Annotated in this window: 112 protein-coding genes, 2 tRNA genes and 3 pseudogenes (2 of these 117 only partly in view); 62 read left to right on the top strand and 55 right to left on the bottom strand. The window is 67.0% G+C overall.

All coding sequences use genetic code 11. The annotated features are described in order from the left end of the window. The 4 genes in view from NP4_RS17805 to NP4_RS17820 are tightly spaced (at most 4 nt apart) and all read right to left on the bottom strand, a layout consistent with a single transcriptional unit that may run on beyond the window. Nucleotides 1–463, bottom strand: the 5' end (the start) of a protein-coding gene (locus tag NP4_RS17805) for a carbohydrate kinase family protein (protein WP_211335909.1). 497 nt of this gene lie to the left of the window's left edge; 463 of the gene's 960 nt are visible here — the first part of the coding sequence; its start codon is at nt 461–463; its stop codon lies beyond the left edge, outside the window. Further along, nucleotides 450–1,235 (bottom strand): ATP-binding cassette domain-containing protein, encoded by a 786-nt coding sequence (locus tag NP4_RS17810; protein WP_067999105.1) that lies wholly within the window; start codon nt 1,233–1,235, stop codon nt 450–452. Before NP4_RS17810 ends, NP4_RS17805 begins: the two co-directional genes overlap by 14 nt. After that, a complete protein-coding gene (locus NP4_RS17815; protein WP_067999107.1) occupies nt 1,232–2,215 on the bottom strand; it encodes an ABC transporter permease in 984 nt (327 codons plus the stop codon). The genes NP4_RS17810 and NP4_RS17815 overlap by 4 nt, the downstream gene beginning before the upstream one ends. A gap of 4 nt (nt 2,216–2,219) precedes the next feature. Continuing rightward, nucleotides 2,220–3,233 carry a sugar ABC transporter substrate-binding protein gene (locus NP4_RS17820; protein ID WP_082875989.1) on the bottom strand — a complete coding sequence of 338 codons (1,014 nt, stop codon included), beginning with the start codon at nt 3,231–3,233 and terminating at the stop codon, nt 2,220–2,222. A 92-nt stretch (nt 3,234–3,325) separates the two neighbouring features. On the opposite strand from NP4_RS17820, the gene NP4_RS17825 reads away from it, so the two are divergent. From NP4_RS17825 to NP4_RS17835, 3 genes are read left to right on the top strand one after another with little or no spacing between them, the layout of a single operon-like run. Next, on the top strand, nt 3,326–3,730 hold the full coding sequence (locus tag NP4_RS17825) for a PPOX class F420-dependent oxidoreductase (RefSeq protein WP_067999111.1): 405 nt from the start codon (nt 3,326–3,328) through the stop codon (nt 3,728–3,730). A 6-nt stretch (nt 3,731–3,736) separates the two neighbouring features. Next, nucleotides 3,737–4,786 carry a LacI family DNA-binding transcriptional regulator gene (locus NP4_RS17830; RefSeq protein ID WP_211335908.1) on the top strand — a complete coding sequence of 350 codons (1,050 nt, stop codon included), beginning with the start codon at nt 3,737–3,739 and terminating at the stop codon, nt 4,784–4,786. Nucleotides 4,787–4,796: 10 nt separating this feature from the next. Continuing rightward, nucleotides 4,797–5,444, top strand: coding sequence for a Uma2 family endonuclease (locus NP4_RS17835; RefSeq protein ID WP_067999410.1), 648 nt, complete (start codon nt 4,797–4,799; stop codon nt 5,442–5,444). Nucleotides 5,445–5,450: 6 nt separating this feature from the next. Here NP4_RS17835 and NP4_RS17840 read toward each other — a convergent pair whose 3' ends face one another. The 5 genes from NP4_RS17840 to uraD are packed head-to-tail and all read right to left on the bottom strand — an operon-like array spanning nt 5,451 to nt 9,367. After that, nucleotides 5,451–6,215 carry an IclR family transcriptional regulator gene (locus NP4_RS17840; protein WP_281277679.1) on the bottom strand — a complete coding sequence of 255 codons (765 nt, stop codon included), beginning with the start codon at nt 6,213–6,215 and terminating at the stop codon, nt 5,451–5,453. A gap of 56 nt (nt 6,216–6,271) precedes the next feature. Then, complete coding sequence (locus NP4_RS17845) at nt 6,272–7,606, bottom strand: nucleobase:cation symporter-2 family protein (protein ID WP_067999113.1); 1,335 nt, start codon at nt 7,604–7,606, stop codon at nt 6,272–6,274. A gap of 19 nt (nt 7,607–7,625) precedes the next feature. Beyond that, nucleotides 7,626–8,531 carry a factor-independent urate hydroxylase gene (pucL, locus tag NP4_RS17850; protein ID WP_067999116.1) on the bottom strand — a complete coding sequence of 302 codons (906 nt, stop codon included), beginning with the start codon at nt 8,529–8,531 and terminating at the stop codon, nt 7,626–7,628. Nucleotides 8,532–8,537: 6 nt separating this feature from the next. Next, complete coding sequence (gene uraH, locus NP4_RS17855; RefSeq protein ID WP_067999118.1) at nt 8,538–8,873, bottom strand: hydroxyisourate hydrolase; 336 nt, start codon at nt 8,871–8,873, stop codon at nt 8,538–8,540. Then, the gene (gene uraD / locus NP4_RS17860; protein ID WP_169813759.1) at nt 8,870–9,367 is read right to left on the bottom strand and encodes a 2-oxo-4-hydroxy-4-carboxy-5-ureidoimidazoline decarboxylase; all 498 of its coding nucleotides are present in this window, start codon (nt 9,365–9,367) and stop codon (nt 8,870–8,872) included. Before uraD ends, uraH begins: the two co-directional genes overlap by 4 nt. 208 nt (nt 9,368–9,575) lie before the next feature. On the opposite strand from uraD, the gene NP4_RS17865 reads away from it, so the two are divergent. The 8 genes from NP4_RS17865 (at nt 9,576) to NP4_RS17900 (ending at nt 18,573) form a co-directional block, all read left to right on the top strand. Continuing rightward, a complete protein-coding gene (locus tag NP4_RS17865) occupies nt 9,576–10,400 on the top strand; it encodes a hydroxypyruvate isomerase family protein (protein WP_067999123.1) in 825 nt (274 codons plus the stop codon). Next, nucleotides 10,397–11,281 carry a 2-hydroxy-3-oxopropionate reductase gene (locus NP4_RS17870; RefSeq protein ID WP_067999125.1) on the top strand — a complete coding sequence of 295 codons (885 nt, stop codon included), beginning with the start codon at nt 10,397–10,399 and terminating at the stop codon, nt 11,279–11,281. The genes NP4_RS17865 and NP4_RS17870 overlap by 4 nt, the downstream gene beginning before the upstream one ends. Nucleotides 11,282–11,358: 77 nt before the next feature. Beyond that, complete coding sequence (gcl, locus tag NP4_RS17875) at nt 11,359–13,050, top strand: glyoxylate carboligase (RefSeq protein ID WP_082875970.1); 1,692 nt, start codon at nt 11,359–11,361, stop codon at nt 13,048–13,050. A gap of 3 nt (nt 13,051–13,053) precedes the next feature. Beyond that, nucleotides 13,054–14,202: a glycerate kinase gene (locus tag NP4_RS17880; protein ID WP_067999129.1), complete on the top strand. Its 1,149-nt coding sequence runs from the start codon at nt 13,054–13,056 to the stop codon at nt 14,200–14,202. Between the two features lie 95 nt (nt 14,203–14,297). Then, nucleotides 14,298–15,626, top strand: a complete 1,329-nt coding sequence (allB, locus tag NP4_RS17885) for an allantoinase AllB (RefSeq protein WP_067999130.1) — start codon at nt 14,298–14,300, stop codon at nt 15,624–15,626. Next, the gene (gene alc, locus NP4_RS17890; protein ID WP_067999132.1) at nt 15,627–16,634 is read left to right on the top strand and encodes an allantoicase; all 1,008 of its coding nucleotides are present in this window, start codon (nt 15,627–15,629) and stop codon (nt 16,632–16,634) included. It begins immediately after the preceding gene. 19 nt (nt 16,635–16,653) lie between these two features. Continuing rightward, nucleotides 16,654–17,052, top strand: a complete 399-nt coding sequence (locus tag NP4_RS17895) for an allophanate hydrolase-related protein (RefSeq protein ID WP_067999134.1) — start codon at nt 16,654–16,656, stop codon at nt 17,050–17,052. Nucleotides 17,053–17,139: 87 nt separating this feature from the next. After that, entirely contained in the window at nt 17,140–18,573 is a 1,434-nt protein-coding gene (locus tag NP4_RS17900; RefSeq protein ID WP_082875971.1) for an FAD-binding oxidoreductase, read from the top strand. Here NP4_RS17900 and NP4_RS17905 read toward each other — a convergent pair. After that, nucleotides 18,570–18,839 (bottom strand): hypothetical protein, encoded by a 270-nt coding sequence (locus tag NP4_RS17905; protein ID WP_147288026.1) that lies wholly within the window; start codon nt 18,837–18,839, stop codon nt 18,570–18,572. The two genes, NP4_RS17900 and NP4_RS17905, sit on opposite strands and share 4 nt — an antisense overlap. Before the next feature lie 170 nt (nt 18,840–19,009). On the opposite strand from NP4_RS17905, the gene NP4_RS17910 reads away from it, so the two are divergent. Continuing rightward, the gene (locus NP4_RS17910; protein ID WP_067999140.1) at nt 19,010–19,981 is read left to right on the top strand and encodes an FHA domain-containing protein; all 972 of its coding nucleotides are present in this window, start codon (nt 19,010–19,012) and stop codon (nt 19,979–19,981) included. On the opposite strand, the gene NP4_RS17915 is transcribed toward NP4_RS17910, so the two are convergent. The 5 genes from NP4_RS17915 to NP4_RS17935 form a co-directional block, all read right to left on the bottom strand. Continuing rightward, a complete protein-coding gene (locus NP4_RS17915) occupies nt 19,959–23,147 on the bottom strand; it encodes an FAD-dependent oxidoreductase (protein WP_245998326.1) in 3,189 nt (1,062 codons plus the stop codon). The two genes, NP4_RS17910 and NP4_RS17915, sit on opposite strands and share 23 nt — an antisense overlap. A 169-nt stretch (nt 23,148–23,316) precedes the next feature. Beyond that, the gene (locus NP4_RS17920; RefSeq protein WP_067999141.1) at nt 23,317–24,474 is read right to left on the bottom strand and encodes an ROK family transcriptional regulator; all 1,158 of its coding nucleotides are present in this window, start codon (nt 24,472–24,474) and stop codon (nt 23,317–23,319) included. Further along, nucleotides 24,474–25,883 carry a sugar ABC transporter permease gene (locus NP4_RS17925; RefSeq protein WP_067999144.1) on the bottom strand — a complete coding sequence of 470 codons (1,410 nt, stop codon included), beginning with the start codon at nt 25,881–25,883 and terminating at the stop codon, nt 24,474–24,476. Before NP4_RS17925 ends, NP4_RS17920 begins: the two co-directional genes overlap by 1 nt. 16 nt (nt 25,884–25,899) lie before the next feature. Beyond that, on the bottom strand, nt 25,900–26,673 hold the full coding sequence (locus NP4_RS17930; RefSeq protein ID WP_067999146.1) for an ATP-binding cassette domain-containing protein: 774 nt from the start codon (nt 26,671–26,673) through the stop codon (nt 25,900–25,902). Further along, on the bottom strand, nt 26,670–27,800 hold the full coding sequence (locus NP4_RS17935) for a sugar ABC transporter substrate-binding protein (RefSeq protein ID WP_067999148.1): 1,131 nt from the start codon (nt 27,798–27,800) through the stop codon (nt 26,670–26,672). The genes NP4_RS17930 and NP4_RS17935 overlap by 4 nt, the downstream gene beginning before the upstream one ends. A gap of 630 nt (nt 27,801–28,430) precedes the next feature. On the opposite strand from NP4_RS17935, the gene NP4_RS17940 reads away from it, so the two are divergent. The 7 genes from NP4_RS17940 to NP4_RS17970 all read left to right on the top strand — a co-directional run bounded on the left by NP4_RS17940 (nt 28,431) and on the right by NP4_RS17970 (nt 35,191). Continuing rightward, nucleotides 28,431–29,162 (top strand): ABC transporter permease, encoded by a 732-nt coding sequence (locus NP4_RS17940; RefSeq protein WP_082875990.1) that lies wholly within the window; start codon nt 28,431–28,433, stop codon nt 29,160–29,162. Continuing rightward, on the top strand, nt 29,155–30,009 hold the full coding sequence (locus NP4_RS17945; protein WP_307597394.1) for an ABC transporter permease: 855 nt from the start codon (nt 29,155–29,157) through the stop codon (nt 30,007–30,009). Before NP4_RS17940 ends, NP4_RS17945 begins: the two co-directional genes overlap by 8 nt. Continuing rightward, nucleotides 30,006–31,016: an ABC transporter ATP-binding protein gene (locus tag NP4_RS17950; RefSeq protein ID WP_067999154.1), complete on the top strand. Its 1,011-nt coding sequence runs from the start codon at nt 30,006–30,008 to the stop codon at nt 31,014–31,016. Before NP4_RS17945 ends, NP4_RS17950 begins: the two co-directional genes overlap by 4 nt. 153 nt (nt 31,017–31,169) lie before the next feature. Then, complete coding sequence (locus NP4_RS17955; RefSeq protein ID WP_067999156.1) at nt 31,170–33,776, top strand: sensor histidine kinase; 2,607 nt, start codon at nt 31,170–31,172, stop codon at nt 33,774–33,776. After that, on the top strand, nt 33,773–34,201 hold the full coding sequence (locus NP4_RS17960) for a roadblock/LC7 domain-containing protein (RefSeq protein WP_062508277.1): 429 nt from the start codon (nt 33,773–33,775) through the stop codon (nt 34,199–34,201). Before NP4_RS17955 ends, NP4_RS17960 begins: the two co-directional genes overlap by 4 nt. A 59-nt stretch (nt 34,202–34,260) precedes the next feature. Beyond that, nucleotides 34,261–34,596, top strand: a complete 336-nt coding sequence (locus NP4_RS17965) for a DUF742 domain-containing protein (protein WP_245998323.1) — start codon at nt 34,261–34,263, stop codon at nt 34,594–34,596. Then, nucleotides 34,577–35,191: a GTP-binding protein gene (locus tag NP4_RS17970; protein ID WP_211335923.1), complete on the top strand. Its 615-nt coding sequence runs from the start codon at nt 34,577–34,579 to the stop codon at nt 35,189–35,191. Before NP4_RS17965 ends, NP4_RS17970 begins: the two co-directional genes overlap by 20 nt. Nucleotides 35,192–35,193: 2 nt before the next feature. On the opposite strand, the gene NP4_RS17975 is transcribed toward NP4_RS17970, so the two are convergent. Next, complete coding sequence (locus NP4_RS17975) at nt 35,194–35,514, bottom strand: hypothetical protein (RefSeq protein WP_067999158.1); 321 nt, start codon at nt 35,512–35,514, stop codon at nt 35,194–35,196. A gap of 383 nt (nt 35,515–35,897) precedes the next feature. Here NP4_RS17975 and NP4_RS17980 point away from each other — a divergent pair, with 383 nt between their 5' ends. After that, nucleotides 35,898–36,434 (top strand): DUF4254 domain-containing protein, encoded by a 537-nt coding sequence (locus NP4_RS17980; RefSeq protein ID WP_067999160.1) that lies wholly within the window; start codon nt 35,898–35,900, stop codon nt 36,432–36,434. Here NP4_RS17980 and NP4_RS17985 read toward each other — a convergent pair. From NP4_RS17985 to NP4_RS17995, 3 genes are read right to left on the bottom strand one after another with little or no spacing between them, the layout of a single operon-like run. Next, nucleotides 36,431–36,751 (bottom strand): hypothetical protein, encoded by a 321-nt coding sequence (locus NP4_RS17985; RefSeq protein ID WP_067999162.1) that lies wholly within the window; start codon nt 36,749–36,751, stop codon nt 36,431–36,433. The genes NP4_RS17980 and NP4_RS17985 overlap by 4 nt on opposite strands. Continuing rightward, a complete protein-coding gene (locus tag NP4_RS17990; RefSeq protein WP_062508268.1) occupies nt 36,752–37,900 on the bottom strand; it encodes a fatty acid desaturase family protein in 1,149 nt (382 codons plus the stop codon). Between the two features lie 15 nt (nt 37,901–37,915). Beyond that, a complete protein-coding gene (locus NP4_RS17995; protein WP_067999164.1) occupies nt 37,916–39,025 on the bottom strand; it encodes a ferredoxin reductase in 1,110 nt (369 codons plus the stop codon). A 165-nt stretch (nt 39,026–39,190) separates the two neighbouring features. Between NP4_RS17995 and NP4_RS18000 the strand changes: the two genes are divergently transcribed. Beyond that, nucleotides 39,191–39,802, top strand: coding sequence for a TetR family transcriptional regulator (locus tag NP4_RS18000; RefSeq protein ID WP_067999416.1), 612 nt, complete (start codon nt 39,191–39,193; stop codon nt 39,800–39,802). Nucleotides 39,803–39,804: 2 nt separating this feature from the next. On the opposite strand, the gene NP4_RS18005 is transcribed toward NP4_RS18000, so the two are convergent. The 3 genes from NP4_RS18005 to NP4_RS18015 all read right to left on the bottom strand — a co-directional run bounded on the left by NP4_RS18005 (nt 39,805) and on the right by NP4_RS18015 (nt 42,063). Further along, entirely contained in the window at nt 39,805–40,569 is a 765-nt protein-coding gene (locus NP4_RS18005) for an SDR family NAD(P)-dependent oxidoreductase (protein WP_067999166.1), read from the bottom strand. A gap of 93 nt (nt 40,570–40,662) precedes the next feature. Then, nucleotides 40,663–41,607, bottom strand: coding sequence for a helix-turn-helix transcriptional regulator (locus NP4_RS18010; protein WP_245998321.1), 945 nt, complete (start codon nt 41,605–41,607; stop codon nt 40,663–40,665). A gap of 78 nt (nt 41,608–41,685) precedes the next feature. After that, the gene (locus NP4_RS18015; RefSeq protein ID WP_067999170.1) at nt 41,686–42,063 is read right to left on the bottom strand and encodes a hypothetical protein; all 378 of its coding nucleotides are present in this window, start codon (nt 42,061–42,063) and stop codon (nt 41,686–41,688) included. Nucleotides 42,064–42,344: 281 nt separating this feature from the next. On the opposite strand from NP4_RS18015, the gene NP4_RS18020 reads away from it, so the two are divergent. The 4 genes from NP4_RS18020 to NP4_RS18035 all read left to right on the top strand — a co-directional run bounded on the left by NP4_RS18020 (nt 42,345) and on the right by NP4_RS18035 (nt 47,135). Then, nucleotides 42,345–43,748 carry an MFS transporter gene (locus NP4_RS18020; RefSeq protein WP_067999172.1) on the top strand — a complete coding sequence of 468 codons (1,404 nt, stop codon included), beginning with the start codon at nt 42,345–42,347 and terminating at the stop codon, nt 43,746–43,748. 200 nt (nt 43,749–43,948) lie between these two features. Beyond that, a complete protein-coding gene (locus NP4_RS18025) occupies nt 43,949–44,524 on the top strand; it encodes a PadR family transcriptional regulator (RefSeq protein ID WP_062508438.1) in 576 nt (191 codons plus the stop codon). Beyond that, a complete protein-coding gene (locus NP4_RS18030) occupies nt 44,521–46,548 on the top strand; it encodes an NADPH-dependent 2,4-dienoyl-CoA reductase (RefSeq protein ID WP_067999174.1) in 2,028 nt (675 codons plus the stop codon). Before NP4_RS18025 ends, NP4_RS18030 begins: the two co-directional genes overlap by 4 nt. Further along, complete coding sequence (locus NP4_RS18035) at nt 46,545–47,135, top strand: VOC family protein (protein WP_067999175.1); 591 nt, start codon at nt 46,545–46,547, stop codon at nt 47,133–47,135. Before NP4_RS18030 ends, NP4_RS18035 begins: the two co-directional genes overlap by 4 nt. A 153-nt stretch (nt 47,136–47,288) precedes the next feature. Here the strand turns inward: NP4_RS18035 and NP4_RS18040 are convergent, their stop codons facing one another. Next, nucleotides 47,289–48,791 carry an alpha/beta hydrolase gene (locus NP4_RS18040; protein WP_067999177.1) on the bottom strand — a complete coding sequence of 501 codons (1,503 nt, stop codon included), beginning with the start codon at nt 48,789–48,791 and terminating at the stop codon, nt 47,289–47,291. Further along, nucleotides 48,788–49,207, bottom strand: coding sequence for a serine hydrolase domain-containing protein (locus NP4_RS18045; protein ID WP_147288025.1), 420 nt, complete (start codon nt 49,205–49,207; stop codon nt 48,788–48,790). The genes NP4_RS18040 and NP4_RS18045 overlap by 4 nt, the downstream gene beginning before the upstream one ends. A 172-nt stretch (nt 49,208–49,379) precedes the next feature. On the opposite strand from NP4_RS18045, the gene cmrA reads away from it, so the two are divergent. Together cmrA and lysA are read left to right on the top strand one after the other, a co-directional pair. Beyond that, complete coding sequence (gene cmrA / locus NP4_RS18050; RefSeq protein ID WP_067999182.1) at nt 49,380–50,174, top strand: mycolate reductase; 795 nt, start codon at nt 49,380–49,382, stop codon at nt 50,172–50,174. 152 nt (nt 50,175–50,326) lie between these two features. Beyond that, nucleotides 50,327–51,670, top strand: a complete 1,344-nt coding sequence (gene lysA / locus NP4_RS18055) for a diaminopimelate decarboxylase (protein WP_067999184.1) — start codon at nt 50,327–50,329, stop codon at nt 51,668–51,670. A gap of 177 nt (nt 51,671–51,847) precedes the next feature. Here the strand turns inward: lysA and NP4_RS18060 are convergent, their stop codons facing one another. Further along, nucleotides 51,848–53,536 carry a helicase HerA-like domain-containing protein gene (locus tag NP4_RS18060; RefSeq protein ID WP_067999186.1) on the bottom strand — a complete coding sequence of 563 codons (1,689 nt, stop codon included), beginning with the start codon at nt 53,534–53,536 and terminating at the stop codon, nt 51,848–51,850. A 132-nt stretch (nt 53,537–53,668) separates the two neighbouring features. Between NP4_RS18060 and orn the strand changes: the two genes are divergently transcribed. From orn to NP4_RS18080, 4 genes are all read left to right on the top strand, one after another. Then, nucleotides 53,669–54,304 carry an oligoribonuclease gene (gene orn, locus NP4_RS18065; protein ID WP_067999188.1) on the top strand — a complete coding sequence of 212 codons (636 nt, stop codon included), beginning with the start codon at nt 53,669–53,671 and terminating at the stop codon, nt 54,302–54,304. A 54-nt stretch (nt 54,305–54,358) separates the two neighbouring features. Then, nucleotides 54,359–54,431: transfer RNA gene (locus NP4_RS18070), tRNA-His, on the top strand. A gap of 261 nt (nt 54,432–54,692) precedes the next feature. Further along, nucleotides 54,693–56,606, top strand: coding sequence for a M61 family metallopeptidase (locus tag NP4_RS18075; protein WP_114755777.1), 1,914 nt, complete (start codon nt 54,693–54,695; stop codon nt 56,604–56,606). 161 nt (nt 56,607–56,767) lie between these two features. Further along, nucleotides 56,768–57,379: a hypothetical protein gene (locus tag NP4_RS18080; RefSeq protein ID WP_147288024.1), complete on the top strand. Its 612-nt coding sequence runs from the start codon at nt 56,768–56,770 to the stop codon at nt 57,377–57,379. An 81-nt stretch (nt 57,380–57,460) separates the two neighbouring features. Here the strand turns inward: NP4_RS18080 and NP4_RS40990 are convergent, their stop codons facing one another. Together NP4_RS40990 and NP4_RS18085 are read right to left on the bottom strand one after the other, a co-directional pair. After that, nucleotides 57,461–57,607 carry a hypothetical protein gene (locus NP4_RS40990; RefSeq protein WP_156524921.1) on the bottom strand — a complete coding sequence of 49 codons (147 nt, stop codon included), beginning with the start codon at nt 57,605–57,607 and terminating at the stop codon, nt 57,461–57,463. A gap of 348 nt (nt 57,608–57,955) precedes the next feature. Continuing rightward, nucleotides 57,956–58,909: an LLM class flavin-dependent oxidoreductase gene (locus tag NP4_RS18085; RefSeq protein WP_067999191.1), complete on the bottom strand. Its 954-nt coding sequence runs from the start codon at nt 58,907–58,909 to the stop codon at nt 57,956–57,958. A 266-nt stretch (nt 58,910–59,175) separates the two neighbouring features. On the opposite strand from NP4_RS18085, the gene NP4_RS18090 reads away from it, so the two are divergent. Continuing rightward, entirely contained in the window at nt 59,176–59,760 is a 585-nt protein-coding gene (locus NP4_RS18090) for a hypothetical protein (RefSeq protein WP_147288023.1), read from the top strand. 152 nt (nt 59,761–59,912) lie between these two features. On the opposite strand, the gene NP4_RS18095 is transcribed toward NP4_RS18090, so the two are convergent. Then, nucleotides 59,913–60,572: a hypothetical protein gene (locus NP4_RS18095; protein ID WP_067999195.1), complete on the bottom strand. Its 660-nt coding sequence runs from the start codon at nt 60,570–60,572 to the stop codon at nt 59,913–59,915. Between the two features lie 670 nt (nt 60,573–61,242). Between NP4_RS18095 and NP4_RS18100 the strand changes: the two genes are divergently transcribed. Beyond that, nucleotides 61,243–61,455, top strand: coding sequence for a hypothetical protein (locus NP4_RS18100; RefSeq protein WP_067999196.1), 213 nt, complete (start codon nt 61,243–61,245; stop codon nt 61,453–61,455). 53 nt (nt 61,456–61,508) lie between these two features. On the opposite strand, the gene NP4_RS18105 is transcribed toward NP4_RS18100, so the two are convergent. The 7 genes from NP4_RS18105 to NP4_RS18135 all read right to left on the bottom strand — a co-directional run bounded on the left by NP4_RS18105 (nt 61,509) and on the right by NP4_RS18135 (nt 68,147). Next, nucleotides 61,509–62,009, bottom strand: coding sequence for a helix-turn-helix domain-containing protein (locus NP4_RS18105; protein ID WP_067999198.1), 501 nt, complete (start codon nt 62,007–62,009; stop codon nt 61,509–61,511). Then, nucleotides 62,006–62,485 carry a cupin domain-containing protein gene (locus NP4_RS18110; RefSeq protein WP_067999199.1) on the bottom strand — a complete coding sequence of 160 codons (480 nt, stop codon included), beginning with the start codon at nt 62,483–62,485 and terminating at the stop codon, nt 62,006–62,008. Before NP4_RS18110 ends, NP4_RS18105 begins: the two co-directional genes overlap by 4 nt. Further along, nucleotides 62,485–63,948, bottom strand: coding sequence for a GGDEF domain-containing protein (locus NP4_RS18115; RefSeq protein ID WP_114755776.1), 1,464 nt, complete (start codon nt 63,946–63,948; stop codon nt 62,485–62,487). The genes NP4_RS18110 and NP4_RS18115 overlap by 1 nt, the downstream gene beginning before the upstream one ends. 135 nt (nt 63,949–64,083) lie before the next feature. Next, on the bottom strand, nt 64,084–65,070 hold the full coding sequence (locus tag NP4_RS18120) for a JmjC domain-containing protein (protein ID WP_067999201.1): 987 nt from the start codon (nt 65,068–65,070) through the stop codon (nt 64,084–64,086). Beyond that, nucleotides 65,067–65,681 (bottom strand): 2OG-Fe(II) oxygenase, encoded by a 615-nt coding sequence (locus tag NP4_RS18125; RefSeq protein ID WP_067999203.1) that lies wholly within the window; start codon nt 65,679–65,681, stop codon nt 65,067–65,069. Before NP4_RS18125 ends, NP4_RS18120 begins: the two co-directional genes overlap by 4 nt. Further along, entirely contained in the window at nt 65,668–66,936 is a 1,269-nt protein-coding gene (locus tag NP4_RS18130) for an MFS transporter (protein WP_067999205.1), read from the bottom strand. The genes NP4_RS18125 and NP4_RS18130 overlap by 14 nt, the downstream gene beginning before the upstream one ends. After that, nucleotides 66,933–68,147, bottom strand: a complete 1,215-nt coding sequence (locus NP4_RS18135) for a cupin domain-containing protein (protein WP_067999208.1) — start codon at nt 68,145–68,147, stop codon at nt 66,933–66,935. The genes NP4_RS18130 and NP4_RS18135 overlap by 4 nt, the downstream gene beginning before the upstream one ends. A 527-nt stretch (nt 68,148–68,674) precedes the next feature. On the opposite strand from NP4_RS18135, the gene NP4_RS18140 reads away from it, so the two are divergent. From NP4_RS18140 to NP4_RS18165, 6 genes are read left to right on the top strand one after another with little or no spacing between them, the layout of a single operon-like run. Beyond that, entirely contained in the window at nt 68,675–69,859 is a 1,185-nt protein-coding gene (locus NP4_RS18140) for an ROK family transcriptional regulator (protein ID WP_067999210.1), read from the top strand. A gap of 17 nt (nt 69,860–69,876) precedes the next feature. After that, on the top strand, nt 69,877–71,214 hold the full coding sequence (locus tag NP4_RS18145; protein ID WP_067999212.1) for an ABC transporter substrate-binding protein: 1,338 nt from the start codon (nt 69,877–69,879) through the stop codon (nt 71,212–71,214). After that, nucleotides 71,214–72,137, top strand: a complete 924-nt coding sequence (locus NP4_RS18150; RefSeq protein WP_067999213.1) for a carbohydrate ABC transporter permease — start codon at nt 71,214–71,216, stop codon at nt 72,135–72,137. The genes NP4_RS18145 and NP4_RS18150 overlap by 1 nt, the downstream gene beginning before the upstream one ends. Before the next feature lie 3 nt (nt 72,138–72,140). After that, nucleotides 72,141–73,031, top strand: coding sequence for a carbohydrate ABC transporter permease (locus tag NP4_RS18155; protein ID WP_067999215.1), 891 nt, complete (start codon nt 72,141–72,143; stop codon nt 73,029–73,031). Further along, nucleotides 73,031–74,320, top strand: coding sequence for a 6-phospho-beta-glucosidase (locus NP4_RS18160; RefSeq protein WP_067999217.1), 1,290 nt, complete (start codon nt 73,031–73,033; stop codon nt 74,318–74,320). Before NP4_RS18155 ends, NP4_RS18160 begins: the two co-directional genes overlap by 1 nt. Next, nucleotides 74,317–75,360, top strand: coding sequence for an N-acetylglucosamine kinase (locus tag NP4_RS18165; protein ID WP_067999219.1), 1,044 nt, complete (start codon nt 74,317–74,319; stop codon nt 75,358–75,360). The genes NP4_RS18160 and NP4_RS18165 overlap by 4 nt, the downstream gene beginning before the upstream one ends. A 226-nt stretch (nt 75,361–75,586) precedes the next feature. Here NP4_RS18165 and NP4_RS18170 read toward each other — a convergent pair whose 3' ends face one another. Further along, nucleotides 75,587–76,789, bottom strand: a complete 1,203-nt coding sequence (locus NP4_RS18170) for a L,D-transpeptidase (protein WP_067999221.1) — start codon at nt 76,787–76,789, stop codon at nt 75,587–75,589. A gap of 288 nt (nt 76,790–77,077) precedes the next feature. Here NP4_RS18170 and NP4_RS18175 point away from each other — a divergent pair. The 5 genes from NP4_RS18175 to NP4_RS18195 all read left to right on the top strand — a co-directional run bounded on the left by NP4_RS18175 (nt 77,078) and on the right by NP4_RS18195 (nt 80,935). After that, nucleotides 77,078–77,150: transfer RNA gene (locus tag NP4_RS18175), tRNA-Lys, on the top strand. Between the two features lie 945 nt (nt 77,151–78,095). After that, nucleotides 78,096–78,557 (top strand): polyprenyl synthetase family protein, encoded by a 462-nt coding sequence (locus NP4_RS41660; protein WP_169813761.1) that lies wholly within the window; start codon nt 78,096–78,098, stop codon nt 78,555–78,557. Between the two features lie 138 nt (nt 78,558–78,695). Further along, nucleotides 78,696–79,040, top strand: coding sequence for a hypothetical protein (locus NP4_RS18185; RefSeq protein WP_067999225.1), 345 nt, complete (start codon nt 78,696–78,698; stop codon nt 79,038–79,040). After that, the gene (locus NP4_RS18190; RefSeq protein WP_067999228.1) at nt 79,037–79,504 is read left to right on the top strand and encodes a MerR family transcriptional regulator; all 468 of its coding nucleotides are present in this window, start codon (nt 79,037–79,039) and stop codon (nt 79,502–79,504) included. Before NP4_RS18185 ends, NP4_RS18190 begins: the two co-directional genes overlap by 4 nt. A 432-nt stretch (nt 79,505–79,936) precedes the next feature. Further along, nucleotides 79,937–80,935 (top strand): MCE family protein, encoded by a 999-nt coding sequence (locus NP4_RS18195; RefSeq protein WP_067999230.1) that lies wholly within the window; start codon nt 79,937–79,939, stop codon nt 80,933–80,935. Between the two features lie 127 nt (nt 80,936–81,062). Here NP4_RS18195 and NP4_RS18200 read toward each other — a convergent pair whose 3' ends face one another. Beyond that, nucleotides 81,063–82,265 carry an FAD-dependent oxidoreductase gene (locus NP4_RS18200; protein WP_067999232.1) on the bottom strand — a complete coding sequence of 401 codons (1,203 nt, stop codon included), beginning with the start codon at nt 82,263–82,265 and terminating at the stop codon, nt 81,063–81,065. A 135-nt stretch (nt 82,266–82,400) separates the two neighbouring features. On the opposite strand from NP4_RS18200, the gene NP4_RS18205 reads away from it, so the two are divergent. After that, nucleotides 82,401–83,000 (top strand): TetR/AcrR family transcriptional regulator, encoded by a 600-nt coding sequence (locus NP4_RS18205; RefSeq protein ID WP_067999233.1) that lies wholly within the window; start codon nt 82,401–82,403, stop codon nt 82,998–83,000. A 195-nt stretch (nt 83,001–83,195) separates the two neighbouring features. Next, a pseudogene (gene rpoD / locus NP4_RS18210) lies at nt 83,196–84,206 on the top strand (RNA polymerase sigma factor RpoD); the annotation flags it as partial. 768 nt (nt 84,207–84,974) lie between these two features. Here the strand turns inward: rpoD and NP4_RS18215 are convergent. The 4 genes from NP4_RS18215 to NP4_RS18230 all read right to left on the bottom strand — a co-directional run bounded on the left by NP4_RS18215 (nt 84,975) and on the right by NP4_RS18230 (nt 87,643). Further along, the gene (locus tag NP4_RS18215) at nt 84,975–85,487 is read right to left on the bottom strand and encodes an SRPBCC family protein (protein WP_067999235.1); all 513 of its coding nucleotides are present in this window, start codon (nt 85,485–85,487) and stop codon (nt 84,975–84,977) included. A gap of 24 nt (nt 85,488–85,511) precedes the next feature. Beyond that, entirely contained in the window at nt 85,512–86,435 is a 924-nt protein-coding gene (locus tag NP4_RS18220; RefSeq protein WP_067999237.1) for a VOC family protein, read from the bottom strand. A 25-nt stretch (nt 86,436–86,460) separates the two neighbouring features. After that, nucleotides 86,461–87,279 carry a fumarylacetoacetate hydrolase family protein gene (locus tag NP4_RS18225; RefSeq protein ID WP_373863842.1) on the bottom strand — a complete coding sequence of 273 codons (819 nt, stop codon included), beginning with the start codon at nt 87,277–87,279 and terminating at the stop codon, nt 86,461–86,463. Nucleotides 87,280–87,340: 61 nt separating this feature from the next. Beyond that, on the bottom strand, nt 87,341–87,643 hold the full coding sequence (locus tag NP4_RS18230) for a hypothetical protein (RefSeq protein WP_067999241.1): 303 nt from the start codon (nt 87,641–87,643) through the stop codon (nt 87,341–87,343). Nucleotides 87,644–87,851: 208 nt separating this feature from the next. Between NP4_RS18230 and NP4_RS18235 the strand changes: the two genes are divergently transcribed. Next, entirely contained in the window at nt 87,852–88,544 is a 693-nt protein-coding gene (locus NP4_RS18235) for a GntR family transcriptional regulator (RefSeq protein ID WP_067999243.1), read from the top strand. A 13-nt stretch (nt 88,545–88,557) separates the two neighbouring features. Here NP4_RS18235 and NP4_RS18240 read toward each other — a convergent pair whose 3' ends face one another. Then, complete coding sequence (locus tag NP4_RS18240) at nt 88,558–89,868, bottom strand: MFS transporter (RefSeq protein WP_067999245.1); 1,311 nt, start codon at nt 89,866–89,868, stop codon at nt 88,558–88,560. A gap of 190 nt (nt 89,869–90,058) precedes the next feature. Between NP4_RS18240 and NP4_RS18245 the strand changes: the two genes are divergently transcribed. Next, entirely contained in the window at nt 90,059–90,649 is a 591-nt protein-coding gene (locus NP4_RS18245) for a TetR/AcrR family transcriptional regulator (RefSeq protein ID WP_067999248.1), read from the top strand. A 14-nt stretch (nt 90,650–90,663) separates the two neighbouring features. Here NP4_RS18245 and NP4_RS18250 read toward each other — a convergent pair whose 3' ends face one another. Together NP4_RS18250 and NP4_RS18255 are read right to left on the bottom strand one after the other, a co-directional pair. Next, nucleotides 90,664–91,482 (bottom strand): SAM-dependent methyltransferase, encoded by an 819-nt coding sequence (locus NP4_RS18250; protein WP_067999249.1) that lies wholly within the window; start codon nt 91,480–91,482, stop codon nt 90,664–90,666. A gap of 175 nt (nt 91,483–91,657) precedes the next feature. Further along, a complete protein-coding gene (locus tag NP4_RS18255; RefSeq protein ID WP_067999251.1) occupies nt 91,658–92,812 on the bottom strand; it encodes an epoxide hydrolase family protein in 1,155 nt (384 codons plus the stop codon). Nucleotides 92,813–92,910: 98 nt separating this feature from the next. Here NP4_RS18255 and NP4_RS18260 point away from each other — a divergent pair, with 98 nt between their 5' ends. Then, a complete protein-coding gene (locus NP4_RS18260; RefSeq protein ID WP_067999254.1) occupies nt 92,911–93,468 on the top strand; it encodes a CGNR zinc finger domain-containing protein in 558 nt (185 codons plus the stop codon). 103 nt (nt 93,469–93,571) lie between these two features. On the opposite strand, the gene NP4_RS18265 is transcribed toward NP4_RS18260, so the two are convergent. The 3 genes from NP4_RS18265 to NP4_RS18275 are packed head-to-tail and all read right to left on the bottom strand — an operon-like array spanning nt 93,572 to nt 96,317. Further along, the gene (locus NP4_RS18265; protein ID WP_067999256.1) at nt 93,572–94,777 is read right to left on the bottom strand and encodes a ketosynthase chain-length factor; all 1,206 of its coding nucleotides are present in this window, start codon (nt 94,775–94,777) and stop codon (nt 93,572–93,574) included. Beyond that, on the bottom strand, nt 94,774–96,042 hold the full coding sequence (locus NP4_RS18270) for a beta-ketoacyl-[acyl-carrier-protein] synthase family protein (protein ID WP_067999258.1): 1,269 nt from the start codon (nt 96,040–96,042) through the stop codon (nt 94,774–94,776). The genes NP4_RS18265 and NP4_RS18270 overlap by 4 nt, the downstream gene beginning before the upstream one ends. Beyond that, nucleotides 96,039–96,317 carry an antibiotic biosynthesis monooxygenase family protein gene (locus tag NP4_RS18275; protein WP_211336006.1) on the bottom strand — a complete coding sequence of 93 codons (279 nt, stop codon included), beginning with the start codon at nt 96,315–96,317 and terminating at the stop codon, nt 96,039–96,041. Before NP4_RS18275 ends, NP4_RS18270 begins: the two co-directional genes overlap by 4 nt. Nucleotides 96,318–96,547: 230 nt before the next feature. On the opposite strand from NP4_RS18275, the gene NP4_RS18280 reads away from it, so the two are divergent. Further along, nucleotides 96,548–96,988, top strand: coding sequence for a nuclear transport factor 2 family protein (locus NP4_RS18280; protein ID WP_067999262.1), 441 nt, complete (start codon nt 96,548–96,550; stop codon nt 96,986–96,988). 107 nt (nt 96,989–97,095) lie between these two features. Beyond that, nucleotides 97,096–97,953, top strand: a complete 858-nt coding sequence (locus NP4_RS18285; RefSeq protein ID WP_067999264.1) for an AfsR/SARP family transcriptional regulator — start codon at nt 97,096–97,098, stop codon at nt 97,951–97,953. Between the two features lie 47 nt (nt 97,954–98,000). Here the strand turns inward: NP4_RS18285 and NP4_RS18290 are convergent, their stop codons facing one another. From NP4_RS18290 to NP4_RS18300, 3 genes are all read right to left on the bottom strand, one after another. Further along, the gene (locus NP4_RS18290) at nt 98,001–98,690 is read right to left on the bottom strand and encodes a class I SAM-dependent methyltransferase (RefSeq protein WP_067999266.1); all 690 of its coding nucleotides are present in this window, start codon (nt 98,688–98,690) and stop codon (nt 98,001–98,003) included. Between the two features lie 23 nt (nt 98,691–98,713). Next, nucleotides 98,714–99,613 carry an alpha/beta fold hydrolase gene (locus tag NP4_RS18295; RefSeq protein WP_067999269.1) on the bottom strand — a complete coding sequence of 300 codons (900 nt, stop codon included), beginning with the start codon at nt 99,611–99,613 and terminating at the stop codon, nt 98,714–98,716. A gap of 153 nt (nt 99,614–99,766) precedes the next feature. Continuing rightward, entirely contained in the window at nt 99,767–100,570 is an 804-nt protein-coding gene (locus tag NP4_RS18300) for an NAD(P)H-binding protein (protein ID WP_067999270.1), read from the bottom strand. A gap of 572 nt (nt 100,571–101,142) precedes the next feature. On the opposite strand from NP4_RS18300, the gene NP4_RS18305 reads away from it, so the two are divergent. Then, nucleotides 101,143–101,883: an AfsR/SARP family transcriptional regulator gene (locus NP4_RS18305; protein WP_211335953.1), complete on the top strand. Its 741-nt coding sequence runs from the start codon at nt 101,143–101,145 to the stop codon at nt 101,881–101,883. 43 nt (nt 101,884–101,926) lie between these two features. Here the strand turns inward: NP4_RS18305 and NP4_RS18310 are convergent, their stop codons facing one another. Then, nucleotides 101,927–103,042 carry an acyltransferase family protein gene (locus tag NP4_RS18310; RefSeq protein WP_067999274.1) on the bottom strand — a complete coding sequence of 372 codons (1,116 nt, stop codon included), beginning with the start codon at nt 103,040–103,042 and terminating at the stop codon, nt 101,927–101,929. Then, on the bottom strand, nt 103,039–103,818 hold the full coding sequence (locus NP4_RS18315) for a cyclase family protein (protein ID WP_067999276.1): 780 nt from the start codon (nt 103,816–103,818) through the stop codon (nt 103,039–103,041). The genes NP4_RS18310 and NP4_RS18315 overlap by 4 nt, the downstream gene beginning before the upstream one ends. Nucleotides 103,819–104,040: 222 nt before the next feature. On the opposite strand from NP4_RS18315, the gene rfbA reads away from it, so the two are divergent. From rfbA to NP4_RS18360, 10 genes and pseudogenes are all read left to right on the top strand, one after another. Then, entirely contained in the window at nt 104,041–104,913 is an 873-nt protein-coding gene (rfbA, locus tag NP4_RS18320; protein ID WP_067999277.1) for a glucose-1-phosphate thymidylyltransferase RfbA, read from the top strand. Between the two features lie 2 nt (nt 104,914–104,915). Beyond that, nucleotides 104,916–105,491: a dTDP-4-dehydrorhamnose 3,5-epimerase family protein gene (locus NP4_RS18325; RefSeq protein WP_067999279.1), complete on the top strand. Its 576-nt coding sequence runs from the start codon at nt 104,916–104,918 to the stop codon at nt 105,489–105,491. Beyond that, nucleotides 105,488–105,688: a hypothetical protein gene (locus tag NP4_RS18330; RefSeq protein WP_067999282.1), complete on the top strand. Its 201-nt coding sequence runs from the start codon at nt 105,488–105,490 to the stop codon at nt 105,686–105,688. The genes NP4_RS18325 and NP4_RS18330 overlap by 4 nt, the downstream gene beginning before the upstream one ends. Continuing rightward, nucleotides 105,685–105,738, top strand: a pseudogene (locus tag NP4_RS43385) (hypothetical protein); the annotation flags it as partial. The gene NP4_RS18330 and the pseudogene NP4_RS43385, both read left to right, overlap by 4 nt. Before the next feature lie 29 nt (nt 105,739–105,767). After that, nucleotides 105,768–106,086 (top strand): annotated as a pseudogene (locus tag NP4_RS40015) (methionine adenosyltransferase domain-containing protein); the annotation flags it as partial. 74 nt (nt 106,087–106,160) lie between these two features. Next, nucleotides 106,161–106,625, top strand: a complete 465-nt coding sequence (locus tag NP4_RS18340; protein ID WP_067999286.1) for a hypothetical protein — start codon at nt 106,161–106,163, stop codon at nt 106,623–106,625. A gap of 25 nt (nt 106,626–106,650) precedes the next feature. Further along, nucleotides 106,651–107,436, top strand: coding sequence for a 3-oxoacyl-ACP reductase FabG (fabG, locus tag NP4_RS18345; protein WP_067999288.1), 786 nt, complete (start codon nt 106,651–106,653; stop codon nt 107,434–107,436). A 28-nt stretch (nt 107,437–107,464) separates the two neighbouring features. Further along, on the top strand, nt 107,465–108,415 hold the full coding sequence (locus tag NP4_RS18350) for an aromatase/cyclase (protein ID WP_067999290.1): 951 nt from the start codon (nt 107,465–107,467) through the stop codon (nt 108,413–108,415). 1 nt (nt 108,416) lies between these two features. After that, nucleotides 108,417–109,895, top strand: a complete 1,479-nt coding sequence (locus NP4_RS18355) for an NDP-hexose 2,3-dehydratase family protein (RefSeq protein ID WP_245998486.1) — start codon at nt 108,417–108,419, stop codon at nt 109,893–109,895. Beyond that, nucleotides 109,892–110,476, top strand: a complete 585-nt coding sequence (locus tag NP4_RS18360; protein WP_067999292.1) for a dTDP-4-dehydrorhamnose 3,5-epimerase family protein — start codon at nt 109,892–109,894, stop codon at nt 110,474–110,476. Before NP4_RS18355 ends, NP4_RS18360 begins: the two co-directional genes overlap by 4 nt. A 4-nt stretch (nt 110,477–110,480) precedes the next feature. Here the strand turns inward: NP4_RS18360 and NP4_RS18365 are convergent, their stop codons facing one another. The 3 genes in view from NP4_RS18365 to NP4_RS18375 are tightly spaced (at most 1 nt apart) and all read right to left on the bottom strand, a layout consistent with a single transcriptional unit that may run on beyond the window. Then, nucleotides 110,481–111,191 carry a class I SAM-dependent methyltransferase gene (locus NP4_RS18365; protein WP_067999294.1) on the bottom strand — a complete coding sequence of 237 codons (711 nt, stop codon included), beginning with the start codon at nt 111,189–111,191 and terminating at the stop codon, nt 110,481–110,483. Nucleotide 111,192: 1 nt separating this feature from the next. Then, nucleotides 111,193–112,482: an activator-dependent family glycosyltransferase gene (locus tag NP4_RS18370; RefSeq protein ID WP_067999296.1), complete on the bottom strand. Its 1,290-nt coding sequence runs from the start codon at nt 112,480–112,482 to the stop codon at nt 111,193–111,195. After that, on the bottom strand, nt 112,479–113,318 hold the 3' portion of the coding sequence (locus NP4_RS18375) for a cytochrome P450 family protein (protein WP_067999297.1). It continues 99 nt past the right edge of the window; the window shows 840 of its 939 coding nt (coding positions 100–939); its start codon lies off the right edge, out of view; the stop codon is at nt 112,479–112,481. Before NP4_RS18375 ends, NP4_RS18370 begins: the two co-directional genes overlap by 4 nt.

Raw genomic sequence — 113,318 nt, forward strand, 5'->3', positions numbered from 1 at the left:
CGTGCGGGCGGGCTCGTTCGGCCAGGCGCAGCAGGGCGTCGGCCCCGGGCGGGAGGGTCAGGGCCAGGGATCCGGTGTGCAGGGCGGCGACCGAGCCGTCCAGGGCGTCGCGCAGTTCGGCGTCGGTCCACTGCCAGTCGGCGGTGCCGTCGATGCGGAAGTCGTAGTGGGCCAGGCCGTCCGGGCCCACGTCGACAATGGCCAGCGAGGTCGATTCGGGCGCGGCCACCGCCCGGTCGAGGCCGACTCCGTTGTCGCGCAGATGTTCCCGGACCCGCCGCCCGAACGGATCGGCCCCGATGCGGGCCAGCATGCGCACCGGCGTATCGAGCCGGGCCAGGCCGACCGCGACATTGGCCGGACTCCCGCCGGGCACGGCCTGGAACCGGTCGGGGGCCTCGGCGGGCACCAGATCCACCAGCGCCTCGCCCGCGACCGCGACGATCGGTTCAGTCCTGGACACGGTGATCGTCCACTTCGGCGCCCGCCATCGCGCCGGTCATGATCGCGACGGCATCGGACATGGAGAATTCGTGCGGTTCGATCACCGCGACCCGGCGGCCCAGCCGCTGGATGTGCACGCGATCGGCGATCTCGAATACATTCGGCATATTGTGGCTGATCACGATCACCGCCAGCCCGCGTTCGCGGACCTCGCGAATGAGATCCAGCACCATACCCGTCTCCTTCACACCCAGTGCCGCCGTCGGTTCGTCCATGATCACAACATGCCGGGCGAACGCCGCGCTGCGCGCCACCGCCACGCCCTGGCGCTGTCCGCCCGAGAGCGTCTCCACGGGCTGTCTCATCGAGCGGATGCCGATCTTCAGATTCGCCATATGCCGCTGGGATTCCTTGATCATCCGATCCTTGTCGACCATCCGGAACACCGAGCCGAGCACACCCCGCCGGCGCAACTCACGGCCCAGGAACAGATTGTCGGCGACATCCAGCGCGGGCGCGACGGCCAGATCCTGGTACACGGTCTCGATGCCCGCGCGCCGCGCATCGATGGGTCGGCGGAACCGAACCCGCTGGCCGTCGAGGTAGATCTCCCCCTCATCCGGCGCGATCGCACCCGAAAGAGCCTTGATCAGAGTGGATTTCCCCGCGCCGTTGTCACCGATCACCGCGAGGATCTCATGGGGATTCAGCTCGAAATCGGCGCCGTCGAGTGCGGTGACATGTCCGTAGCGCTTCACCAGCCCGGTGGCGCGCAGCACCGGCTCGGTCATTTCTGCCTCCCGCGGTTGAACTGATCGACCGCCACGGCCGCGATCACCAGCACACCGGTGATGAGCGTCTGATAGATCGAGGCAACGCCCATGAGCTGCAAGCCGTTTCGGATGATGCCGACGATCAGCGCGCCCAGCAGCGTGCCGATCACACTGCCGCGCCCGCCGAACAGGCTGGTGCCGCCCAGCACCACCGCGGTGATGGAATCGAGATTATCGGTCTGCCCGGCATTGGGATCGCCGACCCCGGTCCGTGCGACCAGTAGCAGCGCCGCCAACCCGTAGATCAGTCCGGCCGCGGTATAGACGCCGAGAAGTACTCTGCGCGTGTCGATTCCGGTCAGCCGCGCCGCCTCGGGATTGTTGCCCACGGCGTACACGTGCCGACCGGCGGCGGTCTGGCGCAGCACGTACCAGGCGACGGCGAACAGCGCCAGCATCGCCACCGACCCGTAGGTGATATCGGTATCGCCGAGTGGAAATGTCTTGCCGAAGAAGGTGAGTGCGCCGGGCAGGCCCGAAATCGTCTGTTCCTTCGAGTAGATGTGCGTCAGCGCGAACGCGATGCCATAGGTACCGAGGGTCACGATGAACGGCGGCAGTCGTAGCAGACTCACCAGAGCGCCGTTGGCCGCACCGAATCCGGCCGTGAGCGCCAGACCGAGCGCGATCGCCGCCGGCGCCGGCAGACCGGAATCGACGGCCAGTTTGGTGATCGCGATATTGCCCAGCGCCATCACCGCGCCGTTGGACAGGTCGATTCCGGCGGTCAGGATGATCAGCGTCTGCCCGATCGCGAGTGTGCCGACCACCATCACCTGCTGCACGATCAGCGAGAAGTTGCCGCCGGTGAGGAAGCGATCGGACTGGGCGGCGAAGAAGACGACCGCGATGACGATCGCCGCGATCGGGCCGAAATTGGGCAGGGCGAGCAGACGGGTGAGCGCGGCCGTTCGCGACGGCGCGGAGGTGGTGGTCATCGACTCAGCCCCAGCAGTTGTCCAGGCCGTACTGCACATCCTTGGAATCCACGCCCGCCTGCGGTTTCGCGGTGACGAGGGTGACGCCGGTATCGGTGTAACCGGTGGTCTTCTTGCCGTTCTTGGCGTAATCCACCACGGCCGCAACGCCTTCCGAGGCCATCTTCAGCGGATACTGCTGCGAGGTGGCCGCGATCTTGCCGTCCCGGACGGCCTGGACGCCGGTGCAGCCGCCGTCGACCGAGACGATCAGGACGTTGTTCTCCTTGCCCGCGGTCTTCAGCGCCGTGTACGCGCCCAGGGCCGACGGTTCGTTGATGGTGTACACGATATTGATATCCGGATCCTTCTGCAGGCAGGTCTCCATCGCGGTCTGGGCCTTGGCCCGATCGCCCTGGGCGGGCTGGGCGCACACCACATTCGGGGCCGAGACGTCCTGGGTCATGTCCTGGGTGGCCTGGGCCGCGCCGAAGCCGGAGAGAAAGCCGTTGTGCCGCAATACGCCTACGGTCACGCCCGGATTCAGATCGATCATGGCGATCTTCGCGGGCTTGTCACCCTGAACCGCCCTGGCGTACTTGCCGATCAGCTGTCCGGCGGTGAAGTTGTTGGTGGCGAACAGCGCGTCGACCGCGCTCTGCGGATCGGTGGGGGTGTCCAGCGCGATCACCTGCACGCCCTTGGCGCGCGCCTTCTCGATGGCGGGCACGATCGCCTTGGTGTCGCTGGCGGTGATCAGAATGCCCTTGGCGCCCGCGGCGACCATATTCTCCACGGCGGTCACCTGACTGGCGTTGTCGCCGTCGAATTTTCCTGCGGCCGTGAGCAGTTTCACCCCGGCGGCATCGGCCTGTTTCTGCGCGCCCTCCTTCATCTTGACGAAGAAGGGGTTGGTGTCGGTCTTGGTGATCAGACCCACGGTGATCTTGTCGTCGGAACCCTTTCCGCACGAGGCGGCGGTGAGGGCGACCGCGGCGACGGCGAGGGCGGCGGCGAGGCGGACGGCACGAGAGGACATCATTGTGCTCCTGCGAAACTGCGTAAGACAACGTTGTCAGAACCTTAGAACGTGATCCACCTCACGTCCAGGGCTTGCCATAGGATGGCGGCATGCTGCCTGACAAGGTCCGAAAACTCTTCGCCGCACCGCATTACGGCGTCGTCGCCACGGTGGAGCCGGACGGCACACCCCAATCCAGCCTGGTGTGGGTACGCGCCGACGACGAGGCGGTCTACTTCTCCACGCTGAAGGACCGACGTAAATACACCAATCTGGTGACGAATCCGCATGTCAGCATCCTCGTCGAGGCCGAAGGCGACTACGTCGAGGTGCGCGGCGCCGCCGAGCTGACCGAGGCGGGCGGGCGCGAACTGATCGACTCCCTCGCCCAGGAGTACACCGGTTCGCCGTTCCGCACCGAGACCGCCGACAAGGTCCGCGTCGTGGTGCGGATCGTGCCCGACAAGATTCTCACCGTCGGCCCGAAACCCGGCACGGTGGAACGACTCCGGTAGTCAGCGTTGTCCGCGCCCGGTCAGCGCGCACCGCGGCGGGCCACCATGCGCGAGGTGGCCGCCCTCGCGGGGGTGAGCATCAAGACCGTGTCCCGCGTGGTGCGCGGCGAGGCGGGGGTCTCGGCGGAACTGGCCGCGCGGGTCAGCGACGCCGCGGCCATGCTCGACTACCGCCACAACCTCGCCGCCAGCACCCTGCGCGGCCACGGCCAGAAGACCGCGGCCATCGGCTTGGTGCTGATGGATGTCGCCAATCCCTATGCCTCCGCGCTACATCGGGCCGTCGAGGACATCGCCCACGGTCGCGGCACGCTGGTCTTCGCCGTGAGCAGCGACGAGGATCCCGACCGCCAGCGCGAGGTCCTCGACGCACTCCTGTCCCGGCGCGTCGACGGCCTGATAGTCATGCCCGTCGGCACCGACCACGCCATGCTGCTGCACGAGCAAAGCCGCGGCACCCCAATAGTTTTCGTGGATCGCCGCCCCGCCCTGGATATCGACAGCGTCACCGTCGACAATCGCGAGGGTGCTTGCCGAGCGGTGGAACACCTTGCCGCCCAGGGACATCGCCGCATCGCCTATCTCGGCGACCTGCACACCATCTGGACCGCCGCCGAACGGTACGCGGGATATGTCGAGGGCCTGGCCCGCGCCGGTGTCACCCTGAACCCCGCCCTGGTCTGCGCCGACCTGCACTCCCCCGCGGCCGCCGCGGCCGCCACCACGGCCTTGATCACCGGACCGAATCGACCCACTGCGATCTTCAGTGCTCAGAACCTCGTCACCCTGGGCGTCCTCGCCGCCCTGCAGACCCACGACTTGCACAATCACATCGCACTCGTCGGCTTCGACGACCTACCTCTGGCAGAACTCCTTCACCCAGCGCTCACGGTCATCGCCCAGGACCCCACAACGATCGGCCGCACCGCAGCCGACGTACTGTTCACCCGCTTGGACGGAGATGTCGCCCCACCCCGCCACGTCGTCATATCGACCCGCTTGCTGCCGCGCGGTTCCGGGGAGATTGCCCCCGACAACGGGCTGACCAGCGGATAACATGACGACTATGTCGACTCCACGCACCGAGCGACCGGAACTTCCCGAGCATATGACCTGGGAGGAGCTGGAACAGCTACCCGAAGAGATCGCGGGTGAGATCGAATTGTGGGACGGACGCGTCGTATGGGTACGGCGCGGACCGATGGAGCATCAGGACTGCACAGTCGAAATGCGCAACGCCCTGCGGCGATGCGCAAGAGACGACATGTCGAGCCATCCGGAGCACTGCTGGAAAGCAACCACCGAAACGAACGTCTTCTTCGGATCCACAGGAAAATCTGACTTCGTAACCCCTGATTTCCTCGTCTGCCGATGCCTTGACAAGCGCTATCAAGATGTCCGCGCGTCCGATGTCAGCCTCGCCGGTGAGGTGCTGTCTCCCTCCAACACTCCCCGCGATGTCGAGGCCAAGAAGGCTCGGTATGCGCATGCGGGCATTCCGTGGTACTGGGAGATTTTGCTCGGAGATGAGCACCCGATCAGCATCGTCCGCGCATACGGCCTCGAGACGAACGGTCAACTGCCAGAGGGGGCGGCGCCGCTTTATCCCGCCAACTATGTCGTTGTCGGTGAGTGGTCCCCGGTCGACTCCGATGGCATCGTATTCGACCATCCATTCTCTATTGAGATTCCCTGGTCTGAACTCGAATTCTGATCCACATCAACCGGCCGCGACCAGATCCTTCCCGATGCTGGCCGCGGTCGCCTGGAGCAGCGGGATGATCTTGTCCATGTCCAGGCCCGATACCCTGGCCTGCGGCCCGCTGATCGAAATCGCCGCGCGGGTGGGGGCGTTCGGGACCGCTACCGCGAAACAGCGGACGCCGATTTCCTGTTCACCGTCGTCGACGGCGTAGCCCTGGATGCGGATGCGGTCGATTTCGGTGCGCATGACAGCCGGGTCGGTGATGGTGTGGGTGGTGCGGGGGCTCATGGAGATTCGAGTGAGGATGCGGTCGGTTTCGTCGGGTGGCACGGTCGCCAGAACCGCCTTACCTACCGCGGTGCAATGTAAATCCACTCGCTGGCCCACCTCGGTGAACATGCGCATGGCGTGCGGGGAGGGGACCTGGGCCACGTAGACGACCTGGTCGCCGTCGAGAACGGCCATATTGGAGGTTTCGCCGGTGAGGTCGCGCAGGCGGGTCAGATGCGGGCGGGCCGAGGCCCCGAGGACGCGGCTGGCGGTTTCGCCCAGGCGAATCAGTCTGGGGCCCAAGGCATACCGACGCGAGGGCTGCTGGCGGATGTAGCCCCCGGCGATGAGGGTGCGGAGTAGGCGGTGAATGGTGGGCTGAGGCAGGCCGGAGGATTCGGCCAGCTGCGACAGGGTGGCCTCGCCGCCCGCGTCGGCCACCAGCTCCAGCAGTTCGAAGGCGCGATCGACGGACTGCACCCCGCCCGCTCGGGCACGCGATTCGGTCACGGCGATCCTTCCTTCATGGGTCGGTATGCCCACCATCATCGCAGCACCGCCGTCGGTCACATCGCCACCGCCCGTCGCGCGCGCAGGTGGAAGGCCTGATTCAGCACGATCGCCGTGACACATCCCGCGCTGATGCCCGAACCCATGATCGTCACGACCAGATCCGGCATACCGGCGTAGAACCCCGGCGCCACCGTCGGAGTCATACCGACGAACAGCGCCACCCCGACGATGACCGTATTGATCGGATCGCCGAGATCGGCCTTGCCCAAGGTGCGAATACCCGAGGCCGCGACCGTGCCGAACAACACCAGCCCGGCCCCGCCCAGCGCCGGTTTCGGCACCAGTTCGATCACCGCGCTGGCCACCGGGAACAGCCCGAGCAGCACCAGCAGCGCACCGCTGACCGCCACCACATACCGGCTGTACATCCGGGTCAGCGCGACCAGTCCGACGTTCTGAGCGAATGCGCCGCACGGGAATCCGCCCACCACCGCACTGAGCGCCGTCCCGGCCCCGGCCGCGCGCAGCCCGTCGGCGATCGTGCGCTCGGTGGCCGGGCGGGCGACGATCTCCCCGAGCGCCATCATGGTGGCGGTGCTCTCGGTCATCACCACCAGCATGACGATGCACAGCGACACGATGGCCCCGATATGGAATTCGGGCGCGCCGAAATGCAGCGGCGTCGCGAATCCCACGAGCGCCGAATCGCGCAGCGCCGAGGCGTCGACCAGACCCAGCGGCCAGGCCAGCAGCGATCCGGCGATCAATCCGATCAGCAGCGCGAGCTGACGACCGAAACCACGCAGGAAGCGATGGCAGCCCAGCACGACCAGCAGCGTCGTCCCGGCGACGAGCAGATTCCGCTCGGGCACCCGAGCCGAACTCTCGGCGCTGCCGCGTACCCACTCCAGGGTGACCGGCAGCAGCGACAGCCCGATCAGTGTGATCACCGTCCCGCCGACCACAGGCGGGAAGAATCGGCGCAGTCGCGAGAAGTACGGCGCGGCAAGGGTTCCCGCCACCCCCGCGACCAGCGTGGCCCCGTACACCGTGGGCAGCGCGGCCGCGGGCGCGGATCCCTTCACAATGGCAAGGATCGGCGCGACCGCCGCGAAGGAGGCCCCGTTGATCAGCGGCAGCCGCGCCCCGAATCGCCACCATCCCAACGCCTGCAGCAGCGTCGCGAGACCGGCGCTGAACAGACTGGCCGTAATGAGCAGGGCCTGATCGGCCCCGCCGAGACCGACCGCGGCCCCGATGATCAACGGTGGCGCGACGACTCCCGCCACCATGGCCGCGATGTGCTGCAATCCGCCCGCGAGCAACTGCCAGGGCGGTGATACGACGTCGATCGGATGCCGGCTCGCGCCGATGGGACGGGGCTCCATTGCCACGCCTTTCTCTAGATCAGCAAAAGGCGGGAATCCCGTGCCAGGCCGCACCCGCGTCGGTGGCGTCGTCGCGCTCGACGGTCGCCTCGATCAGTCCGTAGGGCCGGTCCGCCGCGATGAACACCTCGCCCGGGTTCTCGATGCCGAAGCGGTCCAGGTCGTAGAGGAAATGGTGCTTGTTGGGCGCGGAGAAGCGGATCTCGGCGACCTCCCGATGCTGTTCGAGCACCGCCCGGCCCATGCTGTAGAGCGTCTGCTGCAGCGCGTAGGAGTGCACGGCGGCGAACTGCCGCAACAGGATCGAGCGGATCGAGTCGAAGGACTTGTCCCAGTCGACGTCCTCGTGGTCGTAGCGCCACCGGGCCACCAGCGAGGTGGCCATGATCCGGTCCTTGGTCTCCTCGAGGGTGGTGTAGCGATCCTTGAAGAAACCGTGGAATTCCGAGCCGGTCGACTTCAGCAGCACCAGATCCTTGATGCCCGACACCACATGCGCGCGGCGATCCGGGCCGACGCCGTCGATATTGATCACCGTGGTGCGGGTGCCGCCGCCGCTCTGCACGAACGAATGGTCGTGTCCCAGACCGTCGACCGGGATTCGATCCCAGGCGTACTCATCGATCTCGACGCGCGCACCGTCCGCGCCCGGGCAGCGGGCGATGAAATGGTCGGCCAGGGTGAGACCGAAATCCTCGATCGCCTCGACACCCTTCTCCTTGGCGAAGGCGAAGACCGTGTTCTTCTGGGTGTCGGTCGGCAGGATGTCGCGCTGATCGCCGCTGATATGCGCGTCGGCGAAGCGGCCGCGCAGCGAACTGGAGACATTGAGATCGCGAATGGAATGCCGCGCGGTATCGCGGAATACCCGTACGAGACGATTTTCGGCCTTGCCGTACTGGTTCGGCCCGAGCTGGATGGCCATGGAAGTTCAGCTCCCTCGATAGGTGGACATGGCGAACGGGGACAGCAGCAGCGGCACGTGGTGGTGTTGCCGCGGATCGGTGACGGTGAAGGTCACGGTCACCTCGGGAAAGAATCGGTCGCGATCGCCGTAATAGGCGGCGGCGTCGAAGATCAGGCGATAGTCACCGGCCTCGACCCGGTCCGGGCCGAGCGAGCCGACACGGCCGTCGTCGTCGGTATGCCCGGAACCCAGTTCGCGCCAACCGCCCTCGTCGCGGGCCTCGAGGCGAACCGGGACCCCGCGCGCCGGATGTCCGGCGGCGGTGTCGAGCACATGGGTGGTGATCGCGCTACGCGTCATGGAATAACCATTCGTTCCAGCCGCTTTCGGGCGATCGCGGCGAGTTCTTTTCGGGTGACGAGGATTTCGGCGGCGGGCTCGTTGTCCAGCCGGGTGGTCAGATCGGCGAGCAGTTCGGCTCCGCCGCGACCGGCCGCGCACACCAGATAGATGTGATCGAACTTCGCCTCGTAGGCGAGGTTGCCCGCGAGCAGCCGCTGGGCCAGATCGCTGTCGGCGGCGTCCACGCCGGACTGCTCGCGCGCGGCCTGGGAGCCGGGCGCGGTCGAATCGCCGATGCGGGGATGATCGGCCAGCGCGGCGCGGATCTGCGCCTCGCTCAGCGCGAGCGTCTCCCGTTCGGCCAGCTCGATCAGGGCCCGGCCGTCGGCGTAGGGCCGGGCCGCGGCCACCTTCTCGATCCATTCCGTCACGCCCACGACGTCTTTCAACCGCGCCCGCCAGGTCTGGGCCGACAGCTGATTGATCCGGGCGATCGTGAGCGGCTCCGTCACCGTCACACCTCCGAGACTTCTACGATGCGGAAATCAAATTCCGCTTGATCGAATCTAAGAGCGCCCACGACGCGCTGTCAACGGATTCGCGAAGGTTCGCCGAGTTTCTTGAAAAGTGTTGACCGCCACACTTTGCTACCGCTACCGTCGAATAGCGGAAGAAGTATTCCGTATTGCGGAATTTGACGGCGCCGAAAGAAGAGGCCGCATGACACGAGAACCCCTCCCCTACGCGGTGAACCTGTCCATCCTGTTCACCGAGCTCCCCCTGCTGGAACGCCCCGCCGCGGCTCGCGCGGCCGGCTTCGAGGCGGTGGAGTTCTGGTGGCCGTTCGCCACCGCGACCCCGGATCCGGCCGAGGTCGACGCCTTCGTGGCGGCGATCGGACGGGCCGGGGTGCGGCTGATCGGCCTGAACCTGTTCGCGGGCAATATGCCCGGCGGCGACCGCGGCCTGGTGTCGTGGCCGGGTCGCGAACAGGAGTTCGCCGACAGTGTGGGCTGGGCCGTGCGCATCGGCGCGCGGCTGGGCTGCCGGGCCTTCAATGCCCTGTACGGCAACCGGATCGAGGGCGTGTCACCGGAGGAGCAGGACCAGGTCGCGGTGCGCAATCTGGGCCTGGCCGCCCGCGCGATCGCCGAGATCGACGGCACCGTACTGCTGGAACCGGTCAGCGGGATGGCGGCCTATCCGCTGAAGACCGCCGACGAGGTGATCACCGTCATCGATCGGGTGCGGGCCGCGCAGGGGGCGGCGAATCTGGGCCTGCTCGCGGACCTGTACCACCTCACGGTCAACTGCGACGATCTCGACCGCGTCATCGAACGCCACCACGATCGCATCGCGCACGTTCAGATCGCCGATGCCCCGGGCAGGCATGAGCCCGGCACCGGCGAGCTGGACATCTTCGGCTACGTCGACAAGATCGGCGCGGCCGGTTACCGCGGCTACGTGGCCGCCGAATACGTCCCCTCGGGCGCCAGCGCCGACAGCTTCGCCTGGCTGCCCACGCGAGAAGGAGTTACCCCATGACCAGGATCGGATTCATCGGACTCGGAATCATGGGCTCGCCCATGGCGAGTCATCTGGTGCAGGCCGGACACGAGGTGCTCGGCTACACCCTCAACAGCGACGCCTACCAGCGGCTCGAGGCCGACGGCGGCCGTTCGGCGGGCAGTATCGCCGAGGCGGTCAAGGATGCCGAGATCGTCATCACCATGCTGCCCAACCATCCCCAGGTCGAGGAGGTCGTCCTCGGCGAGGACGGCGTATTCGCGCATGCGCCGGAGGGCGCGCTGCTGATCGACTTCTCCACGATTCGTCCCGAGAGCTCGGTCGCCATCGCGGAGGCGGGCGGTAAGGCCGGATTCCGGGTGCTGGACGCACCCGTATCGGGCGGTCAGGCCGGCGCCGAGCAGGGCGTGCTGTCCATCATGGTCGGCGGCACCGAATTCGACTTCGCCGCGGCCACACCGATTTTCGAGGCGGTCGGCAAGACCTACATCCACGTCGGCCCGCACGGCGCCGGGCAGGTGGTCAAGGCGGCCAACCAGCTCGTGGTCGGCGGCACCTACGCCCTGGTCGCCGAGGCGATCGTGCTCATGGAGGCGCTGGGCGTCGACGCGGGCAAGGGGCTGGACGTATTGGCCGGTGGCCTCGCGGGCAGCCGCATCCTCGAACTCAAGCGCAAGTCGATGGTGGCCCGCGAATTCGCGCCCGGCTTCCGAATCGACCTGCACCACAAGGATATGGGCATCATCGCCGACGCGTCCCGGCAGGCCGATATCGCGCTGCCGACCGCGGCGCTGGTGACCTCGCTCATCGCGGCCGGTCGGGCCCAGGGTTACGGCGCATTGGATCACTCGGCGCTGCTGAAGGTGATCGAGAACCTCAACGGGCGCGGCGAGAAGTAGTCCGCGCGAGCGCGCGCACCCGTGGCGGCCGGGTGCCAAACGCGCCGAAGAAGTTGTATCAGAAGGGAATTGGAATAATGGCGAAAGTCCCGGTCATGCAGGCCGTGATGGATGTGCTGCTGTCGGAGGGCGTCGACGTGAGTTTCGGCTGCCCCGGCGCGGCCATCCTGCCGCTCTACGACGCCATGCGTAAGACCGAGATGCGGCATCTGATCGTGCGCCATGAGGAGGGCGCCACGCATATGGCCGACGGGTGGGCGCGTACCACCGGCAATGTCGGCGTGGCCATCGGAACCTCGGGTCCGGCGGGCACCAATATGATCACCGGCCTCTACACCGCACTCGCGGATTCCATTCCGATCCTGTGCATCACGGGTCAGGCCGAGTCGACCAAACTGCACCAGGAGGCGTTCCAGGCCGTCGATATCGTCGCCATCGCCGAACCGGTCACCAAATGGGCCGTGCAGGTGAAGGAGGCCGCGCAGGCGCCTTGGATCTTCCGCGAGGCGTTCCGGATCGCCCGCTCGGGCCGGCCCGGACCGGTGCTCATCGATCTGCCGATCGATGTGCAGAAGCAGGAGATCGAGTGGGACGCCGCCATCGACGCGCCGCTGCCGGTGCCGCGGGTGCTGCCGCATCCGCCGCGGGTCGCCCGCGCGCTGGATATGCTGCTGGCCGCCGAACGCCCGCTGATCCTGGCCGGCGGTGGCGTGGTGATCGGTGAGGCGCACGACCAATTGCGGGAACTGGCCGAGCTTTTGGGCGTTCCGGTGCAGGTGACGCTGATGGGTAAGGGCTCCTTCCACGAGGATCACGAGCTGTTCGCGGGCATCACCGGCGTGCAGACCAGCCAGCGCTGGGCCAATGCCGCCTTCCTGGAATCGGATCTGGTGCTGGCGCTGGGCGCGCGCTTCGGCGACCGGCACACCGGCAAGCTGGACGTGTACCGCGGCGATCGCAAATTCATCCACGTCGATATCGAACCCACGCAGCTGGGCAAGGTGTTCGGCCCGGATCTCGGTGTGGTGAGCGATGTTCGACCGTTCCTGACCGCGCTGCTGGCCGAGGCGCGCGGTCGCAAACAGAAGCGCGATTACAAGCAGTGGGTCGCACGGCTGACCGAATTGCGCGGAACGCTCACGCGCCGTGACGATTTCGATGTCACGCCGATCAAACCGCCGCGGGTGTTCAAGGAGCTCAACGAAACCTTCGGCGAGGACACCTATTTCGTCACCGCGATCGGGCTCTACCAGATCTGGTCGGGTCAGTTCCAGAAGTCCTATCTGCCGCGGCACTATCAGGTGTGCGGTCAGGCCGGACCGCTGGGCTGGGAGATTCCGGCGGCGATCGGCGTGAAGGCGGCGAAGCCGGACGCCGAAGTGGTCGCGGTGGTGGGCGACTACGGCTTCCAGTTCCTGGTCGAGGAGCTGGCGGTGGCCGCCCAGTACGACGTGCCGTTCGTGATCGTCATGGTCAACAACGAATATCTGGGCCTGATCCGCCAGGCGTCGCTGCCGTACGAGATGAACTATCAGGTCGACATCCACTACGACGAGTTCGGTACCGACAATGTCAAGATCATGGAGGCCTACGGCTGCTCCGGCCGCCGGGTGTACGAGCCCGGCGATATCGCCGACGCGCTGAGCTGGGCCCGTAAACAGGCCGAGGCTACCTCCCGTCCGGTCCTGGTGGAGATCATGGTCGAGCGCGAGGCCAATACCGCCCACGGCCCGGCCATCGACGCCGTCCGCGAATTCGAATCGGCGTAGGTCATGAGCGCACCGCGAATCGTGTTGGCCCCCGACAAGTTCAAGGGCTCGCTGTCCGCCGGCGCGGTCGCCGACGCGGTCGCCGACGGGATCCGGCGGGTCCGGCCGGAGGCCGTGATTCGCTGGGTGCCGGTGGCCGACGGTGGGGAGGGGACGGTGGATGCGGCCGTCTCCGCGGGCTTCGACCGGGTTCCGGTCGAGGTCGCCGGGCCCACCGGGGAACCCGTCCGCGCGAGCTTCGCGCACGACGGGACGGTCGCGGTCGTCGAGGCGGCCGCGGCATGCGGGCTGGTCCGACTACCCGGCGGGCGGCCCGCACCACTGACGGCAACCAGCCTCGGTGTCGGGGAGTTGCTGCGCGCGGCCCTCGACACCGGTTGCCGGACAGTGGTTCTCGGAGTCGGCGGCAGTGCGAGCACCGATGGCGGCGCGGGCATGCTGGCCGGATTGGGCGCGGAGCTGCTCGATACGGCCGGGCGGCCCGCGCGGCCGGGCGGGGGCGGGCTCACCGAGATCGCCTATCTGGATCTGCACAAGCTCGATCCCCGGATCCACGAGGTGGAGCTGGTACTGGCCAGCGATGTGGACAACCCGCTACTCGGAACACACGGGGCCGCGGCGGTTTTCGGCCCGCAGAAGGGGGCCGACCTCCAGCAGGTGGCCCTGCTGGAGGAGGGTCTCGCGCACTGGGCGGCGCTGGTCGCCCGGCGGACCGGCTACTACGCCGTCGATCTGCCGGGCGCGGGGGCCGCGGGCGGAATCGGGTTCGCGGCGCTGGCGGTATTGGGCGCGCGGCGATCCGGCGGTATCGATGTGCTACTGGATCTGGTCGGCTTCGACCGGGCGGTGGCGGGTGCGGATCTGGTGATCACCGGGGAGGGGTCACTGGATGCCCAGTCCCTGCACGGCAAGGCCCCGGTCGGGGTCGCGGCCCGGGCGGCGAAGGCCGGGGTGGCGACCATCGCCGTGGCGGGCCGCTGCCTGCTGGCCGATGAGCAATTGCGTTCGGCCGGAATCGAATCCGTCTATGCCCTCAATGACATCGAGCCCGATCTGCAACGCTGCCAATCCGAGGCCGCACCGCTGCTGCGCGAGGTCGGTGAGCGCATAGCCCGCACCCACCTGACCGCCCCGGAGACCACCTCCGCCTGATCCGCGACTGCCCGCCGTGCGGGTGGAAGCCGGAACCCGCCGCCGTCAAGGGTTTCCGGCTTCCGCCCGCACGGCGGGGAGAGAAAGGGAATATCTTGAATCACAAAGCTTTTCGCGCCCGGCGGATCATCACCACGGCTGGTGAGGTCGCGGGGTCGGTGATCGTGCGCGCGGGGCGGATCACCGAGATCGTCGCCTTCGACGCCGCCGTGGCCGGGGCCGAGGTGGTCGAGGTACCCGATGATTCGGTGCTGCTGCCGGGACTTGTCGACACTCACGTCCATGTGAACGAGCCCGGGCGCACCGAATGGGAGGGCTTCGACACCGCGACCCGGGCGGCCGCGGCGGGCGGCATCACGACGCTGATCGATATGCCGCTCAACAGCATTCCCGCCACGGTCGATTCCGCGGCGCTGCATCAGAAACGAAACGCCGCGCACGGGCAGTGCCATATCGATGTCGGATTCTGGGGCGGCGCGGTCGGCGACAATCTGGCCGACCTGCCGGATCTGATGCATCAGGGCGTATTCGGCTTCAAGGCGTTTCTACTGCCCTCGGGTGTGGACGAATTCTGTCATCTCGATCGCGCGCAGTTGGAAACCGCGGTGCGCGCGGTGGCCGAGATCGGTGCGCTGTTGATCGTGCACGCCGAGGATCCGGCCACCATCGACGCCGCCCCGGCCCCGCACGGTCCGGTCTACGCCGATTTCCTCGCCTCGCGTCCGGCCGAGGCCGAACACCGCGCCATTCTGACCCTGATCGATCTGGCCGAACGCTATGACGCGCGAATCCATGTGCTGCACTTGGCCTCCGCGGGCGCGGTGCCCATGCTGCGCGCCGCCCGCGCTCGCGGCGTGCGCATCAGCGCCGAGACCTGCCCGCACTATCTGACGCTGTGCGCGGAGGAGATTCCCGACGGCGCGACCGAATTCAAATGCTGTCCGCCGATCCGGGGCCGGGCCGATCAACTCGGGCTCTGGAAGGGCCTGCGCGACGGCGTCGTGGACTGCGTGGTCAGCGACCACTCCCCCAGCACCGTCGAATTGAAGCGGGCGGGCGGCGGCGATTTCGGCAAGGCGTGGGGCGGTATCGCGGGCCTGCAGGTCGGCCTGCCCGCGGTGTGGACCGCCTCGCCCGACTGGGTTGGCCTGACCGATCTGGCCCGCTGGCTGGCCACCGGGCCCGCCGATCTGGTCGGCCTGAAGCACAAGGGCCGCATCGCCGTCGGCGCCGACGCCGACTTCTGCGTCTTCGCCCCGCACGAACAGTTCGTGGTCGACGCGACCCGCCTGCACCACCGCAATCCGATCTCCGCCTACCACGGCCGCACGCTGCGCGGCGCGGTGCGATCCACCTGGCTGCGCGGCGAACCGATCACCGGCGACCATCCCCGCGGCCGCCTGCTCCAGAAAGAGGTTGTTTAGATGAGCGACTGGTCCCGGCTGCCCGATCTGGCGGCCCGACAGGTCGGCGGCAGCGTACTCGAGGCCAATGACGAATTCTTCGCCGAGCGCGAGAATCTGATCAAGGACGAGGCGCCCGCCTATCGCCCGCACACCTTCACCAACAAGGGCCAGGAGTACGACGGCTGGGAGACCCGCCGCCGCCGCGACGGCAGCCCGGGACCGGACTGGGCGCTCATCCGGCTCGGCATCGCCGGTGTGCCCGTCGGAATCGTGGTCGACACCGCCTATTTCGTCGGCAACTATCCGCCCGAGGTTTCCGTCGAGGGCGCGTGCCTTCCCGGCCATCCCACGGTCGCGGAACTGCTGGCCGCCCAGTGGCATCCGATCGTCGCCCGCTCGCCGATCAAGGGCGACACCCGCAACGAATTCGAGGTGTCCGACGGCCGTCGCATCACCCATGTGCGGCTGAATATGCATCCCGACGGCGGTATTGCCCGACTGCGCGTGCACGGGGTCGCGGTGCCGGATCCGCAGTGGCTCGACGACATTCCGTTCGATCTGATCGCCCTGCGCAACGGCGGCCGGGTGCTCGACTGCAGCGACGGATTCTTCTCGCCGCCGAACAATATGCTACAACCGGGCATTTCACGCTTCATGGCCGACGGCTGGGAATCGCGCCGCCGCCGCGACGACGGAAACGACTGGGCCGTCATCGCCTTGGCCGCCGAGGCCACCCCGGCGGTGCTGGAACTGGATACCACCCACTACAAGGGCAATGCGCCCGCACGCATCTCACTCGACGGCTACACCGCCGAGGGTAAGCAGGTCCCACTGCTGCCGCCCACGATCGTGCAGGCCGACGCGCCGCATCGGTTCCGCCTCACCGGCGAGCACGCGGTGGAACGGGTGCGGCTCAATGTCTTTCCCGACGGCGGCATCGCCCGCCTGCGCCTGTTCGGTCCGCTGAGCTACGCGGGCCGTCGCAGCCTGCACGACCATTTCACGGCCACCACCCCCGGCCACTGAGCAGAATGGAGATCCCGCCATGGTGCTGATGTTCCTGAACGGCGAGGGCATGCGCGACGGTCGCCTGCATCATCAACTCGACGGCGCGCCGCTGCTGCGCATCGCCCGCAGCGCGCCGAAATACCGCTATTTCTCGGTCGCGGATCGCTTTCCGGCCATGATCGCCACCGACTCCGGGGGCCGCGCGGTCACCGGCGAGGTCTACGACGTGCCGATGGAGACGCTGCGCGACAACCTGATTCCCGCCGAACCGGCCGAGTTGGAGCTCGGACTCATCGAACTCGACGACGGCACCGCCTGCCTGGCCACCGTGCTGCGCCGCGAACATCTCGGTTCGGGCGATCTGATCGATATCTCCGATATCGGCGACTGGCGTGCCTATCGCGCCGGTGGGACCGCTTCCGCCGTGTCTCCATGATCATCGGCCGCCGATCCGCTACGCTTCCACGCCATCGACATTCACTTCTCGCGTCGACGGTATCTGCGGGGCGCGCTGGGACTCGGCGTGGCCGCATGGGCCGGGGCCAGCGTCGTCGCGCCGCCCGTCGCGCACGCCGAACCCGCCCGATCGTCGCAGCGATCGGTCGCCGACTGGAATGCCCTGCGCGCGCGGCTGCGCGGCCGGGTCGTACTCCCCGACGAGGCCGATTACCCGACGGCCAAGCAGATCTTCAACACCCGCTTCGACGATCAGAAGCCCGCCGCGATCGTCCAGGTCGACACGGCCGAGGATGTGGCCACCGCGGTGAGCTTCGCCGCACACAACGGTTTGAAGCTGGCCGCCCGATCCGGCGGGCACTCCTATGCGGGAGTCTCCGCGGGAACGGGGGTGATGATCGTCGATCTGCGCAAGCTCAGCGGCGCGACCTACCGGGACAACACGGTCACCGTCGGCCCGGCCACCACGCTGTACGCGGTCTACGCCGAACTCGACAAGGCCGGACAGACCATTCCCACCGGCATGTGCCCCGATGTCGGCGCGGCGGGACTGACCCTCGGCGGCGGCCTCGGCTTCGAATCGCGCAAGCACGGCCTGACCTGTGACCATCTGATCGGCGCCACCATGGTGCTGCCCGACGGCTCACACCTCGAGGTCTCGGCCGCGACCGAACCCGAACTGCTGTGGGGCCTGCGCGGCGGCGGTTCGCTGCTCGGCGTGGTGACCTCACTGACCTACGACACCGTCGCCTCGACCCGCAAGGACCTTGTGCGCCTGGTCTTCCCGGGGCAGCACGCGGTGCGCTGCATCCTGGGCTGGGTGGCCTGGCTGGCCCGCGACACCGGCCGCGACGCCTGGTGCGATGTCAGCCTCGACGCCGACGGCACGGGCGGGCTGCGCTGCTGGATGCAACTGGTGTGTCCGGAGGGTACGGGCCTGGGATTCGCCGCGGCGATGATGCAGTCGGCCGCGGTGGTGCCGGTGCACATCGAACGGCAGACCATGTCGCATATGCAGGTCGTCGACTATCTCGCGGGCGGCGGCCCCACCCAGGCGCGCGCCGGATTCACCAACGGCTCCGATGTGGTGACCGAGATGTCCGAGGCGGCCGCCGCGGCCGTGGTCGACGCGATCACCGCACATTCGGCCAGGGGCGGCACCGGCTGGGTGCAGATCAATCCGCTCGACGGCGCGGTCGCCGATATCGCGCCCGACGGCACCGCCTTCCCCTGGCGCAGGCATGCCGCACTGGTGGAATGGGGCGCCTACGAACCGATTCCGCATGCGGTCGCCGCCGACTGGATCACCGCCGCGCACGCTCGGGTCGCCGAATACTCGGCGGGTGGCTACGGCAACTATCTCGAATCCGGCACGCCCACCACGCGCTACTTCGGGGACAACCGGGCGCGACTGGATCGCATTCGCGACGGAATAGATCCGCATCGGCGAATCCACACCGTGCTCACCGATCCCGCACCTCCCCCGGGCCCGGGTCACTAGAACACCGGACGCCAGTACCCCTCACCCTCGACCGAATACTCACGATCCAACGCGGGCACCAGACTGCCGCTGAGCCGGGTGTCGCCGTCGAAGGTCAGCGCGAGCGTGGTCGGGCCGACCGTACCGGTGAAACGCCGCGCACCGCGCAGCGCTTCCAGATCCGGAACCTCGACGCGCGCGCCGAGTACGGCGAACGCCGGAATGTCGTCGACGAATTTCCCGTCGAAGGCGCGCTGCAGTCGCAGGGCGGCGTTGAATGCGTTCACCGTGAGGTGTTTTCCCTCGGTGTGCTCACAAACCCCGCGCATGATCGCCATATCGCCCCCGATCCGACGAAGTTGCTATCAGGGTAGAGCAACAACAGCGACCACACGGAAACATCGGCGCTATCCTGGTCGGCGGGAATCGCGAGGGTGTGCGGAGCTAGGAGTCCCCTATGGGTCGAGAGCAGGCGGAGGTCGGGATCGCGCGCGGTTCCGGGCTGGTAGCCCGGTTCGAGGATGTCGTCGTCTTCATACCGCACGAGACACCGTTCACCGAACGCATTCTCGAAGCGGCCGAGGTGGCCGCGGAGGCGGACGATCCGGGCGCTACCTTCGTCCGGCAACTGGTGGCGGCGGTCTTCGTCGAGGGCGCCGCGGCCGCGGCCTCGTTCGGTATGGTCGCTCCGACCGCCGGTGGCGTGCTCGTGCTGTTGCGCGGCCCGGTGACCGCGCATATCGACAAATTCGACGGGGCGCAGCGACTTTCGGGCCTGCGCGCGATGACCTGGCTCGACGAGGTGGTCCGCGATCCCGTGCAGCAGATCGTGCTCGCCGACGACGACGATCTCCCGTTCGAGGAACTACCGCATACCGATCTGCGCGCGGGGGTGGCCCCGGGCGGCGGCCTGATCATCCGGGCCCTCGTCGACGGCTCCACCCCCTCGGGCGCGCACCGCGCGGTCCCCGATTCCATGATCTCCGGCCCACTGCCGGTACCGGTGCCCGTCGAGCACTACGCCTGGAGCGCGTCGGTGTCGGATACGGCTGCGGCCCTGTTCGATACGCATGCCGATACGGTCACCTATCACACCCCGCTCGGGGTGCTGGTGCGCGACGACGGCGCGGCCTATCCGCTGGACCGCCCCTATGTCATCGGGCGCGATCCGATGGCCGCCGAGGTGGTCCGGCACGCGGCCGCCTCACCCATCGCCTTCGCCGATCAGGGGATGTCGCGGGTGCACGCCCTCGTATCCGTCGACAACGGAACGGTTTTCATCCACGACAACGAGACACCGACCGGAACCTTCATCGCCGCGCCGGGCGCGGAGAAGTGGACCCGGCTGGGCGCGAATCCGGAGGCGCTGCAGCCGGGTTGGAGCCTGCGGGTGGGCAATACGGTGCTCACCTACCGGGCAACGAGCTGAATTCCACGGTCTGCAGGGCCGATTGCAGCACCGACCAATCCCCGGCCCGCAGCGCCGCGCGCGCGGACTCCGGCACCGGAACGCGATCGCGCACGGCCTGCTGGACGGCCGCGACCTCCGCGGGATGATGGCCGAGCACGGTCGCGCCCACGGCCCGTCCCTGGGACAGCAGCAGCCGCCGATAGGATTCGGGACCCTCGACCACGATCGTCTCGTCGGCGCGGCCGGGTCGCACCTTGCCGACCGAGAACAATTCCAGCCCAACGCCCTTCAGGATCGTGGCCGGGGTCTCGGCGACCAGTGACCGCTCCCCGCCCAGCGCGTTCACCGCGGCGATCTGCGCCTGTTCGGCCGCGATCGGCCACAGGCCGAATACGTTCCCGTCGTGCTCGGCGACATCGCCCGCGGCGTACACATCGGGGATCTCGGTGCGCATCCCGTCGTCCACCACGATCCCGCGACGCACGGGAATGCCCGCCTGCCGGGCCAATTCGGTATTCGGGCGGATACCCGCGGCGACGAGGAACAGATCGCAGTCCAGGGTGCGGCCGTCCTTCAGCACAGCTGCGCGCACGACCGAATCGCCCGTCACCGCCACCGCCTCGGCATTGCGCAGCACCCGGATCCCGTTGCGGGCGAAATGTTCGGACACCAGCTCCGAACAGCGCGGGTCGATCTGCTTGCGCAGCATCCGATCACCGCGTTCGAGTACGGTCACGCGCAGCCCGAGCAGATGCAGCGCGTGCGCGGCCTCGAGGCCGAGCAGGCCGCCGCCCGCGACAACCGCCGTCTCGCAGCGGAACTGCTGCGAATAGGTTCGGATGTCCATGGCGTCACCGGCCTCGCGCAGCACGAAACAGCCCGGATAGGACAGGCCCTCGATCGGCGGCACGGTACTGCTGGCGCCCATGGCCAGGATCAGCCGGTCGTAGGGCAGGGCCTCGCCGGTGCCGAGGAATACCCGCCGATCGGCCAGGTCGATACCGGTGGCCAGGGTGTTGAGCCAGGCGGTGATCTGATGGTCGTCGTACCACTGATCGGGCAGCAGATACAGCCCCTGCATCGCCGAGCGGCCGTAGATCAGCCGCGAGATGCCCATGCGGTTGTAGAAGGCGTGCGCTTCGGCCCCGACCAGATGGATTTCGCAGTCCGGATGGCCGCGGCGTAGGAAGTCGGCGGCCGTCACCCCGGCGATACCGCCGCCGATCACGACCGTGCTGACGATGGATCGGTCGAAACGCGTAGGGCGGGCGCCGTTTCCGCTCCCCGGCTCGGGGGTCAGCGAGACCTTCGCCGCACCGCCCACCAGGCGCGCACAGCAGGCCATCCGGGTGTTCTCAGCGAAACCGAGGCGGCGCAGGGTGTTTCGCTCGTCGCGCCCGGGCGGGGACAGGCAGTCCATCCCCTCCACGATCGCGACCGGATCCGCGCCGCAGACCCCCATCCGGCAGCCCGCCTCGATCGGCTGTTCGGCGCGCTCGGCGAGTTCGAGCAGGCTCGTGCCCGCCTCGGCGGCGAGCTGCGCGCCGCTGGGTTCGAAGATCACCGAGGCCGTCGCCGTGGCCTCGGCCGCGTTGTCGGTGCGGCGGCGGGGAAACGGCAGCAGCACCGGGTCGGTGCGGACTCCGGTGCTGTGCGCGAACTGTAATTCGACGACGCGGGTTCGGGCGATCCAGGCGATCGTGGCCAGCGCGATCGCGACGCTGATCGGCCAGTGCAGCCACGCCGCGCGCACACCGGTGATGGTGGCGAACGATTTCGCGAGGGTGACCCCGGAGAACCAGTAGAAGATATTGAGCGCCGCCGCGGCGTATCCCACCGTCAGCATCGCCGGACTCAGCCTGGTCATGGCCTCGAGGGCGAAGAACAGGCCCACGGTGGCCAGTACGAACAGGGCCAGCAGCGAATATCGCTGCAGCACAGCGGTCCCGGTATCGCCGGTGAGGGTGAAGAAGCCGAGCACGAATCCCGGTAACGCGGCGGCGAACAGCTTGCGCGGCGCGCTCCAGGACCGTTCCGAATCGGCCAGATCCGCCTGATAGGCCGAGCGCGGCTGAAAGTCGAAGCAGTTCTTCGCACATCCCACGCAGGGTTGGCAGTGGCTGTTGGGCACCGTGACGAACGGCGTCTGCCCATAGGCCCGCTGCAGCGCGAACAGCGGGCAGATCGTACTGCACCAGCCGCTTTTGCCCTTGTAGACGAAGCCGCCGGTGAACGCCGCGACGGCGACCGCGCTGAGCACCAGGCCCGCGGCGACGCCATTGCGGTCCAGCCCGGCCAGCCGGGCCCCGGCGATGCCGAAGAACAAAGTCACCGACACCAGATAGCCGCGCTTGCGCAGCCATTCGGGCGGGGTCCGGCCGCGCGTGAAGCGCAGCACCCGCGGCGTCTGATTGGCCGCCGCCAACGGACAGCTGTTGCGCCACAGCCCGGGCGCGATGAGAAACAGTCCCGGCAGCAGCGGCACCACCACGCCGAAGAAGGCGAACAGCCCGCCCGCGGGCCGCACGAACATCGCGACGATCACCGCCAGATAGGCCAGCATGCTCGCGATCCGCACGGCGTGCCACATCCGCATCGGCACCCGGGCGCGCATTTCGGTGAAGGCCGGGAACGGATTTCGCTGCCCGGTCGGATCGATGCCCAGCAGGCGGTTGGCGATCCGCACGGCCGCGGGTAACGCGGGATCACCGGGCGGGCGCGGGGCGACCGCGGGGGCCGTGACCGCCGGAGCCTCGATCGTCGGCTCGGCGTCCGGCTGCGCCGAGGGCACATAGAGCACGAGCATCTCGGTGGCCCCGAGCCGGATCACATCGCCCGCGGCCAGTGCGACCCGCCCGGTGAGCGCGATGCCGTTGACCGTGGTGCCGTTGCGACTGCCCAGATCGACCGCCGACAGCGCCGTGGGGCTGGGCACCAGCCGCAGATGTCGTCGCGAGACGGTCAGATCGGCCAGCGGCTCCTCCTCCTCGCCGCGGCCGAACGTGCGCGGCCCGGACAGCATCAGCTGCCGGGGCGGGCGGCCCGGTTCGCGGATCTCGATCAGCGGCGGACCGCTGGGCATTCCGCTACGCTCACCGAAGCGGCGAAACCCGTTGCGCCAGTGGGTTGCCCGTTCGGACAGCACGGCGTTGCCACCGTCGTCGGCGCGCACATCGGTAGACATCCGGCATCGACCTCGATCTCAAGGTTCCGGGCACGGCACAGTGCCCCAACACCTGTTATCCAATGGAGATTAACTAGCGACCGGTTCGCGACCGAACCTGCGTATAAGAGTACGCGAAACTGGGTCGGGGTCTACTGCGAATTCGCTACAGCTTAAGAGCTATCCGACATCACAGGTGCGCAAGCACATCCTCGAACGCCGCCTCGGCCGCGCCCAGCAGCTTCAGATCCGCACCCAGCGAGGACTTCTCGATCCGGATTCCCCCCAGGGCGCGCCCGACCAGACTGCGCCGCAGCACTTCCTCCTCGACCCGGCGAACCACCGCGTCGGGCAGCGTGGTGAACAGATCGCCGAGCACGACGAGTTCGGGGCCGAGAATATTGACCACGTTGACCAGCCCGAGGATCAACCAGTCGACGTACTCCCCCAGCCGCGCGACCGGATCCGAATCCCGTTGCAATTCGCGCAATTCCGCGACGATCGCACCGCGCGGGCTACCCTCGGGCAGGCCGAGCGCGCGGCGCAGCGCGGCCTCGCCCACCTCGGTCTCCCAGCACCCCTCGTTACCGCAGTGGCAGCGGCGACCGCCCGGATGCACTGTCATATGGCCGATTTCGCCGAGGTATCCGGCCGATCCGCGCATCAGCGCGCCCTGGGCGATGATGCCGCCGCCCACCCCGACATCGGCGGAGACGAATACCGCGTCGGAGGCCCCGCGCCCGACCCCGCGCATATTCTCCGCGAGCGCACCGAGTTCGGCGTCGTTGCCGACCACCACGGGCACGCCCAGGATGGTGCCCATCCGTTCCCCGAACGGCACCTGCATCCAGCCGAGATTCGCCGAGGCGTGCACCAGCCCGTCGGTCCGGCGCACCACACCCGGCACCGACACCCCGGCCGCGACCGGGCGCAGATCCAGATCCTGCACCAGCAGCGCGGCGGATTCGGCCACGTGGCAGACCAATTCGTCGGGATCGCGTCCGCGCCCGCGCAGATTCCAGCTGTTGCGGCCGAGAATCTGCCCGCCCAACCCGACCAGCGCGATACCCGCGTGCTCGACCTGCACGTCGACGGCCAGGACGACCACCGCCTGCGCCTGCGGCAGCACCAGCAGCGACGGCCGTCCCGCGCCCTTGATCAGCCGCGGCACCCGCTCCTCGACCACGCCGTCCCCGGCCAACCCGTCCACCAGCATCTTGATGGTGGACCGGTTGAGGCCGAGTTCGTGTGCCAGCGTGGCGCGGGTGGCCGGACCACCCGCGTGCAGCAGACGCAGCAGGGAGGCGCGGTTGTAGCGACGGACCTCCTCGGGTCGGGCGACGGTCATTACCGTCCGGTCGCCTGGGCCCGCCGCCGCGAGACGGCGTCCACGGTCGCGGCCAACAGCAGCACCAGCCCGGTGACGATCGAGACGACCGCGGCCGGTTGGCGCAGCAGCCCGAGTCCGTTGGACACCACCGCCAGCACCGCGCCGCCGATCACCGCATCGGCCACCCGGCCCTTGCCGCCGAACAGCGAGGTGCCGCCGATCACCGCCGCGCCCACGGCGAACAGCAGCGTATTGAGTCCGCCCGCCTGCGGATCGACCGAACCGACCTTCGAGGAGTACACGATCGCGCCGACCGCCGCGCAGCCCGAGGAGATGACGAATACGCTCGCCCGCAACTGGGTCACATTGATACCGGCGCGCCGAGCCGCCTCTGCATTGCCGCCGATGGCGTACAGATGCCGCCCGTAGGTGGTGCGGTTCAGCACGTAGGTGCCGACGGTCAACAGCACCAGCACGATCGGCACCACATACGGCACCCCGGAGATCTCGATGAGTTTGCTGGGCGAGCGGTTGATCGACATGAACGCGGTCGCCACCGCGGCCAGTACGACCACCGCCGCCACCTTGCCCACCACCAGCGGGGTCGGTGAGGTCACCAAACCCTTTGCCTGCCTGCGGAAGTGACCGATCAGCGTGACCGCGCCGTAGCCGCCCGCGGCCACCACGAACAGTACCCAGCTCCACGGCACCGACAGATTGCCGTTGGCCACCTTGTCCAGCACCGGCGAGGAGCTGATGCCCAGGACGCCGCCCTCGCCGATCAATTGCAGGATCGCGCCCTGCCAGGCCAGGAACAACGCCAGCGTCACCACGAACGACGGCATGCCGATGCGGGCGATCAGAAATCCGGTGATACAGCCGATGGCCGTGCCCACGCAGATCGCCAACAGCATCTCGATCCACGGATTGCCGTGGAAGCCGACGAGGGTGATCGCCACCCCCAGCAACGCCATCGCCACACCGGGCCAGATGCGCAGCAGTCCGGCCAGTACGGCCGCCAGGATCAGCAGCCCGTTGAATACGAAGAACACCGTATTCCCCATGCCCGACAACAGATTCCCATTGTGGACGTAATGCATGGCGAGCACCGCGCCCGCCACGCCCGACGCGGTGCCCGCGGACAGATCGATCTCACCCAGCAGCAGCACGTACACGATGCCCATCGCGATGATGGTCTGACCGGCCCCCTGGGCCAGCAGATTCGCGATGTTGTTGAGCGAGAAGAACACATCCGACAGCACCGTGAACAAAACGATCAGCACCACCAGGCCCAACAGCGCGGGCAGCGAACCGATCTCGCCGCCCCTCACGCGGGCGAGATAGGCGCGCACGGCCTCCGCCGTGGACACGGTGGTGGTGTCGATGCCGAAATCGGTGACCGCCGTATCGGCCGAAACTTGCGTCATCACTCAGTCTTTCCTGCTAGAGCACCGCGGCCTCGGGCCGCGCCAAACCGAGTTCGCCCGAGCGGCCCGCGGTGATCAATTCCACGACCTGGTTCTGGGTGACCTCGGCGGCGCGCACCTGCGCGGCCATCCGGCCGAGGTACAGCACCGCGATCCGGTCGGCGACCTCGAAGACATCGGCGAGGTTGTGGCTGATGAGCACGACCCCGAGTCCCTGTTCGGCGAGCCGTCGCACCAGATCGAGCACCTGCCGGGTCTGGGCGACGCCCAGCGCGGCGGTGGGCTCGTCGAGCAGCACCAGATTGCTGTTCCACAGCACCGCTTTCGCGATGGCGACGGTCTGGCGTTGGCCGCCCGACAGCGACGAGACCGGGGTGCGCACGGATTTGACCGTGCGTACCGACAGCGAGGCCAGCGTGCGCCGCGCCGCCTCCTCCATACTCGCCTCGTCCAGGAACCACGGCTTGCCGCGCTCGCGCCCGAGGAACATGTTCTGCACGATGTCGAGATTGTCGGCGAGCGCGAGATCCTGGTACACGACCTCGATCCCGAGCTCGGCGGCATCCTTCGGCCCGCGCATATGCACCTGCTCGCCCCGGAACCGAATGGTCCCCGAATCGGCGGGATGGATGCCCGCGATGCATTTCACCAGCGTCGACTTACCCGCGCCGTTGTCACCGACCAGTGCGGTGACCTCACCCGCGGGCGCGGTGAATTCCACATCGTGCAGCACATGCACCGCACCGAAACTCTTGTTGAGCCCGGTGATCTGCAGCAGCGGCTCGGTCATGCGATCCCCAGCTGCGTGCACAGCTGGGCCACATCACCGGTGCACAGATCGCTCGCCTTCACATAGCCCAGGTCGACGACCTGTTTGACCTCGGTGCGGGTGATCGAATGCGGGTCCAGCAGCACCGATTTCACCGTGCGATTGCCCTTGGGGTCGGTGCTCGAGGCGGTGGCCAGGCCGTCGGCGGTGGCCTTGTCACCCTTGGCCAGCGCGGTGGCCAGCTTCGCCGCGGCCTCGGCCTCGTCCTTGATCGGCTTGAACACCGTCATGTACTGATCCCCGCGCAGCACCGCCTTGAGACCCTCGACGGTCGCGTCCTGCCCGCTGACCGGCACCTTGCCGTTGAGTCCGTTCTTCTTCAGCACGGTGATGATCGCCCCGGCCAGACCGTCGTTGGCCGCGACAACGCCGTCGACCTTGCCGCCGTTACCGGTGAGCAGCTGTTCGAAGACCTGGCCGCCCTTCTGGTTGTCCCAGCCGTCGATGGCCTGGCTGTGCACCAGTTTCAGCGCGCCCGAATCGTAGAGCGGCTGCAGCACCTTGTGCTGGCCCTGGGCGAACAGGGTGGCGTTGTTGTCGGTGGGCGCGCCCTCGATCTCGATCACCTGCGCGCCCGGCTTGTCCTTCAGCGCGCCGGCGACGCCCTGGCCCTGCAGCTGGCCGACCCGCACATTGTCGAAGGAGACGTAGTAGTCCGAGGAGCCGCCGAGGTTGAGCCGGTCGTAGTCGATGGTCGGAATACCCGCCTTCTTGGCCTTGTTGGCGACCGCGGTGCCGACCTCGGAGTTGATGGCCGCGATGACCAGGACCTTGACGCCCTTGGCGATCATGCCGTCGGCCAGGGTGGAGAACTTCTGCACATCACCCTGGGCGTTCTCGATATCGGCGTCGAATCCCTGTGCGGTGAGCGCCTTCTGCAGCATGGGCCGGTCGAAACCCTCCCAGCGCGCGGAGGTCGCCGTCTCGGGCAGGATCACCCCGACGGTGCCGTTGGCGCCCCCGCCCCCGCCACTGGAACCACTCGTGGTGGCGTTGTCGTCGCTACGGGAGGAGTTGGAACCGCAGGCGGTGAGGGGCAGCAGGGCGGCCAGGGCAATGGCGACGGCCCCGAGCGTTTTCGTCCTCATCAGGTGAACCTTTCGAGCTGGCGGCCGCGTACTCGCCCACCTGTTCGTCCCGGGATGTTTTCCGCCGGGTTGGTTTCCGGAAAGAGAGCGGCCATATGTTGTAGGCAACAACATATGCGACGCGGCTCACACTCGAGGTCACGATTCCACAACAGTGCGTCCCAGCTCACTCACCAGAAATCCTGGCACGAATCCGGGTCCCGCCGAACCGCTTTGGGCCTATCGGCCGCAGAACAGCTCCAACGGGCCGCCCAGAACAGGCCGCACACCCCTGGGCACATCGTCGACGATCGGCAAAATCCCTCGGGCGCGGCTGATTTCGGCCGATCGCCGACTCGAGCCAGCGCGGCTCACCGTCATCGCCCGGATAACCGCCGGAGGGCATTGTCTGAAACGTTACCGCTTCTAACATTGGAGCGGTCGCTACCGCATCGCTTCGGGAGAAAACGCCCACGGCCGTAGCGATTCGGCAATCGGTCGGTAGCACTTTCGGAACAGTCGCGATCATCAATTTCGGTTGTGAACGCAACACGTCCGTCGTAACGTGAACTGATTGTGCGCGCGGACCCAGGGGTTTATTTACGACTGGCTGCAGCAGGGTTCCGCAGGCAGTGGCACTACCGCGTGGCGATGTTCGCCGGCATGTTCACCAATGTGGTGTTCGGGCTGGTCCGCGCCTCGGTCATGCTCGCGGCCGTGCGCACCGGCGCCGGTTTCGGTGGCTACAGCGCCGATTCGATCGGGGCGTATGTGTGGCTGTCCCAAGGATTGCTGGGCGCTCTCGCACTCATGGGACCCGCCCCCGATATCGTCGAGCGCATCCGCAACGGCGATGTCGCCATCGACTTCCTGCGCCCGCTCGATATCCAGTTCTCCTATCTGGCAACCGATCTCGGCCGCGCGGCCTGTGTACTGCTGCTGCGCGGCGCGCCGAGTGTCGCGGCCGGAATGCTCGCCCTGCAGATCGGACTGCCCCACGAGACCGGTCCGTATTTTCTGGGTGCGCTGAGCGTGGTGCTGGCCGTGACGATCTCGGCGCTGCTGCTGTTCTCGGTAGGGCTGATCGGATTCTGGCTGGTCGAAACGCGCGGGGTGCGATTGCTCTACCAGATCGTGGCCACCTTCCTGGCCGGGCTGTTCGTACCGGTGCACCTGTTCCCCGACTGGCTCTACACCGCGGCGATGCTCACGCCCTTCCCCGCGTTGCTGCAGGGCCCGATCGATGTGCTGTCCGGTCGAGCGACCGGATTCGCCGCCGCGCAGATCCTCTGCCTGCAGTTGCTCTGGGTTGCGGCGGCGCTGCTCCTCGGCCGCTTGCTGCTGCGCGCGGGTCGGCGCAAACTGGAGGTGCAGGGTGGCTGAGGCAATCGAAGTACTCGACGAGACAGTCGAAACCTCTGGGATGCACGGAAACTGGTTCACCCCGTATGCGGCGGTTCTGGGCTCGCGGATGCGCTCTCAACAGGCCTATCCGCTGTCGTTCGCCGCCGATATGCTGTCTTCCCTACTGGTCGGTGTGGTCGAATTCGCCGAAGTCTGGGTGATCTATCACAACGTGCGCGTGCTCGGCGGGCTCGATATGAATGCCATGCTGTTGCTGTTCGGACTGTCCAATCTGGCCTTCGCGGTCGCGCAGATCGCGGTCGGCCACACCGACACCCTGCCCACCTATATCCGGATGGGCACCCTCGACGCGTTCCATTTGCGCCCGCAGCCGCTGCTGCTGCAGCTGATCACCAGCGATATCTCCCTGCGCCGACTGGCCCGCGCCGGGGTCGCCGCGGCGGTGCTGGGCGCGGGTCTGCTGTACAACGACATCGACTGGACCGGAGTCAAATTCGCCCTGCTGATCATCTCGCTCGCGGCCGGGACCGCGATATTCGCCGGATTGTTCGTCTGCGCGGCCGGGTTGCAGTTCTTCCTCATCGACGGCGCCGAGCTGACCAACAGCTTCACCTACGGAGGATCGTTCGCCGCGCAACAGCCCAGCTCGGTGTTCGGTCACCCGATGACATTGGTGTTCGGCTTCGCGGTGCCGGTCGCCTTCGTCGCTTATCTGCCCACCATCGAGTTGCTGGGACTGCCCGGCCCGCTCTGGTTGCCGTCGGGGTTGGCGTGGGCGACTCCCGTTGCGGCGCTGTGGATTTGGATCATCGCACTGTTGTGCTGGCGGCTGGGAGTACGGCACTATCAGGGAGGCGGCGGATGAACGCGATCGAGATCACCGAGCTGAGTCGGCAATTCGTTCTGCACCGCAAGGACGATAAACGCTTCCGGCGTCGCCGCGAGATACTCACCGCCGTCGACCGGATGAGCTTCACCATCGAAGCGGGCGCGGCCGTCGGCTATATCGGGGCGAACGGGGCGGGTAAATCCACCACCATCAAGATGCTCACCGGCATTCTGGTGCCTACCACCGGCAGCGTGCGCACCTGCGGATTGGAACCGGTGCGCCAGCGCCGCGAGTTGGCCGGGCGGATCGGCGTGGTATTCGGTCAGCGTTCGCAGTTGTGGTGGGATCTGCCGCTGCGCGAATCGTTCGCGATTCTGGCGGCCATCCACCGCCTCGATCCCGATCTGGCCCGCAAGCGCACCCACGAACTGGTCGAACAGCTGGAGATGACCGACACGCTGGACACCCCGGTGCGCCAGCTGTCGCTGGGTCAGCGCATGCGCGGCGAAATCGCCGCGGCCCTGCTGCATTCGCCGGAACTGCTGATTCTGGACGAGCCGACCATCGGCCTGGATGTGCTGTCCAAACAGCGGCTACGCGAATTCCTCTGCTACGAGCGGATCCAACGCGGCACCACCCTGCTGCTGACCACCCACGATATGGGCGATATCGAGCGGCTGTGCGAGCGGGTGCTGGTGGTCGACCACGGCCGGCTGGTCTACGACGGCTCGCTGACCGGACTCGCCGCGACCGTCGGCGTGCGCCGGGTGCTCGTGGTCGATCTGGCCGCGCCCGCGCCGGACCTGATCGATCTGCCCGGGGCCGAACTGGTCGACAGCGAGGGCGGCGGCATCCGTCAAAGACTCGCGTTCGATCCGGAATCGACCACCGCCGCGGCGCTGCTGACCGCCGTCTCGGCCCGGGTGGAGGTGCGCGATCTGTCCATCGAGGAACCCGATATCGAGGATGTGGTGCGGCGCATCTACGAATCGCGCATCCGCCCGGTGCTGCGGCGGCTGCCGGAACCGCGGGGATATCGGTGAGCCGGAATTAAAGGCGTTGCCGCCCAGTGCAAGATCATTTGTTTTTACACTTGGCGCTCGTGTTGCGAACCGACCGGTAGTGTGCCACGTTTCTTCTGATTATCCGCGGGTTGTGGACGCACGGTCGGCGGAGATCGAGATGAGGGAGAACAAGTGCAATTCCGGGGAGCGCGCTTGCTACCGCCCGGTAGCGACAAGCTCACATCGGCGGGCCGTTTGGTCCGTCCCGGCACCATCCGCGGTCAGCTGACCCAGGTGCTGGTGGTTTCGGTCGCCCTGGTACTCGTCCTGCTCGGTGTGGTGATCGTCGACGAGGTCGGCTCCTACCGGGCGACCGGCGACGCCACGCGAGCGGTTTCGCTGGCGCGATCGGTGCAGGACCTGGTGCAGGAGGTCCAGCGCGAACGCGGGTTGACCAGCGGCCTACTGGGCGGGGACAAATCGCTGCGTCCCGCGGTGGACAAGCAGCGCACCGCGACCGATCGGGCGCTGCTGTCGCTACAGAATGCCTTGGACGACAAGGCCCCCGGGGCCGCACAGGTGCGCACGGCCCTCAATCAACTGGGCTCACTCAACAGCAACCGCGCCGATGTCAACGCCCAGCGGGCCGACCGCGCGGCGGTCTTCCAATTCTACAGCGGCGCGATCGGCGCGCTGAACCAGACCCGCCCCGGCCTGGAACACGCTCAGGACGACCAGATCTGGCGCGGGCTGCAGGCGTTCTACGCCCTCGCCGATGTCGGGGAGTACACCGCCCAGGAGCGCGGCTACCTCAACGGCGTCTTCGCCGCGGGCAGATTCGGCGCGGGCGAACATCTGCAGTTCCTCAAGATCCTGGCCGCCAAACAGGCCGCGGTGTTGGCCTATCAGCGCGACGCGACCACCTCCCAGCGCACCGCGCTCGATGCCACGCTGCGCTCGGACGACGCGACCAAATCCGCCGAATACGAGGCCATCGCCATCGCCTCGGAACAGGGTCCGCTCACCGGCAGGGTCGATAGCGCCGCGTGGTGGACGCAGATGACCCGCATCGTCGATGCCCAGCGCGATGTGCAGCGCTCACTCGGGGCCGATGTCAGCGGCCGGGCCGATCAGCTACGGTCCTCCGCCACAACGACTCTCGTGGTCTACATCGCCTTCGCGATCCTGGCCGTACTGGTGCTGATCGGCCTCGTGCTGGCGTGTCTGCGGTCGATCGTGCGGCCGCTGGCGACCCTGGCCGCCGAGGCCGACGATGTCGCCTCCAGCCGCCTGCCGAATCTGATCGCGGCCTGGCATCAGGCCACCGACACCGAACCCGAAGCGCCACAAACTGTTTCGACGCCGAGCGGCGCCGGAGCCGAAATCGTCTCGGTGGCACAGGCTTTCGATCGAGTGCAGCGCACGGCCTACGAACTGGCCTCCGAACAGGCTCTGCTGCGGCGTAATACGACCGAATCGCTGGCGAATCTGGGGCGGCGCAATCAGAATCTGCTGCGTCGTCAGCTCGGGCTGATCAGTGAATTCGAGCGCGATGAGCTCGATCCCGAGGCGCTGGCCAATATGTTCGAACTCGATCATCTGGCCACCCGCATGCGCCGCAATGCCGAAAGCCTGCTGGTACTGGTCGGCGAGGCCAGCCCGCGGCGCTGGTCGGAGCCCATCCCGCTGACCGATGTGGTCCGCGCGGCCCTGGCCGAGGTCGACGACTACCGCCGCGTGGTGCTGCGCCGCGTCGACGAGGTGCCGATCACCGGCAGCGCGGTCAGCGAGCTGTCGCATATGCTCGCCGAACTCATCGAGAACGGATTGACCTTCTCCCCACCGGATCTCGAGGTGGAGATCTACGGTCGCCGCGGCGCGCAGGGCTATATGCTCGCGGTCGTCGACCACGGTGTCGGCATGCCGCCGGATCAGCTGGCCGAGGCCAATGCGCGCCTGCGCGGTGAATCCGACTTCCTGGTCGCGCCCACCCGGTACCTGGGCCACTACGTGGTCGGGCGGCTGGCCAAGCAGTTGGACATCGATATCGAGCTGACGGTGTCGCCGGTCAGCGGCGTGGTCGCGCGCATGCTGCTGCCGCTGGATCTGATCGCCGATAGCAGCAAGCCGCGCCCGGAGCCGAAACGTCAAGGACAACAAGCCCTTCCGGAGGGCGCGGATCCCCATCCCACGGCCCTGCTGCGTCCGATCGCCATCGAGGCGCCCGAGCTGCCGCAGCCGCGGACCGCACCGGAGGAGAGCGAGCCGACCACGCCCACGGTGCGTGAGCGGCCCGCCGCCGAACCGGCCGAGAGCGACGAACCGCCCGCCGCCGCGTCGCGCTACACCCCGCGCCACGCCTCGGCGGCCCCGGACCCGTTCCCGACCCTGCCGCCGGGCCCGATGAAGGATTCGCTCAACGCCGCTGTGGCGCAACGGCACAGGGCCTACGACACCGGCACGTTCGCGGCGATGATCACCGACTCCGAGGCCGAACCCGAGACGGAGGATCCACCCATATGGGAGGATCCCGCCATCGGATCTCACTACACTGATCCGGCACCCGCGGCGGAGCCGGGGCGCACTCGAAACGGTCTGGTCAAGCGCACCAGGAAAACACGCGATCCGGGTGCTGCCGCCAAACCCGCGGCGACAACCCATCCCGTGGCACCCGTTGCCGAACGCTCACCCGAGGAGGTCCGTGGCATGCTCGCCAACTTCCGCGCCGGTCATCAACGCGGCGAACAGTCCGAGCGGCAACGAATCCCGGCTTCGACGACACAGGAGGAGAACAGATGACGACGCATCTGCCGGAGACCGGTCCCCATACCTTCAACTGGCTGCTGGCCGATTTCGTCCGCACCACCGACGGAGTTCGCGACGCCGTGGCGGTGTCGTCGGACGGCCTGCTCATGGCGATGTCGGAGGGCCTCGACCGGGCGGGCGCCGACCGGCTGGCCGCGATGGTGTCGGGCCTGGTCAGCCTGTCCCGCAGCGCCTCGCGCAGTTACGATTTCGACGGCCTCAAGCTGATCATGATCGAAATGCGGCGCGGCTTCCTGCTGGTCTCGGCCATCGCCGACGGCAGCTGCATCGGTGTGATCGCCGACAGCAATGCCGATATCGGCCTGGTCGGCTATCAGATGGCCGTACTGGCCGACCGGGCCGGCACGCTGCTCACCCCCGCGCTGATCACCGAACTGCGTGAGTCGTTGCGTAGATGAGTCAGCGACACCGCCCCGAAAACTGGTCCGATCCGTACACGACGGCCCCGCTGCCGCGTGTGGTCACGACCGCCGAGGAACCGGTGGTACGCCCGTTCCTCATGACGGGTGGTCGCACCACACCGCTGATCGATGGACTGCGGATCGAATCCCTGGTCCATGCCACCCCCGCCGCACTGTCGGCGCCGCTGCGCTTCGAGCAGCACACCGTGGTCCGGCTCTGCCAACGACCACACTCAATCGCCGAAATCGCTGCCACACTTCGGGTTCCGGTCGGAGTCGCCCGGGTCGTGGTCAGTGATCTGGTGACGGCCGGACACGCGACGGTGCGTGCGGCCGAAGAGTTATCCACTGCCGCAATCGAGAGGATCAGGGATCTTGTACGGGCACTCTGAGCATCGCACCACCGCACCGGAGCCGTCGGCATCCTCGGTCAAGATCGTCATCAGCGGCGGCTTCGGCGTCGGCAAGACGACCTTCATCGGGGCCATCTCCGAAATCGAACCGCTGGCCACCGAGGCCGCGATGACCGAGGTCTCGGTCGGCGTGGACGATCCGGGTATGCGCGCGGAGAAGACCACCACCACCGTGGCATTGGACTTCGGGCGCATCACCCTCGATCGCACACTGGTGCTGTACCTGTTCGGCACGCCGGGTCAGGAGCGGTTCGAATTCCTCTGGGACGACCTGCTCGACGGCGCCCTGGGCGGGGTCATCATGGTCGACACCTCCCGCGTCGAGGACTGCTATCCGGTGCTGGACTACTTCGAGCAGCGCAACACCCCGTTCGTGGCGGCGATCAACCGCTTCGCGGGCGAACCGCACTTCGATCTCGAGGAGGTCCGCGAGGCCCTCGACCTCGACGAATCCGTGCACATGGTGGAATGCGATGCCCGCGACCGGGAATCGGTGAAGGAGGTGCTGGTGGCCCTGCTCGAGCAGGTGCTGCTGCATCGGCTGGCCGGGCCGGGACATCTGGTCGCCAGCTGAGGCTATTCCGGCATCGTCCCCTGCGCGGAATAGAGGCTGATCGCGCCTTGCTCGTCGAGGAAGGCGTTGACCAGCATGATGCGTTCGGCGCGCAGCTGTTCGGAGTCCGGGGCCGTGGTGGTGACCGAGATCTGCGGGATGGCGGCCCAGTTCACCACGTAGCGTTCGGGCGGGCCGTCGGATCCGGACATGTGCGCCAACCGGAACACCGAGACCGCCCGGCGCTCGATGAGATTGCGCACTTCCTCGGCAATTCGCTCCGGATCCTCCAGGGCGAACAGGAAACCGAAGGTCAACTCAGGCGAAGAGACGTAGGCGGCCACGAGGTGACAGGCTATCGGACCGCGACGTTTCGATACCGCAACGAACGGGTACCTGTCGCCTACCGATACGGCGTAGCCTGGATCTTCTCGTTCACGTAACCCGCTTGTAATGCTGTATAACGATTGCCCAGCAGCTTCGTCAGTTGGGGCGTACTCGGTTGCGTGCGTTGCAAGGACGCGCTTTCCTGAATATGTCCCGCTTTCCCCGGACAGTCTTCTCTCGCATCGTCGCGGATTTCCCGGTTTCCTCTGTGCCGTGATCGTTTGTGGGGACTCGCGTGTCCGGGTCAGCGGGGCTGCGCCGGAGCCGAGGGGAGCCCCTCCCCGAAAACCTCCTCGGCCCTGGCGCATCCAGTCGGGACTACGTAAAAGGGTGGGGCACCATGGCGACCGAACTGCCGTCTGTGGCGGTCGTATTGCGAGCTTTCCGGGAACCGGCCGACAGCGGCCGGACGGATCATCGCGTACTCGAGGCGGCCCATCAACTGGCCCAGTGTCACGAACTGCGGCGATCGGCGTGCCAGGACGCCCATGCCCCGGACGCGCCCAGTTCCTATGTGGCCGCGTGCAGTCAACTGCTGGAGGACATCGACATCGACCGCGCGAAACTGATCGCCCGCATCGACAATTGGGTCGCCGAGAACATTCCGCATCGGCGCGGGGCATCGCTGCACACCGAGACGCTGGGCGCGGTCATCGACCGGATGGCCGAGAAATGGGTGGCCGCCCAGCATGCGATCGGGCTGCCCGCCCGCAACGGTAACGGCAACGGCAAACGCGCCCGGACCACCGTGATCACCCGGCGCGGCGTCGACAGCGAGGCGCACCTGCAATGGGTGCGCCTCGCCGAACTCGCCGATGGCTACAAGGATCTGATCACCGACGTCATCGAGCATCGACGCCGGTTGCCGGTTTTCTAGCGACCGTCGTCGACGATCTCCACATCGGCATCGATCACCGGCTGATCGGCGTTGACCCGAGCCGAGGGGGCGGGCTCGTCGATCAGCACATCCGGTTCGTCGCGACCGGCGTTCACCGGCTCGGCCGCCTCCTGATCGCGCCGGGCCGCCGCGGCGGCCTCGCGCATCTCGATGGCGTCGGTGACCCACTCGCCGATCTCGCGGGTCACCTCCGCGACCGTTCCGGTGATGATGTTGGCGATATTGCCGACATGGCGCGCCCCGGAGGACGTCAGCTCCTGGATCAGATCCTTGTTGCTCTCGAATTTCCCGATCATCTACCCGCCCACTTCACTAGGTTGCCGCTCCCGCATCACGATAACACCAGGTTGCGGGGCTTTCCCGACGAGCGCGGGCGGCAGCGCGAGGCGGAAGATCTTGCCCCAGACCGAGCCGATCTGCTTACTGAACGGGCCGGTGTTGTAGGGCAGCCCGTACTTCTCGCACAGCGCCCGGACCTCCGGCGCGATCTCGGGATACCGGTTGGCGGGCAGATCCGGGAACAGATGGTGTTCGATCTGATGCGACAGATTGCCGGACATGATGTGGAACAGCTTGGAGCCGGTGATGTTCGACGAACCCAGCATCTGGCGCACGTACCACTCACCGCGGGTCTCGTTCTCGGTCTCCTCCTCGGTGAACGTCTGTACGCCGGACGGGAAGTGGCCACAGAAGATGATCGAGTAGGCCCACACATTGCGGACCAGGTTCGCGGTGACGTTCCCGGCCAGGGTCGACACGAACAGCGGGCCGCTCAGCAGCGGGAAGACGATGTAGTCCTTGAGCACCTGGCGACCAGCCTTACGCCACTGGCCCTTGATCAGCCGCTTGATATCGGACCATTTGCGCTTGCCCGCGACGATGTTCTCCACCTCGAGGTCGTGCAGCATCACGCCCCATTCGAAAAACATCATCAGCAAGAATGCGTACGCCGGATTGCCGAGGTAATACGGATTCCACTTCTGCGCCTCGTCGATGCGCAGTACGCCGTAGCCGATATCGCGGTCGCGGCCGTGGATGTTGGTGAAGGTGTGGTGCATGTAGTTGTGCGAATGCCGCCACTGGTCGCCCGGGCAGACCGTATCCCATTCGAAGGCACGGGAATTGAGGCCCGGTTCACGCATCCAGTCCCACTGGCCGTGCATCACGTTGTGGCCGATCTCCATATTGTCCAGGATCTTCGACACACTCAGCGCGGCCACCCCGGCCAGCCAGAACGGCGGCAGGAAGCCCAGATACATCAGACCGCGCCCGGCGATCTCGAAGCCGCGCTGCGCCTTGATGATCGAGTAGATGTATTCGCGGTCGCGTTCACCCAGATCGGCGGTGAGGCGGTCGCGCAGCGCGTCGAGCTCGCGGCCGATCTCCTCGACCTGCTGCGGGCTCAGCACCAGCGGGCCGTCATTGGTTTCGGTCAGAATGGCCATTGGGGTTCTCCCCTCTCAGATTTCGATGTCCACGTCGCCGACCGCCGCGCTGACGCACAGCTGGATCGACTGATCGGGATCGTTGTGCAGTTCGCCGCTGCGCAGATCGCGCGTGCAACCGGAGCGCTTGACCGCGGTGCAGGAGAAGCAAATCCCCATTCGGCAGCCGTATTCGGGTGTGAGTCCGGCGCTTTCGGCCTGTTCCAGCAGGCTGGTGCCGGCGTTGTCGGCCCTGACCCCGCTGGCGGAGAAGGTCGTCGCGCCGCTCACCTCGGCCGGATCCACCGGGGTGGTGGTGACCACGAATTCCTCGGTGTGCAGGCGGTTTTCCAGCTCCTCGGCCTCGTATACCGTGCGCACGGCCGCCATCAGCGAGGGCGGGCCGCAGACGAAGGTCTCCGCCTTGGCGAACCATGGTGCGACGCGCTCGAGCTGGTCGTAGTCGAAGTAGCCGCTCACCAGCGGGGCCGCGCAGATCCACGGCGCGCCGTCGAGCTGTTCGGCCAGATCCAGCGACGGATAACACAGCGCGATGCGGAAATTGGGATGCCGCTGGGCGATCGCGTCGAGTTCGGCGCGATGGGGCACCTGCTCGGGCGACTTCGCGTAGTGCAGGAACACCAGCTTGCCCGCATAGTCGCGCGCGGCCAGCGTCTGCAGCATCGACAGCACCGGCGTGATGCCGCTGCCGCCGCTGATCAGCAGGATCTGCTCGGGAAGCGGATCCGGCAGAGTGAAGACGCCCGCGGCCGGGGCCAGATCGACCACCATGCCGGGCGCGGCCCGGCTGTGCAGATACCGAGAGACCAGCCCGTGCTCATGCGCTCGGATGGTCAGCCGCAGCTGCCGGTCGCGCCGGCCCTGCGGGTCGATCGGGGAATAGCAGCGCGTGTGCTTGACGCCGTTGATCAGCACACCGATCTGGACGTACTGCCCGGCGCGATGGCCCTGCCACTGTCGGGTCGGGCGCAGCGTGAGTGTGACCGATCCCGGCGTCGAGCGCCGGACCTCGGTGATCTCGGCCCGCATATCGCGCACGGTGAGCGTGGGCCGCACCAGTTCCAGATAGCGATCGAGCGGATGCGGCGTGGTCAGCGTCTGCACCAGGTCGATGAGTCCCACCATTCGGTTCTCCCAAGCTATGGATCGTGCACCACCAAATTTCCAGTGCACATCTGTACACTCGATTAGTGTGCCCCCTCGCGCATCAGTTATTCAACCTGCAGCGGCTGTGACCGACGCAACACCCGAGTGAAGGAACCCATCGTGAACGGATGTATGCTCATCGAGATGACTGAGCAGGTGGAGACCCGAGGCGAACGCAAGGAGCGCACCCGTCGCGCCCTGCTGGACGGCACCCTCGCGCTCGCCGCCGACAGGGGTTTCGCCGCGCTCAGCCTGCGCGAGATCGCCCGCTCGGCGGGCATTGTGCCGACCGCGTTCTATCGGCACTTCACCTCATTGGACGAACTGGGCACGAGCCTGGTCGACGAGGGCGTGCGCCAATTGCGTTTGGCGCTGCGCGAATTGCGCCGGACCCCGGACGCGCGGCTGGCCGCGACGGTCCGCTTCGTCTTCGGCCAGGTCGCCGGGCGCGAGGATCTCTACGGCTTCCTGGTGCGCGAGCGGCACGGCGGATCGGCCACGCTGCGCGGCGCGATCGCGGTCGAAATGCAGCTCATCATCAGGGAATTGGTGGTCGATCTGTCCCGGATCCGGGCACTGGACACCTGGTCGCCGGAGGATCTGGAACTGGCCGCCGAGCTGATCGTCTCGACGGTCGCCAATCACATCGCCGACTATGTCGCCACCGCGCCCGCCGAACGCGCGGCCCTGGTCGAGGGCACGGTTCGTCAGGTGCGTCTGATCGCGCTCGGCATGGCGGCCTGGCGTTCGAACTGAGGTCAGCGAGCCTCCGGGTCCAGGGCCAGCACCGATCGACCGCCGTCGACGGCCAGACTCACCCCGTTGACGAAACTCGCCTCCTCCGAGAGCAGAAACGCCACCGCCGCGGCGATTTCGTCGCTGGTGGCCACGCGACCGAGCGGATGCAGGGCCGCCATCTCCCGCTCCACCGAATCCGCGGCGGCCGGGGCGAGCCCGGCCAGATATTCCGAATAGCGTTCGGTGGCAACCGTGCCCGGTGCGATGGCATTGACCCGAATGCCGTGGCCGCCGTATTCGACGGCCAGCGCGCGGGTCAGCCCCTCGATCGCGGCCTTGGCGGTGCTGTAGGGCAGCGCGCCCGGAACCGCGCGGCGGGCCTGATGTGAGCTGATATTGACGATCGATCCGCCGGTCCCGGTCGCGAGGAAGGCGCGGACCGCGACGGCCGATCCCGTCAGTGCCGGACGCAGATTCGCCTCGATCAGCTCGAGAACCCGTGGGGCGGGCGTGGAATCGATCGAGGCGTCGCGGAACATCGCGGCATTGTTGACCCAGCCCACCAGGGGCGCGGCCCGCCACGCGACCTCGGCGGCCTGTTCGACCACCTCCTCGGCCCCGGCATCGCCCTGGATCAGCGAGATTCCCTCGCCGTTCCAGGGCGGCCCGGACAAACCTCCGGTGTCACGCTCTACCACCACCACGTGCCCACGCGTCAGCAAACGCGCCACGATTGCCCGACCGATCCCCCGAGCGCCGCCGGTCACGACGTAGGACTGCGCCATCAGCCCATGGTAGCCAAGGGTTTTCGAGTTAGCCGCGAATTCGCGTGCATCCCGCTGACGCACCGGGCGGTCCGGTTCCGGGTTCGGCGCATATCAGCCAGCAACCACCGAGGTAGCCGGCAACTCCCGAGCAGCGCCGTGACAGCGCTCGGTGTGCTCGCGCCAGGGCCGTTCGCGGGCCTCGTCGCTCATCGCCAGCAGGGCTCGCAATCGCTCCCAGGCCGAATCGTCGGCGGGGGTGAAGATCTGAACCCACGAACCCGCGATGGTCGGCACCGACATGCTGGTCAAAATGACGTCGATATCCCCCGAGGCGAGATTGCGCACCAGCCGGTGGCGACCCAGGGGCGAGGCCACATCATTGCGGGCCCACAGCGACGCGAACCGCGCACTGCGCGCACAGAGATCCTCGACGAATCCGATCCACTCCGGATCGTGCAGATTCTTGGCATAGGCGCTGCGCAGGAATCCGACCATGCGACACAGATGTTCGTTCTGATCCGGATACGGATTGCAGCAGTCCGGGGTCAGGAACACCCGCCGCAGCACATTGCGATCCCCGCGCACGAATCCGGGCGTCAGCGCCGCGTAGGCGGCATTGTGCGCCAGCACGTCGTAGCGCGCGCTCAGCAGCGCGGCGGGCAGCGGATGCAGCTGGTCCAGAATCCCCTGCAGTTCCTCGGGAACGATCTCCTCGGCATGCCAGCTCGGCACGGTCGGCACATCGGCGAGCCGATACAGATGCGCGCGCTCGACCGGATCCAGTGCGAGCGTGCGCGCGATGGCGTCGAGCACCTGCACGCTGACATTGATATCGCGCCCCTGCTCGAGCCAGGTGTACCAGGTGACGCCCACCCCGGCGAGCTGGGCCACCTCTTCGCGTCGCAGCCCGGGGGTGCGCCGCCGCATCCCGGCGGGCAGGCCCACATCGGCGGGTGTGATCCGGGCCCGCCGCGATTTCAGGAATGCGCCGAGCTCGCCGCGGCGCGCCTTGCGGACCTGCCGGGAATCGGGTGCTGCCTGCTCGGTGATCGTCACCCGACCCATGCTGCCGCACCCGTTATCCGGTATCCAGGTGTCATCGGTACCAGGATGAGGTGATCGCCGACACCGGGATCAGCCGATGAATCGGATGCCGGTCAATCGCGAGGTCGACGGGCCGCGCAGCAGCTCACCGGCCAGGTCGTAGAACCGCACGGTCGCCGAGCCCTCCAACCGGTCTCCGATGACCTCGAATTCGAAACCGATGACGCCCTTGTTCACCAGGGCGGGATCGGTTCGGTCGACGACATATTCCAGGAACGCACCGGCCACTCGGTCGCCGTCGGCCCGCCAGATACCCCTGCCGTTGCTGTCGCTGGAGACGCGGATGCCCCGGTCCGGATTCGACTGGACCGCGGTGCCGTCCGGACGGAAGACCATGACGTGATGGGCGAACGGGGTGTCCTGCGCGGTGACCTCCCAGATACCGAGGACTGGATGGGAATCGCTCATGCCGCTTCTCCACACAGCGCGGCCGGCGGTTCGACACGCGGTTTGTCCCAATGAAATCCGCTCAGCATGTACTTGTTCAGCGCGTTCACCAGTGTGTCCAATTCGGTGGAACAGCCTCGGCGATGCGCGTGAGATGCGCGCGCGTGCCGGTCCAACGATCTTGTTCGGAAGTTCGTTGTTTGATCTTGACGCCTCGACAGGCTACACCCTGACGGGTGCTGCGGGTACCAGGATGAGCGGGCTCCTGTTACCGGGATCGATTCTCGCCCAGGCTCTATCGCATGACACAGACGCTGACCCACGCTCCACCGACACCCACGGTCGGCGCCCGCACCCGGACCCTGCTCGCGGTACTGCTGTTCGGGCAGTTCATGGCCGTACTGGACGCCTCGATCGTCAATGTCGCGATTCCCTCCATTCGAACATCGCTGGGCGCCACGGGTTCGGCGCTGCAGTTGATCGTCTCCGGATTCGTGATCGCCTACGCCGTCCTGCTGGTGACCGGCGCCCGCCTGGGCGATCGGTTCGGGCAGCGCGCGATGTTCTTGACCGGCCTGGCCGTATTCACCGCGGCGTCGCTGGCCTGCGGGCTGGCGTGGAATGCGGGGACGCTCATCGGCTTTCGCGTGGGGCAGGGCATCGGCGCGGCCGCGATGGTGCCCCAGGTGATGACCCTGATACAGAAGAATTTCACCGGAACGGCCCGGGCACGGGCGCTGTCGGCCTATGCGGCGGTGATCTCCGGCGCGATGGTGGCCGGTCAGATTCTCGGCGGCCTGATCGTGAGCCTCGATCTCGCCGGAACCGGTTGGCGCGGAGTCTTTCTGGTAAATGTGCCCATCGGGATGATCTTGCTCGCGATCGCGCCGCGGGTGCTGCCCGCGACCACCGGGCGGGCCGATCGCCGATTGGATCTGGCCGGACTGGCCGTGCTCACGCCCGCGGTACTGCTGTTCGTACTGCCGCTGGTGCTGGGGCACGAACAGCGCTGGCCGGTGTGGACCTGGATCGCATTCGCCTGCGCCACTGTCGGATTCGCCGGATTCGCCCTGGTCGAGCGGGCGGTGCACCGGCGCGGCGGCGAGCCACTGTTCGCCGACCGGGTACTGCGCGCACCGGGATTGATCTGGGCCGCGGCGACGATCTTCGTGATCATGTCGACCTTCAGTGGCTGGCTGTTTCTCATGGCACTTCATATGCAGGGCCCGCTCGGCTATCGGGCCTGGCATGCCGGACTGCTGTTCCTGCCCAATGGATCCCTGTTCGGTCTCGCGAGTATGAACTGGGAACGCCTGCCCCGGCGCTACCACCGCGCGATGATTCCGACGGGCCTGATCGTGTCCGCCGTCGCCATGGTCGGGCTCGGCGCGCGCCTGGGCGCGGGCCACGGAATGGGTGCGCCGGAACTGATCCTGTCGGCCGCGCTCGGCCTCGGATACGGATTCGCGTTCAGCCCCTTGATGAACCGGGCCCTGTCCAAGGTGCCGCAGGCCCTCGCCGCGGATGCCAGCGGAATCCTCGCCACCAGTTCGCAATTGGGCATGATGGTCGGGGTCGCGGCCTTCGGATCGGTCTATCTCGCACTGGCCGGATCACACGCCCTGGACGCGGCGCGCACGACATCGATCGCGGCGGGGGCGACGGTCCTGATCGCGGCCGCACTGGCCGCGCGCGCGACGCGCTGACCGGCGCATACAGAAGGGCACCCCGCGGACCTCCCGGATCCGCGAGGTGCCCTTCCCGTATCCGAGATGGTGCAGAGCACCCGCGATTGATGATACAGATAGTCTCAATTACATTCGCCTGAACAGCGGAAATCGTGAACTTCGCCTGAACGTTATGCACCAAGTTGCATAGTACGGCTAGTATCAATTACCCTCGCGGCATGGCCCTCGAGCATGCGCTACTGGTATCGCTGACCGAGCGCGCCGGCTCGGGCTACGAGTTGGCGCGGCGCTTCGACCGGTCCATCGGCTTCTTCTGGAGCGCCACCCACCAGCAGATCTACCGGGTGCTCAAGCGCATGGAGGAGCAAGGCTGGATCAGCGGGGAGGCCGTCGCGCAGGAGGGCCGTCCGGACAAGAAGGTCTATACCGTGAGCTCGGCCGGTCGCGCGGAACTGCGGCGCTGGATCGCCGAGCCCAGCGACGATATCGGCCCGATGCGCAGCGAACTCGGCATAAAGATTCGCGCCGCCGGGCACGGCGACGTGGCCGCCCTGTGCGTCGAGGTGGCCCGCCACCGCGAGCAACACGCGCAGCGTCTCGAGGTCTATCGACTCATCGAGAAAAAGGACTTCCCCGACCCGACCCGGCTCACCGGTTCCGCACTGCATCAATATCTGGTGCTGCGGGGCGGGATCCGGGCCGAGGCGGGCTTGATCGAATGGTGCGACGAGGTGCTCGACGGCTTGCGCCGGGACCTGTCGCCGCAGCCCGAAGACCGAAAGGTGACGCCGTGACCTATCCCCACCTGTTCGAACCGCTCGATCTGGGCCACACCACGCTGCGCAATCGCGTGGTCATGGGTTCCATGCACACCGGTCTCGAGGATCGGGCCTGGGATACCAATCGGCTGGCCGCCTACTTCGCCGAGCGCGCCCGCGGCGGGGTCGGCCTGATCATCACCGGCGGCTACGCCCCGAACCGGGAGGGCTGGCTGCTGCCCTTCGGCGCCAAGCTCACCAACAAGACCGAGGCCTACCGCCACCGCGCCATCACCAAGGCCGTACACGCCGAGGGCGGCAAGATCGCACTGCAGATCCTGCACGCCGGACGCTATGCCTATGTGCCGTGGAGTGTTTCGGCCTCCTCGATCAAGGCGCCCATCAACCCCTTCAAACCGCGCAAGCTGTCGAACAAGGCCGTCGAGCGCACCATCGAGGACTATGTGCGCTGCGCGAAGCTGGCGAAATTCGCGGGCTACGACGGCGTGGAGGTGATGGGCGGCGAGGGCTATCTGATCAACCAGTTCCTCGCGCCGCGCACCAACAAGCGCACCGATCGCTGGGGCGGTTCGGCGGAGAACCGGCGGCGCTTCCCCCTCGAGATCGTGCGGCGCATGCGCGCGGCCGTCGGCGAGGACTTCATCATCGTCTTCCGGCTGTCCATGGCCGAATTCGTCGAACACGGCCAGACCGAGACCGAAATCTTCGCGCTGGCAAAGGATTTGGAAACCGCGGGCGCGAGCATCATCAATACCGACATCGGCTGGCACGAGGCCCGCGTTCCGACCATCGTGACCTCGGTGCCGCGCGCGGCCTTCGTGGAGTACACCGCGAAGATCAAGGCGCTGGTGGACATTCCGGTCTGCGCGTCCAACCGCATCAATATGCCCGAGACCGCCGAGGAGATCCTCACCCGCGGCGACGCCGACATGATCTCCATGGCCCGGCCGCTGCTGGCCGATCCGGACTGGGTCCGCAAGGCCGAGCAGACCCGCGAGGACGAGATCAACACCTGCATCGCCTGCAATCAGGCCTGCCTGGATCACGCCTTCGTACACAAAACGGTGTCGTGTCTGCTCAATCCGCGCGCCGGACACGAGACCGAACTGGTACTGCTGCCGACCCGGCGGACCAAGCGGGTCGCGGTGGTCGGCGCCGGTCCGGCCGGACTGTCGGCCGCGGTCAATCTCGCCGAACGCGGCCACAAGGTCGATCTGTTCGAGGCCGACGACAAGATCGGCGGACAGTTCGACATCGCCCGGCGCATTCCGGGCAAGGAGGAGTTCAACGAGACCATCCGCTACTACACCCGCAAGCTGGAGGTCAGCGGGGTGCGGGTGTTCCTGAACCGCCGGGTCTCCGCCGAGGAGCTGGTGCGGGGCCGCTACGACCACGTGGTACTGGCCACCGGTGTGCGCCCGCGCATTCCGAGCATTCCCGGCATCGACCATCCGAAGGTGCTCACCTATGCCGAACTGGTACGCGAGGGCAAGCCGGTCGGCAAGAAGGTGGCCGTGATCGGTGCGGGCGGAATCGGATTCGACGTCAGCGAATTCCTCACCGTGGACGGACACCCCTCGCTGAAGCTGGACGAGTGGAAAGAGGAGTGGGGCGTCACCAGTGACGATCCCAACGCACCCGGCCAGCTCACCCTCGCCAAACCCGCTCCCGCGACCCGGGAAGTCGTTCTGCTACAGCGTAAATCGGGTTCGTTCGGCAAGAGCCTGGGCAAGACCACCGGCTGGGTGCACCGGGCGGCGGTGAAGGCCAAGGGGGTCGAGCAGATCGGCGGGGTCAACTACGAGCGCATCGACGATCGCGGCCTGCACATCAGCTTCGGCGACAAGCGCGAGCGGCCGACCGTCATCGAATGTGACAACGTGATCCTGTGCGCCGGACAGGAATCGGTGCGCGAACTGGAGGAACCGCTGAAGGCCGCGGGTGTCAGTATCCATCTGATCGGCGGTGCCGATCTTGCCGCCGAACTGGACGCCAAGCGCGCCATCGATCAGGGCACCCGGCTGGCCGCGTCGCTGTGACCGCGCTGCTGGACCGGATCGGGTTGCCCGGCGACGAGAAGTCCTGGGCGGCACTGGGTTTCGATCTCGAAGGCGGACGGATGCGGATCGGTGGCATCTCGTGCGTGGTCGGGGTGCAGCCGAGTTGGGGCTTCGCCGGGGCGCACGCCGATCCGTCGGTGCTCGGCATCGCGGAGCTGGTGAGCGGCGATGTGACCGGCGGTGCGCACCCCAACGGTGTGAGCTTCGTCGACCACATCGTCTACTGGGTGCCCGACCTCGACGCGGCCGTCGCCGGTCTCGACGATGTGCTGGCCACCGAACCCCGCCGCCGCTTCCATCCGCGCGGGCCCGCCGGGCCGGAGATGGCCTTCTACCGGGTCGGCGAGGCGTTCATCGAGGTGGTCGCCGCGGGCGGCCAGCCACCGATGCTGGCCGGAATCGCCTTCGGCGCACCAGATCTCGATGCCACCGTCGCGGCCGTCCGCGCGGCGGGCGGACCGATCAGTGATCCCAAACCGGCCGTACAGGGCGGCCGGATAGCGAGCGTGTGGACCGGTCATGTCGGCTGGGGCGTGGCGATCATGGAGCCGAAGCAGCGCTCGTAACAGCGCCGCGGTCAGTCGGATCAGCAGGGCGAGCAGGCGCGCGGCCGTGACGATCGCGCGCACCGCCGCCCGTACCAGTGCACTGTCGAGCTCCGACGACGCGGGGCAGGGACCGATCAGGAATTCCTCGACAGTGGTCATCGCGGCCTCGAATCACTCGGCCGCACAGGCGATATCGGCGGGCGGCAGGGTCGCGTCGCGGTAGTAGGCGGCGACCGCGGCTCGCACGCACCGGTTCGGCACGGTGTCGAGAATGCCGTGGATCCGGGTGTTCTCCAGCGTCACCATCCGGGAGCCGGTCAGGGCCCGGTGCATCGCCTGCGCGCCCGCATAGGTGGTGCGAGTATCGCCGGTGGCCTGAATCATCAGCACGGGAAGGTCATTGCGCACCTTCGTCGACGGCTCCGCCGGATCCGCCCAGAAGGCGCAGGTGCTGATGTTGTCGAGCAGCGGTGCGAAGACCGGATGCTCGGCCCGGCCCGCCTCGACGGCCCGCCGATACCACTGCGGATCGCGCGGGTACGACACATCGCCGCACATCACCGCGTCCTGGCCGGAGGCCTCCATCGGCTTGCCGTCCAGCATGAGCGCCAAGTCCTCCTCCAGCGAGGGGCCGGGCCGCACCTGCTGCCCCTCCGCCGCGTCGGCCAACTGTCGAATGACCGTGGCCAGATCGGCGTTCTGCGCGGGGTCCGACAGGCGCTTGAACAACAGCAGAGGCAGCAGCCGATCGTCCACGGCATGGGCGCCGATCCGGATCGGCGTCTCCCCCGCCGTGCGAATCAGTTCGGACACCGTCGCCCGCACGGCGGAACGTGTTGTGCCGAGCCGGTATTCGCCGTCGCGAGCGGCCGTCCAGTCGGCCCACTCGTCCAGCGCCCGCTCGTTGACCGCGACCATGTCCTCGAACATGCCCCTGCCGTAGCGATCCGGATCCACCGAGCTGTCCAGGACGAAACGATCGACGCGCTCGGGGAACATCTGGGTGTAGACCGCGCCCAGATAGGTTCCGTAGGAGGTGCCGAAGTAGCTGATCTTGTCCACGCCGAGCACGGCGCGGATCACATCCATATCTCGGGCGGTATTGCGAGTGTTGATCTGCGCCAGCCGTTTACCCTCGGCGCTCTGGCAGCGCTGCGCCAGATCGCGGACCTGCGCGACGCTCTCGTCGAACTTCGCCGGATCGGCGCCGGCCGAGCGCAGGGACAGACCGGTCGGCCAGTGGCAGTTCACCGGCGAGGATCGGCCGATACCGCGCGGGTCCATGCCGATCATGTCGTAGCGGGCGCGCACATCGTCCGGCAGGCCCGTACCGAAGCCGAGGGTGAAGTCCAGTCCCGGCCCGCCGGGGCCACCGGGATTGGACAGCATGACTCCGCGCCGCTGTGCCGGATCCGCGGCCAGGCGGGAGATGGCGACTGTTGTTGTATCACCCTGCGGCTGTATGTAATTCAGCGGCACGGTGATGTCGGCGCATTGGGCGCCCGCCTTGTCCAGGCGCTCGTCACCGCACGGCCGCCATTGCGGCTTCTGCTCGTAGAAGCTGGTCAGGTCGGGTTGTGTGGGGGCCGGGGTGGGGTCGGCCGTCCCGCAGGCCGCCGCCAGCAGGGCCGTCACCACGGCGAGGACGAGCACACCTTTCTTCTGGTGTCTCATTGCCCGGCCTCGCGGAGGGCGGCGTCGAAGGTCTTGTTCATGACGTCGCCGTCGTGGCCGTCCCCCGCGACCACACCAGACAGATACCGTTCCAGTGGCGCGTCCAACTCCACCGTCCCTTCGGAAACAGGCTGACCGAACACCGCCGCGACGAAGGTTTCGGTGTCGTTCCGGAGCCGGATGTGGTCGCCGTCGCGAAATCGCTCGCCGGAGGCGAGATCACCCCCTCCGGCCGTCTCGGTCCGATAGCCGCGATGGATCGTCTCGTCCAGCGCCTGCGCGAGCGTCGCGCGACCCGGCACGGCCACCGAATCTCCCACGGCCGCACCGTAATCGCATGCCGCGACGGTACCAACCAGCACCGCGACCGCGGCGGCACCGGCCACACCTCGTCGAAAATCTGTCCTGCCCAACACGATTGCCTCCTGCGCCGCTGCCGTTCCATCCGGGTGAACAGCTCCCCGATCACGCTATGGATTCGGAGGCGGATCCCCCATCCTGCGAACACCCGTCTTCGCGGTGCAGTACCCACCCGCCCCGTGGTGGTGCTATCCCCACCTCGACCCGGCGCAGGTAGGCTCCCGGACCGTGAGCCTTCCCGCACCCACTGCCGAGAATCGTGCCGTCGTCACCGGAGCCTCCTCCGGAATCGGAACCGCGCTGGCCGAGGAGCTGGCAAGCCGTGGCTATTCGCTGATCCTGGTGGCCCGCCGGGGCGAACTGCTGGCCGATCTGGCGCAGCGGCTGACCGAGCGCTACGGGATCACCGCCGAGGTGCGGGCGGTGGATCTGTCCGATCGCGAACAGCGCGCGCCACTGAGCACCGAGCTGGCCAGCCGCGATATCGCGATCCTGTGCAACAACGCCGGTGTCGCCACCTTCGGCCCGGTCGCGAAGCTCGACGCCGAATTCGAGCGTTCGATCATGGAGCTCAATGCCGTTGCGGTGCACGATCTGACGCTGGCGGTCCTGCCCGGCATGATCGCCCGGCGCGGCGGCGGCATCCTCATCACCGGGTCGGCCGCGGGCAATATGCCGATTCCCAACAACACCACCTACGCCGCCAGCAAGGCGTTCACCAACAGCTTCTCCGAATCCCTGCGCGGCGAGCTCACCGGCAGCGGCGTCAATGTCACCCTGCTGGCCCCCGGCCCGGTGCGCACCGACAATCCGGACCAGGAGGAGGTGAGCACCAAGATCCCGGAGTTCATCTGGGTCACGGCCGCCGCCACCGCCAAGATGTCCATCGACGCGCTCGCCCGCAACAAGATGCGCGTGGTTCCCGGCCTGATCAGCAAAGGTATGAGCGTGGCAGGACAGTACGCGCCGCGGGCCATCACCGCGCCCATCGTCGGGTCGTTCTACAAGAAGCTGGGCGGCTGAGCGTTCCCGGTCACATCGATGTCAGTGCGGCATCAAGATAGCCGGGCCGGGTGTAAATGGCGCGTAACGGCTTGCTTCTTCCACCCGGAAACGGCGTAGTCCTGACGATGGCCCCGCAGTAAGGAGAAAGCGGGGAACTCACAGGAGAAGCCGTGACGCTGCTCGAGATCTTCCCGTCATTGCGGTCGGGAATGCCGTCTCCACGAGTGGACACCTCTGTTTGGCCGTGCGAAACGCACTACGACGACCTCGGCCGGATCACCGTCGGCGGCGTGGCCCTGGCCGATATCGCCGATCAGTACGGCACCCCCGCCTACGTCCTGGACGAGACCGAGGTCCGTCGGCGCTGCCAGGCCTATCGCAAGCACTTCCCCGATGCCGAGATCATCTACGCCGCCAAGGCGCTGATGACCAAATCGGTGGCCCGCTGGATCAGCCAGGAGGGTCTGTCGGTCGACGTGTGCTCGGCCGGTGAGCTGGCCATCGCGCTGGCCGCCGATGTGGATCCGCAGCGCATCGTGCTGCACGGCACCGGTAAGCCGTTCTGTGAACTCGAAGCCGCTGTGGCCGCGGGCGTCGGCCGAATCGTGATCGATTCGCTCACCGAGGTCACCCTGCTGGCCGCCCTGGCCACCAAACCGCAGCAGGTGCTGCTGCGGCTGTCTCCCGATATCGACGTGCACGGCCACCCGGCCGTGCGGACCGGCGTGACCGATCAGAAGTTCGGTCTGCCGCTGGGCAGCGCGCAGGCCGACGAGGCCATCGCGCGCATCATGCGCCACCCCAATCTGAAACTGGTGGGTCTGCACTGCCATCTCGGCTCGCAGATCCACGAGGCGGATTTCTACGGTGAGGCCGTGCGCCGCATGGTCGCCGAGATGGCCCGGATCCGCCGCGACTACGACGTGACCCTGACCGAACTGGACCTGGGCGGCGGACACGCGGTCGCGTATCGCTGCGGCGACGCGGAGATGAATCTGGCCGAACTGGCCGATATCGTCGACGACTCGCTCGACGCCGCGTGCGCGCTGAATCACTTCCCGCGCCCGCATATCGCCATGGAGCCGGGCCGGGCCATCGTCGCCCACGCCGGTGTCACCCTGTATCGGGTCATGGCGGTCAAGCACATCGAGGGCGGGCGCACCTATGTGATCGTCGACGGCGGTATGAACGACAACCCGCGCGTGGCGCTCTACGGCGCCCGCTACGACGCCGTGGTCGCCAATCGCCACCCCACCGGCCCGCATATGACCGCGACCGTCGCGGGCCGCTACTGCGAGGCGGGCGACATCCTGGCCGCCGACGTCAGCCTGCCCGCGGATCTGCGCCCGGGCGAGGTACTGGCGATCCCGTGCACGGGCGCCTACCACCACAGCCTGGCCTCCTCCTACAACGGCGTCGGCCGCCCGCCGATCGTGGCGGTCCACGAGGGCCGCTGCCACGAGGTCCTGCGCCGCGAGACCCCGGCCGATCTGCTCAGCCGCGATCTGGGCTGAGTGGAAGCCGGACCCGACGGACCCGACCGACGACGGCAGATCGACCGCCCCGCCCCCAGCCGGGGGACCCCTCCGGGACGGCCGACCTACCGGACAGCGGTCGGGCCGTTGTCGTCCCGTCCCCCCAGTGCCCGCAAGCGAACGCTGCCCCAGCCCAGTGCCCGCAAGCGAACGCTTTTATCGCTTGCGGGTACCGAAGATGCTGCGGCTGATCTCGCGGCCCGCGGCCGTGGCCGCCGAACGCAGGAAGCTCTTGACCGCCGGATTGCTCATGATGCGATCGGCCGCCGACGGCTCCTCCTTGGTCGGCTTGGCCGGGGCGGGCGAATCCTGTTCGGCCTTGGCGACTTTCGCCGACAGGATCTCGTAGGCCGATTCACGGTCGACGGTCTGCCCGTATTTGCCGTACAGCGAGCTGGATTTGGCCCGCGAGCGGATCGCGTCGTCGCCGATGGTGTCCATGAGCGAACGCGGCGGACGCAGCCGGGTCCACGCCACCGGGGTCGGCGCGCCCTTCTCCGAGAGCACCGTCACGATGGCCTCGCCGATTCCCAACGAGGTCAGGGCCTTCTCGAGGTCGTAGGCGCCGGTCTTGGGATAGGTGCGCACGGTCTTCGACAGCGCCTTCTGATCGTCGGGGGTGAACGCGCGCAACGCGTGCTGAATGCGCGCGCCCAGCTGCGACAGCACCTGATTCGGGATGTCGGTGGGCAGCTGGGTGCAGAAGAACACGCCGACACCCTTCGAGCGGATCAGCTTGACCGTTTGCTCGACCTGATCCAGAAACGCCTTGGACGCGTCGTTGAACAGCAGATGCGCCTCGTCGAAGATGAACACCAGCTTGGGTTTGTCCACATCGCCGACCTCGGGCAGGGTCTGGAACAGATCGGCCAACACCCACATCAGAAACGTCGAGAACAGCACCGGCCGCGCCGACTGCGCGCCCAATTCGAACAGCGTGATCACGCCCTGTCCCCCGGCGCTGCGGATCAGATCGGCCGGATCCAGTTCGGGCTCACCGAAGAACGTGTCGCCGCCCTCGCCCTCCAGATTCACCAGCGCCCGCAGGATCACCCCGGCCGTGGCCGCCGACACACCGCCGATGCCCTTGAGATCCTCCTTACCCTCCGCACTGGTCAGATGCTGAATGACCGAGCGCAGATCCTTCAGATCCAGTAGCGCCAAGCCCTGTTTGTCGGCCCAGTTGAAGATCAGGCCCAGGGTGGATTCCTGAGTCGCGTTGAGCCCCAGCACCTTACTGAGCAGCACCGGACCGAAGGAGGTGATGGTGGCGCGGATCGGGATGCCGATGCCCTCGGTGCCGAGGGAGACGAATTCGGTGGGGAATCCGGCCGGGGCCCAATCGGTGTCGCCGGTTTCGGCGGCCCGCGCCGAGAGTTTGTCATTGGCCGTACCCGGCTGCGACAGGCCCGACAGATCGCCCTTCACATCGGCGAGTACGACGGGCACGCCCGCGGCGGACAGTTGTTCGGCGATGCCCTGCAGGGTTTTGGTCTTGCCGGTGCCGGTGGCGCCCGCGACCAGACCGTGGCGGTTGATGGTGCGTAGCGGAATACTCACGTGCGCGGCCGATTCCACCTTGCCGTCGATCATCACCGCGCCCAGTTCCAGGGCCGCGCCCTCCACGGCGTAACCGGCCGCGATCTCCTGCGCGGCGTCGGATGCCTTCGCGCCGGAGTCCTTTTCGGCGCTGTTGTCCGAATCCTCTTTACCAACCGCGCTTTTCGCGTGTTCCGCGGCTTCTTGCTCGGCCGCGTCCGCCGCCGCCTGCGCCTCGGCCGCGATACGCGCCGCCTCCTCGGCCGCCTTGCGAGCCGCCGCCGCCTTCTCCTGAGGAGTAGTCATCGCCGATCCTCCGTCCGCCCTGCCAACTACGCGCCAACATTGCCGATCTATCCGGACCAAGCTCGAATCCTGCGCACACCATATCGAACGCACTGCGCAAACCCGGCAGGTCAACCCAGTAATGTGGCGCGGGTGTCCGACAAACTCATGGTGTGGATCGACTGCGAGATGACCGGCCTGCGCCTGGACAGCGACAAGCTGATCGAGGTGGCCGCGCTCGTGACCGACAGCGACCTCAACATTCTCGGTGAGGGCGTGGATATCGTCATTCACGCCGACGATGCCGCCCTGGCCGCCATGCCGCCCGTGGTCCAGGAGATGCACGCCCGCTCCGGGCTCACCGACGAGGTGCGCCGATCCACCGTCACGCTGGCCGAGGCCGAACAGCAGGTCCTGGATTACGTCAAGGAGTGGGCGCCCACCCCCGGCACGGTCCCGCTGGCCGGAAATTCGATCGCCACCGACCGCGGCTTCCTCGCCCGCGACATGCCCGCCCTCGATTCACACCTGCACTACCGCATGATCGACGTCAGCTCGATCAAGGAACTGTGCCGCCGCTGGTACCCCCGCATCTACTTCGGCCAGCCCGAAAAGGGCCTCACCCACCGAGCCCTGGCCGACATCAAGGAATCCATCCGCGAACTGGAGTACTACCGCCGCACCGCCTTCGTCCCCGCCCCCGGCCCCTCCACCACCGAGATAGCCACCATAGCCACCCACCTCACCACCGCCGAACCGGCGAATACCGCCCCCGACCAGGCCGATTAGGCCCCACCCACCACTACGCGTTAGGATCTAGCGCGCCGGAAGTTACCGGCAATGGTGGCTGTAGTTCAGCTGGTAGAGCACCAGGTTGTGATCCTGGGTGTCGCGGGTTCGAGTCCCGTCAGCCACCCCGAACGCGAAGGCGCGAACCATCCGGTTCGCGTCTTCGTCTCTTTCCCGGCTCGATCCCATTGCCGTCGGCGACCATACCGCGCGGCAGGTATGACGTAGCCCACACTCGCTCCCCGCACGCGGCGATACCAACCCTCGTAGTATCGACATTTAGTTCAGCTCGAAACTATTTCAAGCGTTGACGCCGGAGGGGAGATAGCGCAGGCGGGTATTGCGTCGATTTCGTAGTGTAGACAAGATTTTCTGTGTGATTCGGGGAGTGTTTTTGTCCAAGATTCGTATTATCGGCGCTGTCGGCGTCGTCGTTCTCATTGTCCTGGCAGGTTCGCTTTATTTCGGCTTGCGCAACAAGTCCGAGGAAGCTCCCACGAAGCAGAAAGCGATCTCGGTGGCGGTCGACGTGACCAATCTGCCGCAACGCGTGATCCAGGTGAAACAGACGATCCCCGTCCGGTCGGGTGAGGTGAAATTGCTTTTCCCGCAGTGGCTGCCCGGCAACCACTCTCCGTCCGGTCCGATCGACAAGATCGGGGGCATCACCTTCACCAGCGCGGGGAACAGGCTGGAGTGGAAGCGTGATCCCTTGAACGTGTACGCGTTCAAGGTCACTGTGCCCGACCGCGTGGAATCAATCGACGCGAGCTTCCAATACCTCACCCCCACCGACTCCTCTCAGGGGCGCGTGGTGATGACACCGAATATGCTGAATTTACAGTGGAATGCGGTGGTCCTCTATCCAGCAGGTCCTCCCGCCAGTGAGATTCCCTTCACCGCGAGCGTTACCTACCCGCCGGGATTCGAGGCCGGAACCGCGCTGGAGGTCGCCGGCAAGAACGGCGACACCGTGAATTACAAGCAGGTTCCGTTGGACGTCCTCGTCGACTCGCCCATATACGCGGGGCGCTATCACAAGGAATTCGACCTTGCTCCCGGCGCGAAAACCCCGGTGCGACTGCAAGTATTCGCCGACGCGCCGGAGCAGCTCGAGGCCAAGCCCGAGCACATCGAGCTGCACAGGGCTCTGGTGCAACAGGCCGTGAAACTGTACGGCTCACAACACTATGACCACTACGACTTCCTGCTGTCGTTGTCGAATCAGCTCAGCTCCAACGGATTGGAACACCAGCGATCCAGCGAGAACGGCCAGCCCACGGACTATTTCACCGGGTGGAACCCCGCGGTCGGCAGCGCCGATCTGCTCGGACACGAGTACACACATTCCTGGAACGGCAAGTTCCGACGCCCCGCAGACCTGTGGACACCCAACTACAACGTCCCGATGCAGGACAGCCTGTTGTGGGTCTACGAGGGACAGACGCAGTACTGGGGCAATGTGCTCACCGGCCGGTCCGGCTTGCGACCCGCGGAAGTCTCTCGTGATGCGTTGGCGTCGGTAGTCGCCACATACACCGACAACCGGCCCGGACTCACCTGGCGCGACGTGCAGGACACCACCAACGATCCCATCATCGCTCAGCGGCGTACGAAGCCGTATCGGTCGTGGCAGCTCAGCGAGGATTACTACCAGGGCGGGCAACTGGTGTGGCTGGGGGTGGACGCGCGTATCCGCGAACTGTCGGGGAACACGAAGTCACTCGATGATTTCGCTCGCGCGTTCTTCGGTGTCGACGACGGTAAGTGGGAGTCGCAGAACACCTACGACTTCGACAAAGTCGTCTCCACGCTGAACGGCGTTGTCGCCGACGATTGGGCGAAGTACCTGCGCGATCGTCTCGACGGAAAGGAACCGTTCGCCTCCAGTGTCGAGAAGACGGGGTGGAAGTTGGTGTACGACAACAATCCCGGCGCTCTCCTCACCGCGCAGATGAAACAGGCCGAGGGCGCTGTCAACTACACCTACTCGATCGGTCTCAATGTGTCCGGCGAAGGCAAGGTCACCGACGTGCGCTGGGACGGCCCCGCGTTCAAGGCGAAAGTCGGCACCGGGATGACGGTGGTTTCGGTCAACGACGCTCCCTATTCCCAAGCCACGATGGAAGCCGCGATCGAGGGGGCCAAGGCGAATCCCGCCCCGATCCGATTGCAGGTCAAGGACTTCGATCAGACCCGGACCGTCGAACTGAACTATCACGACGGCCTCCGTTACCCGCATCTGCAACGCATCGACGGCACCCCGGACTACCTCACCCAGATCCTGGCCGCGCGAAACTAGCGTCACCCCTCGGGGGCAGGTCGGAAGCGTTTCCGTCCTGCCCCTGGGCCACCAATTACCTACGCTCACAAACGAATTCGCGTATCAGTCCCTGAAACAAGCGAGACCCGGCTGCCGATTCACTCTCTGTAATGCCCCGGGCGGCGACTGAGGAGACGGGCATGATCGACGGAACCGTGATCGCGGACTATCTGGTCGCGGCGGCAGGGGGCGCCGGTAGCAGGCTGGTGGACCGTTCCCTGGATCAGGGATTGACGGCGCTGTCCCAGGCGGTGATTCGCAGGCTGGGTCGCGGACCGATCGACGATCTCACCGATCACCCGGACAGTATTCGGGCGCGGCAGCGCGTCGCGGCCGCGATCGAGAGCGCGGCCGAGGCGGACGAGCGATTCGAACGCGAACTCGCCGACCTGCGGGATCGAATCGACGAGGCCGGTGGGTGGCAGTACATCACGATTCACACCGGCCGTAGCGGCCGTACCGTCGTCGGCGGTCCCGGCAACGGCCATACCGCCGCGGGGAATATCTCGACGTACGACTTCTATGCCCCACAGCCGGACGACCTTTCGGGAGCACCGGCGTGGACCAAGACCTGCCTGTGGATCGGCGGCGCGATCGCCGCCCTCGGTTGGGCGATCATGATGCTCGGCATCGCCCAGCACACCTCGCAGAGCACGCCCGGCACAGGCTTCGCGATCTTCGCCATCGGCGGCCTGATCATGGGCGCCGGTGAGCTGGGAGCGAGAACCTCCCGTCCCCGGCGTCATCGCTGATCCGGAGTGATGCGCGCCGAGGTCGCGCGAACCGTCGAGCGGGCCGCGACCGACATCCGGTCACGGCCCGCCCCTACCGCACTACTGCGCGGTCAATCCACGCAGACCGCGGACCGCGATCGCGACATCACGCAAACCCGCGGCACTCCCGGTGCGGAGCACCACGACTCCGCAGAGCGCCAGGTAGCAGACGAAGCAAAGCGATCCGAGCAAAGCGATTTCAAACACACCGACTCCTTCAGCGGCGCGGAACAATCTCGCGAGTGCACCCGGAAAGCCTCTCTACGCATCCGGGCGACCGTCCGGTCCAGATGCAGCCCCATCCAGAGCTGTCCGCCGATCAACGGCCGACAACCTACGGTGCGCCGCATACGACGCGGCACACCCATCACGTCAACCAACGACACCGCACCTATGCGATAACCCCCCGTAGCGGGCTGTACAGCATATGAGCAGTGCACGTCGTATCAACTCGGGTTGGTTCTCCTCCAAGGATTTCGGTCGGACCCCTTGCCGCTCATCATCCCGAAGGCCACTACGCCACGCAAGAAGCCCTGCGCGGAATACGCGCCCGCCTCACGAGGACAGCTCGGCCAGGATCTCCAGCACCGCGGCCTCCTCCCGCACGGGGTCGGTCACCGGCACGAAGTTGACCGCGATCTCGTCGGCACCCGCCTCGTTCAGCTCGAGCAGCCGACGGTGGATCGTCTCCTGATCGCCGTAGACGAAGATCTCGTGAATGAGCTCATCGCTCATCAGCCCCCGCGCGGTGAGCGGAAAACCCGCCTCCTGAAACATCTTTCCGTACGTGGCCAGGTCGGCCTGGTGGGCGGATCCGGCGTGCGCGGCCTGACGCACAGCGGCGAAATCATCGGTGAGCAGCACGCTGGCCGCGACGATCAACGGCGGCCGGGGACGCTGCGCCAGCCGCGCCCCCTCCGCCAACGCCGGCCGGGCGATCGAGCGCACGTAGGAAGGCCCGGAGGAGGTGAGCATCGCGCCGTCGGAGATCTCACCCGCCAAGCGCAGCATGTTCTTTCGCAACGCCCCCAGCACGATCGGCGTGCGCGGCGGCGTAACCATCGGCGGCAGAGCCGCGTGGACACGGTAGTACTCACCATCCATATCGACCCGGCCGTCCCAGAGCATCCCGCGCAGCACCGCGACGTACTCGCGCAGATGAGCCAGCGGCTTGCCGAACGGCAGTCCGTACTGTTCCTCGATCCGTTCCCGGTGACTGGCTCCTATGCCCAGCCGGAATCGCCCGGGCGCCAACTCCGCCGCGACCAACGCCTGATTCACGCGCGCCAATGGGTGACTGGGATAGGTGATCGAGATTCCGCTGGCCAATCCGATATCGCTGGTGCGTGCGGCCGCGGCGGTGACAATGCTCAACCCGTCCGGCCCGACCGGCCACGAGGGCACCCAGGCCGTACCGATGCCCGCCCGTTCCGCCCGCGTGATCGCTTCCAATACCGACCGCGTCGGCGGCGGAAAGAGCACAATTCCTACGGGAATGCCTGTGGTCATCGAGATTGCCTTTCGATCGCTACTCGCCACCGACACTATCGTCCGACGCGATTCGAAGCACGACTCCGCGAACCCGTGCCACCATGGGCGTAATGGCTGACAACGGGGGACCTGGGGCGAAGTCCGAATTACACGTATTCCACGGTGCGACAGAGCTTTTCCGACTGATCGGTGTCTTGTGCAGACGCCCGCGGTCCGGAGATCGGTGGGGCGGTGACGCGCGTCCCGGGGATATCGGCCGGCGCGGCCTGCCGATGCTGTGCCTGGTGCGCTCCCCTGCGCACAGCGACGTATTGCGTACGGTCGACCGATATCTGGAGTCCGCGACGCCGAACGATATTCGGCGGAGCTATCTGGATCTGTCCGGCAACGGCGGGCCCGCCCAGGTTTCGTCCGCGCCGGAGGCCACGATCGAGACCACGAGGCAGGCGCTACGCCAACTGGACCGCGCCGCCACCGGATTCGTCCGGAATCCGAACGTCCGCGGCCGCCGACTCCGATTCGAGCGATTCACCCTGCTCGCCTGGCTGATGCAGCAGACGGTCGAGGACACCGACCGTGACCCCGACCGCACCCTGCGGCTGAAACTCCAGCAGCGCGGACTGACCGACCGCATCGGCAGCTGGATCCAAAAGACCGACGAGGGAATCAATTACGACAAATGGTGGTGGCGGACGCTGATGGCCTGCCTGCGCCTGCTGACCGTCGTGACCTTCAATGTGGCGGTCACGGGTCGGGTTCCGCTGCTGTCCGGTCGCTATCGGTGGTTTCTGCGCCAACGCTATCTCGCGCCGGAGCTCGCCTCGCCGGTCGGCTTGTCGATCGGCGCGTTCGCGAAGGACAGGAAGTAGTAGGGGATCGCCCGAACGTGGTGTCGCGCGGTTCAACCAGTCCCCCGAACCATGGTGTCCACAGATCAACTGACGCGGATAATGTCGTGATACGGCGGCAGGGCGCCTGAATGATCAGGCGCCCTGCGCATCTCAGCCGGAGGGGGTGAGGGTTACGGGCCGACGGTGATCGGCTTGGACGGGTCGGAGACGTTGTTCAGAGCGGATGTGCCGGTGAGGGTTCCGGTCTTGGCGTCCGTCGGGCAGCCGAAGCCGCCGGTCGTCTTGATCGGGGCCGGAGCATTTTTGGCGTTGATCGTGGGCGGGTTGCCGTTGGTGAACGTCCCGGCGATGGTGGCGGGGCCGTCGGGAGCGACCACCGTGGTGCAGGAGGCCAGGCCGCTGGTCTTGATCGTCATGCCGCCCTTGGGAATCGTCAGGCTGCCGGTGATCACCGAGCCGTTCTGCACGGTGACGGCCCAGGTGCCGGTCGTGGTCACCGTGGCGTCGACCCCGGCCAGGTCGGTCTCGCAGTCGCTGAAGGTCGGGGCCGAAATCTGTACCGACACCGGACCGTTCGCATTCTGATTGTCCGGCGCCGCCGGAACCGAACCCTTCGCGTTGAGGGTCTTGCAGGTGACGGTCACCGCCCCCGCCTCGAGGACCTGCGAGCCCACGCTCGTGGCCGTGACCGACGCTCCGGCGGGACTGACCGAGGTCGAGCCCGCGGGCTGCACCGGAACCGACTGCGCCGGGCCGCCGATCACGACCGAGGTCGCGACGCAACCGGCCGCGACCAGCGCAGCCCGCGCGAAGAACAGTTTGCTGTACATTACGCACTCCTCTGCGGGATATGGAAAACGATCGAACCGGGCCGCCCGAATAAAGCTTCGAACAGCGACTTCACGGAAGCAATCCCAGGAATGCCAGCTTTTCGCGATATCCGGCCGGAGCGAAAACCCCACAGAAACAACCGACGGGTCGGATATACTGAAGAGTTTCCTATTCACACCCTTATTCGAACTTTGCGGAATGTAATTCCAGACAGAATTACATGTGATATACTCGCGCCTTGTGTTCTGCGCTCGCCCCCGAAGCGCACCTCCGCCACGATCCACCCGACCGGCCGCAAACCCGGACGGACCGGACCACCCCCTTGCCACCACCAGCGGCAGCGCATCCGTACGCTCAAAGCCCAGGTTGAGCATCGACACACATCCCAAAGCCCACCCCTCGAACCTTGGGCGACATCCCAATTCGTTGACAACGCTAAGAAAATTTCCCCGGATGCCGGAAACTGGCTGGACCACCCCCACACCCCATCCGCGGCCGCAAAACTCGAGATCACGACCATTCCACCCGGAATTTATGCTAATCCCCCGCAACCACCCATTCCCTCGAACCCCCTATTCACCCCACCCCGAACCGACAGACCGGATGCTATAAATCCGATCAAGGTGGCATCAGCCACCGAGAATTCGATTCGAAGAGGAATGAGTTCCGATGAGGAAATTGCGCATACTCGGGGTGAGCTGTGCCGCCGTCGCGGGAATCGCACTGGCCGGCACGGGAGTATCGACCGCCGCCACCCCGATCGACAGCACCGCCGCCAGCACCGGCAGCTCCAGCGGCTCGGTCGGCACCGGCTCGACCTCGATGATCATCGACCTGCTGAAGATCCTGAAGATCCTCGACACCGGCAGCTCCGACAGCTGACGAGGCGCCCGGCCGCGTCGTCCCGTGCGGACGATGCGGCCCCGGGTCGGCTCCTACGGATCCTCCGGCGGGAACACCCAGATCGATCTGCCCTCCACCGTCATCCGGGTGTACTCGTTGACCCGCACGATCAGTTCGCCGTCCTCCGGCGTCCGGGCCACGTACCGCCAGCCACCATTGGTCGAAATACCCTCCAGCGCAGGGATTTCCGGGTCGTACTCGACGACCACGTTCATATTCCGCAGCAGGCGGTACCACGAGCGCAGGCGCTTGGCCTGATCGTCCGACAGCGCCCCGCGCCCCAGCGCCATGTATTTGGCGTGCTCCCTGCTGCGCGTATACGGCACGGCCCGCGTGAGTTCACGATCGACGGCCCATGGATAACTGTCCTCGACAATCCGGGCGGGCCCGATGAACTCCCTGGGCGCCTTCTGCAGCACCGCCTGCCTGCTCACCCCGAACAGGCGGCCGATCTCGGCCTTGCTCAGGCCCTGCGCGAGCAGTTCCTGGACGACATCCTCGGTGAACAAGCTCCGGTCGAGCTCGGTATTCACTTTTCGATCCCCAACCGCCCCCGAGCGCACAGCGCGCGGATCTCCTCCGCATACCGCGGATACCGCGCGGCGAGTACCTCCGCGTCGCCCACCTCGACCACCTCCGGTGTGAACGGCGGCGCCACAACGACACTGGCGAGGGTGTGGTCGCCCCGGGTGTACGCGGCCTGCCAGACTCCGGCCGGGACCACCAGATGTGGATGGTGGCCCGCGTCGAGGTCGGGGCCGAGGGTGTGTTCGGTGGGGCGGCCGTCGGGGTCGAGGAGGGTGAGGGTCAGGGGGGCGCCGGAGTGGTAGGTGAAGATCTCGGGATAACGCGCGGCGTGCAGGGCGGAGAAGTGGGTGGCGGGGAGGAGCCAATAGATCACGGTCGAGGCTGTGTCGCGCCAGGTTTCGCGGAAGTAGCCGCTGCAGACGGCCAAGGGTTGCAACCGCAAGGTGTCGATGATGCGCTCGGCGGTGGTCGTCGTATCCATCAGACGTGCTCCTTGTTCTTGCGTTGTTTCGCTCGGTACATGGCGGTGTCGGCCAATTTCAGCAGATGGTCTGTGTCGGTGAGCTTTTCGGCGCCGGTCAGGTGGGTGATGCCGACGCTGGTGCCGACCGTCAGGGGTGTGCCGTCCACGAAATAGGGTTCGGTCAGGGCGGCGCGCAGGCGGGGGCCGAGGTCGCCGCCGTCCTCGGATTCGCGGAGGGCGACGGCGAATTCGTCGCCGCCGAGCCGGGCGACGATGCCCGCGCCGCCCGCGCAGTGGCACAGCCGTTCGGCGACCCCGCGCAGCACCAGATCGCCGGTGGTATGCCCGAATCTGTCGTTGACCGTTTTGAAGTCGTCGACATCGCAGAACGCGACCACCACCGCCGAGCGGGTATCGGCGTGCTGGGCCACCAGCCGCTCCAGGTGATACAGGAACAGGGTGCGATTGGCCAGTCCGGTCAGCGGGTCGTGCAGCGCTTGATGTTTCACCTCGCGCAGCAGCCGGTCGTTCTCGGCCAGCGTCACCACCTGTCGGCAGATCACCAGCCCCAGCAACGCCAGCGACAGCGCCTCCTGCGACGGACTCAGTGTGACTCCGACCGCCAGTTCGGCGGCCAGGAAGATTCCGGTGGCGATCAGCGGCAGATACGGCACGACCAGTTGCGCCACCTCCACCGCGCTGAGCCGATCCTCGGTTTCGGTTGCCGTACTTCGATTGTCGGGCGCGAGGGCGGCCAGGAAGAACAGCGCCGGACACGCCATGAACCCCGCCTCCAGTGCGGGCGGGACGTGGGTACCGCCCGCGTCGACGAACCGTGCGAACAGCGTGCTGGAGACGACATAGGCCGTGGCGGCCAATGCGATGAACAGGATCGGCAATTGGCGTACACCGGGCCGAATCCTGGTCAGCAGCACGGTCGTTCCGACCAGCAGCAGGTACGCCAGCGGATGCGCCAGCAGCAGCGAGACGATCGGCCCCGACGCCGCCCAGCTCACCGACAGCTCCCGGCCCATGGTCACCCAGCCGAACAGCACCATCGAACAGCAGATGATCGCCGGATCCAGCATGCGCACGATCCGATGCCGCCGAATCCGCAGCGGCGCACCGGGTTCGGTGCCGGTGGCATACGCTCGCATCACCACCGCGAGCAGGGCGAGCACCGCGGTCAGCACGAATCCCGCGGGACCGAGCGTCTCGGTCGGCAATGGCACCCCGACGATCACCTGCACCCAGCTCCAGGCGGCCAGCCCGATCACGAAACAGGTCATCGCCGCGGCCATCCACCACCGCCACTGCTGCCGCGCGCGCACCGCCGAACGCACCCACGCCAGCAATGCCACCACCGCGGCCGCCAACTCCCACCCCTTGTTCAGGGCCATCGATCCGGACCACCCCAGCACCCCGCTGGCGGCCACACCCACCTCGACCACCAGCAATGTCAGCGTTACGGTCGCCACCACCCCAAAGGCCCACCGGCACAGGACAAACCGCCTACCCCCACTGCCGTCCTCCACAAGACACCGATCGTAGGTCGCGCTGTCCGACCCCGCACTCGAACCACCCAGAACGGTACAAAACCCCTGGCGGAATGCCGCTCAGCAGTAGATCAGACCGCTGCGCGCGCCGAACAGGAGGAACTGCCGAATCCGATCCCGATCCAGTTCCGCGGTCAGTACGCACAGCTCCGAGAGACCACATTCCCGTCCGCTCGCCAGGGCCGTGACGACCGGAGCGAGCCGCCGATCCAGGCGCACGGTGGTCGTGCCGATCCGCACCCGCAGCGTCCCGTCGCTCTCCTCGATCTCCGGCGGCGTACGGGCGGACAATCGAAATCGCAACTCCGACAGGTCCGCCTCGGTGCGCAGGGTCAGCGCGAAGGGACTGCCGATCCGCTTGACCGCGGCGTGCCGGTCGCGCTCATCGGGGCTCAGCGCCGAACCCCGTCGCCCCGTGGTCAGCCAGTCGAAGGCGATCGTCAGATGCAGCGACAGCGTGCCCAGGCCCGTGACGGCGTGCGGGCTGTCGGCGGCCGCGTACACGCAATCGCCGGGCACGAGCACCTCGTCGAGAACCTTCGCCCCCGATCGCTCGTCGTGCACCGTCCACGCCTTGTTGCCGCAGACCTGCAGGACGATGAAGTTGTGGTCGTCCACATGGGTTCCGAAGGCCGATTCCCCGGTTCGGGTCAGATACGCCTGTACCCACACCCGCGCGCCGAGCAGATATTCCAGCGACTCCTGAATCCGCTGCACGGTCCGGGAATTCTCGTGGATGTGATCGTGCACGAGGGTGCCCCCGGCCTGCAGATACCGATCGGCGCGCTCGGTGTCGAGTTGTGAATGCGCGATGAGACCGTCACCGATGCGGGCCCGCATGTACTTTCGCGGATGCAGGTCCCGGCCCTCGTACACCAGGCGGATATTGGACCACAGCGGCCCGGTGCGGGCCAGATCGGGCCACAGCGATCGTTCGAGCGTCCGCAGGAGCGATTCGTCCTCGATGCTGCCGCGCCGAACGCCGCCGCTGCCGTCGCCGACCACCTCGGCGAGCCGGACGGCGATATCGAATCCGAGGTCGCTCACGAGGCGACGAATCCCGTCAGCGATTCGCGGGCAACGTTTCCCGCGGCCGCGTCCACCCGGCGGATCCGATGGAAGGTCATCGACCGCATCAGCACGAGTCGGTTGGGCCGGGGAAAGATCGCGATCGGATCGGTGGGCGATGCGAGCAGGTCCAGATCGAGGTCGTTGTGGACATTCGGCACGGCGTCGACGTCGCAGTCGATGATGTCCAGTTCACCGCCCCACGAGGCCCGCCACTGCCGCGACAGATACAGAGTGAACGCACCCGCCCGCTGCGCGCCGTCGTCGTGCCAACCGAGTTTGGTACCCGCCGGATAGGCCCAAAAGGTACTGGCGATCGGCGAATCGCCGACCGGGACAGCGAGTCTCGCGGTGGCCACGCGCAGCGCCGCGGCGAGTTCGGCCAGATGTGCCTCGGCGTCCGGATCCGCCGATATCGCGAATTCGGGACCCGCGCCCCGGAACGCCAATCCGTCGAAATAGCGGTCGACCGTGCTCAGCGACGGGCGCGGCGACGAGAGTCGTTGCGCCGTACGGAATGCGGTCAGCGCCGCCTCGCTCAGCACATCGTCGAGGACGAGATATCGGTCTCCGCGACTATGTTCGTTCATCGGCCAACTCCCGGATCCCGACGCCGCTCACGATCGCCGAACCGATCATGGCCACGCACAGCACGATCGCCGTCGCGGGTAAAGCGCCGTGCGCCAGGACGATTCCGCCGACGAACATCCCGATCGGCACCCCCGCCGCGTTGACGAACCCCTCCACCGAGCTGAAATGCGCGAGCGGTCCGATCGGTAGACGCTTCTGAATCGTTGTCTGCCAGGCGATTCCGGATACAGAGTTCACCAGCCCCGCGATCGTGCACGCGCCGAACAGCACGATGATGTCCACGCCCCCGCGCAGCTGCGGGTACAGCGCCAACGCCACCACCTCGAACGAGAACGCCACCGCCACAGCCACCGCCGCGGCGGCCCATCGGATCCGACCGAGTCCGGCCACCACCGACAGCGAGCCCACCAGACTCGCGGCCGCCATGCCGGTCGCCAGCGCCGCCCAGTGCGCGCCGCTACCGCTCTTGCCGATCGTCGCGACCGGACCGGCCACGGCCACCAGGCCGATCGATACCGACACCACGAACCACAGCGCCGTGGACCAGCCCAGCCACGGCGTCGCCCGAATCGTCGCCAGGAAGGTGTGCTCGGCGGCGGAGTCTGGACCCGGATCCGAACTCGATTGCTCGTGCGCCGGGACCGCCTTGCCCCGGGCGTACGCCAGGGCGGCGATGTTCACCAGGAAGGTCAGCGCGTCCAGGATCAGGATCGCGCGAAATCCGATGGCCGACATCAGCACGACCGCGATGGTCGGCCCCAGCAGCACGCTGATATCGGTATTGATGGCCAGCAGACCGTTGGCCCGGTCGAGATCGCGCCGTTCGACCAGCGTGGGGATCGACGACCACAGCGCGGGCCCGAAGAACGCGGTGGCCGCGCCGTACAGCGCCGCGGACAGCGCCATCAACGCCAGCGAATCGTGGCCGAGCACGATGATCGCCAGTGCGAGCCCGCCCTGTGCGATCGCGCGGCCCAGATCCGACCACATCATGACCAGGAACCGGTCTCGCCGCGCGGCCACCCGACCGGCCAGCGGCGTGCAGGCGAATCGGCCGATCCACAGCGCGAGCAGAATCGTCGACATCGCGGTCGGCGAGCCGAAGGCCCGCACGGACTGCAGGGCGAAGGCGACGGGAATCAGTCCGTCGGTCAGCCCGGAACAGATGCCGCCGAAGTACACGCCGCGAAACGCGGGCACCCGCAGCACCCGCAGCCGATCGCGACCGGCGGCCCGGATCGAGGCAACGGTCATGCGTCCACCAGTCCACCGACCCGATACAGCGCCGCCACCAGCTCCCGGCCGTTATCCGGTCCGAGGCCCGAAATCGTCTCGAGCCACTCGGGCAGGGCCAGCGGCGCACAGCTGTTGACGCGCTCGGCCAGGGTCCGCAGATCCAGCGCCACATTGGTCCGCAGCGTGCGACCCCGGACCACCAGCTCGCCCTGACCACAATCGCTCAGCACACCGGGAAACGCGCCGCGCATGCGCTCGGGCAGCTCGCCGCGGCCGTCGAGCACGGCGCGATTGGGCCGATCGACATGGCCGCTGCTGCGCTCGACGGCGTACTTCCGCACGAACCGCGCCCCGATCGACGAGGCGATCCGCTCGCCGAAGGCGTGGTCGCGCATCAGTTCCTGGATGTTGTCCTCGAACTCGCGCATCGTCGCGAATTCGCCGATATCGGGCAGCAGCACGTCATCGATCACGGTCGTGACCGCCGAGCGGAGCAGTCGCTGCCGGTCGAGCGGATACACCGTCAGGCCGAGAAATGCGGACGGCCCGTCATTGCGAAAAAGGTGGTAGCGCCCGCGCGGTATCGAGACGAAATCGCCGGAGCGCAGGGTGAAGGATTCGGCGCTGGACAGATGGGATTCGATCTCGAAGGAGATCCCGTTGAACGACGGACTGCGCAGGAACAGCTCCTCCGGCAGCGCCCCGTCGGGCCACACCCATACCGTCTTCTCGGAGGGGCCCAGATGAATGATCATCGATGGCTCGGCATCGCAATGGATTCCGAACGGCGTCCATTCACAGTCGGCGATGAAGGTGTACACATCCGTGCCCGACAGCGGCTCGCGGCCGGGACCGCGCATCAGGCTCGCGACGAGTGTCGAAAACCATTCGGCCAGATCCAACGACCAGGCGGCCAAGCCGTTGATCGCCACACATCCGCCGCCCGCCCCGGCGGTGCGGCGCAACCAGTCCACCGGCGACTCCGACGGTTCGGCGACCGTTCGCACCAGTTCGTCGGACAGGCGGTAATCGAGCGCGTTCGAGCGGAACGCCCGCACCCTGGGCGCCTTGTCACCGCTCGCGGTGAGATTGCCGACTGCCTCGCGGAGCATGCCGTCGAGGCGGCCGACCTCCTCGGAATCCAACAGTGCTTCGATGAACACGAGATTCGGGAAATCGGGTCCGTCGCCGGTGAACATCTGCCACTCGGATCGGAAACGATAATTCATGGAGGGTCTCTCGGGGTCGGCGTACCGAATTAAATCAACTTACCCACACGACGAACGTCGTGCGGGGATTTCAGTGACCGGTGTCCTGACGCGGAGATCCCGTGACTCCACGGTCGAAATCGAACTCGTCGACAATTTCCAAGACGAGATCATCGTTCTCTTTTTCCATGGCAACTCCCCTCATGACACATTGTCTCCTCCGGGTGATCCCGGAGACTCCCAACCCCGAGAGACATCCCGATCAAAGCAGAACAGCAACGTCCCCGCATCCTTTCCACAGACGTTCCCCGAGGCTCGGAAAACCACTTCCACCTGCAAGTTTCGATTTCTTCCTCAATAGCGCGTGACCCATATCACAAATCCAGCCTCGGTCACCCCCGGCCCGGTTGCTGTCGCGACGCCCGCGCGAGGCGTCGAAATCACCTGTCCCGCAGCCATTGACACCCGCCCCACCTGGGCCTACAGTCTCCCCACCGAATAAGGAAACTTTCCTAACAGTTCGACCCGACGGCGGGTGAGGAGGGCCGATGGCCGATATACGACCCACCCTCGCGGGGACACCGAGTCTGTTGCGCGCCATCAACGATCGGGCCGCGCTGGAGCTGTTGCTGGCCAACGGACCGCTGTCGCGGACGCAGATCGGAACGCTCACCGGATTGTCCAAACCGACCGCCTCGCAACTGCTCACGCGCCTCGAGGCCGCAGGGCTGGTGGTGCCGATCGGCACCGCGGCGGGCGGGCCCGGGCCCAATGCCCAGCTGTACCAGGTGAATCCAGCGGCCGGATATGTGGCGGGCGTCGATGTCACCAATACCGAGGTCCGCATCGCGGTCGCCGATATCACCGGTACGACGCTGGCGGAGCATCAGGTCCGCACCAAGGGCTGGTCGGCGGCCACCACGGTCTCCCGGGTGGGCGAGGCCGTCGCCGAGACCGTCGGGCTGGCGGGCCTGGAGCGAAATGTCTTGCGCGAGGTCGTGATCGGAATCGGCGGGGCGATGGATCCGAGCACCGGCACGCTGCGCTACGCCACCCACCTACCGGGCTGGCACTCGCCCAGGCTGATCGCCGAACTCGAGGATGCGATCGGGGCGCGGGTATCGATCGAGAACGATGTCAATCTCGCGGCCATTGCCGAACAGGCGCACGGCGCGGCCCAGGGCTGCGAGGATTTCGTCCTGCTGTGGACCGCGGCGGGGGTCGGCGCGGCGATCGTGATCGCGGGCCGGTTGCATCGCGGTTTCCACGGGGGCGCGGGCGAGGTCGGGTACATGCCGCTGCCGGGTGCGCCGATCGTGCACGATGTGCGCCGCAAGAATTCCGGCGGATTTCAGCAATTGGCAGGCGCCCCAGCGGTTTCCGCGCTCGCGCGGCGGCACGGGCTGTCCGCGCCCACGGCGGCCTCGGCCGTCACCGAGGCGCTCGAGACGCCCGGCGCGGGCGAGCGGTTTCTCGCCGAATTCGCCGACCGGCTCGCCCTGGGACTCGCCTCGATCGTCGCGGTGGTCGACCCGGAGCTGGTGATCCTGGCCGGAGCGGTGCCGCGCGCCGGGGGCGAGCTGCTGCGCGCCCTGGTCCAGGACGCGCTGGCGGAGTTGACCTTCGCGCGCCCCGACGTGCGCGGCAGCACCGTGCCCGGATCCTCCGTTCTGCACGGCGCGCTACAGCGCGCACTGGCTACCACGAGGGAAGCCGTTTTCTCGACCCATTGATCTTTCAGGAGTACCCCATGAGAACCCCGCTCCGTGCCCTCGCCGCCACCGCGACCGCGACCCTCGCCCTGCTCGCCACCGCCTGTACCGGAACCAATTCCGGTGGCGGAGATGACGGTTCGGACGCCGGCAAGAGCGTCGACATCACCTTCTGGCACGGCTGGAGCCAGGACAACGAGGTCAAGGCCATCACCGACAATGTGGCCGCCTTCGAGAAGCTGCACCCCAACATCCACGTCAAACTGGTCGGCAATGTCTCCGACGACAAGATCGAACAGGCGCTGCGGGCGGGCGGGCGCGACGCCCCGGATGTGGCCTCCTCCTTCAGCACCGACAATGTGGGCAAGTTCTGCTCGGCGGGAGTCTGGCTCGACCTCGCGCCGTTCCTGGCCAAGGACGGCATCGACCCCGCCGCGACCTTCCCCGCCCCGATGCGCGAATACACCCGATTCCAAGGCAACCAATGCGCCCTGCCGCTGCTGGGCGACGCCTATGGGCTGTACTACAACAAGAACGCCTTCGCCGCGGCCGGAATCACCGCCCCGCCCAAGACTTTCAGCGAATTCGACGCCGCCGCGGCCAAACTGACCCAGGCCGAGGGCGACGGCTACAAACAGCTCGGCTTCATGCCCACCTACCACGGCTACGAGACCACGCCCATGCACTATCTGGGCCAATACGGCGCAACGTATTTCGACGGCGACGGCAAATCGAATCTGGCCGCCGATCCGAAGGTCGCGGCAATGCTCACTTGGCAGAAGGGCCTGATCGACAAGCTCGGCGGGCTGGACAAGCTCGAACGCTACCGCACTACCTTCGGCGAGGAGTTCAGCGCCAAGAACCCCTTCCAGACCGGCCAGGTGGCCATGTCCTTCGACGGTGAGTGGCGCACCCAGATGCTCGCCGAGGCCAAGGTCGGATTCGACTGGGCCACAGCGCCTTTCCCGGTGCCCGACGATCAGGCCGCCAGCTACGGTCGCGGCTACATCACCGGAACCATCATCGGCATCACCAAGTCCAGCCAGAAGCAAACCGCCGCTTGGCAATTGGTGAAGTACCTGACCACCGACACCGACGCCGTGGTGAATTTCGCCAACGCCATCCACAATGTGCCCAGCACCATCGAGGCGCTCGCCTCGCCGAAACTGTCCGCCGACGCCAACTTCCGCACCTTCGTCGACATCGCCAAGCATCCGCAGTCCTCGACCACCCCGGCCAGCATCAACGGCGGCGCGTACCAGGTCTCGCTCAAGAATCTCGGCTACGACGTCGAAGCCGGTAAGCAGGCCGATCTGCGCGCGGGCCTGACCGCGACGGCCAAGGAAATCGACGAGGCGATCGCCCAGGCCAAGTGATGGTTGTTCGTAAGCGCCGCAACGCTGTTCGCACGGTAGCGTTCCTGTCGCCCTGGCTGATCGGCTTCACGGTCTTCTTCGCCTACCCGCTGCTGTCGACGCTGTACTTCTCGTTCATGCGCTACGACGGGTTCACCGCGCCGACCTTCACCGGCCTGAAGAACTGGGACTATGTCCTGGACAAGTACCCGTTCTTCTGGCAGGGCCTGCGCAATACGCTGTGGCTGGTCCTGGTGATGGTGTCGCTGCGCGTGGTCTTCGGGCTGGGCATCGGAATGCTGGTCACCAAGATCAAATCCGGGCTCGGCTTCTTCCGGACCGTGTTCTATCTGCCGTATCTGGCCCCGCCGGTCGCCGCGACCATGGCCTTCGCCTTCCTGCTGAATCCGGGCACCGGACCGGTGAACCACGTGCTCGGCGAAATCGGTCTGCCGCAACCGGGTTGGTTCAACGACCCGGCCTGGTCCAAGCCGGCGCTGACCATGCTGGCGCTGTGGGGCGTGGGCGATCTGATGGTGATCTTCATGGCGGCGCTGCTGGACGTACCCCGCGAGCAGTACGAGGCGGCACGGCTCGACGGCGCGGGCGCGCCCCAGCGGTTCCGCTACATCACCCTGCCCAACATCATGCCGATCGTGCTGTTCGCGGTGGTGACCGGCGTGATCCAGACCATGCAGTACTACACCCAGGCCATCGTGGCCGGGAAGGTCGCCAGCGGCAAGATCGCCAATGCCGGTGAGCAATTCGAGCCCGGCTATCCGCACGGTTCCACCTGGACGCTGCCGCAGCTGATCTACAACCTCGGCTTCCAACGGTTCGACACCGGCTCGGCCTGCGTCGTCGCGGTGATCCTGTTCGCCCTGTCCATGGCCGCCACGGCGTTGCTGCTGCGCCGCGGGTCCGGCTTCCTGCGAGAGGACTGAGCCATGGCCGTCACATCCCTTGCTCCGGCCCCGGCGGTCGTGGCTCCGCCCGCACCCCGAACCGCCCGGCGCACAACGTTTTTGAACTGGGTGGCGGTGCACGCGCTGGCGATCGCCGCGGCGCTGGCCTTCCTCATGCCGTTCGGCTTCGTATTCCTCACCTCGGTGATGTCGGATCAGCAGGCGCTGACCTCGCAGCTGTGGCCTTCGGGGTGGCATTGGGAAAACTATCTGAAGGTCTGGCGTACGCCCGGCTTTCTCACCTGGTGGCGCAACACCCTGGTGTACGCGTGCGCGGGTACGGCACTCACGCTGCTGTCGAGCGTGCCGGTCGCTTACGCGCTGGCCAAATTCCGTTTCCGGGGTCGCAATCTGGCGCTGATGGGGGTGGTGTCGATGATGATGCTGCCGCCGCAGGTGACCGTGATTCCCATGTATCTGGTGTGGGCCAAGCAGTTTCACCTCACCGGTTCGCTGTGGCCGCTGATCATTCCGATGGCCTTCGGCGACGCGTTCTCGATCTTCCTGCTGCGGCAGTTCCTGCTGACCATTCCGGACGAATATCTGGAGGCGGCCCGCATCGATGGCTGCGGACATCTGCGCACGCTGCTGCAGGTGGTGCTGCCGATGGCCAAACCCGCGATCGCGGCGGTCGCGCTGTTCCAGTTCTTCTATTGCTGGAACGACTATTTCGGCCCGCAGATCTACGCCAGCGAGAATCCGGCGGCCTGGACGCTCAGCTACGGGCTGGAGTCGTTCAAGGGCGCCCACCACACCAACTGGAACCTCACCATGGCAGCGACCGTGCTGGTGATGGCGCCGGTGATCATTCTGTTCTTCTTCGCCCAGAAAGCCTTCATCGAAGGCGTGACACTCACAGGGGTCAAAGGCTGATGTCCGCAGTCAAACTCGCCGTCGTCGGCGGCGGCTCCACCTACACACCCGAACTCATCGACGGCTTCGCACGCCTGCGCGATGTGCTGCCGATCGACGAACTCGTCCTGATCGATCCCGCGACGCAGCGACTGGATCTGATCGCCGGGGTGGCCCGGCGGATCTTCGATCGCTACGGCCATCGCGCCCGGATCACCACGACAGACGATGTGGCATATGGCGTTTCGGGCGCCGACGCCGTTCTGCTGCAACTGCGCGTCGGCGGGCAGGCCGTGCGCGCCGAGGACGAGAGCTGGCCGCTGGACTGCGGCTGTATCGGCCAGGAGACCACCGGCGCGGGCGGGCTGGCGAAGGCGCTGCGCACCGTGCCGGTGGTGCTCGACATCGCCGAGCAGGTCCGCCGGGCCAGCCCCAAGGCGTGGATCATCGACTTCACCAATCCGGTCGGCATCGTGACCCGCGCGCTGCTGGACGCGGGCCATCAGGCGGTCGGGCTGTGCAATGTGGCGATCGGCCTGCAGCGGCGCTTCGCCCGGCATCTGGGTGTGGACCCGCGGCTGATCCGGCTCGATCACATCGGGCTCAACCATCTCACCTGGGAGCGCGGGGTGACCCTGCTCGATCATCCGGGCGCTTCGGTCGGGCAGGAGGTGCTGCCCAAACTGCTGGCCGATTTCGGCGAGGCGATCGCCGAGGAGGTGCGACTGCCGCATTCGCTACTGCGGCGGCTCGGCGTGGTGCCGTCCTATTATCTGCGCTACTTCTATCAGCACGACACGGTGGTGGAGGAGCAGCGGGCCACCGGCTCGCGCGCCGCCGAGGTGTCCGAGATCGAGCGGCAGCTGCTCGACCTGTACGCCGATCCGACGCTGAACGCCAAGCCCGCGCTGCTCGAAAAGCGCGGCGGCGCTTACTATTCCGAGGCCGCGGTGCAGCTGCTGGCGGATCTGCTCGGCACCGGCGAGGGCACCGACACCCAGGTGGTCGACACCCGCAACGACGGCATCCTGCCGTTCCTGCCCGACGAGGCGGTGATCGAGGTGCCAGCCCATGTCGACGCCGACGGCGTCTGGCCGCTGCCGCAGCGTCCGATCGAGCCGCTCTACGCGGGGCTGATCGCACACGTGGCCGCATACGAACAGCTGGCGCTGCGCGCGGCGATCGAGGGCGGCCGCGACCGTGTGGTCGACGCACTGCTCGCCCATCCGCTGATCGGACAGTGGGATACGGCCGAACCGCTGGCCGATCGCCTGATCGCCCACAACCGCGCGTATCTGGGCTGGGCATGAGCGAGCGACCGACGAGCACGGCCGAGCAAGTGCGCGGGGTCCTCGCGATCGACGGCGGTAACAGCAAAACCGATGTGGCGCTGGTCGCGCTGGACGGCACGGTCCTGGGCGCGGCGCGCGGCGACGGTTTCGAACCGCATCGCGACGGCCCGGATCGCGCCATCGAGAAGCTGGCGCCGCTGGTCGAGGCGGTCGCCGAACAGGCCGGGCTGCGGCCGGACCGGTTGCTCACCACGCGGCTGAGCGCCTGTATGGCCAATGTCGATCTGCCCGTGGAAGAACAACGTCTGCACGCGGCCGTGGCCGCCCGGCCGTGGGCGGTGAGCGCGTCGGTGGGCAACGACACCTTCGGGCTGTTGCGGGCGGGCACCGACAGTCCGCGCGGGGTCGCGGTGGTATGCGGGGCCGGAATCAATTGTGTCGGACTGCTACCCGACGGACGCACCGCGCGCTTCCCCGCGCTGGGCAAACTCACCGGCGACTGGGGCGGCGGGGGCGGAATGGCCGCCGAGGCCATGTGGCATGCCGCACGGGCCGAGGACGGGCGCGGACAGCCGACCGCGCTGTCGGCGGCCATCGGGCGACATTTCGGGTTGGCCGGGGCCAATGCGGTCGCGGAGGCAATTCATCTGGGGCGCTTGCCCAGACGGCGGTTGCACGAGATAGTGCGGCTGCTGTTCGCCACCGCCCAGGAGGGCGATGCGACGGCGCTTCGGCTGATCGATCGGCAGGCCGACGAGATCACCCGGCTCGCTGTGGTCGCGCTGCGGCGGTTGCGGCTGTTGGACGAGCCGACGCCGGTCGTACTCGGCGGCGGCGTGCTGGCGGCCAAACAGCCGCTGCTGATCGATAACCTGACCGCCCGCCTCGCCGCGGCGGCGCCGCTGGCCGAACCCCGAATCGTCGTCGCCCCACCGGTTTTGGGCGCGGCGCTGCTGGGGCTGGACCACCTCGAGGCCGACCGCACGGCCTACGACACGCTGCGGGCGGCGTATCCGACCACCGAACAGGACGATGCCGCGGCGCTGTCGACGGAATGAGCTGCGGACACCGGGTTCCCTCGCGTCCCCTCCGGTGCGCGAGGGAACGGTCTCGGCGCCGCTCGTCATTTTGCCAGAAAGTTGCTGAACGGGTTTCGATTCACCGGGCGCGGGTGGTCGACTCGGCGGTTCGGAATCCCGCACTTCCAATTCGAAACGATCGAGCTTCACTATGCCGCCGCCAATGGATGGGGTGCCCGTGAAACGTTGCGCCGTAACGCTATTGTCAGCGGTCGGCGTTGCCTGCCCTCCACTCCGGCCACGGAATGTTCCAGTCGCCCAATCCGTCCAGACCCGGCAGCGTGGGGCCGACGGTGTTCTTCACGATCGCGATATCGCCGCGCTTGGCGGTGTCGTAGACCCATTTGGCGTCGGCCGGGCTGAGATTCAGGCAGCCGTGGCTGGTGTTGCTGTAACCCTGCTGGCCCACCGACCATGGGGCCGAATGCATGAAGATGCCGCTGTAGGACATTCGGGTCGCCCAGTCGACCGGGGTGCGGTAGCCGTTCGGGCCGGTGGCCGCGACGCCGTAGGTCGAGGAGTCCATGATCATGTGGTCGAAGCGGTCGCTCAGGATGTAGACGCCGTTGTCGGTGGGGCTCGAGTTCTTGCCCATCGAGGTCGGCATGGTGCGGATCACCTCGCCGTTGCGCTCGACGGTGACCTCCTTGGTGTCGTCGTCGGCGGTGAAGACCACCGCGTCACCCACGGTGAAGGCGGCGTGGACATCGCTGTCGCCTACCAGACCGTCGCCGAAATCGCGGCCGAACGCGCCGACGTCGACGGTGATGCGCGTGCCCGGGGCCCAGAAATGCTCGGGGCGCCAACGGACCTCGCGATTGTTGACCCAGTAGAACGCGCCCTCCACCGGGGGTGTGGTCGTGATCTTGATCGCGTTCTGCACGGCGTGGCGGTCCGGGATGTTCTCGTCGAACTGGACGGCCACCGGCTGGCCGATGCCCACGATCTCGTCGTCGCCGGGCAGCAGCCACGGATGGGTCTTGTTGCGCGGGGTCAGCGTCGTGAAGTTGACCGTGCTGGCGGCCATACCGCCCAGGCCGACCGCCTCGGCCCGCAATTGATAGGTGCGACCGAATCCGAGCGGTTCGCTCAGCTGCCAGGATCGGCCGTCCGGCGCGAGCCGACCCGCGACCGGATTACCGTCCGGATTGAGCAGGCTCACCTTCGACAGCTGCCCGTCGTCCACGCGAACCTGCAGCGGATCCCCCGGCGAGACGCCCACCGCGCCGTCGGCGACCGGCGTGGTCAACTTCGGTTGGATGAGTTCGGCGATCGGCCTACCCTGCGGCCCCGGCTGCTCGTCTGTGGCTCTCGATTTGGTGCATCCGGTCGCGGCCAGCGCCACCACCGCCAGCACGGCCCCGGCGCCCAGCACCCTCGAACGATGTCGTCCACGCCATATGCCCATGTCCAACCCCAATTCCCTGCCTCGTACGCACCCGAGCCCGCACCGGCTGCGCTGGACGACCCCGCGAACGGAATCGCTCGAGACCCAGTCCGACTATTCTGCCAGCCGCCCCAGGCCACCGAGACGTTCGACACACTCACCCCGGCTCTCCTTCATCCCCCCACCCGCCCCTTCCGTTAACACCCCACCCAAAACCCACCCTGAACAGCCGATTTCACTTTCCTCACCCGCTCCTGTTATGGTTTTCCCCGCACCGGAACGGAGCAAGCCTCCCCTCCGGAAGCACCAGCGCCATTAGCTCAATTGGCAGAGCAGCTGACTCTTAATCAGCGGGTTCGGGGTTCGAGTCCCTGATGGCGCACCCCCAGCGAGCCCCTGACCAGGTGAAACCGGTCAGGGGCTCCCTCAGTTTCATCGCTGGTCGGTGCTATTTCCAAAACAACACCAAAAATCCAGCGCCACACCGTTCGTCAGCGGTAGTCCCGCCGTACCCCCATCTGATTCGCCCCTTCCTGCCGGAACAACCCCTTCCCGGCGAGTCTGACGACCCTCGCCGATACGGTGAACGTCGCCGGTTCTGCCGCGAGATCGAATTGATCCCAGGACGCGGCAGTGCTTCTCCGGGTCGCACGCCTGAGCCGAGGACCAGATCGGCGACATCGAGTACGAGCCGGTTCCGTCTCGGGCCATGCGTATAGGCCGATGTTCCGGGAATTTCGTTCCCCGCCAGCCACTCCCGAAGCTGAGCGCGCAAGCCGCCCAAGCGGTCTCGACCGATGGCCTGAGGCTTGGCCTTGCGTCTGCGTGACGGCGGTCGCCGAGTGACCGGTCGGTTCGATCATCGGCCGGTCAGCGCGGTTCGAGCGCACCGGGCACGTGCCGAGGGGCTCCGGACTTCGCCTACGTCCGTAGCCTCCATCGCGTCCAGCCTCGGTCGCGTTGGTCTCAGTCTTGTTGACAATTCCCCCGCGACGACCACGATTGACTTGATCGTCAGTCAATTCATTTGGTCTACGATAAATCGCGATAGGAAATCGATATGACCGCGGTGCCGTCGTGTATGCGCTTTCAGGTGGGCGGGCAGCGCGCTCGGAAACGACGCACCGGAACTGGATGCGGGTCCGCTCCTCGACGCCGCACGCCGGCAGGTCGAGCCGCTGTTGCGCGCGGCAGTAGATGGGCTCGCGGCCCCGCTTCGACGAATGGCCGGATATCACTTCGGGTGGTGGGATGTCGAGGGTCGTCCCACGGGCTCGACACAAGGGAAAGGGTTGCGCGCCGCAGTGACTTTCGCGTCGGCGCGAGCGTGGGGGCCGATGCCGCTGTGGCGGCGCAGGCGGCGGCATCGGTGGAGCTGCTGCACAATTTCACGCTGATTCACGACGATGTGATGGATGGCGACCACCTGCGTCGCGGCCGGGCGACGGTGTGGCGCGTGTGGGGTGTCGGTGACGCCGTGCTTCTGGGTGATGCGTTGCATGCTTTGTCGACTCGCGTCCTCATCGGCGGTCCGGACCGTGTTGTGGTCCGAGCGGCTGCGCTGATGGCCTCGACGGCTCTCGATCTGTGCGCGGGTCAACATTTCGACTGCGCCTGCGAGCATGGCGGTGGGGTGGAGGTCGCCGACTACCTGCTGATGGCGTCCGGCAAGACCGGCGCGTTGCTCGGGGCCGCGTGTGCGCTTCTGCCCGTCGCTCCACGCGATGGTTGGAGCTCACACCGGTCCGCCACGGCGACCGGATGTCGGTTTCAATGGGGTGGCTTGTGAGCGAGCAGATGCCGCTGCACGGGTGCGCATTCTCCGCTCACCCGTTTCGAGCAGAAGGGGTTCCGGCTGGCCGCGGCGGTCGGCCCGCTACGTTTCGGGCTTGCATTCGGTACCCGGGTACAGGTTTACCGTGAGTTCATGACGATCAACGTGGGTTCAACGGACTGGGCGCCGGATTCGTGCACTCTGCCGACCATCGCCCAGCCGATCCGGGTCGCCGAGTTCGACCAGTTGTTCAGGAGTTCCGCGCGTGCCGTCCATCGGCCCGGCCCGGTGCGGTTGGAGGTGCTGATGGATCCGGCCACCGAAGCTCTCGCGCGGGAGCTGGCGGGGCGCGAGTCGAGCTGCTGCTCGTTCTTCGTCTTCGAATTTTCCAGCACGGCAGAGGGATTGGTGATGAGCGTCGGGGTTCCGCCGGTCCGTACGGAAGTGCTCGACGCCTTCACCGATCGCGTCCACGCTGCGATCGAGGCCCGGCCGTGAGTGCGCTGCGCACCAGCGAGCTCGCGGCCGCGGCCGGGGTCAATACCCAGACGTTGCGCTATTACGAGCGGCGCGGCCTGCTCGCGGAACCCGAACGCACCCTGGGTGGGCACCGGCTCTACCCCGACGCCGCGGTGACCGTGCTGCGGGTGATCAAAGCGGCCCAGCGACTCGGGTTCACCCTCGACGAAGTCGCCGAACTACTGGAAGGTACCCGAGTCGGCTCACGCCGCCGCGCGGACGCGGGGTTGCGAGCACGGGTGGGTACCAAACTCGCCGAAGTCGATGCCAAACTCGCCGAACTCACCGAGATGCGCGACACCCTGCGCGCCGCATCGGCCGCCGGCTGCGAGGACCTGCTGGTGTGCAGCGAATCACCCGGCTGCCCCGTCCCGTTCGACGGCAACCTCGACACAGGCTCCGCAGCACAGCAGGATTGCGCGGGGGGACGTTGTGGCTGTTGAGAAAACGAGCAACCGCCGCCGGTGGGCATCGAGGTACGGACGCTGGTCGTGGCCGCCGATTACGCCTTGGCGCACGGTCACGACGCTACATACACGGAGTGAGTGCGACTGACACCGGCCCGAACATCGCAACGCTGATGTTCATCGCATATCGGTCGGCGGAGAATCGGATCTTCCCCGCGCTGGCCGAGGAGGGCTTCGGGCGAGGTCACTCTCGCAATGGGTACAGTCGATCGGCCAGTGAAGCGTCACAGTGCCCAATCATGTTGACAGAGAGGCGATTGCGTTGCCTCGAGGTCGATGATTCGACTCCTCTGCGTGAGGCGCGGTAGTTACAGTGGACTCGTCCATACACGGACGAAATCGGGTGGGGGATATGACGGCTGGGCGGCGAAAGAACCTCTCGGATCCGCGCGTCGGTGCGCACCGGCCATGACGACACTCAGGAACCGCTTCAACGCGAACCGCTTCTTCTGGCTCGGCATCATCGGCGTGCTGGTGATCGTGCTGCTGCTGGTCGTGTCGAGCACCTACAAGAAGCTCGGCGTCGGAACCCAGGACATCAAGGCCGAATTCGTGCAGACGGCCGGGGTCCGGGTCGGGGACAAGGTCGACGTCGCGGGCGTTCCGGTCGGCACTGTGTCCGGCGCCGAGCTCGAGGGCGATCACGTCCTGCTCACCCTGCAGATCGACAACGATGTGAAACTCGGCCCCGACGCCAAGGCCTCGATCAAGATGGCGACGCTGCTCGGCGCGCGGTACGTGGATTTGGATCCGGGCGACGGCAAGGGGTCGAAGGGTAAGCGAATCCCCAAGAACAACACCGTGGTTCCGTACAACCTGGCCGATGTGGTGCAGATCGGTACCCCGAAGTTCGAGGCGCTCGACACCAAGAAGCTGACCGAATCGTTGAAGGTGCTCGGCGATCAGATCGACGGTTCGCCGCAGCTGACCGCCCAAGCCCTCGACAGCGTCGGCGCGCTCGCCAAGACGATCAACGATCGTCAGCAGCAGGTCGATTCGCTGCTGAAGGATCTGGATCGGGTCACCAAGATCCTGGGCGACAACCGCAACAGCGTGTTGCTGGTGATCACCCAGGGCGAGGCGATCGCGAACCGGGTGATGGAACGTCAGGCGCTGCTGCGTCAGCTGCTCGACAATGTCGCGGCGCTGACCAAGCAGCTGCAGCAGATCGGCTCGGAGAACAACGACCAGTTCGGCCCGACCATCGTGCAGCTCAACACCATTGCCGAGGGTCTGCAGAAGAACAGGGACAATTTGGATCGACTGCTGTCGATCATGCCGGTGTCGCTGCGCTACCTCAACAACGGCTTCGGCAACGGCCCCTACGACGAGGTCGGCACACCGTGGTTCCTGTTGCCGGACAATTGGCTGTGCTTCGCCCGCGTCATCGAGGGCTGCCAAGGATGACGCAGTCCCGCGCACAGGAAGGCCTTCCACCCCAGGCTGCGGCAGCACCAAGTCCCGGAGGGCATTTCGTTCGAAGGCACAGCGCATCCACCGCACTGTTCTCGAACCCGCGGACCGTCCGGCCGGTTCAGTGTTCGGCAGCGGCTTGCCTGCGTCGGTATTCCGCGGCCCTGGCCTGGTAGTTCTTGTGTTCCTGCGCGTGGTCCGGGGGGAGGTGCGGTGCGTCGGGGGATGTGGTGGCGAAGAACCGGGTGAGGGCGGTGTTCGAGCTCACGGCGAGCTCGCCGGATCGCGGGAACATCGCTGTCTCGTAGCGGATGATCGCCTTGTCGAGACTGTCCTCCTCGTAAATGGCGTGCGCGAGTTCCGCGCCGTCGAGTAGTGCGAGGTTGGTGCCGTGGCCGCCGAAGGGCGCCATCAGGTGGGCGGCATCGCCGATCAGGGTGACACCGGGGACGTGGTCCCATGTCAGCGGGGCAGGCAGGGCCCAGAAGCTGCGCGGTATGTAATCGCTGTCGTTGTCGGTGATCAGCGGGCGCATGAGCGGGGACCATCCGCTGAACTCCCGCAGCAGGTAGGCGCGGACGGCTCCGCGGTCGGTGAGGTCGACCCCCGCGGTGACGTCCCAGTCGAGCGGGGCGCGGAAAGCCACGTAGCCGCGGACCACGCCGTTGCTGTTGCGTTGAACGATCACCGCGCGGCCGTCGCCGTCGACGGAGAACATGTGGCCGTCACCGACGATCGCGGCGATCTCGGGATTGCGGGTGTCCACGTCGTCGAAGCGCGCATCGAGAAAACAGACGCCCAGGTACTGCGGTGTCGCGTCGGTGAGCAGTTGCCGGACCCGCGACCACGCGCCGTCGGCGCCGATGAGCAGGTCGACGTCCGCGCTGGCGTTGTCGGCGAACTCCAGCCGGTGCGCCCCGCCGCCGAGCGGGATGGTGTTGACGAGTTTGTGCCCCCAGCGGACCGTGCCGGGCCGTAGGCGCTCGTAGAGCATGGCCCGCAGTTGGCCGCGGTCGATCTCGGGAGCCGCCTCGTCGCCTTCGGCGGGGATGAATTCGGCCAGGACGGTGCCGTGCTGGTCTCGGCGGCTTTTGGCCTGACCCTCGACACGGGCCGATGCCCGGAACGCGTCCATCAGCCCGGCGTCCTCCAAGGCGATCTGGCCGGCGTCGGCGTGCAGGTCGAGCGTCCCTCCCGGATCGCGCGAGTCCACGGCGGCGTCCGCGTCGTAGACGACCGGTTCGATGCCGTGCCCCTGCAGGATACGAGCGCATATCAAGCCGGCGGGACCGCCGCCGACGATGGCGATACGAGGTGTGCTCATGAGGTGAATCCCTTTCACGCACTGTGGCGATGTGGTCGGCGAGAGTGCCGCCTCGGCTCAGATTAGATGAAACGATTCGAAAAGTAAAACGGTTCAATCTTTGGATCGAATCTACCATTGTGATAGATTCAGAGCGTGACCGAGATCGGACGTCGAGAGCGCAAGAAGGCCGCCAACCGCCAAGCCCTGGCCGAGGCGGCGCTGCGGCTGTTCCTGGAGCGCGGCTACGACGCGGTCGGCGTCCGGGAGATCGCCGAGGCCGCCGACGTCTCGGTGGCCACGCTGTTCAAACACTTCCCCGGCGGCAAGGAGGCGCTGGTCTTCGATCAGGACGCCGGGCGCGAGGCAGCGCTGGTCGCCGCCGTCCGCGAACGCCCCACCGGCCAGTCCATCCCCCAGGCACTCCGCGAGCTCCTGCGCGACGAACCCTCCCGCCAGGTTCGCGAAGACCCGCGCTTCGCCGAGTTCCGCCGCCTGATCGACACCACGCCCGCATTGCGCGAATACGCCCGCCGCATGTGGCTACGCCACGAAAACACTTTGGCCACAGCGATCGCCACCGACAGCGGACTACCCGAGAACGACCCCGCCTGCCAGGCCTTGGCCCACTTCACCCTCGAGGCCGTCACCCTCGTCTACGGACGAGACGACGCCGAATCCGCACTCGACCGGATCTTCACCCTCCTCGACACCGGATGGACCGCCACAACGACCACGCCCCTCGGCGAGACCTGACCACCGAACATCGTGAAGTACCTTCTCCGAACAAATCCCACGCCACCGCGCATGAGGGCATCTCGATCGACCAGTAGGCTGGTTGAAGGTTCCGGTGATTGCCGAACCGCTCGAGGCCTCTCTGCGGTCCTGTTTGTCGAATCGTGATGCCACCCGAATCTCTCGGAGGCGAATGTGGTGCCGACCGCAAGCGACACGGACGACCAAGACACCGCGGACGACGGGGTGTGGGACGAGGACGAGTCCCCGACCCTGCGTCGGGCTCGAAAGGAAGCGGAGGTCACCGCCGGTGGGGACTCGATACGGGCGTATCTGAAGCAGATCGGGCGAGTCCCCCTGCTCTCCGCGGCCGAAGAGGTCGATCTGGCGATCCGGATCGAGGTCGGACTGTATGCGGCGGAGAAGCTGCGGGTCGAGCCCGAGGTGTCATCGGGTCTCGACGCGGCACAATGCCGAGATCTGACCTCGATCGTGCTGGAGGGCGCCCGAGCGAAGGATCATCTGCTCGAGGCGAATCTGCGCTTGGTGGTGTCGATCGCCAAGCGGTACAGCGGGCGGGGTATGGCCTTTCTCGACCTGATCCAGGAGGGCAATCTGGGCCTGCTGCGGGCGGTCGAAAAGTTCGACTACACCAGGGGATTCAAGTTCTCGACCTATGCCACGTGGTGGATCCGTCAGGCAATTTCTCGCGCGATGGCCGACCAGGCCCGCACGATACGCATCCCCGTGCACATGGTGGAGATCGTCAACAGACTCGGACGCGTGCAGCGCGATCTGTTTCAGCAGCTGGGCCGTGAGGCCACCGCGGTCGAGGTGGCCGGGGAATTGGGTATCACCCCGGCGAGAGTTATGGAGATTCGGCAGATCGCGCGGGAGCCGATCTCGTTGGATCAGCCGATCGGTGACGAGGGCGCCAGCCAGATCGGCGACTTCATCGAGGACTCAGAGGCCGTCGTCGCGATCGAGGCGGTGGCCTTCACCCTGCTGCAGGAGCAACTACAGGCGGTGCTCGAGACGCTCAGCGAGCGCGAAGCCGGTGTCATGCGCCTGCGCTACGGCCTGGGTGATGGGCAGCCTCGAACCCTCGACGACATCGGGAAGGTCTACGGCGTCACCCGGGAGCGGATCCGGCAGATCGAGTCGAAAACGATGTCGAAACTACGTCACCCGTCCCGCTCACAATTACTGCAGGACTACCTCGAGTAGTCGACCGCGGCGAGGATGTACCGACTTGCCCTCAGAGTTTCGTTCAGGCCATCCTCGGCGCGGGTCAAGGCAGGTTATCCGCGCTTCTTGACCTTGTTCTCGAAGCCTACGATTCCGGATTGCGGATCAGCCGATCCAGCCTTCTTCTCCGCTCGTTTCTCCTTCAGGGATTTGCCCTGACCCTTGGACATCTTGCTACGCGGAGATTTGTCGGACAACTGGTTGGTCCTTTGTTCGGAAGGTCTCGACGACCTCGTTGCCTCGACCCTACGCCACCACAGCTCGTCCCGGTCCCGAGCGTGTTTTCGACGATGGCACCGTGGGTTCGATCACGCCGAGCCGTCCCAGGTAGGGGCCGGATACGCCCGCTCAGCGCACCCGCGCAGCGCCTCAGAGGCGGTCGGGCTCGAGCCGATCGACCGACCAAACCCTTGTCGGGTCGGTCAATTGTGCTGCGGAATACACCATTTCGGGCAACAATTATCGCCGGAGTGCGGCGGGTCAGTCCGGCAGTTGGCCCCTTCGGGGAAATCTGTGGCCACGCTGCGAACGGAAATCGAAGCCGCCGACGCCTCCGGAGAACCAGCGCTCGCCCTGCGCCGCAGCATCGGCCGGACGCGCGACATGTGGCGCGACCACGGCAGTGTCATGCGTGCCCCAGCCGACCACGCCCCCTCGCATGCGACCCGGCGAAACCGATGGGGCCGGGCCCGAAACCGTCACCGGAGGGGGCTGATCTACTCGGGCTCGAGGATTCGGTGGAGAGTGTTATCCGACCGTGCCTTCGATGTGCGCCTTCAGTAGTTCCAGGCCGGGCTGGACGCGTGCGGAGTCTTCGACCGGGTGCGGGCCAGGGGGCTCGGTGTCGGGGATCAGCCGCTGGAAAAGCCTGCAGAACAGGGTCGTTTCGTTGCCGAGGTCGAAGGTGGTGAAGGTGGCGATCGCGTGCATCGCGGGCGCCGGGGTGCCGTCGTCGAGTATGTCGCGCCCGACCACGGTCCACAGTTTGCCGGGCACGCGGGCTACCACGGTGTATTCCTTCGGCTTCTCGTTCAGTTCCGGAAAGATGTACTCGAGCAGCACATCCCCGAGTTCGGCCGGGACGCCCTCGGTGCCGCGCCGCACCTCGGTGCCCGACGCGAAAGGCAGCCATTTCGGCAGGTTCGACCAAGTGGTCACCCAGTCGTAGACGACCTGGGCCGGACGTTCGACGAGGATGCGGTTCTCGACGAACCGGATGTTCAGATTGTCCGGGATCTGGGGTACATACAGGTCAGACATATTCTCTCCCTTGGTGTTCGGGTGCTATCCGGCGTGATGCGCGCCGGTCATCAGTGCGGCGAGGTCTTCGGGGTGCAGGAACGACGGCGGAGGTGGCGGGCCCCAGCTGAACAGGCCCTGGGCGCCTTCGAAGACTTCCGGGGTCCAGAGTTGGTCGTCGATGATCGAGTCCATGTCGGAGTAGTACTCGGAGAAGTTGCCCGCGGGATCTTTGAGATACCAGAAGAAGTTCGAGCCCGCGTGGTGACGTCCGAGTCCCCAGATGTGTCGTTCCGGATGACCCTCGAGCATGGCGGTGGCGCCGCGGCCGACATCGTCGATGTCGTCGAGCTGCCACGAGGTGTGGTGCAGGAAGTTGACCGGCGCGTTGAGTATCAGCACGTTGTGGTGATCGGTGGAACAGCGCAGGAACGCGCCTTCGTCCTTGATCTCGTCGGAAACCTTGAAACCCAGTCCGTCGGTGAAGAAGCGGCGGGTGGCCGCGTAGTCGACCGAGCCCAGAACCGCGTGGCCGAGTTTGCGTGGCCGTATCGGATCGTCGCGCAGCACACCGGGGGCGCGCGTGCCGCGGCGTTCGATGCGTCCCGGCCCGTTGTACGGGGTCACCGGCGCGGCGGGCTGCGTGATGCGATCCGAAATGCGCACCACAGCACGGAAATTGGCGATCGGTTCCGTGGTGGCGACCGAGTCGGTGGTGCGTTCCACGGGCAGGCCGAACGCGCGCAGGCGGGCGGCGACCGCATCGAGGTCGCCGGGATCGTCTGCGCCGATGACGATTTCGGCCAGCCGACGCGATGGGGCTCGGAGGAGTCGGAGCTGGTCACCTCCGTCGCGGGTGGACAGCCAGCCGTCGGGTCGGGGTGTGAGGCCGAATTCGGTGTAGTAGTCGCGTGTCGCGGCCGGGTCGGGAACTCCGATCGTGACCGAGGCCAGTCGGTGCAATGCCATTGTCTCTCCAGGGAATTCGGGGCGCTTACTTCCCGGCCACGACCAGGTGACGCATCTCGCCGATGCCGCGCACATAACTCACCAGTTCATCGCCGGGGGCGAGGTACCGTTGCGGGGTCCGGCCGAACCCGACCCCGGCGGGGGTACCGGTGAAGATCACATCGCCGGGCAGCAGTGGCGTGATCGCCGAGAGCCGCGCGATCAGCTCGGGCACCGGGAAGACCATGTCGGAGGTCCGGCCCTGCTGCATCTGCTCACCGTTGATCAGGCAGCCCAGTGCCAGATCGTCGGGGTTGTCGAACTCGTCGGGGGTGACCAGCACCGGCCCGATCGGCCCGAAACCCGGGTAGGACTTGCCCATGCTGAACTGGGGCGCCGGGCCCACCCGCTGCCGGATTCGCTCCGAAACGTCCTGCCCCACAGACACTCCCGCGACGTGACGCCACGCATCCGCGGCGGCGACGTGGTGCGCCCGGCGGCCGAGCACCACCACCAGTTCGACCTCCCAGTCCACCTTGCCCGGCACCAGCGTGATCGTCCCGTACGGATCGGCCAGCGAGGTGGCGAACTTGGTGAACACCGCGGGCTCCTCGGGCGCCGCCAATCCCGACTCCGCGGCGTGCTCGGCGTAGTTGAGTCCGATGGCGAACAGCTGCCGCGGATGCGGTGCCGGATTACCGAATTCCGTTGCCGGAACCTCCGATAGCGGTATGCCCTCCGCGGTGACGGTCGTGCAGAACTCGAGCAGTTCGTCCCAGCGTTCGTAGGCGTCCTGGATATTCGGGCCGAACCATCCGCCGCTGGCGCGGGCCAGGTCGACGACGGTGTCGGACGCGGTGATCAATGACAAACGGTTCGAGATGGTAGCGAAACGCATTGTGCTGACTCCTGATTGATGGGGATGGTCACCGCTGCGACGCGAGGTCGCCGTGGGTGGCCGCGGATCGGTAGTCGGTATAGGTGTAGGGGTTGTCGAGAACCTTGGTCTCGGGGATTTCCGGATTCATACCCTCGCGCCAGGCCTGCTCGCCGATTTCGGCGCGCAGGTGGTCGACCGTCGCCTGCACCGCACGCCGGGCCTCGGCCAGGTCGACGCCGACCAGGCGGTGGTCGCGCTTGACGATCCGGCCGTCGACCAGGACCGTGTCGACATCGGCGCGCCGCGCCTGCAGGACCACGTGTGCGTGCGGGTTCAGCAGCGGCGTCATCGCCGGCGACTCGTCGTTGCGTGGTGAGGACGGTCCCACCGCGAAGCACGGACGGACGGTGAAGGGTGCGCGAGTGCATGACGACTCCTCGAATCACAGTGCTCGGCAGGGGCTTCCGGCTCTCCAGGGCCGAGTTGCCTACAGTTTCGAAAGTAGACGCAAACTTTCGAAAGTTCAATGGGTATTCGTAAACTGCTAGACTGTGGGTATGGCGAAGACCGGCGGGACCACCCGCACCGACGGCATCCACCAGGCGTTGCGCGCCGACATTCTCGGCGGTCGGCTGGTTCCCGGCGAACGACTCAAGTTCCCGGACCTCGCCGATCGCTACCAGGTGAGCGTCGGCGCCACGCGCGAGGTGCTGACCCGGTTGGTCGCCGAGGGACTGGTGGTGGCGAAACCGCATCAGGGCTACCAGGTCCGGCCGCTGTCCCATCAGGATCTGGCCGAGCTGACGCAGGCGCGGGCGGAGATCGAATCCCTGGTCCTGCGCCTGTCCGTACTGGAGGGCGATATGCGCTGGGAGGCCGATGCCGTTGCGGCACACCACCTTCTGGAACGCGCGACGTACCGGGACCCGGCGGACCCGGGCCGCCTGACCGACGAATGGTCCCAGGCCCACGCCGCTTTTCACCACGCGCTACTGGCAGGCTGCCCCAACCAGCGGCTGCTCGACACGGCACGATCGCTGCGCCAGGAGGCCGAGCTGTATCGGCAGTGGTCGGTGTCCCTGGGTGACGAACCCGACCGCGACGTCGCCGCCGAACACCGAGCGCTGCTCGATGCCGTCCTCGCCCGCGACGCCGACCACGCTCAGCAACTACTGCGCGACCACATCGCGCGCACCACCCGACTACTGATCAACGGCACACCCACCGACACAGCCGGGACGGATGAATGAAAGACGGTCGCGCTCAGGGCATCTGCCCGGTCGTCAGGGTCGCCGCGCGGTCCCGCCAGACATAGAGCGCGGTGGCCGCGGTGCCCAGGCACAGCGCGAGGGCGCTCAAACCGAGCGACCAGTGCACGCCGATGGCCGCCCCGATCAATCCGACGGTGAAGCCGCTACCGGCGCGCAGGCCGCTGGAGGAAACGCCGTAGAGCCCGATCACCCGACCCCGGTCGGCGGCCGGGGCGAGCAGTTGCACGAGGGTCTGTCCGATCGACATCGACGCCAGGTTCGCCACGCCGCTGACCACCAGCATCACGACCGCGAACGGATAGTTGGCGGTGGCGGCGAAACACAGGCTCGTCAGTCCGTAGATCGCGGTGCTGACGACGGCGGCCGTGACCGTCGGTTTGATCCGTCCGGTGGCCTCGAGCAGGACACCGCCGACGACTCCGCCGACCCCGTTGGCGAACAGCAGCACACCGTAGGTCAGTCCGGCATCGCCCGCGCCGAGGTCGTGCGCGAAGATCGGCATGGACGACTGCATCGATGCACCGACGAAGAACGAGCCGAGCCCGGCGAGCACGATCATGCTGACCATCGTGCGATTCGACCGGACCTCGCGGAACACCCGCACCGAATCGAGCACGCCGACCCGCGGCCGCGGCACATGGCCGTCGCGCGTGTGACCGGTGAACTTGGTCCGGAACAGGAACAGCGTAAGCGGCAGGTAGAACACGATATTGGCGAATATGCCCGCGGTCGGGCCGAGTCCGAGCAGCAGCGCCGAGCCGACCACCGGGCCGAACAGGATGCCGAGGCTGCGGAAGGTGGCATTGAGCCGGACCGCGCTGGGCAACTCGTCGCGCCCGACGAAGTCGTGCAGCATCAACTGCTCCCCCGGGCCCCACAGTGATCCGGCGCAGCCGTGCAGCACGAGCAGCACGCACGCCTGCCATACCTGAAGTGATCCGGTGAGGAACAGCACGCCCCAGGCCGCGGAGACGGCCATGAACAGGACCTGCGCCGCCTGGATGAGCCGACGGCAGTCGTAGCGATCGGCGAGCGATCCGAAGTAGACGGAGAACAGCAGGAACGGCACCCAGTGGCTGATCACCTCGAACCCGGCCAGCGCCGGCGAGTGGAACTTCTGCCAGAGCACCCAATAGGTGATGACGTGCTCGATATTGTCGGCCATCATCGCCAGCGCGGCGCCGAACAGGTACGGCCGGCAGTCGCGGTTGCGCAGGGCCGCGAACTTGCGGACCGGGGCGGGACCGGAGGTTTCGGAATCGGATTCGAGGACGTGGGTGGCGACCCCGCAGGCGTTGCACATGGTTGTGTTTTCTCTTCAGGGGACCGGAATCCACCGGTCGGGCAGCGGAATCCGCGCGACAGCCGTCTGCATGCCGTCCGCCACGGGGTGGTCGATCGAGTCGAAACCGTCGGCCATTCCGCTACAGTAGACGCAACGTTGCGTTGCGGCCAGCCGAGTACGCCACGCTCCCGCCCGGAGGAGAACGCCAATGACAGGCGACACCGGCCGCACCGCCCACCGCGGAAATCGGTACCAGCGCAGCGAGAAAGCCCGGCGCGCGGTACTCCACGCGATCGACGACCTACTGGTCGAACGCGGATTCGCCGGGCTGACGATCGAAGGTATCGCCGCCAGGGCCGGCGTCGCCAAGCAGACCATCTACCGCTGGTGGCCGTCCAAGACCGAGATCCTGCTGGACGCCTTCACCGACGACGCCGCACAGCACCTCACCCCGCCCGATAGCGGCGACCTCGGCGAAGACCTGCGAATCCACCTGCACAACCTCGCCGAATTCCTGACGACGTCGGACGCCGGAGCCGTCTTCCGGGCCCTCATCGGACAGGCGCAGCACGATCCGGAGGTCGCGACCAAGCTACGCACGGACCATCTCGGCCACCAGCGTGATCGCGAGCGCCTGCCCCTGCAGCGCGCTCTCGCCCGCGGCGAGCTGCCGCCCGAGACCGACATCGACTTCCTGGTCGATCAGTTGGTCGGCCCGATCTACTACCGCGCGTTGGTGACCGGTGAGCCCGTCTCGAAGGAGTTCACCGACCGGCTCGTGGCCCGAGTGCTGCGTTGACCACAGTCTCCGCATCAAGGCATGCGGCAGACACCACCCAGGATCACCACCTTGGTGGCGGGCGCTTCGCTGTCGAGCCAATGCTGAACAGGCACCAGACCGGGGGCGAGGAATTCGAATCCGTCGAAATAGCTTGCCATCTCGGCTCTGGAACGGAAGGCGCCCTGGGCCGAGCTACCGGCGGTGTGCACCTTCGACTGCGAGATGAAAGCGTGGTCGCTTTCGTCGGATACGTGCGTGAAGACCAGATAACTTCCCGACACCATCACACTGCGGAGTCGTGCGATGATCTCGGCGGGATGTTCGTCGTCCATGACGAAGTGCAGGACGCCGACGAGCAGGATCGCGACCGGCTGATCGAAATCGATCAGCGCCTGTTCCCGCAGCCGGTCGATGATGTCGTCGGGATCGCGGACGTCTGCCAGCATCGAGGTCACACCGGGCGCACCGGACAGATACGCGTTGGCGTACGCGTACACGACCGGGTCGTAGTCGATGGACACCACCCGCGCCGACGGATCGATCTTCTGGGCCACCTCGTGCACATTGGGCGAGTTCGGGATCCCCGCACCGAGATCGATGAACTGGCGCACACCCGCATCGGCAGCCAGCGCAACGGCTTGCAGCAGGAACTGGCGGCTGTACCGGGCCAAGGCCCGGTTGTCCGGCGCGATCGTCAACATCTCCTCGGCGAACGCCCGATCCACCGCGTAGTTGTCCCCACCGCCCAGTACATAGTCATAGACCCGAGCGGCATTCGGCTTGGACGCATCGACACCCGTCAACACCCGGCTGGGTTCCGACACCACATCCTCCTCGATAGGCTCGCCCATCGAAGCAAGGTATCGGTACAGCTCAGCCCTGCAAACGGCCGACCGGACGGTACTGTCACGCACCGGATTTCAACCCTGCCTCTCGCCCTACAAGACTGCCAGATCAACACGATGCGATCGAGCCCCGCCCCCGGCGTAACCCATCCGATGACGCACCGCGCCCCGGCTGTGAAGCTCAGCGCGCGTCCAGTCCGCCACCTGCCAGCACGGCCGCGAGGCCCTCTCGCAGATCCTTCACGAAGTAATCCGGGACCTCGAGGGACGGGAAGTGTCCCCCAGCCTCCGGGGCCCGCCAGCGCACGATCTGCCGGAAACGCTCCTGCGCCCAGGGCCGCGGGCATTTCTCGATGTCGCGGGGGTACACCGTGATCGCCGCTGGAACATCGACTCGGAGATCAGGATCGAGGGAGTTGTGGCTCTCGTAGTAGATGCGGGCGGCCGATGCGCCGGATCTGGTGAGCCAATACAGGGTGACGTCGTCGAGGATGCGGTCTCTGGAAATGCGTTCGAAGGGGGTGTTTTCGGTGTCCGACCATTCGGCGAATTTGTCGAGGATCCAGGCGAGGAGGCCGACTGGGGAGTCGACGAGTGAGTAGCCGATGGTTTGGGGGCGGGTCGCTTGCTGTTTCGCGTAGGCCGCTCGGTGGCGCCAGAAGTTGTGGGTTTGTTCCGTCCAGGTGCGTTCGGTCGCGGTCAGGCCGTCTGTTGTCAGGCCGGGCGGGGCCTGTGGGGTGGTGGTGTGGATGCCGAGAACCTGTTCGGGGAATCTGCCGCCCAGGACCGTGGTGATCACGCCTCCCCAGTCGCCGCCCTGGGCGACGAATGCGCGGTAGCCCAGGCGGTCCATCAATTCCACCCACGCGGCCGCGATCTTTTCGGTTCCCCAGCCGGTGGTGGCGGGTTTGCCGCTGTAGCCGAAACCGGGTAGCGAGGGGGCAACGACGTGGAACGCCGGTGCGTCCGCGTCCTTCGGATCCGCCAATTCGTCTATGACATCGACGAACTCGGCGATACTGCCCGGCCAACCGTGCGTCAGGATCAGCGGAGTGGCATCCGCGCGGGCCGATCGGCGATGCAGGAAATGGATGCCGAGATCGTCGATGGTCGTGCGGAACTGGCCGATTCGATCGAGGCGCTCCTCGAAGGACCGCCAGTTGTATTCGGTGCGCCAGTAATTCACGACGTCGACGAGGTCGGCGAGTGGAACGCCCTGTTCCCATCGACCGGGGACCGTCTCGGCCTCCGGCAGCCGCGCCGCGGCCAATCGCGCGCGCAGATCGTCGAGATCGGCATCGGTCGCGTGGGCTTCGAATGCTTGCACGTCGGACATGAGACCTCCTGCTCATCGCGAAGCCGGTTCATCGAGAACCAGCTAAGACGGTTCTAACACGTGTCGATGACAGCCCGCAACCGTCTAAGGTGGTTCCAATGAATGCCCGGTTCCCCGAATTCCGGCTCGGCAACGTGCTGGCGACCAGCTTCACCGGGACGCTGTCGGAACGGCACGGCGATCCGGTCGAGCGCATTCCCACGCCGCACCGACTCGTCGACTGGCTGACCGTGAGCGGCCTGGCCGTGACGTCCTGCACCACCGTCCAGCTCGAACTCGCTTGGGAGCTGAGGGAATCCATTCACGCCGCGGCGACGGCCGCCGCACTCCAGGACGCCCTGCCCGCGGCCGCCGTCCAAGTGATCAACGCCCGAAGCACCCAGGGTCGAGCCGCGGCCGTCCTGACAACCGAGGGCGCTCGACAATGGCGGCTCAGCTCACCCACCCGCGTGGAGGACGCCCTGGGCGTGATCGCCGCCGACGCGATCGACCTCATCTCCGGCGAACGAGACGGAAGACTGGCCCTGTGCGCCTCGCCGACCTGCCGAGCCGCCTTCTTCGATACCAGCCAGAGCCGCACCCGCAGATGGTGCGATATGAACACATGCGGAAATCGCCAGAAGAAGGCGCGCTTCCATGCCAACCGGGGCAGATGACCAGTTCCTCGCCGCGGCAACGGTATTCGGTGGCCGCCGGACCGGTCGAGCATCGCCTCCACTCGCGAATCGTGATAGTGGGACAGCGGCGAATAGGCACTCCCTACGCCGAGACCACCATCGCGGCATTGAAACCGCCGTGCCCCCTGGCCAGGATCAGCGCGTTCGAGATGGTCAGTGGGCGCGGTTCGAGGACCAGGTCGAGTTCGTAATCGGGAACCGGTTCGGTGACATGGACCGTCGGGGGTATGACGCCCTGCTTGATCGCGAGCAGCGCGGTCGCCACGTCCAGGGCCGAGGACCCGGCGGCCAGGCGGCCGGTCATGGTCTTCGGGGCGGTCACCGGAACTCCGCGCGGGCCGAACAGGGCGCGTAGGGCCGCGGCCTCGACCGCGTCGAGATCCGGGGAGCCGTCGGCGTCGGCGAACACCACATCGATATCCGCGGGGCCCAATCCGGCGTCGGCGAGGGCCAATTCGGCGGCCTTGCGTAGATTCGGCTCCCGTCCGGAATCGGCGGGCGGATCGAAAGTGGCCGCGTATCCCGCGATTTCGCCGTACCAGTCGACGCCGCGGGCGGTGGCCGACTCGGCCGATTCCAGAACCAGCAGCGCGCCGCCCTCACCGGGGACATGGCCGTTGGCCTCGCGGTCGAAGGGCAGATACGCGCGACTCGCATCGGTGTCGCGGCTGATTCGGCCATTGGTCATCTGGGCGACCCAGCCCCACGGACACGGCGATCCGTCGACCGCGCCCGTGATCACACCGGCTATACCGTCGCGAACCGAACGCCGCGCCTGGCCGATCGCGTCGAGCCCGCCCGCCTGATCGGTCACCAGTACGCCGCTCGGGCCGCGCGCATTGTGCCGGATGGAGATCTGGCCGCTGTTCACCGCGTAGAACCAGGCGAAGGATTGATAGGCGCTGACATGTTCCGGTCCCGAACTCCAGAGCTTGTGCAACTCGCGATGACCGAATTCGAAGCCGCCCGCGGAACTGGCGGTGATCACGCCGAGGCCGTATTCGGGCAGCGAGTCGGCGTCGGTCCCGGCGTCGGCGAGGGCGAGATCCGCCGCGACCAGAGCCAATCGGGTCATATGGTCGGTCTGCGGGATGAGGCGCGGCGGCAGATGGTCCTTGGCCACGAATCCGGGCACCTCACCGGCGAGGGTGCTCGGATATCGGCTCGGGTCGAATCGGGTGATCCGGCCGATCGCGCTGTGCCCCCGCATGGTCGAGGACCAGTGCTCCCGCGCGCCGATGCCCGTCGGCGCGACGACCCCCATTCCGGTGACGACGGTCGCGGTCACGCCCGCACCCCCGCCGGAGTGGAAAGCACCATGGCGCTTTGGAATCCGCCGAATCCGCTGCCCACCGTCAACACCTTGTCGATCCGGTGTTCGCGCGCCACCAGCGGTACATAGTCCAGATCGCATTCCGGATCCGCTTCGTGCAGATTGGCGGTCGGCGGCACGACATTGTTCTCCATCGCCAGCACGCACGCCGCGATCTCGACCGAGCCGATCGCACCCAGCGAATGTCCGATCATCGACTTGATGGAGCTGACCGGCGTCCGATACGCGTGAGCACCGAGACTGCGCTTGAACGCCGCGGTCTCGTGGCGATCGTTCTGCTTGGTGCCGGAACCGTGGGCGTTGATGTAGTCGATATCGGTCGCCGCCGCGCCCGCCTGCGCCAGCGCCGCGGTGATGGCGTGGGCCATCTCGACACCGTCGGGGCGCAGGCCGGTCATGTGGAAAGCATTGGAGCGCGAGGCGAATCCGGCGATCTCGGCGTAGATGTGCGCACCCCGCGCACGCGCGTTGTCGAGGGTTTCCAGCACGAACACCGCCGAGCCCTCGCCGAGGACGAAACCGCTGCGGCTGCGATCGAACGGCCGGGAGGCCGTGGCGGGATCGTCGTTACGCGGTGTGGTCGCCTTGATCGCGTCGAAGCAGGCCACCGTGATCGGGGAGATGGGCGCATCCGTCGCGCCCGCGATCATGACCTCGGCCGAACCGTCGCGAATCAACTCCGCCGCCCGGCCGACCGCGTCGAGTCCGGAGGTGCACCCGGTGGAGACCAGCGAGACCGGCCCTTCCGCGCCGACCTGCCAGGCGACCTCTGTGGCGATCGAACTCGGCACCATGTAGTCGAACAGATGCGGCACCGCATACTCGTGATCGACCAGCCACTCCTTACCGCCATCGCTGACCACCGAATATTCGGTCTCCAGACTCATCGTGCAGCCGACGGCGCTACCGATCACCACACCGAAACGATGCGGATCCAGTTGCGCCGCATCCAATCCGCTGTCCTCGACGCACTCCCGCGCGCAGACCACCGCGAACTGCGCCGCGCGGTCCATGCGCCGCGCCTGCTTGGGCGACAATCCCGAGCGCAGCGGATCGAAATCGCATTCCGCGGCGATCTGCGAGCGGAACGGCGACGGATCGAAGAACGAGATCGTCCTGGTCGCGGTGCGGCCCGTCGACAGCAGATCCCAGAAGGACTTCTTGCCGTTGGCATCGGGCGCGATGACGCCCACACCGGTGATCACCACGCGGCGGTTCATAGCAGACCTCGCAGTCGGGTCTCGCACAGATGGTTCGAGCTGGTGCTGAGCGCTCGCAGGGCCGCGGCGTGCGAGCGGAACTGCTCGTGCCGCGTGGCATTTCGGAACGATTCGGGATCGGTCCAGTGCGCGATATTGATGTAGACGTCGGCTCGACCCAATGGCCGCACCAGGGTGTGCTCCAGAAAACCCGGTTGGCGCACCATGAATTCGCTGGTTTCGGCGAACGCCCGCTCGAACTCCTCGGGTGGCGCGTGCAAGGTGAACGTGTTCACGAACGTGACCGTCTTGCTATCCGCCGGGTCGGCTTCCTCAGACCGCATTCGATCGATCTCCTCTGTGGACCACCGGATTCTCCGGCTTCATCACCACCGTGACGTCGCGTTCTCGGATCCGGCTAAAGGACCGCTGGGAGCGCGCGGTCCCCGTGGCCGGTTCGAGCGGGTCTCTAGGCGGCGCTGCCATCCTCGGATCGGGGGGTCGCATCAGGAGAAGAGGACACCGAATGACGCTGCAGATCGAGCAGGAAACCTCGTTTGCCGAACTCTATGCCGCGGTCGCGCAGTTCTATGCCCGGCACATGTACCAGTTGGATTCCGGCGCGGCCGAGGACTGGGTGGCCGGATTCACCGAGGACGGGGTCTTCGCCCCGCCGTCGGCGCCCGAGCCGATCCGCGGTCGCGAGCAGTTGCTCGCGGGGGTTCGCGCCGCCCGCGCCAAATTGGCCGAAGCGCAGGAACAGCACCGGCATACGATGCTCAATCTCGATATCCGCCCGCAGGACGACGGCACCATCGCGGTGCGCGCCTATACCCAGATCATCGCCACTCCGCGCGGGGGCGAGCCACGACTGCATCTGATGTGCGTGAGCCACGACGTGCTGGTGCGCGAGGCGGGCGAGTTGCTGATCAAACATCGGCGCGTCACTCGCGACGATCGTCCGTGAGCACGCCGCGGGGTCCAGCGATCCTCTAGTTCGCCACGGGGACGTGGTATCACGGTGAAAACAGGGACAAATCGGACCTTGGATCGGATTCGTGATGGGGGAGCCTGATGAAGTTGGGTGTTCTCGGACCGCTGTCGGTTGTCGCGGACGCGTCGGCCGAGGCGGTGAACCTGGCGCCGAGCGCGCCCAAACTGCGCAGCGTGCTGGCCATGTTGACGGTCTACGGCGATCAGGTCGTCCCGGTCGCGTTGCTGATGCGCGAGCTGTGGGACGGCGTGCCGCCCACCAGCGGACTGAATACGCTGCAGACCTACATTCTCGGCGTCAGGAAACTGCTGTCCACCGCGACGGGCGTACCCGTCCCCGAGGTCGCCGCGGAGATTCTGACCACCGGGGCGGGCGGGTATCTGCTGCGCACCGAGTACGCGACGCTGGATCTGAAGTGCTACCACACACTGGTCGCCGCAGGTCGTGAGGCGTTGATGGCCGAGGACGACCAGCGCGGCGTCCGACTGCTCTCCCAGGCCCTGCGGCTGTGGCGCGGGCCCGCGCTGGTGGACGTTCCGGCGGGTCCGGCGCTGGAATCCAAACGGCGGCAACTGGAAGCGTCGCACGACGTCATCCGCGAATACCGCCTGGACGCGCAGCTGAGATTGGGCCACTACGGTGAAATCCTCGGCGAGCTGGCGGAATTGACCGCGCAGAATCCGCTGGGCGAGGGAATCCACGTCAAATACATGCAGGCCCTGCACCTGAGTGGGCGACGAACACAGGCCCTCGAGGTGTTCCATCGACTGCGCGGCAATCTGGTCGCGGAACTCGGATTGGAACCGGGGCGGTTCGTGCAGCAGGCCTATCGGGCGATTCTGGATCCCGAGCTCGATTTCGACGAGGCCCTCACCCAGGTGCGCCCGAACGATGCCGACGCGCGCACCCTGGTCTGGGGCCACGGCCGTAGATATTGACGACCCGCGCCCGATTCCGGACGCGGGTCGTCGCCGTCGCTCCCCCGTCAGGCCAGATGCGCCGACAGCAGCCAGGCCGGAATCGATTTGCGGATACCGCCCTCATCACGCAGATCGTCGCCGACGACCTCACGGTAGTTCGGGAAGCTGTCGGGGAAATTGGCGTGTACGCGGGCCGGACGGATCTCGTCGATCTCCCAGTACGCGCCCACCACCGCGCGCAACTCGGCCTCGGTGACCGGCTGGATGTGGCCGACCGGCACGGTCGCCTTGTCGAGCACCAGCACGAAGTAGGAGGCGCCGGGTGCCGCGGCGCGCACGATCGATTCCTGGTAGCCCTGACGCAATTCGACCGGCATCGAGTGGAACAGGGTGCTGTCGACGATGGTGTCGAAGCGGCCGTCGTAACCGGTGAAGGCGCTGATGTCGGCGACCTCGAAGCTGGCGGTGTCTAGTCCGCGCTTGGCGGCCTCGGCGCGTGCGAGCTCGATCGCGGTCGGCGACTGGTCCAGGCCCACGACCGTGAAGCCTCGTTCGGCCAGATACAGCGAGACCGCCGCCTCGCCGCAGCCCGCGTCGAGCACCTCGCCGCGGAACTTGCCCGCCTCGATGAGCGCGGTGATCTCGGGCTGCGGTTCACCGATGCTCCACGGCGGCGCATCATCCTCCCCGACCTCGGAAGCCTGGTCGCGATAGGCGGAATCCCATCGCTGTTCATCTGTGGGTGAGTACGTCATACGTCGTCCTTCTCGGAGGTGGATCAGACGGTGGCGACGGCTTCGGCGCGCCGGATGTGCTCGGCGATCGCGTCGACCAGGGCGGGCTGGACTGCGGTCGGGAAGGTGTGGCCGAGGCCGGGGATGACCAGCAGTCGCGCGCCCGGAATCTGTTCGGCGAGGAACGCGCCGTGCGGCGGCTGATGAACCGGATCCTGCGGGCCCTGGATCACCAGCGTCGGCGTATCGACATTCGCCAATTCGCCGCCGCGACCGGTGAGATCGGCGGTCTCATCGATATTCGGCTCGCGCCGGCTCGCCACGCCGGAGTGCGCGATCTCGCGTTCCTCCCAGCGCCGGAACTCGGCCGCGTCGAACGGCAGCTCGGATCCGGACATCGCCCGCGCCAACGCGACTCGTCGATCCAGTTCGGCCTCGATATCGTCGAGCAGCGGGGGCTGCATGATCAGATCGAGCACCTCGCGGCGCGGTGCGGGCAGTCCGCTCGGGGTCGGCTCGCCACTGTAGGCGCAGTCGCAGCTGGTGAAGAAGTCCACGCTCAGCGCGGCCGCGCCGGTCATGGTCAGGCTACGCAGCCGATCCGGATAGTCGATGGCGACCAGCTGTCCGGTCGCGGCGCCCAGCGCGAAGCAGACCAGATGCACCCGGTCGATGCCCCAGCCGTCCAGTACCGCCATCGCGTCGGCGGCGAGTTCGTAGAAGGTGTACGGCTTCTGCTCGGCCGCGAGGGAGACCGTGCGCCCGGTGTCGCGGTGGTCGTAGCGAATGACGTGCAGGCCCTTCGCCGCGAGGCGCTCCACGAACTCGTCGGGCCAGCCCCGCGAGCTGTGTGCGCCGAGCAGCAGGACCGGCGGGTCGCCCGGATCGCCGAAATCTTCGGTCCACAGGCGGAGATCGGCTGTGGAGACGACGCGTTCTGCCATGGAATTCACGCTTCCTTTCTGGTGGGACCCGGCTCGACCGAGGGCAGGCCCGGATCCACCGTGCCCCACCGGGCTAGAGGCACGGTTCGAAGGACACTCGAACTTCGGTGAGAGCGCGCTCGCACCGCCGAACTCGGTGCGGGCGCGCCCATTTCAGCGGAACAGCTCGGCGTTGGCGAGGGCCCAGGCGGCGAAGGTGGTGGCCTGGCCGGTGAGGTCGGCCACGGTGCTCTCCGCGGGCTGGGGGTTCTCGACGCGATTGGCGAGGCCCTGGACGAACCAATTCGCGAAGTAGTCACCCATCACCGGCTCGAGCTGCGTGGTGAGCTCCTCGGGCGAGATTGTCACGAACGACAGATCGCGACCGATCGCCTCGGCGATATGCTGCAGACGCTTTGCCCTGGTGATGGTTTCGGGCCCGGTGAGCCGGTAGGTCACACCGAGATGCCCCTCACCGAGCAGCACATGCGCCGCGACCCGGGCGATATCGTCCATGGCGATGGGGGCGTCCGCGGAATCCGGATAGGGTTCGCGCACCGCACCCGTTTCGCGAATCTGATCCGCCCAGTCGACGGCGTTCTCCATGAATTCGAACGCGTGCAGATGAGTGAAGCCGACGCCCGAATTCTCGACCGCCTGCGAGACCGCCGTCCAGGTCGAGGTTTCGTCGCCGGACAGATCGACAATGTGGCCGACCCCCGCCTGCCGCGCCAATTCGACTACCTCGGCGGCGGTTTCGCGCGTCGGCGCGAGATACATCCGGTCGACGCCCTCGAAGGCCGCCGGCAGGGAGGCCGGCCGCTTCAGGTAGCCCTTGACCACCTCGACCTCGGGCGGGAACGCCGTGCGTTCCGGGTGATTCGACAGTGCGCGAATATCTTCGGCCCCCAGACTCACGAGGTGATTCACGACCATGCGGCCGATATTTCCGGTGGCACCTGTTACTAGAATCTTCATGCCGCCCAAGCTATCTCGCCACGTGGCGGTCGCGCACATAGAGTTGAGCGTACTGGGCTCAACTTCACCTCGCGGCGGGGTTCGGCCGCAGCCGACGCCGCACTCGAAAACATTGGGCCACAACCAATCACAATACCGTCTCCTCCGAATTCCCCGGCCCGCAATACCATGCGCGCACCATTCCTGCCCGTTAGTCTCGCCGCAGCCGGTCGAATTTCGCTGGAGCGCCGCCTCCACCACGCCGTACAGGGCTTCCGTACTCGATCCTGCCGGTCGGAAACAACCCCCAAATATCAAGGGGGACAGGCCCGATGGATATCAAACGCGATCCGTTGACGAATACGGACAAATCCGTATATGGTCTGGTCGTACCGACCGATCAGAATTTGGTCCGGGGAGACTTGAAGATCCATATGAGGACCACACGTCCTCATTCTCGAAGCAAGGCGCCGTAAAAAAGGCGCGGCTGTTTAGGGGGAAGTATGGAATTTGGCGTGCTCGGTCCTCTCTCGGTGGAGCATGAGGGAAAGTCGAATGTCCCCAGCGCTCCGAAACTACGCACCGTATTGGCGATGCTGCTGGTTCACTCCGATCAGGTGGTGCCGGTTTCCTCGCTGATCACCGACCTGTGGGATGAACTACCACCGGCGAGCGGGCTCACAACACTGCAGACCTACGTGCTCAACCTGCGCAAGTACTTCGCGGGCGTGACCGGTCTGTCCGCGACGGAGGTCGCCAAGAACATCCTGATCACCCGCCCCGGCGGCTATCTGCTGCACGTCGAGCCGAATGCCCTCGACATGCATCGCTACGAGGCCCTGGTCGAATCCGGCCTGTCCGCGCTGGCCGCCGGAAACGACGAGGAGGGCATCGCCGATCTGGACGCCGCGCTGCGCACCTGGCGAGGCCCCGCGCTGGTGGATGTCACCGCCGGGCGGGTGCTGGCGTCCAAGGCGCTGCAACTGTCCGAATCACGGCTCGTCACAATCGAATACATGCTCGACGGCGAACTTCGCCTGGGCCGGTATCGGGAGGTCCTGTCCCGGCTCGCGGCACTGTGCGCCGAATATCCCCTCAACGAGCGGCTGCACGCGCAGTACATGCGCGCGCTGCACCTCAGCGGGCGGCGCGCGCAGGCCCTGGAGGTGTTCCACCGCCTGCGCGTCGCCCTGGTCGACGAACTCGGACTCGATCCGGAACGCGGCCTGCAGGAACTGCACGCGGCGATCCTCGGCGTCGACGACGACGCGCATATCCTCACCCGCACCACCCGCCCCGCCATGCTGGCCGGCGCGGCGGCCCGGCTGCGCTGAACCGACGGCCCGCGCCCCGTTGCCCGAGTGGAGATCACCAGCCCTACACTCGGGCAACGGGTTTCGGGTTGGAGAATCGCCGCTGCATCGGAAGTTCCACCAGCCGGTGCATCCCCCAGGCCAGCAGCACCGTCCCGCCGAGGCTCAGGACCCACAGCCCGATCGCCTGCGCGAGGGTCGGCTGGAATTCGGGGCCGTAGAACCGATACAGGTTGTACAGGGCCAGCTCGTGCAGCAGATAGAACGCGAACGAGATGTCACCGAGCCACACCATCGGACGGCTCGCGAGCCACGACGGCCTGTCCTCGACATCGGCGAGGGCCGCGGCCGGGATGAGGAATGCCAGCGGTACGACTGTGGCCGCCACGATTCCGAATGTGGTGGGCAGGAACGACGCCGCCAGATATCCGGCGACGAACGCCAACCCCGCCCACAGCGCCCGCACCCGCGGCAGCCCACCCGTCATGACGATCCGCGCCATCACCATGCCCAATACGAAATCCAGCGCGCGGACCGGCGGGAACACGTAGACGAACCAGTACTCGTATTCCGGCGTGGCCTCCCACCACACCTGCGGCTGCGACGGCAACAGCTTGGCGATGACGGGCATCGACACGACCGCGGCCATGATCCCGCCCGCCCACCACCACAGCCGCTCCGGCCGTATCCGGCGCACCAGCACGATCAGCAGCGGAAACGACAGATAGAACAGCGCTTCCACCGACAGCGACCAGCTGACGTCGTTGACGCCGAAGGCCACGTCCAGGTCCGGCCACCACGCGTGCACCAGCAACAGCTGCTGCACCCAGCCGACGATCGCCCGCCCGGTCAGCAGCATGAACGCGACCGCGATCAGGAACGCCACGAAATGGTTCGGATAGATCTTGAAGAACCGCCGCCGCCAGAACCGGGCCGGACTGTCGTCCTCGCGCGCCGACCAGGTGAGCACGAATCCGCTGAGCACGAAGAAGAATCCGACGCCGATATAGCCGCCCATCTTCACCACGTGCATGAAAACCTCGGAACCGTCGCCGGGCGGCAACAGACCGGGTTGGTAGGCGGCATGCGTGGTGAACACCAGCAGCGCGGCGATCCAGCGCAGTCCGGTCAGCGACGGCAGCCGGGTGAGGCGCCGCCGCGGGGTCTCGACACCGTTCACGACTCCTCCACCAGCGCAACGGCTCTGGCCCAGCCCGCACCCGCCCGCGCCACCTTGACCGGGAAGCAGATGACGGTGAACCCGTGCGACGGCAGGCTTTCCAGATTCGCCAGCCGCTCCAACTGGCAGTACTCCCGGTCGCGCCCGGCGAAATGCGCGGGCCACAGCACCGACCGGTCCCGGGTCTGCCGGTAGCGGGCGATGATGTCGGTGAAGGGCGCGTCGAGGCTGAACGCGTCCGTGCCGATCACCTTCACCCCCAGATCCAGCAGGTAATTCGTTGCCGCCCCGTCCAATCCGGCGAAGTCGGTGAAGTATTTCGGCGTGCCCTCGTGCCGCTGCGCACCGGTGTGCAGCAGCACGATATCCATCGGCTCGGGCTCCCGGCCGATCCGGGCGAACTCCCGCTCCAGCGTCTCCCGGCCCACCGCGCCGGTCGGCGCGTCGGCCAGATCGAGTACGAGGCCGGGGCGGTGGAACCAGTCCAGCGGCATCTCATCGATGTGGCGAGGACCGCCGTCCCGATAGGCCGCCCGCGCGCCGTAGTGCGACGGGGCGTCGACATGCGTGCCGGTGTGTGTGGTCAGGCTCAGCCGGTCCAGCGAGAGGAATTCGCCGTCGGGCAGGTCGTCCACTTCGAAGTCGAGCCCGAAGTGCTCGGCCATCTCCTCGCTCATATGCCGAGCGCCCTCCGCCGGGGTGAGCACGGTGTGCTCCACCGGATCGGGTTCGTAGTACTCGCTGTCCACCGGCGAAGACAGGTCGATGATGCGCATCCGCCCTCCTAGGTCATGCCCTACCGAGGGTGGTCGCGGGCCCTAGAACTTCGGTGGAGGTTCGGGAGAGCGGAACCACCCTTGGCGCCGACCACTGCTGGAGCGATATTCGAGCGCGCCACACGACGCTGTGCAGATGCGCGTCCTGATCGCAACGTGGAACATCCCCGGCCGCCTGCCCGCGTTCGGCGCGGGCCCGGATTTCGATTCCGAGGGCCGGTCGTGAAGGGCATAATCTTGGCGGGCGGAGCCGGTTCGCGGCTGCATCCGATCACGCGCGGGGTGAGCAAACAGCTGGTCCCGGTCTACGACAAACCCATGGTGTACTACCCGCTGTCGACCCTGATGATGGCAGATATCCGGGACATCCTGGTGATCACGACACCGGCCGACGCGGGAGCCTTCCGGCGATTGCTGGGCGACGGTGCGCAATACGGGCTGAATATCGGCTACGTGGTGCAGCCCGAACCCGACGGACTGGCCCGGGCATTCGTGCTGGGCGCGGATCACATCGGTACGGATCCGGCCGCACTGGTTCTGGGCGACAACATCTTTCACGGTCCCGGCCTGGGCACCCGGCTGCGCCGGTTCCACGGCCTCGACGGCGGCGCGGTATTCGCCTACTGGGTCTCGGACCCCTCGGCCTACGGCGTCATCGAATTCTCCGGCGGCAAGGCCGTTTCCATCGAGGAGAAGCCCAAACTGCCGCGCTCGAACTACGCGGTGCCGGGGCTCTATTTCTACGACAACGACGTCATCGAGATCGCGCGCGGCCTGAAGCCCTCGGCGCGAGGCGAATACGAGATCACCGATATCAACCGGACCTATCTGGAGCAGGGCCGATTGCAGGTCGACGTCCTCGCCCGGGGTACCGCCTGGCTGGACACCGGAACCTTCGACTCGCTGCTGGACGCGGCCAATTACGTCCGCACCGTGGAGGAGCGACAGGGCCTGAAGATCAGCGTGCCCGAAGAGGTCGCCTGGCGCATGGGCTTCATCGACGACGAGCAACTGTGCCGACTGGCCGAACCGCTGGTGCGCTCGGGCTACGGGAAATACCTGCTCGGACTGCTGGAACACGGACGGGATTGGTGAGCATGCGAATTCGGGAGCTGGCGGTACCGGGCGCGTGGGAATTCACCCCTACCCCGCACGGCGACGAACGCGGCGTCTTCGCCGAAATGTTCAAGGCCTCGGAATTCGAGAAGGCGGTCGGGCGGCCGTTCGAACTGCTGCAGATCAACTCCTCCACCTCCGCCGCGGGCGTATTGCGCGGAATCCACTACACCGAGGATCCACCCGGACAGGCGAAATACGTGACCTGCACCAGCGGCGCGTTCGTGGACGTGGTGGTGGATCTACGGCCCGGCTCGCCGACCTTCGGTGCGTGGGACAGCGTGATCATCGACGATGTGGACCGGCGCTGGGTCTTCCTGTCCGAGGGGCTCGGCCACGCGCTGCTGGCCCTGCAGGACGATTCCACGGTGATCTATCTGTGCTCGCTCGAGTACAGGCCCGAATTCGACCACGAGGTCGACGCCTTCGATCCGGATATCGGAATCGACTGGCCCGCAACCGATCGCGCCGGACGACCGCTGCGCCTGCTGCGCTCCCCCAAGGACGCCGCCGCGCCGCGCCTGCGCGACGCCGCCGCCCGGCGTGGCGTCGGATGAGCGGGCAATTGCGCCGCGCGCTGCGGATCGCCCTCTGGCACGTCATGAACGGTCTGCGGTCGATCGCCTGGGGCTATCACATCGATGCGTCGATGGTCGCCGCGCAGCGGCGCGACGGCCGCTTGTCCGCGTCCGAACGCGAAGCGTGGCGCGCACTGGAGAAATCGCTCAGAAATACCGAGAGCGGAATGCCATGAAAACCGCCGCACGACTGTTCACCAGCGAGTCGGTGACCGAGGGACATCCGGACAAGATCTTCGATTCGATCAGTGACGCCTGGTCGATCCCACCGGCAAATTCGTACTCGGCGGTCCGATGGGTGGTGCCGGGCTCACCGGTCGCAAGATCATCGTCGATACCTACGGCGGTTTCGCCCGGCACGGCGGCGGCGCGTTCTCCGGCAAGGATCCCGTCGAAGGTGGACCGCTCCGCGGCCTACGCCATGCGGTGGGCGGCCAAGAATGTCGTGGCCGCGGGGCTGGCCGAACGTGTCGAGGTACAGGTCGCCTATGCCATCGGAAAGGCCGCTCCGGTGGGCCTTTTCATCGAAACCTTCGGCACCGAGCGGGTTTCGCTCGATCGCATCGCGGCGGCCCGGAATTCTCTGACGATGCGGGTGGCGAGTGAGATTCAAGTGCGACGCGAGCGGACGCGCCCAGAATCGGCCGCATGATCAAAACCCTGATGCTGGGCCTGGCCCTCGCCGTTCCGGCCGTCCTCGCAACGCCCGCGCAGGCCGCGCCCATCGAATTCCTGCCGATCGGCACCTGGACCGGACAGGTGAAGACGGTGGGCGAGGAACTGCCGCACGAGGCCGTCTTCCAGTTCACCGAGACGGGCAAGGTCTGCCTGACCTTCGGCCACCCCGGTGATGCCAGCGGCAGCGGCACCGGCACCTGGCAGGAGACCGGGCACAACCAGTTCAGCTTCGAACTCACCCACGACGTCATCCTGCCGGACGGCACCCTGGCCGCCTACGTGACGGTGCACCACACCGCCTCCCAGAGCCGGGAGGACAAATTCACCAGTTCGGGCCGCACCGATGTCACCGATCCCGACGGCAATCCGGTGAAGTCCGGAGAGTCCTCGGTCATCGCGACCCGCACCGGCGCCACCCCGACCAACTGCAAATAAGCGGACGTGAGGAAAGGAAACACCCATGAGCGCACAGGACGGACGTGTCGCGCTGATCACCGGGGCGACCAGCGGCATCGGTCTCGCGGTAGCGAATCAGCTTGCGAGCCAGGGGCATCGAGTCTTCATCGGCGCGCGTACGGCCGAGGCCGTGGCGCAGACGGTGAAGGATATGCGGGAGCGGGATCTGCACGTGGACGGCATCGAACTCGATGTCCGATCCGGTGATTCGGTGCGCGAATTCGTCACCGCCGCCGTCGACCGCTTCGGCGGCGTCGACATCCTGGTCAACAACGCGGGCCGCAGCGGCGGCGGCGTCACCGCGGATGTGGCCGACGAATTGTGGTTCGACGTCATAGATACCAACCTGCACAGCGTGTTCCGGATGACGCGCGAGGTGCTCAACGCCGGCGGTATGCGACACAAGCCGTGGGGCCGGATCATCAATATCGCGTCCACCGCGGGCAAACAGGGCGTCGTACTCGGCGCACCCTATTCGGCCTCGAAGCACGGCGTGGTCGGCTTCACCAAGGCGCTGGGCAACGAACTGGCCCCGACCGGCATCACGGTCAACGCGGTCTGCCCCGGATATGTGGAAACGCCTATGGCGCAGCGGGTTCGGCAGGGTTACGCCGCGGCCTACGACACCACCGAGGATCAGATCCTGACCAAGTTCCAGGCCAAGATCCCGCTCGGCCGATACTCCACCCCCGACGAGGTCGCGGGACTGGTCGGCTATCTGGTCTCCGACGTGGCCGCCTCCATCACCGCCCAGGCGCTCAACGTCTGCGGCGGACTCGGCAACTTCTGAAATCCACTCACCTGCCCAGGAGGCGATCATGTCCACTGTCGATCAGCGCGAATGCGAGCACGAGATCACCATCGCGGCGCCCGCCGCCGTCGTCTACCGGTTGATCGCGGAGGTGGAGAACTGGCCGCGGATCTTCCCGCCGACCATCCACGTCGATCAGGTGAGCATCGGCGATCGCGAGGAGCGAATTCGGATCTGGGCCACTGCGAACGGAGAACCCAAGAGCTGGGTGTCACGGCGCACCCTCGATCCCGATCGGTTCCGGATCCGCTTCCAGCAGGAGGTTTCGGCGCCACCGGTGGCCTCGATGCACGGGGAGTGGATCATCGAGGAAGCCGCCGCGGGTGGTTCGCGGGTGCGGTTGCTGCACGGCTACCGCGCAGTCGACGACGATCCGGCGAGCCTGGCGTGGATCGACGCCGCGGTCGACAAGAACTCCCGCGCCGAGCTGGCCGCCTTGCGCACCAATATCGAATCGACCATTGCCGCAACGGAATCGACCTTCTCCTTCGAGGATTCGGTGCTGGTGCGCGGGGGCGCCGACGACGTGTACGACTTCGTGAACGAGGCGGATCGGTGGGTCGAACGGCTTCCGCACGTGGCGTCGGTGCGCTTCGAGCAGACCGAGCAGGGGGTGCAGACCCTGGAAATGGATACCCGGGCCAAGGACGGATCCACCCACCGCACCATGTCGTATCGCGTGGTATTTCCCGGCGAGCGGATCGTCTACAAACAGGTCACCCTGCCGAAACTGCTCGCGCTGCATACGGGTGTGTGGACCTTCGCCCCGACCGACGGCGGCGTACTCGCCTCGTCGCAGCACACCGTGGTGTTGAACACCGACAATATCGCCTCGATTCTCGGCAGTGACGCGACCACGGCCGATGCGCGCGACTACGTACGAAACGCGTTGAGCGCCAACAGCAGCGCCACACTGGAGCTCGCCAAGGCCTATGCCGAGGAGCGGGCGGGGGTTTGAGGTGGCGCACCACAGCACCGCGGCGCAGAGCTCACCGCTGTCGGTGGGTCCGGACGAGAACACGCCGCGCCGGTTCGCGGCGTCGGCCGTGGCCGGTTCGGACCCGGCCGGGCCGGGCGGCGATCTCGGCGCGTTCCGGCACTGGTTCGATCGGTGCCACGCGCGATCGACCATGACGGTGCGCCGGGTCCCGCTGGACGAATTGGCGGGCTGGCACACCGATCCGGACACCGGCGACATCACCCACGACAGCGGCCGGTTCTTCACCGTCGGCGGCCTGGAGGTGCATCTGACCGGCGCGCCGGTGCCCACCTGGAGCCAACCGATCCTCAATCAGCCCGAGGTGGGAATCCTCGGCATCCTGGTCAAGGAGTTCGACGGTGTGCCGCATCTGCTGATGCAGGGCAAGGTCGAACCGGGTAACGCACTGGGACTTCAGCTTTCGCCGACCGTGCAGGCCACCCGGTCGAATTACACACGCGTGCACGGCGGTTCGTCGGTGCCATACCTCGAACTGTTCCGCGATACCGCGCGACATCGCGTCCTCGCGGATGTGCGGCAGTCCGAACAGGGCGCGTGGTTCCGGCAGAAGCGCAATCGCAATATGATCGTCGAGGTCACCGAGGACGTGCCGGAGCTGCCCGGATTCCATTGGCTGACACTCGGTCAGGTGCATCGGCTGCTGGCCGTCGAGGATCTGATCAATATGGACGCCCGCACCGTGCTGGCCTGTCTGCCCTTCGCCGGGTCCGCGCTCGACGAGATGGTGCCCGCGCCCCGCGACGCGTTCCACGCGGCGCTACTGGCCTCCTGCGACGCCGACCGCGGCAGCCTGCACAGTATGGCCGAGGTGCTCAGCTGGGTGACCGATGTGCGAACCCGCACCGAGGTCGCCACCCGGGAGCTGCCGCTGGCCGCACTGCCCGACTGGCATCGGGTCGACGGTGTGATCTCGCATTCGAGCGGGCGATTCTTCGATGTCATCGGGGTGGACGTGCGGACGCGCACGCGGGAGGTGCCCGGCTGGAGTCAGCCGATGATCGCGGCCAAGGGCATCGGCCTGGTGGCGTTTCTGGTGGCCCGGGTACATGGGGTGCTGCACGCGCTGGTCCATGCCCGCGCCGAACCCGGTTACCTCGATGTGGTGGAGCTGGCCCCGACCGTGCAGTGCACTCCGGACAACTATCTGGAGCTGCCTGCCGCCGCGCTGCCGCGGTTCGTGGACGAGGCGCTTTCGGCCCGGCCCGAGCAGATCCGTTACCGCACACTGCTTTCCGAGGAGGGCGGCCGGTTCTATCAGTCGCGCAACACCTATACGATCGTCGAGGTCGAACGCGACCGCAGGCACGACCATCCGGACTTCCGCTGGATGCCGGTGCATCAGTTGGTGGATCTGTTGCGGCACAGTCACTATGTCAATGTGCAGGCCCGCACGCTGGTGGCCTGTCTGCACAGCCTGACCGCCCGGCCCGCCCGATGAAGGCCCGCGAACTGGCCGTCGCGGGCGCGTTCGAATTCGACGCCCCGGGCTTCGCCGACGACCGCGGCCGCTTCAGCACCCCGTTGGACGCCGAGGAGCTGGCGGCCGAACTGGGCCGCCCGCTGTTCCCGGTGGCGCAGGGCGCGGTAAGCCGTTCCCGCGCAGGAGTTTTCCGGGGCGTGCACTACACGATGCCGCCGCCCGGCCGGGCCAAGTATGTGTGGTGCGCGCACGGCCGCTGCCTGGATATCGTGCTGGATGTGCGGGTCGGCTCCCCCACCTTCGGCGCGCGTGAGGTGATCGAACTGAACGGCGACGCCGAACGCGGGTTGTACCTGCCGATCGGTGTCGCCCACGCCTTCCTGGCACTGGCCGACGATACCGTGATGACCTATCTGCTTTCCGGGGGCTACATCCCGGGCAACGAGCGCGCGCTCGACCCCCGCGATCCCGAGCTGGGCTTGAATCTGCCCGGGGGCCTGGTGCTTTCCGAGCGCGATACCGACGCCCCGACCCTGGCCGAGGCGTCGGCGGGTGGGCTGCTCCCCCGCTACGAGGACTGCCTCGCGCTCGAACCCTGACGGTTCAACTCTTCTTCACACCGACGAACAGGCCCCGGCCGAACGGTTCGAGCAGCTCCGCCGGGCAGCCCGCCGCCTCGAAGGCCGCGAGATACTGCTCGCGGGTGAACAGCGCCAGCCGATGCCGGTCGGTCAGGTGCCGGATGCCGTGCTCGGGCGTCGCGATCAGGTACTGCACGCTCATCACCGTCGCATCCCCCTCCCGCACGGAATGGGAGAACCGGGTCACCGCGCCGTACTCGTCGCGCACCAGATCGGTGGACAGGTAGTCGGGGGTGAAAGTGTCCGGGAATACCCAGGGTTCGATCACCAGCACCCCGCCCGGGGCCAGATGACGCCCCAGGACGATCAGCGTCCGTTCCAGATCGGGATAGTCCCGCACATAGCCGATACTGCTGAACATCAGGGTGATCACGTCGAAGGTGCGCCCGAGATCGAACTCCCGCATATCGCCCTGGTGGACGGTGACCCCCGGGATCCGCCGCTTCGCCACCGCGATCATCTCCGGCGACTGCTCGAGGCCCGCCGCATCCGGGAATTCCACGCTCAGATATCGCAGATGACTGCCGGTTCCGGCCGCGACGTCGAGTACGGATGCGGCGTCGGGGTTTCGGGCCCGGACGAGCTCGGCGATCAGCCGGGCCTCCCCCGCGTAATCCTTGCCGCGATGGGCGTGGATGCGATCGTAGATATCGGCGAATTCGCCCTCGTACATTTCAGCGGGCCTCTCGATAGGCGTCGACCAGTGCTTCCAGTCGGGGTACCAGCGCGACGGGGGTCGGCAGGGTGTGGATCTGCGTGCGCAGCCGCCGCGCGCCCTCGGCGAAGGACGGATCCTCCAGCAGGGCGCGCAGTCCGTCGCGCAACACCTGACCGGTCAGCTTCTCCACCGGGACGCACAGTCCCGCGCCCGCTGCCTCGATGCCATTGCCGCGCACGACATCCCAGCCCTCCGCGACCATCAGCTGGGGCACGCCGTGCACCTCCGCGGTGGAGCGGGTGCCGCTGCCGCCGTGGTGGACCACGGCCGCGCAGCTGGGCAGCAGGGCATCCAGCGGGACGAAGCCGACCAGCCGCACATTGTCGGGCACCGCGATCGCCACGCGCTCGGGATCCAGCGTGGCGATCACCTCGCAGTCCAGCCCGGCCACCGCGTCGAACAGTTCGCCCGCGCCCAGTTCGCCCAGCACCGCGTCGAGGTACTGGACCTGTTGTCCGTGCGAGCGATCGGTCAGCCCCAGCGTCATACAGACCCGGGGGCGCTCGGCCGGGGCGCTCAACCAGTCGGGCACGACCGCCGGACCGTTGTAGGGGATGTAGCGCAGGGATTCGTAGTGCAGTCCGGTGTCCAGCCGCATATCGGGCGGGGTGATGTCCACGGTGAACTGCCCGGTGACCACGCTCTCGTCGAAGGTCGCACCGTGCCGGGACAGGGTGTGCGACAACCACTGCGCGGTCGGATCCTCGCGATGCCGCTCGGGCAGACGCGCCGACATGCGCAGCATCGCCTGCCGCGCGCGCAGGGCGACATCCGGACCCCAGTTGAAGCGGGCGTAGGCCGCGCCAGTCACGCGGGCGGCGATACTCCCGGCAAAGGTGTAGGTCTCGGAGATGATCAGGTCGGGTCGCCAGTCCCGGGCGAAGGCCACCATATCGTCGACCATCAGATCATCGTTCATGGTGGCCCACATCGCCGCGCTCGCCATATGTTCGAGGGCGAGAAGTCCGGCGTGGGTCCAGGTTTCGGTGTCGGCGTAGTCGAAATCGCGGACGTGATCGAGGCTGCCGGGGAAGACGGCGTCGAGCAGGTCCGGGGCGTAGCGGTCGCCGTACCACTCGGCGGCTCCGGCCGTGACGGCGGTCAGGCCCGCGCCGGTGATGGTCGCGGCCATCGCGGGCTGGCTGACGATACGGACCTCGTGCCCCGCGCCGCGCAGCGCCCAGGCCAGCGGGACCATGGAATAGAAGTGCGTGGGCGCTGCGAAACAGGTCAGCACGACCTTCATGCGGACATCGCCTCTCGGAACTCGGTGGGCAGGGACGCGACCGGCAGCTGAGCCAGACCGCCGGTGGCCGGTGCGTGCGGGCGGTCCAGCGGGGCGCCGGTGGACACCAGCCGCGGATGACGGCGGGCGATCGCAGTCAGTACGGCGTCGGCGGTGGCGTACACCAGGGGCAGATCCACCCAGTGCGGCAACGCGTTCGGGCCGGTGAGCACGGCCACCCGAGTGTCGGCCGGAATCACCTCCCCGGCCACCGTCACCGCCGCGCCCGTGGTGACCACCTGCAACCGCACGGGCGGGTGCACGGCGCGAATCCGCTCGACCGCGCCGTCGGTATCGGGCCAGCGGCCGTCCGCGAGCAGGGCGGCGGCGGTGCGGGTGACGAGATCCGCGGTGAGCCGCGGCGCGACCACGGCGAGGTAGAGCGCCGGGGTGCGGGCGCACAGCGCGGCGCGCAGGGCGTCGACGGCGGCGAGCATGCGCTCGGTGACCGCCGGTTCCTGTGGGCACAGCAGGTTGTCCAGCACCGGGGCCGCCCCGAGCAGGTCATCCGGTTCCGCGCCGAGCAGATCCGCATACGCCTTGGCGCACAACAGTTCCGCGGTGACGACCAGATCGGTCAGCTCGTCGGGTACACCGGTCACCGGGGGTGGCGACGCGGCGGCCAGCGCGGCCACGCCCGCCGGGTCCGCGGGTTCGATGTCCTCGGCCGCGACCGCCATCACCCGGGTTCCCGTCGGACGCCAGTCGGCGGGCCCGGACGAGGCGGCGAGCACCTCGTGGGCATGCGCGCCGCCGACCAGCGCCGTCCCGGTCGTACTGTGCGACAAAGGATCCGC

This window comes from Nocardia pseudobrasiliensis NBRC 108224 (assembly GCF_001613105.1).
In the GTDB taxonomy this organism is placed as follows: domain Bacteria; phylum Actinomycetota; class Actinomycetes; order Mycobacteriales; family Mycobacteriaceae; genus Nocardia; species Nocardia pseudobrasiliensis.

Coding starts and splice junctions, on each gene's coding strand:
- NP4_RS17810 (WP_067999105.1), bottom strand. CDS start 1,235: ATGACCGAGCCGGTGCTGCGCGCCACCGGGCTGGTGAAGCGCTACGGA.
- NP4_RS17815 (WP_067999107.1), bottom strand. CDS start 2,215: ATGACCACCACCTCCGCGCCGTCGCGAACGGCCGCGCTCACCCGTCTG.
- NP4_RS17820 (WP_082875989.1), bottom strand. CDS start 3,233: ATGTCCTCTCGTGCCGTCCGCCTCGCCGCCGCCCTCGCCGTCGCCGCG.
- NP4_RS17825 (WP_067999111.1), top strand. CDS start 3,326: ATGCTGCCTGACAAGGTCCGAAAACTCTTCGCCGCACCGCATTACGGC.
- NP4_RS17835 (WP_067999410.1), top strand. CDS start 4,797: ATGTCGACTCCACGCACCGAGCGACCGGAACTTCCCGAGCATATGACC.
- NP4_RS17845 (WP_067999113.1), bottom strand. CDS start 7,606: ATGGAGCCCCGTCCCATCGGCGCGAGCCGGCATCCGATCGACGTCGTA.
- pucL (WP_067999116.1), bottom strand. CDS start 8,531: ATGGCCATCCAGCTCGGGCCGAACCAGTACGGCAAGGCCGAAAATCGT.
- uraH (WP_067999118.1), bottom strand. CDS start 8,873: ATGACGCGTAGCGCGATCACCACCCATGTGCTCGACACCGCCGCCGGA.
- NP4_RS17865 (WP_067999123.1), top strand. CDS start 9,576: ATGACACGAGAACCCCTCCCCTACGCGGTGAACCTGTCCATCCTGTTC.
- NP4_RS17870 (WP_067999125.1), top strand. CDS start 10,397: ATGACCAGGATCGGATTCATCGGACTCGGAATCATGGGCTCGCCCATG.
- gcl (WP_082875970.1), top strand. CDS start 11,359: ATGGCGAAAGTCCCGGTCATGCAGGCCGTGATGGATGTGCTGCTGTCG.
- NP4_RS17880 (WP_067999129.1), top strand. CDS start 13,054: ATGAGCGCACCGCGAATCGTGTTGGCCCCCGACAAGTTCAAGGGCTCG.
- alc (WP_067999132.1), top strand. CDS start 15,627: ATGAGCGACTGGTCCCGGCTGCCCGATCTGGCGGCCCGACAGGTCGGC.
- NP4_RS17895 (WP_067999134.1), top strand. CDS start 16,654: ATGGTGCTGATGTTCCTGAACGGCGAGGGCATGCGCGACGGTCGCCTG.
- NP4_RS17910 (WP_067999140.1), top strand. CDS start 19,010: ATGGGTCGAGAGCAGGCGGAGGTCGGGATCGCGCGCGGTTCCGGGCTG.
- NP4_RS17915 (WP_245998326.1), bottom strand. CDS start 23,147: ATGTCTACCGATGTGCGCGCCGACGACGGTGGCAACGCCGTGCTGTCC.
- NP4_RS17920 (WP_067999141.1), bottom strand. CDS start 24,474: ATGACCGTCGCCCGACCCGAGGAGGTCCGTCGCTACAACCGCGCCTCC.
- NP4_RS17925 (WP_067999144.1), bottom strand. CDS start 25,883: ATGACGCAAGTTTCGGCCGATACGGCGGTCACCGATTTCGGCATCGAC.
- NP4_RS17930 (WP_067999146.1), bottom strand. CDS start 26,673: ATGACCGAGCCGCTGCTGCAGATCACCGGGCTCAACAAGAGTTTCGGT.
- NP4_RS17935 (WP_067999148.1), bottom strand. CDS start 27,800: ATGAGGACGAAAACGCTCGGGGCCGTCGCCATTGCCCTGGCCGCCCTG.
- NP4_RS17940 (WP_082875990.1), top strand. CDS start 28,431: ATGTTCGCCGGCATGTTCACCAATGTGGTGTTCGGGCTGGTCCGCGCC.
- NP4_RS17950 (WP_067999154.1), top strand. CDS start 30,006: ATGAACGCGATCGAGATCACCGAGCTGAGTCGGCAATTCGTTCTGCAC.
- NP4_RS17960 (WP_062508277.1), top strand. CDS start 33,773: ATGACGACGCATCTGCCGGAGACCGGTCCCCATACCTTCAACTGGCTG.
- NP4_RS17980 (WP_067999160.1), top strand. CDS start 35,898: ATGGCGACCGAACTGCCGTCTGTGGCGGTCGTATTGCGAGCTTTCCGG.
- NP4_RS17985 (WP_067999162.1), bottom strand. CDS start 36,751: ATGATCGGGAAATTCGAGAGCAACAAGGATCTGATCCAGGAGCTGACG.
- NP4_RS17990 (WP_062508268.1), bottom strand. CDS start 37,900: ATGGCCATTCTGACCGAAACCAATGACGGCCCGCTGGTGCTGAGCCCG.
- NP4_RS17995 (WP_067999164.1), bottom strand. CDS start 39,025: ATGGTGGGACTCATCGACCTGGTGCAGACGCTGACCACGCCGCATCCG.
- NP4_RS18000 (WP_067999416.1), top strand. CDS start 39,191: ATGACTGAGCAGGTGGAGACCCGAGGCGAACGCAAGGAGCGCACCCGT.
- NP4_RS18005 (WP_067999166.1), bottom strand. CDS start 40,569: ATGGCGCAGTCCTACGTCGTGACCGGCGGCGCTCGGGGGATCGGTCGG.
- NP4_RS18015 (WP_067999170.1), bottom strand. CDS start 42,063: ATGAGCGATTCCCATCCAGTCCTCGGTATCTGGGAGGTCACCGCGCAG.
- NP4_RS18020 (WP_067999172.1), top strand. CDS start 42,345: ATGACACAGACGCTGACCCACGCTCCACCGACACCCACGGTCGGCGCC.
- NP4_RS18025 (WP_062508438.1), top strand. CDS start 43,949: ATGGCCCTCGAGCATGCGCTACTGGTATCGCTGACCGAGCGCGCCGGC.
- NP4_RS18040 (WP_067999177.1), bottom strand. CDS start 48,791: ATGAGACACCAGAAGAAAGGTGTGCTCGTCCTCGCCGTGGTGACGGCC.
- NP4_RS18060 (WP_067999186.1), bottom strand. CDS start 53,536: ATGACTACTCCTCAGGAGAAGGCGGCGGCGGCTCGCAAGGCGGCCGAG.
- NP4_RS18080 (WP_147288024.1), top strand. CDS start 56,768: ATGATCGACGGAACCGTGATCGCGGACTATCTGGTCGCGGCGGCAGGG.
- NP4_RS18085 (WP_067999191.1), bottom strand. CDS start 58,909: ATGACCACAGGCATTCCCGTAGGAATTGTGCTCTTTCCGCCGCCGACG.
- NP4_RS18095 (WP_067999195.1), bottom strand. CDS start 60,572: ATGTACAGCAAACTGTTCTTCGCGCGGGCTGCGCTGGTCGCGGCCGGT.
- NP4_RS18100 (WP_067999196.1), top strand. CDS start 61,243: ATGAGGAAATTGCGCATACTCGGGGTGAGCTGTGCCGCCGTCGCGGGA.
- NP4_RS18110 (WP_067999199.1), bottom strand. CDS start 62,485: ATGGATACGACGACCACCGCCGAGCGCATCATCGACACCTTGCGGTTG.
- NP4_RS18125 (WP_067999203.1), bottom strand. CDS start 65,681: ATGAACGAACATAGTCGCGGAGACCGATATCTCGTCCTCGACGATGTG.
- NP4_RS18130 (WP_067999205.1), bottom strand. CDS start 66,936: ATGACCGTTGCCTCGATCCGGGCCGCCGGTCGCGATCGGCTGCGGGTG.
- NP4_RS18135 (WP_067999208.1), bottom strand. CDS start 68,147: ATGAATTATCGTTTCCGATCCGAGTGGCAGATGTTCACCGGCGACGGA.
- NP4_RS18140 (WP_067999210.1), top strand. CDS start 68,675: ATGGCCGATATACGACCCACCCTCGCGGGGACACCGAGTCTGTTGCGC.
- NP4_RS18145 (WP_067999212.1), top strand. CDS start 69,877: ATGAGAACCCCGCTCCGTGCCCTCGCCGCCACCGCGACCGCGACCCTC.
- NP4_RS18150 (WP_067999213.1), top strand. CDS start 71,214: ATGGTTGTTCGTAAGCGCCGCAACGCTGTTCGCACGGTAGCGTTCCTG.
- NP4_RS18155 (WP_067999215.1), top strand. CDS start 72,141: ATGGCCGTCACATCCCTTGCTCCGGCCCCGGCGGTCGTGGCTCCGCCC.
- NP4_RS18160 (WP_067999217.1), top strand. CDS start 73,031: ATGTCCGCAGTCAAACTCGCCGTCGTCGGCGGCGGCTCCACCTACACA.
- NP4_RS18165 (WP_067999219.1), top strand. CDS start 74,317: ATGAGCGAGCGACCGACGAGCACGGCCGAGCAAGTGCGCGGGGTCCTC.
- NP4_RS18170 (WP_067999221.1), bottom strand. CDS start 76,789: ATGGGCATATGGCGTGGACGACATCGTTCGAGGGTGCTGGGCGCCGGG.
- NP4_RS18185 (WP_067999225.1), top strand. CDS start 78,696: ATGACGATCAACGTGGGTTCAACGGACTGGGCGCCGGATTCGTGCACT.
- NP4_RS18195 (WP_067999230.1), top strand. CDS start 79,937: ATGACGACACTCAGGAACCGCTTCAACGCGAACCGCTTCTTCTGGCTC.
- NP4_RS18200 (WP_067999232.1), bottom strand. CDS start 82,265: ATGAGCACACCTCGTATCGCCATCGTCGGCGGCGGTCCCGCCGGCTTG.
- NP4_RS18215 (WP_067999235.1), bottom strand. CDS start 85,487: ATGTCTGACCTGTATGTACCCCAGATCCCGGACAATCTGAACATCCGG.
- NP4_RS18220 (WP_067999237.1), bottom strand. CDS start 86,435: ATGGCATTGCACCGACTGGCCTCGGTCACGATCGGAGTTCCCGACCCG.
- NP4_RS18230 (WP_067999241.1), bottom strand. CDS start 87,643: ATGACGCCGCTGCTGAACCCGCACGCACACGTGGTCCTGCAGGCGCGG.
- NP4_RS18235 (WP_067999243.1), top strand. CDS start 87,852: ATGGCGAAGACCGGCGGGACCACCCGCACCGACGGCATCCACCAGGCG.
- NP4_RS18240 (WP_067999245.1), bottom strand. CDS start 89,868: ATGTGCAACGCCTGCGGGGTCGCCACCCACGTCCTCGAATCCGATTCC.
- NP4_RS18245 (WP_067999248.1), top strand. CDS start 90,059: ATGACAGGCGACACCGGCCGCACCGCCCACCGCGGAAATCGGTACCAG.
- NP4_RS18250 (WP_067999249.1), bottom strand. CDS start 91,482: ATGGGCGAGCCTATCGAGGAGGATGTGGTGTCGGAACCCAGCCGGGTG.
- NP4_RS18255 (WP_067999251.1), bottom strand. CDS start 92,812: ATGTCCGACGTGCAAGCATTCGAAGCCCACGCGACCGATGCCGATCTC.
- NP4_RS18260 (WP_067999254.1), top strand. CDS start 92,911: ATGAATGCCCGGTTCCCCGAATTCCGGCTCGGCAACGTGCTGGCGACC.
- NP4_RS18270 (WP_067999258.1), bottom strand. CDS start 96,042: ATGAACCGCCGCGTGGTGATCACCGGTGTGGGCGTCATCGCGCCCGAT.
- NP4_RS18280 (WP_067999262.1), top strand. CDS start 96,548: ATGACGCTGCAGATCGAGCAGGAAACCTCGTTTGCCGAACTCTATGCC.
- NP4_RS18285 (WP_067999264.1), top strand. CDS start 97,096: ATGAAGTTGGGTGTTCTCGGACCGCTGTCGGTTGTCGCGGACGCGTCG.
- NP4_RS18290 (WP_067999266.1), bottom strand. CDS start 98,690: ATGACGTACTCACCCACAGATGAACAGCGATGGGATTCCGCCTATCGC.
- NP4_RS18295 (WP_067999269.1), bottom strand. CDS start 99,613: ATGGCAGAACGCGTCGTCTCCACAGCCGATCTCCGCCTGTGGACCGAA.
- NP4_RS18300 (WP_067999270.1), bottom strand. CDS start 100,570: ATGAAGATTCTAGTAACAGGTGCCACCGGAAATATCGGCCGCATGGTC.
- NP4_RS18305 (WP_211335953.1), top strand. CDS start 101,143: ATGCTGCTGGTTCACTCCGATCAGGTGGTGCCGGTTTCCTCGCTGATC.
- NP4_RS18315 (WP_067999276.1), bottom strand. CDS start 103,818: ATGCGCATCATCGACCTGTCTTCGCCGGTGGACAGCGAGTACTACGAA.
- NP4_RS18325 (WP_067999279.1), top strand. CDS start 104,916: ATGCGAATTCGGGAGCTGGCGGTACCGGGCGCGTGGGAATTCACCCCT.
- NP4_RS18330 (WP_067999282.1), top strand. CDS start 105,488: ATGAGCGGGCAATTGCGCCGCGCGCTGCGGATCGCCCTCTGGCACGTC.
- NP4_RS18340 (WP_067999286.1), top strand. CDS start 106,161: ATGATCAAAACCCTGATGCTGGGCCTGGCCCTCGCCGTTCCGGCCGTC.
- fabG (WP_067999288.1), top strand. CDS start 106,651: ATGAGCGCACAGGACGGACGTGTCGCGCTGATCACCGGGGCGACCAGC.
- NP4_RS18350 (WP_067999290.1), top strand. CDS start 107,465: ATGTCCACTGTCGATCAGCGCGAATGCGAGCACGAGATCACCATCGCG.
- NP4_RS18360 (WP_067999292.1), top strand. CDS start 109,892: ATGAAGGCCCGCGAACTGGCCGTCGCGGGCGCGTTCGAATTCGACGCC.
- NP4_RS18365 (WP_067999294.1), bottom strand. CDS start 111,191: ATGTACGAGGGCGAATTCGCCGATATCTACGATCGCATCCACGCCCAT.
- NP4_RS18370 (WP_067999296.1), bottom strand. CDS start 112,482: ATGAAGGTCGTGCTGACCTGTTTCGCAGCGCCCACGCACTTCTATTCC.